Origin of the sequence: Bradyrhizobium sp. AUGA SZCCT0431 (assembly GCF_018131065.1) — a bacterium.
Lineage (GTDB): Bacteria > Pseudomonadota > Alphaproteobacteria > Rhizobiales > Xanthobacteraceae > Bradyrhizobium.
Genome location: NZ_JAFCLR010000014.1, coordinates 1 through 111,662, shown reverse-complemented (window position 1 = coordinate 111,662; position 111,662 = coordinate 1). Strand labels below are relative to the sequence as shown.

Annotated in this window: 111 protein-coding genes, 3 pseudogenes and 1 riboswitch (1 of these 115 running past the window's edge); of the genes and pseudogenes, 64 read left to right on the top strand and 50 right to left on the bottom strand. The window is 62.7% G+C overall.

Translation table 11 applies throughout. The annotated features are described in order from the left end of the window. Nucleotides 1–55, top strand: the end of a protein-coding gene (locus JQ567_RS15925; RefSeq protein ID WP_212439700.1) for a hypothetical protein. Its footprint begins 371 nt before the window's first position; 55 of the gene's 426 nt are visible here — the last part of the coding sequence; its start codon lies beyond the left edge, outside the window; it ends in the stop codon at nt 53–55. Nucleotides 56–130: 75 nt separating this feature from the next. On the opposite strand, the gene JQ567_RS15920 is transcribed toward JQ567_RS15925, so the two are convergent. Further along, nucleotides 131–484 carry a DMT family protein gene (locus JQ567_RS15920; RefSeq protein WP_212439699.1) on the bottom strand — a complete coding sequence of 118 codons (354 nt, stop codon included), beginning with the start codon at nt 482–484 and terminating at the stop codon, nt 131–133. Between the two features lie 244 nt (nt 485–728). Between JQ567_RS15920 and JQ567_RS15915 the strand changes: the two genes are divergently transcribed. The 3 genes from JQ567_RS15915 to JQ567_RS15905 all read left to right on the top strand — a co-directional run bounded on the left by JQ567_RS15915 (nt 729) and on the right by JQ567_RS15905 (nt 3,350). Further along, nucleotides 729–1,544, top strand: coding sequence for a PAS-domain containing protein (locus JQ567_RS15915; RefSeq protein ID WP_212439698.1), 816 nt, complete (start codon nt 729–731; stop codon nt 1,542–1,544). Nucleotides 1,545–1,660: 116 nt separating this feature from the next. Then, nucleotides 1,661–2,122: a GNAT family N-acetyltransferase gene (locus tag JQ567_RS15910; protein WP_212439697.1), complete on the top strand. Its 462-nt coding sequence runs from the start codon at nt 1,661–1,663 to the stop codon at nt 2,120–2,122. Between the two features lie 286 nt (nt 2,123–2,408). After that, nucleotides 2,409–3,350 carry an aldo/keto reductase gene (locus JQ567_RS15905; protein WP_212439696.1) on the top strand — a complete coding sequence of 314 codons (942 nt, stop codon included), beginning with the start codon at nt 2,409–2,411 and terminating at the stop codon, nt 3,348–3,350. Between the two features lie 177 nt (nt 3,351–3,527). Here JQ567_RS15905 and JQ567_RS15900 read toward each other — a convergent pair whose 3' ends face one another. Both JQ567_RS15900 and JQ567_RS15895 read right to left on the bottom strand, forming a co-directional pair. Continuing rightward, the gene (locus JQ567_RS15900) at nt 3,528–4,775 is read right to left on the bottom strand and encodes a DUF1501 domain-containing protein (RefSeq protein ID WP_212439695.1); all 1,248 of its coding nucleotides are present in this window, start codon (nt 4,773–4,775) and stop codon (nt 3,528–3,530) included. 5 nt (nt 4,776–4,780) lie between these two features. Further along, entirely contained in the window at nt 4,781–6,352 is a 1,572-nt protein-coding gene (locus JQ567_RS15895; protein ID WP_212439694.1) for a DUF1800 family protein, read from the bottom strand. Between the two features lie 100 nt (nt 6,353–6,452). Here JQ567_RS15895 and JQ567_RS38170 point away from each other — a divergent pair, with 100 nt between their 5' ends. Further along, nucleotides 6,453–6,656 (top strand): cysteine-rich CWC family protein, encoded by a 204-nt coding sequence (locus JQ567_RS38170; protein WP_249165489.1) that lies wholly within the window; start codon nt 6,453–6,455, stop codon nt 6,654–6,656. Further along, nucleotides 6,653–7,339 carry an HAD family phosphatase gene (locus tag JQ567_RS15890; protein WP_212439777.1) on the top strand — a complete coding sequence of 229 codons (687 nt, stop codon included), beginning with the start codon at nt 6,653–6,655 and terminating at the stop codon, nt 7,337–7,339. Before JQ567_RS38170 ends, JQ567_RS15890 begins: the two co-directional genes overlap by 4 nt. 89 nt (nt 7,340–7,428) lie before the next feature. Here the strand turns inward: JQ567_RS15890 and JQ567_RS15885 are convergent, their stop codons facing one another. Continuing rightward, the gene (locus tag JQ567_RS15885) at nt 7,429–8,034 is read right to left on the bottom strand and encodes a TetR/AcrR family transcriptional regulator (RefSeq protein ID WP_212439693.1); all 606 of its coding nucleotides are present in this window, start codon (nt 8,032–8,034) and stop codon (nt 7,429–7,431) included. A gap of 85 nt (nt 8,035–8,119) precedes the next feature. On the opposite strand from JQ567_RS15885, the gene JQ567_RS15880 reads away from it, so the two are divergent. Then, the gene (locus JQ567_RS15880; protein ID WP_212439692.1) at nt 8,120–8,911 is read left to right on the top strand and encodes a crotonase/enoyl-CoA hydratase family protein; all 792 of its coding nucleotides are present in this window, start codon (nt 8,120–8,122) and stop codon (nt 8,909–8,911) included. A 21-nt stretch (nt 8,912–8,932) separates the two neighbouring features. Here the strand turns inward: JQ567_RS15880 and JQ567_RS15875 are convergent, their stop codons facing one another. From JQ567_RS15875 to JQ567_RS15860, 4 genes are all read right to left on the bottom strand, one after another. Continuing rightward, nucleotides 8,933–9,628, bottom strand: a complete 696-nt coding sequence (locus tag JQ567_RS15875) for a glutathione S-transferase family protein (RefSeq protein WP_212439691.1) — start codon at nt 9,626–9,628, stop codon at nt 8,933–8,935. A gap of 184 nt (nt 9,629–9,812) precedes the next feature. Next, nucleotides 9,813–10,520 carry a glutathione binding-like protein gene (locus JQ567_RS15870; RefSeq protein ID WP_212439690.1) on the bottom strand — a complete coding sequence of 236 codons (708 nt, stop codon included), beginning with the start codon at nt 10,518–10,520 and terminating at the stop codon, nt 9,813–9,815. A 141-nt stretch (nt 10,521–10,661) separates the two neighbouring features. Continuing rightward, complete coding sequence (locus tag JQ567_RS15865) at nt 10,662–10,898, bottom strand: hypothetical protein (RefSeq protein ID WP_212439689.1); 237 nt, start codon at nt 10,896–10,898, stop codon at nt 10,662–10,664. Nucleotides 10,899–10,930: 32 nt separating this feature from the next. Then, the gene (locus JQ567_RS15860; RefSeq protein ID WP_212439688.1) at nt 10,931–11,692 is read right to left on the bottom strand and encodes a sulfite exporter TauE/SafE family protein; all 762 of its coding nucleotides are present in this window, start codon (nt 11,690–11,692) and stop codon (nt 10,931–10,933) included. Between the two features lie 90 nt (nt 11,693–11,782). On the opposite strand from JQ567_RS15860, the gene JQ567_RS15855 reads away from it, so the two are divergent. The 5 genes from JQ567_RS15855 to uvrB all read left to right on the top strand — a co-directional run bounded on the left by JQ567_RS15855 (nt 11,783) and on the right by uvrB (nt 17,702). Then, nucleotides 11,783–12,688: a LysR substrate-binding domain-containing protein gene (locus tag JQ567_RS15855; protein ID WP_212439687.1), complete on the top strand. Its 906-nt coding sequence runs from the start codon at nt 11,783–11,785 to the stop codon at nt 12,686–12,688. Continuing rightward, nucleotides 12,678–13,895 (top strand): NAD(P)-binding domain-containing protein, encoded by a 1,218-nt coding sequence (locus JQ567_RS15850; protein ID WP_212439686.1) that lies wholly within the window; start codon nt 12,678–12,680, stop codon nt 13,893–13,895. Before JQ567_RS15855 ends, JQ567_RS15850 begins: the two co-directional genes overlap by 11 nt. Before the next feature lie 35 nt (nt 13,896–13,930). Further along, a complete protein-coding gene (locus tag JQ567_RS15845; protein WP_312017410.1) occupies nt 13,931–14,239 on the top strand; it encodes a hypothetical protein in 309 nt (102 codons plus the stop codon). 14 nt (nt 14,240–14,253) lie between these two features. Further along, nucleotides 14,254–14,478: a hypothetical protein gene (locus JQ567_RS15840; RefSeq protein ID WP_212439782.1), complete on the top strand. Its 225-nt coding sequence runs from the start codon at nt 14,254–14,256 to the stop codon at nt 14,476–14,478. Between the two features lie 98 nt (nt 14,479–14,576). After that, nucleotides 14,577–17,702 (top strand): excinuclease ABC subunit UvrB, encoded by a 3,126-nt coding sequence (uvrB, locus tag JQ567_RS15835; protein ID WP_212439685.1) that lies wholly within the window; start codon nt 14,577–14,579, stop codon nt 17,700–17,702. Nucleotides 17,703–18,020: 318 nt separating this feature from the next. On the opposite strand, the gene JQ567_RS15830 is transcribed toward uvrB, so the two are convergent. Next, a complete protein-coding gene (locus JQ567_RS15830; RefSeq protein WP_212439684.1) occupies nt 18,021–18,212 on the bottom strand; it encodes a hypothetical protein in 192 nt (63 codons plus the stop codon). Between the two features lie 132 nt (nt 18,213–18,344). Between JQ567_RS15830 and JQ567_RS15825 the strand changes: the two genes are divergently transcribed. The 7 genes from JQ567_RS15825 to JQ567_RS38635 all read left to right on the top strand — a co-directional run bounded on the left by JQ567_RS15825 (nt 18,345) and on the right by JQ567_RS38635 (nt 23,859). Then, nucleotides 18,345–19,157 (top strand): hypothetical protein, encoded by an 813-nt coding sequence (locus tag JQ567_RS15825; protein WP_212439683.1) that lies wholly within the window; start codon nt 18,345–18,347, stop codon nt 19,155–19,157. A gap of 1,073 nt (nt 19,158–20,230) precedes the next feature. Beyond that, entirely contained in the window at nt 20,231–20,680 is a 450-nt protein-coding gene (locus JQ567_RS15820; RefSeq protein WP_212439682.1) for a nuclear transport factor 2 family protein, read from the top strand. Between the two features lie 215 nt (nt 20,681–20,895). Further along, nucleotides 20,896–21,162 (top strand): hypothetical protein, encoded by a 267-nt coding sequence (locus JQ567_RS15815; protein WP_212439775.1) that lies wholly within the window; start codon nt 20,896–20,898, stop codon nt 21,160–21,162. Between the two features lie 184 nt (nt 21,163–21,346). Beyond that, the gene (locus JQ567_RS15810; protein WP_212273936.1) at nt 21,347–21,781 is read left to right on the top strand and encodes a nuclear transport factor 2 family protein; all 435 of its coding nucleotides are present in this window, start codon (nt 21,347–21,349) and stop codon (nt 21,779–21,781) included. Between the two features lie 276 nt (nt 21,782–22,057). Then, nucleotides 22,058–22,981: a hypothetical protein gene (locus JQ567_RS15805; protein WP_212439681.1), complete on the top strand. Its 924-nt coding sequence runs from the start codon at nt 22,058–22,060 to the stop codon at nt 22,979–22,981. A 154-nt stretch (nt 22,982–23,135) separates the two neighbouring features. Then, nucleotides 23,136–23,558, top strand: coding sequence for a hypothetical protein (locus JQ567_RS15800; protein WP_212207195.1), 423 nt, complete (start codon nt 23,136–23,138; stop codon nt 23,556–23,558). 169 nt (nt 23,559–23,727) lie between these two features. Next, entirely contained in the window at nt 23,728–23,859 is a 132-nt protein-coding gene (locus JQ567_RS38635) for a hypothetical protein (protein ID WP_283816511.1), read from the top strand. A gap of 71 nt (nt 23,860–23,930) precedes the next feature. Here the strand turns inward: JQ567_RS38635 and JQ567_RS15795 are convergent, their stop codons facing one another. From JQ567_RS15795 to JQ567_RS15785, 3 genes are all read right to left on the bottom strand, one after another. After that, the gene (locus JQ567_RS15795; protein ID WP_192737667.1) at nt 23,931–24,071 is read right to left on the bottom strand and encodes a hypothetical protein; all 141 of its coding nucleotides are present in this window, start codon (nt 24,069–24,071) and stop codon (nt 23,931–23,933) included. 131 nt (nt 24,072–24,202) lie between these two features. After that, nucleotides 24,203–24,685 carry a MaoC family dehydratase gene (locus tag JQ567_RS15790; RefSeq protein ID WP_212439680.1) on the bottom strand — a complete coding sequence of 161 codons (483 nt, stop codon included), beginning with the start codon at nt 24,683–24,685 and terminating at the stop codon, nt 24,203–24,205. An 8-nt stretch (nt 24,686–24,693) separates the two neighbouring features. After that, a complete protein-coding gene (locus JQ567_RS15785; protein ID WP_212439679.1) occupies nt 24,694–25,155 on the bottom strand; it encodes a MaoC family dehydratase in 462 nt (153 codons plus the stop codon). A gap of 210 nt (nt 25,156–25,365) precedes the next feature. Here JQ567_RS15785 and JQ567_RS15780 point away from each other — a divergent pair, with 210 nt between their 5' ends. Next, entirely contained in the window at nt 25,366–25,659 is a 294-nt protein-coding gene (locus tag JQ567_RS15780; protein WP_192737670.1) for a DUF4282 domain-containing protein, read from the top strand. Here the strand turns inward: JQ567_RS15780 and ychF are convergent. The 4 genes from ychF to JQ567_RS15760 all read right to left on the bottom strand — a co-directional run bounded on the left by ychF (nt 25,656) and on the right by JQ567_RS15760 (nt 28,630). Then, the gene (gene ychF, locus JQ567_RS15775) at nt 25,656–26,753 is read right to left on the bottom strand and encodes a redox-regulated ATPase YchF (protein ID WP_212034260.1); all 1,098 of its coding nucleotides are present in this window, start codon (nt 26,751–26,753) and stop codon (nt 25,656–25,658) included. The genes JQ567_RS15780 and ychF overlap by 4 nt on opposite strands. 39 nt (nt 26,754–26,792) lie before the next feature. After that, complete coding sequence (pth, locus tag JQ567_RS15770; protein WP_212439678.1) at nt 26,793–27,398, bottom strand: aminoacyl-tRNA hydrolase; 606 nt, start codon at nt 27,396–27,398, stop codon at nt 26,793–26,795. A 21-nt stretch (nt 27,399–27,419) separates the two neighbouring features. After that, nucleotides 27,420–28,163, bottom strand: a complete 744-nt coding sequence (locus JQ567_RS15765) for a 50S ribosomal protein L25/general stress protein Ctc (RefSeq protein WP_212439677.1) — start codon at nt 28,161–28,163, stop codon at nt 27,420–27,422. Nucleotides 28,164–28,363: 200 nt separating this feature from the next. Then, nucleotides 28,364–28,630: an accessory factor UbiK family protein gene (locus JQ567_RS15760; RefSeq protein ID WP_212439676.1), complete on the bottom strand. Its 267-nt coding sequence runs from the start codon at nt 28,628–28,630 to the stop codon at nt 28,364–28,366. A gap of 184 nt (nt 28,631–28,814) precedes the next feature. Between JQ567_RS15760 and JQ567_RS15755 the strand changes: the two genes are divergently transcribed. From JQ567_RS15755 to JQ567_RS15725, 7 genes are all read left to right on the top strand, one after another. Beyond that, nucleotides 28,815–29,549 carry a dienelactone hydrolase family protein gene (locus JQ567_RS15755; protein ID WP_212439675.1) on the top strand — a complete coding sequence of 245 codons (735 nt, stop codon included), beginning with the start codon at nt 28,815–28,817 and terminating at the stop codon, nt 29,547–29,549. An 84-nt stretch (nt 29,550–29,633) separates the two neighbouring features. Beyond that, entirely contained in the window at nt 29,634–30,065 is a 432-nt protein-coding gene (locus JQ567_RS15750) for a GNAT family N-acetyltransferase (RefSeq protein WP_249165488.1), read from the top strand. A 5-nt stretch (nt 30,066–30,070) separates the two neighbouring features. Next, a complete protein-coding gene (lgt, locus tag JQ567_RS15745) occupies nt 30,071–30,910 on the top strand; it encodes a prolipoprotein diacylglyceryl transferase (protein ID WP_212439673.1) in 840 nt (279 codons plus the stop codon). Between the two features lie 73 nt (nt 30,911–30,983). After that, nucleotides 30,984–32,051 carry an SAM-dependent methyltransferase gene (locus tag JQ567_RS15740; RefSeq protein WP_249165496.1) on the top strand — a complete coding sequence of 356 codons (1,068 nt, stop codon included), beginning with the start codon at nt 30,984–30,986 and terminating at the stop codon, nt 32,049–32,051. Next, complete coding sequence (pgeF, locus tag JQ567_RS15735; protein WP_212439671.1) at nt 32,048–32,812, top strand: peptidoglycan editing factor PgeF; 765 nt, start codon at nt 32,048–32,050, stop codon at nt 32,810–32,812. Before JQ567_RS15740 ends, pgeF begins: the two co-directional genes overlap by 4 nt. Nucleotides 32,813–32,881: 69 nt before the next feature. Continuing rightward, nucleotides 32,882–33,508, top strand: coding sequence for a hypothetical protein (locus tag JQ567_RS15730; RefSeq protein ID WP_212439670.1), 627 nt, complete (start codon nt 32,882–32,884; stop codon nt 33,506–33,508). 169 nt (nt 33,509–33,677) lie between these two features. Beyond that, complete coding sequence (locus JQ567_RS15725) at nt 33,678–34,631, top strand: ribose-phosphate pyrophosphokinase (protein ID WP_212034371.1); 954 nt, start codon at nt 33,678–33,680, stop codon at nt 34,629–34,631. A 918-nt stretch (nt 34,632–35,549) separates the two neighbouring features. On the opposite strand, the gene JQ567_RS15720 is transcribed toward JQ567_RS15725, so the two are convergent. Both JQ567_RS15720 and JQ567_RS15715 read right to left on the bottom strand, forming a co-directional pair. Continuing rightward, the gene (locus tag JQ567_RS15720) at nt 35,550–36,692 is read right to left on the bottom strand and encodes a helix-turn-helix transcriptional regulator (protein ID WP_212439669.1); all 1,143 of its coding nucleotides are present in this window, start codon (nt 36,690–36,692) and stop codon (nt 35,550–35,552) included. Between the two features lie 105 nt (nt 36,693–36,797). Next, entirely contained in the window at nt 36,798–36,941 is a 144-nt protein-coding gene (locus JQ567_RS15715) for a hypothetical protein (RefSeq protein WP_212439668.1), read from the bottom strand. 905 nt (nt 36,942–37,846) lie between these two features. Between JQ567_RS15715 and JQ567_RS15710 the strand changes: the two genes are divergently transcribed. Together JQ567_RS15710 and JQ567_RS15705 are read left to right on the top strand one after the other, a co-directional pair. Continuing rightward, complete coding sequence (locus JQ567_RS15710) at nt 37,847–38,056, top strand: hypothetical protein (RefSeq protein WP_212416686.1); 210 nt, start codon at nt 37,847–37,849, stop codon at nt 38,054–38,056. Between the two features lie 366 nt (nt 38,057–38,422). Then, entirely contained in the window at nt 38,423–39,937 is a 1,515-nt protein-coding gene (locus tag JQ567_RS15705) for a CYTH and CHAD domain-containing protein (RefSeq protein WP_212439667.1), read from the top strand. A gap of 113 nt (nt 39,938–40,050) precedes the next feature. Here the strand turns inward: JQ567_RS15705 and JQ567_RS15700 are convergent, their stop codons facing one another. The 5 genes from JQ567_RS15700 to JQ567_RS15680 all read right to left on the bottom strand — a co-directional run bounded on the left by JQ567_RS15700 (nt 40,051) and on the right by JQ567_RS15680 (nt 46,026). Continuing rightward, nucleotides 40,051–40,674 (bottom strand): hypothetical protein, encoded by a 624-nt coding sequence (locus tag JQ567_RS15700; RefSeq protein ID WP_212439666.1) that lies wholly within the window; start codon nt 40,672–40,674, stop codon nt 40,051–40,053. Nucleotides 40,675–40,689: 15 nt separating this feature from the next. Then, nucleotides 40,690–41,703 (bottom strand): TAXI family TRAP transporter solute-binding subunit, encoded by a 1,014-nt coding sequence (locus tag JQ567_RS15695; RefSeq protein ID WP_312017409.1) that lies wholly within the window; start codon nt 41,701–41,703, stop codon nt 40,690–40,692. Between the two features lie 545 nt (nt 41,704–42,248). Further along, a complete protein-coding gene (locus JQ567_RS15690) occupies nt 42,249–42,500 on the bottom strand; it encodes a hypothetical protein (RefSeq protein ID WP_212439665.1) in 252 nt (83 codons plus the stop codon). Nucleotides 42,501–42,706: 206 nt separating this feature from the next. Next, nucleotides 42,707–44,653, bottom strand: coding sequence for a glycosyltransferase (locus JQ567_RS15685; RefSeq protein ID WP_212439664.1), 1,947 nt, complete (start codon nt 44,651–44,653; stop codon nt 42,707–42,709). Beyond that, complete coding sequence (locus tag JQ567_RS15680) at nt 44,650–46,026, bottom strand: HlyD family secretion protein (RefSeq protein ID WP_212439663.1); 1,377 nt, start codon at nt 46,024–46,026, stop codon at nt 44,650–44,652. Before JQ567_RS15680 ends, JQ567_RS15685 begins: the two co-directional genes overlap by 4 nt. Before the next feature lie 695 nt (nt 46,027–46,721). Here JQ567_RS15680 and JQ567_RS39060 point away from each other — a divergent pair. From JQ567_RS39060 to JQ567_RS15665, 4 genes and pseudogenes are all read left to right on the top strand, one after another. Beyond that, nucleotides 46,722–46,847 (top strand): annotated as a pseudogene (locus JQ567_RS39060) (double zinc ribbon domain-containing protein); the annotation flags it as partial. A gap of 105 nt (nt 46,848–46,952) precedes the next feature. Next, nucleotides 46,953–50,051 carry an AAA family ATPase gene (locus JQ567_RS15675; RefSeq protein WP_283816508.1) on the top strand — a complete coding sequence of 1,033 codons (3,099 nt, stop codon included), beginning with the start codon at nt 46,953–46,955 and terminating at the stop codon, nt 50,049–50,051. 855 nt (nt 50,052–50,906) lie between these two features. After that, nucleotides 50,907–52,406, top strand: coding sequence for an adenylate/guanylate cyclase domain-containing protein (locus JQ567_RS15670; RefSeq protein ID WP_212439661.1), 1,500 nt, complete (start codon nt 50,907–50,909; stop codon nt 52,404–52,406). Between the two features lie 446 nt (nt 52,407–52,852). Beyond that, nucleotides 52,853–53,071 (top strand): hypothetical protein, encoded by a 219-nt coding sequence (locus JQ567_RS15665; protein WP_212269310.1) that lies wholly within the window; start codon nt 52,853–52,855, stop codon nt 53,069–53,071. Nucleotides 53,072–53,284: 213 nt separating this feature from the next. Here the strand turns inward: JQ567_RS15665 and JQ567_RS15660 are convergent, their stop codons facing one another. Next, the gene (locus JQ567_RS15660; RefSeq protein WP_212439660.1) at nt 53,285–53,548 is read right to left on the bottom strand and encodes a hypothetical protein; all 264 of its coding nucleotides are present in this window, start codon (nt 53,546–53,548) and stop codon (nt 53,285–53,287) included. Between the two features lie 99 nt (nt 53,549–53,647). Between JQ567_RS15660 and JQ567_RS38165 the strand changes: the two are divergent. Then, nucleotides 53,648–53,867 (top strand): annotated as a pseudogene (locus JQ567_RS38165) (hypothetical protein). Nucleotides 53,868–54,031: 164 nt separating this feature from the next. Here JQ567_RS38165 and JQ567_RS15655 read toward each other — a convergent pair. From JQ567_RS15655 to JQ567_RS15645, 3 genes are all read right to left on the bottom strand, one after another. Further along, nucleotides 54,032–54,241, bottom strand: coding sequence for a GDCCVxC domain-containing (seleno)protein (locus JQ567_RS15655; protein ID WP_212439659.1), 210 nt, complete (start codon nt 54,239–54,241; stop codon nt 54,032–54,034). A gap of 174 nt (nt 54,242–54,415) precedes the next feature. Then, the gene (locus JQ567_RS15650) at nt 54,416–54,769 is read right to left on the bottom strand and encodes a hypothetical protein (protein ID WP_212439658.1); all 354 of its coding nucleotides are present in this window, start codon (nt 54,767–54,769) and stop codon (nt 54,416–54,418) included. Between the two features lie 208 nt (nt 54,770–54,977). Next, a complete protein-coding gene (locus JQ567_RS15645) occupies nt 54,978–57,761 on the bottom strand; it encodes a zinc dependent phospholipase C family protein (RefSeq protein WP_212439657.1) in 2,784 nt (927 codons plus the stop codon). A gap of 299 nt (nt 57,762–58,060) precedes the next feature. Here JQ567_RS15645 and JQ567_RS15640 point away from each other — a divergent pair, with 299 nt between their 5' ends. Beyond that, the gene (locus JQ567_RS15640; protein WP_212439656.1) at nt 58,061–58,324 is read left to right on the top strand and encodes a hypothetical protein; all 264 of its coding nucleotides are present in this window, start codon (nt 58,061–58,063) and stop codon (nt 58,322–58,324) included. Between the two features lie 310 nt (nt 58,325–58,634). Here the strand turns inward: JQ567_RS15640 and JQ567_RS15635 are convergent, their stop codons facing one another. The 7 genes from JQ567_RS15635 to JQ567_RS15605 form a co-directional block, all read right to left on the bottom strand. After that, complete coding sequence (locus tag JQ567_RS15635; RefSeq protein WP_212439655.1) at nt 58,635–59,432, bottom strand: ABC transporter substrate-binding protein; 798 nt, start codon at nt 59,430–59,432, stop codon at nt 58,635–58,637. Further along, the gene (locus tag JQ567_RS15630) at nt 59,425–59,784 is read right to left on the bottom strand and encodes a cytochrome c (protein ID WP_249165487.1); all 360 of its coding nucleotides are present in this window, start codon (nt 59,782–59,784) and stop codon (nt 59,425–59,427) included. The genes JQ567_RS15635 and JQ567_RS15630 overlap by 8 nt, the downstream gene beginning before the upstream one ends. Nucleotides 59,785–59,846: 62 nt before the next feature. Next, nucleotides 59,847–61,583, bottom strand: a complete 1,737-nt coding sequence (locus tag JQ567_RS15625) for a PQQ-binding-like beta-propeller repeat protein (protein WP_212439654.1) — start codon at nt 61,581–61,583, stop codon at nt 59,847–59,849. A gap of 720 nt (nt 61,584–62,303) precedes the next feature. After that, nucleotides 62,304–63,374 carry an ABC transporter substrate-binding protein gene (locus tag JQ567_RS15620; protein ID WP_312017408.1) on the bottom strand — a complete coding sequence of 357 codons (1,071 nt, stop codon included), beginning with the start codon at nt 63,372–63,374 and terminating at the stop codon, nt 62,304–62,306. A gap of 103 nt (nt 63,375–63,477) precedes the next feature. Further along, entirely contained in the window at nt 63,478–64,287 is an 810-nt protein-coding gene (locus JQ567_RS15615; protein ID WP_212439653.1) for an SDR family NAD(P)-dependent oxidoreductase, read from the bottom strand. A 157-nt stretch (nt 64,288–64,444) separates the two neighbouring features. Further along, entirely contained in the window at nt 64,445–65,071 is a 627-nt protein-coding gene (locus tag JQ567_RS15610) for a 6,7-dimethyl-8-ribityllumazine synthase (protein WP_212439652.1), read from the bottom strand. A gap of 74 nt (nt 65,072–65,145) precedes the next feature. Further along, nucleotides 65,146–65,294, bottom strand: a riboswitch (FMN riboswitch). Nucleotides 65,295–65,527: 233 nt separating this feature from the next. Further along, nucleotides 65,528–66,346: an LON peptidase substrate-binding domain-containing protein gene (locus tag JQ567_RS15605; RefSeq protein WP_212439651.1), complete on the bottom strand. Its 819-nt coding sequence runs from the start codon at nt 66,344–66,346 to the stop codon at nt 65,528–65,530. Between the two features lie 498 nt (nt 66,347–66,844). Here JQ567_RS15605 and JQ567_RS15600 point away from each other — a divergent pair, with 498 nt between their 5' ends. Next, nucleotides 66,845–67,345 (top strand): YbjN domain-containing protein, encoded by a 501-nt coding sequence (locus JQ567_RS15600; RefSeq protein WP_212439650.1) that lies wholly within the window; start codon nt 66,845–66,847, stop codon nt 67,343–67,345. Nucleotides 67,346–67,592: 247 nt separating this feature from the next. Next, a complete protein-coding gene (gene proC, locus JQ567_RS15595) occupies nt 67,593–68,357 on the top strand; it encodes a pyrroline-5-carboxylate reductase (protein ID WP_409363610.1) in 765 nt (254 codons plus the stop codon). A gap of 143 nt (nt 68,358–68,500) precedes the next feature. Here the strand turns inward: proC and JQ567_RS15590 are convergent, their stop codons facing one another. From JQ567_RS15590 to JQ567_RS15565, 6 genes and pseudogenes are all read right to left on the bottom strand, one after another. Then, nucleotides 68,501–68,896, bottom strand: a complete 396-nt coding sequence (locus JQ567_RS15590) for a thioesterase family protein (protein WP_212439648.1) — start codon at nt 68,894–68,896, stop codon at nt 68,501–68,503. Nucleotides 68,897–69,043: 147 nt separating this feature from the next. After that, the gene (locus tag JQ567_RS15585) at nt 69,044–69,247 is read right to left on the bottom strand and encodes a tautomerase family protein (protein ID WP_025590867.1); all 204 of its coding nucleotides are present in this window, start codon (nt 69,245–69,247) and stop codon (nt 69,044–69,046) included. Between the two features lie 284 nt (nt 69,248–69,531). After that, nucleotides 69,532–70,915 (bottom strand): annotated as a pseudogene (hisS, locus tag JQ567_RS15580) (histidine--tRNA ligase); the annotation flags it as partial. Nucleotides 70,916–71,060: 145 nt separating this feature from the next. Beyond that, nucleotides 71,061–71,495, bottom strand: a complete 435-nt coding sequence (locus JQ567_RS15575; protein WP_409363606.1) for a YegJ family protein — start codon at nt 71,493–71,495, stop codon at nt 71,061–71,063. A 332-nt stretch (nt 71,496–71,827) separates the two neighbouring features. After that, nucleotides 71,828–72,718, bottom strand: coding sequence for a branched-chain amino acid aminotransferase (locus tag JQ567_RS15570; RefSeq protein WP_212439645.1), 891 nt, complete (start codon nt 72,716–72,718; stop codon nt 71,828–71,830). Between the two features lie 145 nt (nt 72,719–72,863). Continuing rightward, on the bottom strand, nt 72,864–73,940 hold the full coding sequence (locus JQ567_RS15565; protein WP_212439644.1) for a branched-chain amino acid aminotransferase: 1,077 nt from the start codon (nt 73,938–73,940) through the stop codon (nt 72,864–72,866). Nucleotides 73,941–74,283: 343 nt separating this feature from the next. On the opposite strand from JQ567_RS15565, the gene JQ567_RS15560 reads away from it, so the two are divergent. The 3 genes from JQ567_RS15560 to JQ567_RS15550 all read left to right on the top strand — a co-directional run bounded on the left by JQ567_RS15560 (nt 74,284) and on the right by JQ567_RS15550 (nt 77,004). Further along, nucleotides 74,284–74,835, top strand: coding sequence for a MarR family winged helix-turn-helix transcriptional regulator (locus JQ567_RS15560; RefSeq protein WP_212439643.1), 552 nt, complete (start codon nt 74,284–74,286; stop codon nt 74,833–74,835). 98 nt (nt 74,836–74,933) lie between these two features. After that, entirely contained in the window at nt 74,934–75,617 is a 684-nt protein-coding gene (locus JQ567_RS15555) for a response regulator (protein ID WP_212439642.1), read from the top strand. 1 nt (nt 75,618) lies between these two features. Continuing rightward, nucleotides 75,619–77,004, top strand: coding sequence for an ATP-binding protein (locus tag JQ567_RS15550; RefSeq protein ID WP_212415802.1), 1,386 nt, complete (start codon nt 75,619–75,621; stop codon nt 77,002–77,004). Nucleotides 77,005–77,115: 111 nt separating this feature from the next. On the opposite strand, the gene JQ567_RS15545 is transcribed toward JQ567_RS15550, so the two are convergent. After that, the gene (locus JQ567_RS15545; RefSeq protein WP_212439641.1) at nt 77,116–77,661 is read right to left on the bottom strand and encodes a DUF3617 family protein; all 546 of its coding nucleotides are present in this window, start codon (nt 77,659–77,661) and stop codon (nt 77,116–77,118) included. A gap of 39 nt (nt 77,662–77,700) precedes the next feature. Next, nucleotides 77,701–77,991, bottom strand: a complete 291-nt coding sequence (locus JQ567_RS15540) for a hypothetical protein (protein WP_192738819.1) — start codon at nt 77,989–77,991, stop codon at nt 77,701–77,703. A gap of 165 nt (nt 77,992–78,156) precedes the next feature. Between JQ567_RS15540 and JQ567_RS15535 the strand changes: the two genes are divergently transcribed. The 4 genes from JQ567_RS15535 to JQ567_RS15520 all read left to right on the top strand — a co-directional run bounded on the left by JQ567_RS15535 (nt 78,157) and on the right by JQ567_RS15520 (nt 81,001). Further along, on the top strand, nt 78,157–78,615 hold the full coding sequence (locus JQ567_RS15535) for a hypothetical protein (RefSeq protein WP_212439640.1): 459 nt from the start codon (nt 78,157–78,159) through the stop codon (nt 78,613–78,615). 155 nt (nt 78,616–78,770) lie between these two features. After that, the gene (locus JQ567_RS15530; protein ID WP_212269329.1) at nt 78,771–79,454 is read left to right on the top strand and encodes a ribonuclease T2 family protein; all 684 of its coding nucleotides are present in this window, start codon (nt 78,771–78,773) and stop codon (nt 79,452–79,454) included. Between the two features lie 144 nt (nt 79,455–79,598). Continuing rightward, a complete protein-coding gene (locus tag JQ567_RS15525; protein WP_192738822.1) occupies nt 79,599–80,459 on the top strand; it encodes a 23S rRNA (adenine(2030)-N(6))-methyltransferase RlmJ in 861 nt (286 codons plus the stop codon). A 326-nt stretch (nt 80,460–80,785) separates the two neighbouring features. Next, nucleotides 80,786–81,001, top strand: a complete 216-nt coding sequence (locus JQ567_RS15520) for a cold-shock protein (protein ID WP_028350729.1) — start codon at nt 80,786–80,788, stop codon at nt 80,999–81,001. An 84-nt stretch (nt 81,002–81,085) separates the two neighbouring features. Here JQ567_RS15520 and JQ567_RS15515 read toward each other — a convergent pair whose 3' ends face one another. Together JQ567_RS15515 and JQ567_RS15510 are read right to left on the bottom strand one after the other, a co-directional pair. Further along, the gene (locus tag JQ567_RS15515) at nt 81,086–81,925 is read right to left on the bottom strand and encodes a class I SAM-dependent methyltransferase (protein ID WP_212439639.1); all 840 of its coding nucleotides are present in this window, start codon (nt 81,923–81,925) and stop codon (nt 81,086–81,088) included. 109 nt (nt 81,926–82,034) lie between these two features. Further along, nucleotides 82,035–82,658 (bottom strand): outer membrane protein, encoded by a 624-nt coding sequence (locus JQ567_RS15510; protein WP_212439638.1) that lies wholly within the window; start codon nt 82,656–82,658, stop codon nt 82,035–82,037. Between the two features lie 219 nt (nt 82,659–82,877). On the opposite strand from JQ567_RS15510, the gene uvrC reads away from it, so the two are divergent. From uvrC to JQ567_RS15465, 9 genes are all read left to right on the top strand, one after another. Then, nucleotides 82,878–84,992, top strand: coding sequence for an excinuclease ABC subunit UvrC (gene uvrC, locus JQ567_RS15505; RefSeq protein ID WP_212439637.1), 2,115 nt, complete (start codon nt 82,878–82,880; stop codon nt 84,990–84,992). Between the two features lie 103 nt (nt 84,993–85,095). Beyond that, nucleotides 85,096–85,710 carry a CDP-diacylglycerol--glycerol-3-phosphate 3-phosphatidyltransferase gene (gene pgsA, locus JQ567_RS15500; RefSeq protein ID WP_212439636.1) on the top strand — a complete coding sequence of 205 codons (615 nt, stop codon included), beginning with the start codon at nt 85,096–85,098 and terminating at the stop codon, nt 85,708–85,710. Continuing rightward, nucleotides 85,707–85,958 (top strand): molybdopterin converting factor subunit 1, encoded by a 252-nt coding sequence (gene moaD, locus JQ567_RS15495; protein WP_212439635.1) that lies wholly within the window; start codon nt 85,707–85,709, stop codon nt 85,956–85,958. The genes pgsA and moaD overlap by 4 nt, the downstream gene beginning before the upstream one ends. 64 nt (nt 85,959–86,022) lie before the next feature. Next, complete coding sequence (locus JQ567_RS15490; protein ID WP_212439634.1) at nt 86,023–86,484, top strand: molybdenum cofactor biosynthesis protein MoaE; 462 nt, start codon at nt 86,023–86,025, stop codon at nt 86,482–86,484. Beyond that, a complete protein-coding gene (prmB, locus tag JQ567_RS15485) occupies nt 86,484–87,461 on the top strand; it encodes a 50S ribosomal protein L3 N(5)-glutamine methyltransferase (RefSeq protein WP_212439633.1) in 978 nt (325 codons plus the stop codon). The genes JQ567_RS15490 and prmB overlap by 1 nt, the downstream gene beginning before the upstream one ends. Before the next feature lie 96 nt (nt 87,462–87,557). Next, entirely contained in the window at nt 87,558–88,136 is a 579-nt protein-coding gene (locus tag JQ567_RS15480; protein WP_212439632.1) for a phage holin family protein, read from the top strand. Then, the gene (locus JQ567_RS15475) at nt 88,136–89,257 is read left to right on the top strand and encodes a YihY/virulence factor BrkB family protein (protein ID WP_212439631.1); all 1,122 of its coding nucleotides are present in this window, start codon (nt 88,136–88,138) and stop codon (nt 89,255–89,257) included. The genes JQ567_RS15480 and JQ567_RS15475 overlap by 1 nt, the downstream gene beginning before the upstream one ends. A 139-nt stretch (nt 89,258–89,396) precedes the next feature. Then, on the top strand, nt 89,397–90,860 hold the full coding sequence (locus JQ567_RS15470) for an EAL domain-containing protein (RefSeq protein WP_212439630.1): 1,464 nt from the start codon (nt 89,397–89,399) through the stop codon (nt 90,858–90,860). Nucleotides 90,861–90,875: 15 nt separating this feature from the next. Further along, nucleotides 90,876–91,730: a TIGR01459 family HAD-type hydrolase gene (locus JQ567_RS15465; protein ID WP_212439629.1), complete on the top strand. Its 855-nt coding sequence runs from the start codon at nt 90,876–90,878 to the stop codon at nt 91,728–91,730. 153 nt (nt 91,731–91,883) lie between these two features. Here JQ567_RS15465 and JQ567_RS15460 read toward each other — a convergent pair whose 3' ends face one another. Continuing rightward, entirely contained in the window at nt 91,884–92,279 is a 396-nt protein-coding gene (locus JQ567_RS15460) for a response regulator (protein ID WP_192738834.1), read from the bottom strand. Nucleotides 92,280–92,522: 243 nt separating this feature from the next. On the opposite strand from JQ567_RS15460, the gene JQ567_RS15455 reads away from it, so the two are divergent. The 8 genes from JQ567_RS15455 (at nt 92,523) to arfB (ending at nt 102,132) form a co-directional block, all read left to right on the top strand. Further along, nucleotides 92,523–93,494 carry a bifunctional riboflavin kinase/FAD synthetase gene (locus tag JQ567_RS15455; RefSeq protein ID WP_212439628.1) on the top strand — a complete coding sequence of 324 codons (972 nt, stop codon included), beginning with the start codon at nt 92,523–92,525 and terminating at the stop codon, nt 93,492–93,494. Beyond that, nucleotides 93,491–94,045, top strand: a complete 555-nt coding sequence (locus tag JQ567_RS15450) for a sugar O-acetyltransferase (RefSeq protein WP_212439627.1) — start codon at nt 93,491–93,493, stop codon at nt 94,043–94,045. Before JQ567_RS15455 ends, JQ567_RS15450 begins: the two co-directional genes overlap by 4 nt. A gap of 194 nt (nt 94,046–94,239) precedes the next feature. Beyond that, entirely contained in the window at nt 94,240–97,248 is a 3,009-nt protein-coding gene (ileS, locus tag JQ567_RS15445; protein ID WP_212439626.1) for an isoleucine--tRNA ligase, read from the top strand. Nucleotides 97,249–97,407: 159 nt separating this feature from the next. After that, nucleotides 97,408–97,905 (top strand): signal peptidase II, encoded by a 498-nt coding sequence (gene lspA / locus JQ567_RS15440; protein ID WP_212439625.1) that lies wholly within the window; start codon nt 97,408–97,410, stop codon nt 97,903–97,905. Between the two features lie 118 nt (nt 97,906–98,023). Beyond that, nucleotides 98,024–98,731 (top strand): hypothetical protein, encoded by a 708-nt coding sequence (locus JQ567_RS15435; RefSeq protein WP_212439771.1) that lies wholly within the window; start codon nt 98,024–98,026, stop codon nt 98,729–98,731. Nucleotides 98,732–98,884: 153 nt separating this feature from the next. Next, entirely contained in the window at nt 98,885–100,276 is a 1,392-nt protein-coding gene (locus tag JQ567_RS15430; protein ID WP_409363605.1) for a M16 family metallopeptidase, read from the top strand. Further along, the gene (locus JQ567_RS15425) at nt 100,273–101,646 is read left to right on the top strand and encodes a pitrilysin family protein (RefSeq protein WP_312017407.1); all 1,374 of its coding nucleotides are present in this window, start codon (nt 100,273–100,275) and stop codon (nt 101,644–101,646) included. Before JQ567_RS15430 ends, JQ567_RS15425 begins: the two co-directional genes overlap by 4 nt. A gap of 66 nt (nt 101,647–101,712) precedes the next feature. Next, nucleotides 101,713–102,132 carry an alternative ribosome rescue aminoacyl-tRNA hydrolase ArfB gene (gene arfB, locus JQ567_RS15420; protein WP_212439623.1) on the top strand — a complete coding sequence of 140 codons (420 nt, stop codon included), beginning with the start codon at nt 101,713–101,715 and terminating at the stop codon, nt 102,130–102,132. Between the two features lie 163 nt (nt 102,133–102,295). On the opposite strand, the gene JQ567_RS15415 is transcribed toward arfB, so the two are convergent. Together JQ567_RS15415 and JQ567_RS15410 are read right to left on the bottom strand one after the other, a co-directional pair. Beyond that, nucleotides 102,296–102,592 carry a hypothetical protein gene (locus tag JQ567_RS15415; RefSeq protein ID WP_212439622.1) on the bottom strand — a complete coding sequence of 99 codons (297 nt, stop codon included), beginning with the start codon at nt 102,590–102,592 and terminating at the stop codon, nt 102,296–102,298. A gap of 211 nt (nt 102,593–102,803) precedes the next feature. Then, on the bottom strand, nt 102,804–103,541 hold the full coding sequence (locus JQ567_RS15410) for a sigma-70 family RNA polymerase sigma factor (RefSeq protein ID WP_249165485.1): 738 nt from the start codon (nt 103,539–103,541) through the stop codon (nt 102,804–102,806). A gap of 166 nt (nt 103,542–103,707) precedes the next feature. Here JQ567_RS15410 and mutL point away from each other — a divergent pair, with 166 nt between their 5' ends. After that, nucleotides 103,708–105,519 (top strand): DNA mismatch repair endonuclease MutL, encoded by a 1,812-nt coding sequence (gene mutL, locus JQ567_RS15400; RefSeq protein ID WP_212439621.1) that lies wholly within the window; start codon nt 103,708–103,710, stop codon nt 105,517–105,519. Between the two features lie 108 nt (nt 105,520–105,627). Here mutL and rsmD read toward each other — a convergent pair whose 3' ends face one another. After that, nucleotides 105,628–106,182 (bottom strand): 16S rRNA (guanine(966)-N(2))-methyltransferase RsmD, encoded by a 555-nt coding sequence (gene rsmD, locus JQ567_RS15395; protein ID WP_212439620.1) that lies wholly within the window; start codon nt 106,180–106,182, stop codon nt 105,628–105,630. Between the two features lie 7 nt (nt 106,183–106,189). Then, entirely contained in the window at nt 106,190–108,331 is a 2,142-nt protein-coding gene (locus tag JQ567_RS15390; protein WP_212439619.1) for a pseudouridine synthase, read from the bottom strand. A 153-nt stretch (nt 108,332–108,484) separates the two neighbouring features. Here JQ567_RS15390 and JQ567_RS15385 point away from each other — a divergent pair, with 153 nt between their 5' ends. Next, complete coding sequence (locus tag JQ567_RS15385; RefSeq protein WP_212269354.1) at nt 108,485–108,943, top strand: nucleoside deaminase; 459 nt, start codon at nt 108,485–108,487, stop codon at nt 108,941–108,943. 137 nt (nt 108,944–109,080) lie between these two features. Here JQ567_RS15385 and JQ567_RS15380 read toward each other — a convergent pair whose 3' ends face one another. After that, entirely contained in the window at nt 109,081–109,986 is a 906-nt protein-coding gene (locus JQ567_RS15380) for an alpha/beta fold hydrolase (protein ID WP_212439618.1), read from the bottom strand. A 123-nt stretch (nt 109,987–110,109) separates the two neighbouring features. On the opposite strand from JQ567_RS15380, the gene JQ567_RS15375 reads away from it, so the two are divergent. Next, nucleotides 110,110–111,342: an acyl-CoA dehydrogenase family protein gene (locus tag JQ567_RS15375; protein WP_212439617.1), complete on the top strand. Its 1,233-nt coding sequence runs from the start codon at nt 110,110–110,112 to the stop codon at nt 111,340–111,342. Nucleotides 111,343–111,662: the final 320 nt, after the last annotated feature.

Below are 111,662 nucleotides of genomic sequence, written 5' to 3'. Positions count from 1 at the left end.
TCGCGGCCAGCCGCACCGGATCCTGGTTCACGTCGTCGGCCCGGACGACGATTAGCGCATCGCCAACATCATCTATGATTCCGGCAAGAGCCTGCTCGATCATTACCGCTCGATCACCGGTCTTTGAGAGTTACCCCCATTTGTGGAAAATCAAAAACGCCCCGCCGGCAATCAAGAGAAAACCCAGAGCGTGATTCCAGGCCAGCGGCTCCTTCAGATACAGCGTCGAGAATGCCGCGAACACGATCAGCGTGATCACTTCCTGCATGGTCTTGAGCTGGGCTGCCGAATAGACCGCGCTGCCCCAGCGGTTGGCCGGCACCGCCAGCCAGTATTCGAAGAACGCGATCCCCCAACTCGCCAGAATGATCAGCACCAGCGGGCTTTGCTTGAATTTGAGATGGCCGTACCAGGCAAAGGTCATGAAGACGTTGGAGGCGAACAGCATCAATATCGGCAGGATCTGCGGGGAGACGGTCGGCATCATGTCCTCTTGAATTTCGTGCGCCAACAAGCGGGCACGGAGCCCGGTTCCAGCAGTTTCGCATAGCATTTGAATTCAAAAACGCGAAAGCTTTGCGCAGGCAGTCAACCCTGTCTTAATGACAAAAAAAGAAAACCCGCCGCAAAACGAAACATCCGTCACACTGCGTGCCTTATTCTCGACGCAACGGGAACGGCCTCAAACGGCCGCTCGATCAACGCCTTGGGAGGCAGCGAGAACCGGCATGCAGTTCGACTGGCGCGCCATCTCCGGTCCGGCTCTGACGACAGCGACGGCGCTCGCCGCCTTCCTTGTCGACCGCTATGTCATTGCTGTCCCGAACCCCGCACCGCTGTTCGTCTGCATCGTGGCATTAGCCAGTTCCATCAGCGGGCTCGCCTCCGGCCTGACCAGCGCCGCGATTGCCGTCGTGTCCTCGGCGCTGTTCTTCCTCAATCATCGCGCCGTGCCGGGCTATGACGCCTCCGACCTGATGCGCATGCTGCTGCTGGCGGCGACCGCGGTCGGAACCGCTGTGATCACCGGGCTGCTGCGGCAGAAATGGATCGACGCCTTCGCCTGGGAGCAGAAGCACCATGCCACCGCGATGCGGCTGTCGGCCGCGCTCGACCAGGTCGATATCGGCATCGTGCTGCTCGATTCCGACACCCGCGCCGAATTCATCAACCGCGCCTTTCGCGACTATTTTTCGCTGTCCGACGAGCAGGCCGACGCCAAGCCGCCGTTCATCGCGCTGATGTATCACGGCCGCGACACCGGCGCCTACGAACTGCCGGAAGACGAATTGAGCCTCTTCATCGCGCAGCGCACCGAGATGATGCGGGCCGGCGATTCGACGCCGATCAACATCAAGATGGCTGACGGACAGGTGCTGCGCTTTTCCTGCACGGCGCTGCCCGATGGCGGGCGCATGCTGAGCTATACGCCGGTCACCGACCTCGTCCGCCATACCGACGACATCGGCAATGCCGACTACTACCGCTCGCTGCGCGGCGGCGGCGAACGCAGCCTGGCGCGGCACCTGCGCGCCGCCGAATAGCAGCAGCGACGCGGCAAAGCCTCCGCCCGATTGATCCGTTGCCGTGCCGCCTGTAGGCTGGCGCTATCAGCCAGCGCGTCGACGACGCCGCTCCCTTCCCGAATACGGAATCAAACATGCCCGGCGATGTAACGATTCGTTTTGTCACAAGACAGGACTACGCAAAATGGCTGCCTTTGTGGGACGGCTACAACGCGTTCTACGAGCGGACGGGACCGACCGCGCTCGATCCCGCCATCACCGCGATGACGTGGGCGCGCTTCTTCGATGCCTACGAGCCGGTGCACGCCTTGGTGGCCGAACGCGACGGCGAACTGCTCGGGCTGGCGCATTATCTGCTTCACCGCTCAACCACCGCGATCGAGCCGACGTTCTACATGCAGGATCTGTTCACCAGCGAAGCCGCGCGCGGCAAGGGTGTCGGCCGCGCGCTGATCAACGGCGTCTACCAACAGGCCAGGCTCGCCGGATCGCCGCGCGTGTACTGGTTCACCTACAACACAAATCACACCGCGATGCAGCTTTACGACAAGGTGGCGGAGAAGACCGGGATTGTCGTCTATCGCAAGGTGTTCTGAACAGCCTGTGGATAAATCCAGATGTCACCGGGGCGTAACAAAGCCCGGTTAGGTTGCGACTGCGTTTGATCAGGCCCCCCGTCTCGGATCACGCGCCCCCAGCGGCCCCCGTCAGTCGCCGCGTCTGACCGGGGCCGCATCTTTTTCGCAGCACTTTCATACCCTTGACGCCGAGCTACGCCGGAACTGCCGCTCAGGCATGCCGTGCGCGGTCAGACCGCATCTTGCGGGCTCAGGGGTGCGCAGGCCACAATGCGGCCTCCTCGCCCACCCCACAGGATCTCCCATGCAAATTCGCAATCTCGGCGGCTCCGGCCTGCGCGTTTCCGCCGTCGGCCTCGGCTGCAACAATTTCGGCCAGCGCACCGACCTCGAAACCTCGCGCAAGGTGATCCACAAGGCGATCGACCTTGGCATCACCCTGTTCGACACCGCCGACATCTATGCGGGGATGGGCGGCTCCGAGACCGTGCTCGGCACCGTGCTCGGCGACCGCCGCAAGGACATCGTGCTGGCGACGAAATATTCCAAGCCGATGAGCACGGACGGCACCAAGCAGGGCGCTTCGCGCCGCTACATCATGTCCGCGGTCGAGGCCAGCCTGACACGGCTGAAGACCGACTACATCGATCTCTACCAGCAGCACGATTACGATCCCTTGACGCCGATCGAGGAGACCATGCGCGCGCTCGACGATCTCGTCCGCCAGGGCAAGGTCCGCTACATCGGCAATTCGAATTTTCCGGCCTGGCGCATTGCAGAAGCCGAACTGGTCGCGCGGCAGATGAACGTCAACCGCTTCGTCTCCTGCCAGGACGAATACAGCCTCGTGGTGCGCGACATCGAAAAGGATCTGCTGCCCGCAGCCCAGGAGTACAAGCTCGGCCTGCTGCCATTCTTCCCGCTGGCAAGCGGCCTGCTCACCGGCAAATACAAGCGCGGCGCCGCCGCGCCCGACGATACGCGTTTTGCAAAAGCCCCTGCGCTCAAGGAGCGTTACGTCACGCCGCGTAATGAAGACATCGTCGAGAAGCTGCAGGCCTTCGCCGACAAGAGCGGCCACACCATGCTCGAGCTCGCCTTCTCCTGGCTCGCCTCGCACCCGCAAGTCTCCAGCGTCATCGCCGGCGCCACCCGCGTCGAACAGGTCGAGCAGAACGTGAAAGCGATCAGCTGGACGCTGAGCCCGCAGGAACTGGCGGAGATCGATGCGATTACGAAGGGGTAAGCCCCGAAATATCCACGATGTCGTCCCGGCCTTGAGCCGGGACCCATAACCACCGGCAGTAATTGTTTTGCGCACTGGACGTTGTCTTCCTTTTCCAACAACGCGGGCCGCGGCGTATGGGTCCCGGCTCAAGGCCGGGACGACGAGTGCTAGATGCTCAAGGCCGGGACGACACAATCACCCCACCAGCCCCTTCATCGGCTTCACCGATGCGCTGTCCGGGAACACCGTCTCCGCCAGCACGCGCTCGGCGAGACCAAATTGGTCCTGCAGCACGCCTTTCATGATGGCGCGGAGGTCCGTGGTCGGGGCGAGGTCGCGGGCCTGATAGAGATTGGCTACCTTCAGGCCGGGCCAGTCCGAGATCACCCGGCCGCCCTTCACCGCGCCGCCGGCGAGCAGCGCCACGGTGCCGGTGCCGTGGTCGGTGCCTGCGGTGCCGTTGATGCGCGCGGTGCGGCCAAATTCGGTGACGACGACCACGACCGTGTCGCGCCAGCGTGACCCCAGCCCGCTTTCGAATTCCGCGAGCGCGCCGTCGAGGCCCGACAGCAGCTGCGCCAGACGTCCGACCGGTCCGCCTTCATTGGCATGGGTATCCCAGCCGTCGAAAGCGAGCGCGCCGATCCGCGGGCCGTCGTCGGCCGCCATCAGCTTGGCGGCGCCGCGCGCCACCAGCCGCATCGCACCTGCGCCATTGGTGCCCGGCTTCGGCTTCATGTCGTCGCCTTGCGCCGCCTTGTCGAGCGCGAGCCCCTGCGTCAACGCCGCCGCCAATGCGGGATCGCGGTGGCGGTAGAGTTCGATCAGGCGCATCGCGGTGTCCTCGGCGGCCTGCGGCAGCGCCACCGGAGTCCAGCCGACGGTCGGCGCCGCACCACGTAGCACCAGCGGCGTGGTCGGGCCGACGCCGAGCGCGCTCGTCACCCGCTCGCCCTTCGGCAAGCTTTCCAGCGCGCGGTTGAGCCAGCCCGACTGCACCCGGCCCGGACCGGCAAAGCCGCTTTCGAGCACGTCCTGCCCGTCGAAATGCGAGCGCTCGCGATAGGAGGTCGCGACCGCGTGAATCACCGCGGCCTTCTTGTCGCGGTACATCCGCGCAAACTCAGGCATCGCCGGATGCAGCGCGAAGAACGAATCCAGCATCAGCGCGGCGTTGGGTCCGCTCGACGTCAGCGCGATCGAGCCATGCAGGCCGGCATAATCGGGATCGCCGATGGGGGCGACGGTCGCAAGGCCGTCCAGCGCGCCGCGCAGGATGACGACGACCAGACGTGGATCGCGACCATCGGCAGCACGCGCGAATTTCGGCAAATAAGCCCAGGCCGCAAAGGAAGCGCCGCCGAGCAGCACGGCGCGGCGCGAAGGGGATGTCGGGCTTTCGCAGCAGCAATCCGTTGTCGTTTCCCTTGGTGTCGTTTCCATTGGCGTCATCTCCTCTGGAATTCCGGCGACATCAATAGCAGCGCCAGCGCCTGCTGCCGCGATTCCGCGCGCTCGACCGTGCGCCTTGTTTCCATCGACGCCGCGTCGGCGGCGACAAGTTCAAGCAGGTCGCGCGGATCGATGGTGTCGGCGAAGCGCGAGGCGATTTGCGCCGATATATCGAGCCGCAACTTCATGCCTTCAGGCGCGGCCCATGCCGCATTGCTGTCGGGAAAACCGTTCGGGCCGGCGGGCGCCCATAATGGCTGACCCAGCACGTTAAGGCCGTTGAGATAGCGGCCGGGGTCGCCGGGGATTTGCGCCAGCAAGCGGCCGGACGCGACCAGGAATTCATACGGCGAGCGCACTTTGGTCAGCGGCGCCTTCCAGGCTTCTTCGGAATCAACCAGCGCCGTCGCCAGCGCCTTGAGATCGCCGTCGGTCTTGCCGAACACATCGGCCAGCCGCGCCACCAGCGCCGGCGGCGGATCGTCGGCGACGAAATGACGGACGAATTTGGTGGCGATGAATTTTGCAGTCGAGGGGTGGCGCGCGATATCCGCCAACACCGCCTCGCCCTGCGCCACGCCATCGGCCTCGTAGCTCTTGCCCATCACGCGCTGCGCGCCCGGCTGGTGCGCATTGGCGTTGAAGACGAAGGTGCCGGGCACGCCGAGCTGGCCCTGCCGTCCGGCATAGGTCCACCCCGTGATGATGCGCGCCAGCGACGTCACGTCGTCCTGGGAATAGCCGCCGCCGACGCCGAGCGTATGCAGTTCCAGGATTTCGCGCGCGAGATTTTCGTTCAGGCCGCGGTTGCGGTTTTTCCCGGCGCGCGAATCCGGTCCCAGCGATTGCTGGTTGTCGAGAAAGAACAGCATCGCCGGATGCTGCTCGACCGCCTTCAGCATGTCAGCGAAGCGCCCGAGCACGAAGGGCCGGATCGCTTCGCGCTCGAACGAGCCCGCCCACATCCGCGCCACCCCGCCCTTGTTGGCGGAGATGCAAAAATGATTGGACCAGAACACGACAAGCCGCTCGGTGAACCCGCAATCGGCGATGATGGCCCGCTGCAGCCGCGCCAGCGCTTCGGCGCGAAACGTCTTCTGGATGATGTTGAGCGGTTGCGGCGGCGGCATTGGCGCGGCGGGCTGCATCGTCTCGGGCGATACCGCCTGGGGAGGCGGCATCGACGCATTGGCGTTTTCCTGCGGCTTCGCCGGCAGCTCCCTCGGCGCCATGTCCATGGCAATGCTGTTGAGCGACAGGTTTCGCCGTTGCCCTTTCGCATCGACAGGCGGTTGCGGTCCCTCGGTCGCGGCTGACGGCGCGGATTTGGCAGCCGCGTCACGCGCCTGCTGGATCTCGAATTGATAGTCGAATACCGCCTTGCCGAGCGCCGCAGTCGACTGCAGGCCCGGTACTTCGAGCAGCACGCCGTTGGGCCGGCTCATTTCCGCCCTGACGAAGCCGCGGGGATCGGATGCCGCGTTGACGAAATCGCCGGATGCGCCGCCGCGCGCGCCGAATCCGAAGCGATTGAGCGCCACCAATGCGGCTTGCGAATCGCGGGCCATCGGATTTCCCTCAGCACGTCCCCGGTATATGATTTGCGCGATCATAACGCCTTTCGGGATGAACCCCGAATTAAAACCCGGTTAGAAAACGCCTCGTTTCATGACAAGTCGGTCAGACAACCCTCCCTCGCGGCGCCTCGCCTGCGCCGGCTGCGGCACCGAGTTCTCCTGCAGCCTGTCCGGGCCGTGCTGGTGCAGCGAGGAAGCTTTCCGGATGCCGATGCCGCTGGACGGCAGCGATTGCCTGTGCCCGGCTTGCCTGCGCAAGGCGGCGGCGCGCGCCTCGAGCGCGGCCGCGACGTGACCGGCGAATGGGACATCCGGGCCGTTCTGCTCGACATGGATGGAACGCTGCTCGACACCGAGCGGGTTTACTTCGACAGCCTGGTCTCGGCGCTCGGCGCGTTCGGTTATACCGACGATGTCGAGACGCTTTGCCATGCGATGGTCGGCCTGCCCGGTCCGGACTGCGAGGCCATGCTCCATGCGCGCTATGGCGAGGACTTTCCGCTACCCGCGATCAACGAGGCCTTCATCGCACGGCGCGACGAAATTCTTAGCGCCGGCCTGCCGCTGAAGCGCGGCGCCGTCGAATTGCTCGATGCGCTGCAAGGAAGCGAATGCCCGATGGCAATCGTGACCTCGTCGTCGCGTCGCACGGCGGATGCGCATTTGACGCTGGCCGGAATCCGCAGCCGTTTCGACCATATCCTGACTCGCGACGACGTCACGCGCGGCAAGCCGAGTCCTGATCTGTATCTGCTGGCGGCGTCCAGGCTTGGCCTGAACCCGGAGTTCTGCGTCGCCGTCGAGGATTCCAATCATGGCGTGACATCCGCGCATGCTGCCGGCGCGATCACGATCATGGTGCCGGATATGGTGCCGCCGACGGACGAGTCGCGCGCGCGATGCGCGGCGGTGGTGGATGATCTCGGTGCGGTGCTTGAGGTGCTGCGAACGCGTGGTGGGTTTGCGCGTCCGTTGTGACCGTCATTGCGAGGAGCGAAGCGACGAAGCAATCCATATCGCCGCGGGCGAGGCATGGATTGCTTCGCTTCGCTCGCAATGACGGGCTACTACACCCGCCGCACCCGCGATTTCCCCCGCCCCGGCAGTGCCGCCTTGGTCAGCGCATGCGCGGCTTGACCTGCGGTCTCCATATAACTGGGATCGCGGTGCAGCAGGACGACGGCGAACGACCCGTCCAGCAACAGCAATATCTGCCGGGCGAGCTGCGATGCTTCGGCGATCCCGGCGGCCTCGAACGTCGCGCGCAGCCAGTGCTCGAACTTCTTCTTGTGGGCGGCGCCGATCTTCATCGCGGGATGGCCGGGCATGTTGGCCAGCTCCGCCGAGGTGCGCAGGAAGCCGCACCCCTTCCATTTGGGATGCCGGGCCGAGCGGGCGAGATTGCGAAAAATCCGTTCGATTTTTACCGGCAAGCCGCCATCGGCCTCGGCGAACCATTGCTTGAACAGCGCGAGATTGGGCTGATCGCGGCCGGCCAGATAGGCCGCCACGAGGTCATCCTTGCTCTTGAAATGATAGTACAGCGTCCGCTTGGTGACGCCGGCCTTCGCCGCCACGGCGTCAACGCTCACGCCGCGGATACCGTCAGCGTAGAACAGCGCGTTTGCCGCCGACACGATCCGCTCGCGCGTCGGAGTTTCCGATTTCGCCATAGCTCTATGTATACCGACCAGTGAATATACACAATGTGAAGCCGCGCCTACGGTGCGATCGACACCGACATTTGCGGAGACCATCATGTCCGACGCCGTGCTGATCGAAACCAAAGACGCGATCGCCCTGATCACGCTCAACCGCCCCGACAAACTCAATGCGCTGAACTACGATCTGATCGACCGCCTGATGGCCGCGCTCGACACGATCGAGACCGATGCCGGCATTGGCGCCGTGATCCTCACCGGCGCCGGCGAGCGGGCGTTCTCGGCAGGCGCCGACATCAGGGAATTTTCAGGAACCGTTCGGCATGGCCCGAATACGGCGATACGCGACTTTGTCCGGCGCGGACAGGCGATGACGGCGCGTCTTGAAGCGTTCCGAAAACCCGTGATCGCCGCGGTCAATGGCCTGGCATTCGGCGGCGGATGCGAGATCACCGAGGCGGTGCATCTGGCCATCGCCAGCGACCGGGCGCAATTTGCAAAACCGGAAATCAATCTCGGCATGCCGCCGACCTTCGGCGGAACCCAGCGCCTGCCGCGGCTGGCCGGCCGCAAGCGCGCGCTGGAGCTGCTGTTGACCGGCGATGCCTTTTCACCCGCGCGGGCACTGGAGATCGGGCTCATCAACGCCATCGTGCCGCATGATGAACTGCTGCCGGCGGCGCGCCAACTGGCAGGCCGCATCCTGCGTCACTCGCCGCTTGCGGTCGCCAGCATCATCACCGCCGTTACCCGCGGATTGAACATGGCCATCGGCGAAGGACTGCAGGTCGAGAGCGAGCAGTTCGCCGCCATGGTGCCGACCAGCGACCTCCGCGAAGGCCTGGCCGCCTGGATCGGGCGGCGGCCGCCGAGCTATAGCGGGCACTGACAAATGAATTCGACGGCGTACCTACACCGCATATCCCGGCGATTTGCGCGCCATGCCGTCGAACGCGTCGAGCAGCCGCTCGCGCCAGGCATAGACCGGATCGTCTTCCCTGAGCAGCTTGAACGGGCTGACCACGCGCGCCCACTGAAACCCGCCGAACACGATGTAATCCGCGTAGTTCGGCTGCTCGCCGCCGAGATAGGATTGCGTCTTCAAGGTCAGCCGCAACGGGTCGAGCGATCTGCGAAAGCCCTCGACTGTCTCGTCGCGGTCCGCCACCACCTCTTCCAGCGGCTTGCCGAAGCGCACTTCCCGTGACTTGCGGAAATAGGCGGCGTCCACCGGCTTCAGGTTCAAGGGGATGTCGGCGACGATCATCGGAGACAAGCCGCCGATCACGGTAACATCGCCCCACCAGTTCAGCATGCGCGCCATCGCGCGGCCGCCCTCGCCGCCGAACAGCGACGGCCGGTCCGGATATTTGTCTTCGAGATAATTCGCGATCGTCCAGGAATCGACGACAGACGTGTCGCCGTCGAGCAGCACCGGCACCCTTTCGGATCCGTGCGGCGCGATCGCGTCCTTTTCCGTAAAACACCACGGGATGGTTTGCGCGGAAAGCCCCTTATGCGCCAGCGCCATCCGCGTCCGCCAGCAGTACGGACTGAAGGGGCGCGCGGCGTCGGTGCCGACGAGTTCGAAGAGTTTGAGGGTCATGCGGGCCGAACCTGTGCGATGTCAGCCGTCAGACTAGCCGTCATTGCGAGGAGCGCAAGCGTGCGCTCGCTCTTCTTGTCATGCCCCGCGCAGGCGGGGCATCCAGTACGCCGCGGCGGTCGTGTGAACCACGGCCGCCTTGTGTTACTCGATCATCCGCTTTCGCGGATGATGACAGCGGAGCCTACCTTACCACTGCCGCGGTCTGGCCGAACAGCACCCGGCGCTCTTCCTCGGTGCGGTTGACCGGTTGGCCGAAATTCGGATTGACCTCTTTGGCCAGCGCGTAGGCGCGCTCGGTCGCGGGCCGCGCGCGGATGGTTTCCAGCCAGCGCTTCAGATGCGGGAAATCGTCGATGTTCTGTTCCTGGTTCTTGTAGGGCACGATCCAGGGATAGCTCGCCATGTCAGCGATCGAGTAATCGCCGGCGATGAATTCGCGATCGGCGAGGCGCTTGTTGAGCACGCCGTAGAGCCGGTTGGTCTCGTTCACATAGCGGTCGATGGCGTATTTGATTTTTTCCTGGGCGTAGTTGCGGAAATGGTGGTTCTGCCCGGCCATCGGCCCGAGCCCGCCCATCTGCCAGAACGTCCACTGAATCGCATCATAGCGGCCATAGAGGTCTGATGGCAGGAACTTGCCGGTCTTCTCCGCCAGATACAGCAGCATCGCGCCCGACTCGAACACCGAGATCGGCTTGCCGCCGCCCTTCGGCTCATGATCGACCATCGCGGGAATCCGGTTGTTCGGCGCGATCGCCAGAAACTCCGGCTTGAACTGTTCGCCCTTGCCGATCTGCACCGGGAAAATCTTGTACTTCAGCCCGGTCTCTTCGAGGAACATCGTGATCTTGTGGCCGTTCGGCGTGGTCCAGTAATGAAGGTCGATCATTGGCACGGTCCCGCGTTAAGGAAATTGCACGCATCGCAAAAAGGATGCGGATGCATGAATGTGGTCGGGTCGCGCCGTGAAGTCAATGGAATTGGTCCGGCGCGCGCGAATGTGATGACTTCCCGCACACGCGCGAAACGATCAGTTCGCCCGGCCGTGTTCCCGCAGGAAATTCTTGCCGCATTCGGTGATCGCGACGCGCACGCCCAGGCCTTCGACCGGCTGGCGCGCGACATAGCCGCGATCGACCGCGTCTTCCCAGATCGTCAGCCGCGGACATGAGGTACGCCAGGTCTCGATCACTTCGGCATAAGGCCGCGGCTCGCGCGCTACCCATTCCACGAGATCGAGCACCAGTGCGTCTGTCGTCTCGGTCATCGGGCCCTCCTTCGTTCGAGTTGCCGTCTCTATCAAAATGCCATCGCGCTGGAGCGCGTGACCAGGAGCCAGCCGCCATAGAGGATGTAGTAGCTGGCGACCGTCGTGATCAGCCGTCCCGCCCAGGTGCGGAACTGCGCATCGCTCATCGCTTCCAGAATGCGCCGGGCCAGCGTGGTGCCGAGCATCGAGGCCGCGATCGCAACCAGCGCCAGCACCGGATCGAGCGTCGCGGCCTGATCGATGATGCCGCCGAAATAGACCAGCTTGACGAGATGGCTCGCGACCTGGCAGGTCGCCTTGGTCGCGACGATCTCGCGGCGGTCGAACTTGCCGCCGAGGAAGAACGTATCCATCAATGGGCCGGACACGCCGGTCATCAGCATCAGGCCCATGCAGATGAAGCCGTAGAAACTGCCCTGCCAGATGCTGTCCGGGTCCGGCTTCAAATTCGCCGGCATCAGCCGCGCCATGAACGGCGTGACCCCGAGCAGCAACAGCGCGATCGGCTTGTCCGGCACATAGCGGGTGAGCGACCAGAGCCCGAGCGCCAGTGCGCAGCCGATCAGATAGACCGCGACCGGCCGCCAGCGGATATGCGCGCGCCACAGGAAGGCGCGCCAGCCATTGGACGCCATCTGCGTGATCGCATGCAGCACCATCGCCGTCGGCAGCGGCATCAGGGCCAGCAGCACGCCGATCAGGATCATGCCGCCGGCCATGCCGAACAGGCCCGACAGGAAAGCTGTCGCGACCATCAACAAGCCAAGTGCTGCGATCAAAAGCGGCGTCATCGAAATCTCCTTGTTACTGTTTTGCCGCGCTTGGACGGCGCGTGCAAACTGAGTTATCTTGCCCTGGCATCAGTTTTCCTGAGGGTTCGAATGCGACGGCTGCTCTTCCTCAACGGCATCAAGGCGTTCGAGGCCGCGGCGCGGAGCGGCAGCTTTGCGGCGGCAGGTAACGAACTCAACGTTTCGGCGGCGGCGGTCAGCCGGATGGTGCATCTTTTGGAAGACCGGCTCGGGGTGGCGCTGTTCGAGCGCAAGGCCAACCGCCTCGTGACCACCGCCGCCGGCCGCGCCTATCAGAGCGGGCTGACGCCGATCTTCGACGCGCTGGCGAGCCTGACCGCGCAGGTCACGGCGCCCTCCACCGTCCGCGTGCTGACCATCGGCGTCGGGCCGACCTTTGCGATGCGCTGGCTGATCCCGCGGCTGGCGGATTTCCACAAGCAGGAACCCAACATCGACGTGCGCATCACCACCGGCGGCGCGGCCGCGCCGTTCGGCGAAGACTGGAGCTGCGGCATCCAGCTCGGCGACGGCGAATGGCCGGGGCTGATCGCCGAGCCGCTGTTCGCGGCCGACCTGTTGCCGGTCTGCGCGCCCCGCCTTGCCAGCTCGCTCAAGCGCCCCGGCGATCTGAAGGGGCCCACGCTGCTGCGCGTCGCGCATTCGCCCGACGATTGGCCGTCATGGCTGAAGGCGGCAAGCGTCGCCCGCGTCAGCGCGCGCGGACCGGAGTTTCAATTCTACGGCCAGGCGCTGCAGGCCGCGGTCGACGGCCTCGGCATCGCGATGGGCATCCGCCCCTATATCGACGACGACCTCGCCGCCGGACGGCTGGTCGCGCCGTTTACGCTGAGCGTGCCCAAGGGCATGCGCTGGTATCTGGTCTATCGCGAATTCCGCACCGGCCAGCGCGACTTTGTCGCGTTCCGGCGCTGGGTCATCCGCGCGGCCGCCGAGCCCGCCGCCCGCCGCAAGGGCCCGCGCCATGCCAATTGAACGCATCGACACGCTGGTGATCGGCGGCGGCCAGGCCGGGCTCGTGATGAGCTACCGGCTCAAGCAGCGCGGCATCGCGCATCTGGTGCTGGAGCGGGCGCGGATCGCCGAACGCTGGCGCAGCGAACGCTGGGACGGGCTGAAATTCCAGTTTCCGAACTGGTCGGTGCAACTGCCGGATTTTGCCTTTCCGCACAGCGATCCGGACGCCTTCGCCACATCCGGCGAGATCGTCAAATTCATCGATGCCTTTGCGGATTTCGTCGCGCCGCCGATCCGCTGCGGCGTCGAGGTGACGCGCCTGAAACGCGGCGGCGACGGCTTCATCGCCGAGACCGCTAAAGGCACCATCGAGGCTAACAACGTCGTGGTCGCGACCGGGCCCTATCAGCAGCCGCTGGTGCCGGATCTGTTGCGCGATCATCCGGTGTTTCAGATCCATGCCAACAGCTACCGGAATCCCGACCAGCTGCCGCCGGGCGCCGTGCTGGTGGTTGGCGCAGGCGCGTCGGGCGCGCAGATCGCCGACGAACTGCATCGCGCCGGCCGCCGCGTCTTTCTTTCGGTCGGCCAGCACACCCGCATGCCGCGCCGTTACCGCGGGAAGGATCTGACCTGGTGGTTCGGCGCCCTTCGCCTGTTCGACATGACGGCGGAGCAGCGCGGGCCGATCCGGGTCAACCCCTCGATCACGGGCGCCTATGGCGGCTACACCATCGACTTCCGTAGATTCGCCGCCGACGGCATCATGCTGCTGGGAAGGGTTTTGGCGGCGCGCGACGGCGTGCTCGAGATTGCCCCCGGTCTCGCCGAAAATCTCGCCAACGCCGATACCGGTTATGCCGGCTTCCTCGACATGATGGACGCCCATGTCGAACAACACGGCCTCCATCTACCCGCAGACCCCTCCGCCCGGACGGTGCTGGCCGACCCGCCTTGCGTCACCGAGACGATCCGGCGCCTCGACCTCGGCAAGGAGGAGATCCAAGCGGTAATCTGGGCCACCGGCTACGGCGTCGATTTCAGCTGGATCGACCTTCCGGTCCGGGATGGCGGCGGCGAACCGGTCCATCGGGGTGGCGTGTCAGAGGTGCCGGGGCTCTACTTCCTCGGCCTGCCGTTTCTGTCGAAACTATATTCCGCCTTCCTGTCCGGCGTCGGCGACGATGCCGCCGTGCTCGCCGATCACATCGCCGCCCGCCGCTGAAGTTCCGCCGTTCCATCCGGAAAATACGCCGAGATGTGAACCGGTTCACATCGGCCGTCGAAAAACCATGGTCTGATCAGGCCCGGATGATCGCGGGGGCGATCGTGATCCCGGGGAGTTCAGCCATGATTTACGGCGGCTTTGAAATTCAGTCGTTCGAAGCGGGGAGAGGGCAATGGCACGCCAGGATACAACGAGCCGATCTCGCGCCGGTCGTCATCGATGGCTTGTCGTTTCCGACGCTCGAAGTCGGCTTTGCATGGTCCGATCCGGAAGCGGCGATCGCGGATGCGAAAGCCCATATCGACCAGAACCGGCAACGCTACACGACGGCGTCGGTCTGAAACAGGCGGCTGCGGTGTCGCAAGTCGAACCCAAACCGGCGACGCAATCCTCCAGGCAGGTGATGTCGAACTGCCCGCAATGCAGCGCCTCCCTCGCCGTGCTGCGCATCATCCCCGGCAAGGCCGGCGCCGAATACTGGACCATGCGCTGCACGAAGTGCGGCGGCATCCATCTCGACATCGTCAAGGCGGATTCGCCGGCCGCGACGGTTACGGATTCCAGCGACGTCTTCGCCTGACGCTGACATCTGCTGACATTGGAACGGCCTGAATCGGCCGTTCAATCAACAGCGGCTTTGCCCTTTTTTCGCGCGCCGATTGGCCCCATATTCGCCCCATGGCGAAGAAACCCGACTCCCCAAAAAAGCCCGGCAAAACCCCGAAATCCAAAGCCCCGAGTTCTAAGGCTTCGCGGCCGGATGTTCAGCCGATCGGTCCCGCTTTGGCGGAACTGCTCAATCCTGCGATCAACCGCGGCGATGCCGGCATGGGCTCGGGCACCGGCCTGCAGCCGCCGCCGGACAATTCGAAGGACCGCCGTTCCGGCGGCGAAGCCGCCGTGCATCGCGCGCGATCATCGACGCGCGGAACCAGTGCGGATGTGGCGAAGCGTGATGCGTCTTCTTCCTCCCCTCCCCCCGCGCGCGTAGCGCGTGGTGGGGAGGGGTCGGGGGTGGGGGGTAGCGCGGCAAACTCACCTGCAGCGGAGTCCGCTGAAACACCCCCCACCCCCGCCCCCTCCCCACCGCTTCGCGGAAGGAGGGGAGAAGACCGGCAAGGCCTCGACGAAGCCCCCCAAGCCAATTACGGCACATCGGCGACCATCCCGACGCTCGATCCGGAACTCGCAAAGCAATTCGGCTTCACCACCGAAGAGGAAGACGCCGCCGCGCTGGCACGGCCGCCGCGCAACAAGATGGAGGCGCTCGGCGTCCAGGCCACCGCCGATGCGCTGGAAGACCTGATCCGCGAGGGCCGCCCCGAATTCAAGGGCGAAGGCGGCGGCGTGAAGGTCTGGACGCCGCACCGCCCGCCGCGCCCGGAGAAATCCGAAGGCGGCGTGCGCTTCGAGATCAAGTCCGAATACGAGCCGAAGGGCGACCAGCCGACCGCGATCAAGGAATTGGTCGAGGGCATCACCCGTAACGACCGCACCCAGGTGCTGCTCGGCGTCACCGGTTCCGGCAAGACCTACACCATGGCCAAGGTGATCGAGGCCACGCAGCGCCCCGCCATCATCCTGGCGCCGAACAAGACGCTGGCGGCGCAGCTCTATGGCGAGTTCAAGAGCTTCTTCCCCGACAACGCGGTGGAATATTTCGTCAGCTATTACGACTACTACCAGCCCGAAGCCTATGTGCCGCGCACCGACACCTACATTGAGAAGGACTCGTCGATCAACGAGCAGATCGACCGCATGCGCCACTCGGCGACGCGCGCGCTGCTGGAGCGCGACGACGTCATCATCGTCGCGTCCGTGTCGTGCATCTACGGTATCGGCTCGGTCGAGACCTACACCGCGATGACCTTCGCGCTGAAGAAGGGCGAGCGCATCGACCAGCGGCAGCTGATCGCCGACCTCGTGGCGCTGCAATACAAGCGCACCCAGGCCGATTTCACCCGCGGCACCTTTCGCGTGCGCGGCGACGTCATCGACATTTTTCCGGCGCACTATGAAGACCGCGCCTGGCGCGTGAACCTGTTTGGCGACACCGTCGAAAATATCGAGGAGTTCGATCCGCTCACCGGCCACAAGCAGGACGATCTCGAGTTCATCAAGATCTACGCCAACTCGCACTATGTGACGCCGCGGCCGACGCTGGTGCAGGCGATCAAGTCTATCAAGTCTGAACTGAAGCTGCGGCTCGACCAGCTCAACAACCAGGGCCGGCTGCTGGAAGCGCAGCGGCTGGAGCAGCGCACCACCTTCGATCTCGAAATGATGGAAGCCACCGGCAGCTGCGCCGGCATCGAGAACTATTCGCGCTACCTCACCGGCCGCCGCCCCGGCGAGCCGCCGCCGACGCTGTTCGAATACGTCCCCGACAACGCGCTGGTCTTCGCCGACGAAAGCCACGTCACAGTGCCGCAGATCGGCGCCATGTTCAAAGGCGACTTCCGCCGCAAGGCGACGCTGGCCGAATACGGTTTTCGGCTGCCCTCCTGCATGGACAACCGCCCGCTTCGTTTCGAGGAGTGGGACATGATGCGCCCGCAATCGGTCGCGGTGTCGGCGACGCCGTCGGGCTGGGAGCTGAACGAAAGCGGCGGCGTGTTCGTCGAACAGGTGATCCGACCCACCGGCCTGATCGATCCGCCGGTCAACATCCGCCCCGCGCGCACGCAGGTCGACGACCTCGTCGGCGAAGTCCGCGCCACCGCGCAGGCCGGTTATCGCTCGCTGATCACGGTGCTGACAAAGCGCATGGCGGAAGACCTCACCGAATATCTGCACGAGCAGGGCATTCGCGTGCGCTACATGCACTCTGATATCGACACCATCGAGCGTATCGAGATCATCCGCGACTTGCGGCTCGGCGCGTTCGACGCGCTGGTCGGCATCAATCTGCTGCGCGAGGGCCTCGACATTCCCGAATGCGCGCTGGTCGCGATCCTCGACGCCGACAAGGAAGGCTTTTTGCGCAGCGAGACCTCGCTGATCCAGACCATCGGCCGCGCCGCGCGCAACGTCGACGGCAAGGTGATCCTCTATGCCGACCAGATGACCGGCTCGATGGAGCGCGCCATCGCCGAAACCGACCGCCGCCGCGAGAAGCAGGTCGAATACAACACCGCCAACGGCATCACGCCCGAAAGCATCAAGAAATCCATCGGCGACATCATGAACAGCGTCTACGAGCGCGACCATGTGCTGGTGGAAATCGGCGACGGCGGCATGGCCGACGACGTCATCAGCATCGGCCACAATTTCGAGACCGTGCTCAACGATCTCGAAACCCGCATGCGCGAAGCCGCCGCCGACCTGAATTTCGAGGAAGCCGCCAGACTCCGCGACGAAGTCAAACGCCTGCGCGCGACAGAACTCGCTGTTGTCGACGACCCCACCATCAAGCAGCGCGGTGTAGCGGCGAAGGCCGGTGCCTATGCGGGCACGAGGAAATACGGCGACGCGGCGAATTTGCCCGCGAGCGCTTCAAAGAAGCGCGGCGGCTTCTCTTCACCCTCCCCTGGAGGGGGAGGGTCGCGCGCAGCGCGGGGTGGGGTGAAATCTGTCGGCACGGGCAGTATCTCCAAAGTCCACAAACCCCACCTCGACGAAATGCACGGCCCGGAATCCCTGCCCTACCGCCCCAGCGGCGCGAAGCCGCGCAAGCCCGACATCGGCGGCAGCACCAAAATCTTCCAGCCCACCGACTCGCGCCAATCCGGCCCCGAGTTCGGGCCAGCACCGCGTTCCAGTGGCGGTGCACCGGGGCATCGGGGTGGATGGAAGAAGCGGTAGCTCTTGACCGCGCAAACGTGAACAAGTTGACGGCAAAGAGCCGTCATTGCGAGCGAAGCGAAGCAATCCATCCCTCCGCAAGCAGAAGAATGGATTGCTTCGTCGCTTCGCTCCTCGCAATGACGCTAAGTACGTTCGCCCAGCTGGTCGTTTCCCCACGCGCACAAGGGCCGAGGAATTCCTGGCTTCGGTCGACATACGATAAAGTCGTCATTCCGGGATGGTCCGAAGGACCAGACCCCAGATGCGCAATTGCGCATCGGGGAATCTCGAGATTCCGGGTTCGCGCTTTGCGCGCCCCGGAATGACGGAGGGAAATTACCCCGACCGTCGATTACTCGTGTTCTGCGTCATGTTGCCGTGATCACCCTGCTCGCGGATGTTGTTCTTCTCGTCGTCGCGATGGCCCTTGGTGGTATCGACGGGCACCTTCGGCGTGCTGCCGGGGCCCTTGTGACTCCTGTTCTCCTCGGGAACGGGCGTAATGGTTTTTTCAAGCGGTTTGGTCATCAGATTCTCCATTGATACGGGGAGAAACGCGGGACAGGCCGTACTCGTTCCCGGGTGAACGCGTCCCAGCCTTGCGCCGACCAAGCCAACATGAACTAATTGTTCCCGCCGACCGAAACCATGATCCGCCCGATGCCGAAATCGTTTGTTGCCGTCGTCGCGCTGGCCCTTGCCGGCGCCTGCCTGCTCGCCAGCCCGGCTCGCGCTGACGATGCCGACCGCGCGCTGCTGTCGACGTTTTGCGACGCTGCCGATATCAAGGAATCGACCTGCAAACGGGCCAGGAATTATCCGGATGCGGGAGACCGCGCGTGCGACGTCAAGCTGACCGGCGATCGCCATAGCGGCCGGTTCATCGCCGCGGGCAGTCCGCTGCTGGTGGTCAATTACGAGAGCGGATGCGAGCCGCACGCCACCGACAATGGCGGCGCCGTTGTGTTCGAGCAGAGCGGCGGCAAGACCATCTTCAGGAGTTTTCAGCCGGGTTCGCAGGTCAATGACTGCATCACCCTGCCCCGGAGCGCGCAACAGGATTGGCTGATGTGCATCACCGGCCATATCGGCCAGGGCAATCTGGAAACCGGCGTCGCGGAGTTCGTGTTCACCCAGGACTACAGCCGGAACGTCAGCATTTCGCCGGATTTTCTGATCACCGCGGTGGATTCCATTCGCGCCTATGGCGCCAACGTCGTCACCTGCAAGGAGAGTTCGAAACATTTCGAAGTCTCGGACATCAAGGCCGGGCCGCGGCCGCAGACCGTGACCGTGACGGTTCGCCATGCCGATGCGGCAACGATCAGGAAGGCCTGCCGGAAGGACTTTCCCAAACCGAAGGAAGTTTTTGGCCAGCTCTCGCGCGGCGAGGCCTACGTGCCTGAAGGCTACGAGAAGCGCGGCAAATTCATCATCGATCTCGTCACGCGCAAGGTGACGCCGCAGGGGTGACTTGCGTCGTCCCGGCGAAGGCCGGGACCCATACGCCGCGGCGGACATTGTTGGAAAAGGAAGATAACGACCCGCATCTGAACCAATTGCCGCTGGTGGGTATGGGTCCCGGCTCAAGGCCGGGACGACGATTCCAATAGTGGCCAATTGCGGCAAAACGGCCCGACGGGCAAATCAATTCTGATTTGCAGAAATCATGTCAAGCCCTGAAATAAAAAATATTTCGCTTTTCCCGAATACCAAATCAAGGCATATCTATCGCCATCCTGTCCCGCTCAGAGGGGCGTTGGCCAACGTCACAACGAGGGACAGGTCGCGGTGGACGCTGATGTCGCGACTGACGAGCGCGGCAAAGGCGTACGGTAAAGACGCGTGGTCCTGATGCCCCGTATGCTGGCGTCAAGCTCGTGAGAAGCTCACGCTTCCACGGGCGACGGTGACAACGAGCACGGCCCGACCGGGGAGATCGCGTTATAAGCCGTAAAGCCATTGCGCAGGGAATGTCGGATTGCCTCCGCTGCCCTGTATGCTCGTGTGCGCACTTCCTTGTGCACATTGCACACGAGACCGCGGGTGCAGCGCGCATCCGGCATTCCCTGCGCCCTCTGACTTTCGGGGGCGGGAAGATTGAGAGCAAAGCTCGTGCAGAACATGCAGCGAGATCGCGAAACTATATCCACGTCGTCCCGGCGAAGGCCGGGACCCATAACCACAAGAAGAAGTTTTGCAAATTGGTCTCTCCCACTGAGCTTCATCGAGAGATCGCGCGGTATGGGTCCCCCGATGCGCAATTGCGCATCGGCCTTCGCCGGGACGACGAATTATAGACGACCGTCGGCCCGCAATAACTGCGTTGTCCTCGCTCTTTGAAATTAGAATCCTTAATCACGCCGCGAAACAGTACCGGCCAGGACAAGCGCAGGTTGACCAACCACAGCTAGCGGTAGTGAACCGTTTCCGGACTGGCGACGTCAGACTTTGTGCCTGCTTTTGCGGATCGGCCGCTGCGTTATGGCGTTCGCTGTGGAACCGGCCGCCGCGGGGCAGGTTGAATATCGGCGGAGAAAGACCGGATGACCGCGGACCTGCATCGGCAGCGCCTACTGAATTTCCTCGACGTCTACTATGCCGGCGACATCGAGGGCGCGCTGGCGCGCTGCACCGACGATATCGAGTTCGTCGCCAACGCCCCGGTCGATCTGCTTCCGCATATGGGTCATCGCCGTGGCACGGCCGCGATGCGCGAGATGTGGACCACCATCCACGCCCGCTATTCCGAGATGCGCTGCGAGGTGCCGATCCTGGTCGCCGAGGGCGACAGGGTGGCGGCGAACATCCGGGTGTTCTTCCGCAAGCGCAGCAATCAGCGGATGGTGCAGTTCGACATCGCGGCGTTTTATACCTTCCGCGACGGCCGCATCGCCCAGATCCGCGAGATCATCGACACCTTCGACATGGTCGAGCAGCTGCTGGAGCGCGACATCAGCGCGGTCCTGAAGGGGGAGAAGCCGGGGGAAATCTAGACGACGTCATTCTCCGATGCGCAATTGCGCATCGTAGATGGTGCGTTAGCACCAGACCTCAGGTGCGCAATCGCGCACCGGGGAATCTTGAGATTCCGGGCTCGATGCCTCGCATCGCCCCGGAATGACGAATTGTCCTTATTTTCCCGGCGACGTTGAACCTCACCGCCCCGGCGGCGACACACCACAAGGCTTTTTCCGGGGCAGAAGAACATATGAAGATCGCGTTGCTGGCTCTGCTTGGTTTGGCGTTGGGGGCGCTCGGAGGTGCAGCGCTGGGAATCGGGGCCGGGCTGGCCTGGGTCGAAATCTTTAAAACCACGAGTTTTGAAGGCTATAACGGCATGCTGGTGTTCTTCACCTTCATGCCGCTGGGTGCCGCGATCGGCGGTGTCGGGGGCGCTTTGCTGTTCGGCTTAATCGCGATCAAGGACGCCGAGATCGCCATCGAGCGCGAGCCGGTGCGCCGCCGGGAGCGGTGAAAACGGCGCCAGCGGCGGTAAAAACGCGGAAAATCCTGCATTTGTGCAATGCAGAAACGTCGGTTGTATTTTGGCGAAAAACGCCTATTGTTAGTGTACGAATGAATTTAGCGACTGGCACGGCGTCGACGCGGACGCCCCCTGGGCGGTTGCCGTTTGAAATCAGTTTCAAGGACCAACTCAAATGACAGAGCATAGTCTCTGGCGTTTTTCTCGCGCGTTGCATCGTGCGATCAATGAACGCCAGCCCGCCGATCTCGAAGCCCTGCTCGACGAGGACGTCGATTGGGCGATCTATGGCCCGATCGACATGTTTCCGTTCTTCGGTTCGCGCCGGGGCAAGGCGGCCGTGATCGAGGTAGTCAGGCAGATCGCCGAGAACATCCGCGTCCATCGCTTCGACCGCGAGTCGATCATGCTGGGGGTCGATTCCGCCGCCTCGATGATGCGCTATTCGCTGACCGCGCTGGATTCCAACAAGCCGATCAGCCTGCGGGTCGCACATTTCGCGCAGTTCAAGGCCGGCAAGCTGACCAACCTCCGGGTGCTGGTCGACACCTTCGACCTGGTCGAGCAGGCGGTGGGTTATCCCATCCATCTGCCGCGAATGGCGGTTTAGTCAGCCCTCACCAATCCCTTTCGTCATGGCCGGACAAAAGCGCGAAGCGCGTCTTCGCGCCAGAGGTCGCGGGGACCCACGTCCTCTTCACCAGCCCCTGGAAGACGTGGTTGCGACAACAGCCTGAAGGCACTTCGCGCTTGATCGAGCTTGCGAAGCCGCAATCGGCGCTGTGCCCCGGACATGACGGAGTGCGAGGGCGCGCGAATGCGCCCTCGCCATAATTTCGCACCACCGCCAACGCATTCTGTGCCTGATTTGGAATGCGGGCGGGTTATGACTTCCACGACACGATTTGGCTGGATAAGGCTGCCGTTGCTGGTGGCCGGCTTCAGCCTGGGCGCGATGCTGGCCGTGGCGGCGCAAACGCCGCCCGCCGATGAAGACACCGAAGAGCCGGCGGAGGAAGCGGCCCCCGACGTCGCGGCGGCGCCTGATGTCAATGACCCCGATATCATGAAGGATATCGACGTCTCCAAGCTCGACTGGAGCCAGCTCGATCTCGATGCCGCGCCCCTGACCGGGCCTGCCGCCAAGACCCGCGCCGCGTCGAAAGCCGCGACCAGCGCGGAAACGGCCTGGTCGGCGAACGAAAAGGCGAACGGCAGCTCCGCCGTGTCGGTCAAGCAGTCGCTGACCCCGTTCTGGGATGCGCGGATCGGCGCCGACATGACGGTTGCCCGGCAAGGCACGCTGACGGCCCAGGAGCTGTTGTCGGAAAAACTCGCCAATGGCGGCAGCCTGCCGCAATCGTCCGGTACCGCCTGGGCCGCGATCACAGCGCCGGGTGTCGGCTCGATCTGGGACAAGACCTCGGTCGAAGCCCGCGTCGATCCCGGGGCGGACCAGAGCAAGATCGGCACCTCCTTGAGCAAATCGCTGCCGCTCAGCGAGCAATACTCGCTCACGCTGCAGAACGGCTACAATCTGATCCAGCAGGGCATCGTTCCGGTGCCCGGCATCGTCAGCCATCCGACCCGAAGCTATGAGACCGACCAGTCGGCGCGACTGAGCATTGCCGACACCGGCACCAGCTTCATGGCCGGCCAGACGCTGTCGACCTCGGACGACAAATGGCTGCGCAAGGTCGGCGCCGAGCAGAAGCTGTTCGACGGCGTGACCATCTCGGGTTCGGTCGGCGAGACCCCGTCGGGCGTGGTTAACAAGAGCTTTGGCGCCGGCTTCAAGCGCAGCTGGTAAGCCCCTGCATTCTTCGCCAATCCTTTTCAGAATGATGCAGCATTGCCGCATATTGGCCCAGATGCGGTCAAATTCCACACTACTGATAGGAACGCTTCACTTCGTCGTGCGGGGGACGTCCGCGCTCGCTTATCGCGAAACAGAGGAATGGCCGATGAACGCTACCAATCGAACCGAACAAATTGAATCAACTGAGGATGTCGTCGACAGCAACCTCGCTGCGGTCTCGGAAGTCGAGGCCGGGATCCGCGACTTCGTCCGCAACGACATCGCCTATCTGCGCCGTCCGCCGGCCGGTGCCGCGGAAACTGTGCCGCTCGATGCCAGCGCGGAGGCCACCGTCAACAACGTCAACTCGCTGATCCAGCGCGTCGCTGGCACCTCGCTTGCTGAAATCGAGAAGCTGATTTCGGAACTCGAGAGCCTGCGCGATCTCTTGCATGCCGAAGGCCAACGCGTTCAGCGCGAAATCTCCGGCTATGCGCAACTCAGCCAGGCGGCGATGAAGTCGACGCGCATGATCGCCGACAACGTCACGCAGTGGAAGCGCGCCGCCGACGGGCTGCGCAACAGCTGATCCGGGATCTTTTACTGATTCCAGACCGTTGCAAAAATCCTACACCCGCCGTCTTCTTCAACAGAAGGCGGCGGTTTCGTTTGATAAGTGGCTGTTTTGAACTTTATAAGCGGCGCGTCGGGATCAAGGGACGGATGCCCAACGGTAGGCAAACTTCCAGGGATACGAGATGCAAAACGGTCAGCCCAACAACACTCATCCACTGCCGCATTCGGCACATGGCATGGGCACGCTCATGGTCCGGTTCGTCGGACTGCTGACGGTGGCCGTCGTGCTGATGACGCTGATCTGGAGCAGCTGACCCGGCGACGGGATAGATGCGCGGCTCCAAGTGCTGGTACGATCCAGCGTTACGGTTAGCAAAGCCTGACCTTATTGGACGGACGACGTGCTCTCGAGCGTGTAGCCGCCATCGGCATAACCCTTCACCACCATCGCAGTCGTCAGCATCACGCAAAGCGTGACGGTAGCGAAAATAAAGCCGACAAGTTTCAGGTGACTGCGATCTGCCATGGTCGTGCCCTCGGTACTTCCCCTAGGTCTCATATGGCAGGCAGAAAGTTCAAAATGTGTTAGCAAATATTTGGTTCCGGCGAATCTTCACTTGCGCCGGCGTCGATAAGCAATTCGCTAACCATGTTGATTCAGGAACCAGGATTCCGCCGCGGCACGAAGGCGGTGGCCAAAAACGAGTACACCTGTTCGCCGCGCTGGTTGGCGCCGGTATTGCGGGCCTGCAGGATGCCCCATTCGGGACGCTTGTCCGAGGTGCGCTTGGTTTCGACGACACTCGAAAAGCTGACGGTATCACCGGCCAATACCGGCCTGATCCAGCGCAGTTCGCGAAAACCGGGCGACGGCCCCCAGACCGCAACTTCCTCGCCGCGCGCGATGGCCTCCCGCGTCAGGCGCTGGCCGTCGGCGACCAGCAGCTTCATGCAGACCGAGCCGACATGCCATCCTGACGCCGCCAACCCGCCGAACAGCGATTGGCGTCCCGCCCCCTCGTCGAGGTGAAACGCCTGCGGATCGAACTGCGCGGCGAATTGCTTGATCAGCTCGGCGGTGAAGGTGAACGATCCGAGCTCACGCCGCGAACCGATTTCAATGTCCTCAACGAAACGCATCGAAGATCCTATTCCGCCGCGGCATCGGCGCGACGGCGCACGATGATCGGCGACACCATCTCGCACAGCGTCACGCCGGCGGCGTTCTTGACCACGCCCTTGAACGTCACGATGCCGGTCTCGGGACGGCTGCGCGAAACTCGCGCCTCCGCGACCTCGATATCGAGCATCAGATCGTCGCCCGGCCGCAGCGGTGAGAGCCAGCGCATCTCGTTGACGCCCGGCGAGCCCATCGACGCGGTGCGGCCGATGAAGCCGTCGAACATCATCCGCATCATGATCGAGCAAAGATGCCAGCCCGACCCGGAGAGGCCCTTCAGCATCGACCTGGCTGCGGCCGCTTCGTCCAGATGCATCGGCTGCGGATCGTACTCCGCAGCGTAAGCCAGGATATCCTCGCGCGTGACGTGGCGCGGTCCGAACGTACCGAAATGGCCGGGTTTGAAATCTTCAAAGGTGAGCGTTGTCATGATGGGATTTTACAGTGCGGGAGCCCGATTGTGGCCGTTATTTGCAGCAATCTCAACCCGCCCACCCGCATGGCTCGTGCCCGACGGGCGAACACCGTTGCAACCGGTGCGCGTCTTCGGCTTGCTCGGGACCCCATTCGGAGCTAGGCCCTGTGCTCTCAGGAGCGAGGCTGGACGCGAATCACTTTCGACTTGCCGGGAGAACCACCGATGTTCGATTTTCAGGATCTGTTTCAGTGGGACCGCTTTATCACGCCCACGATCATCAAGACCTTTTACTGGCTGGTGATCGGCCTGATCGTGCTGTTCGGCATATCCGGCATTTTCTCAGGCCTCGCTGCGATGGCGATCAGCCCGTTCGGCGGATTCATCGTGCTGCTGTCCTCGATCGCCAGCGTCGTCGTCGGCGTGGTCTTCTCACGCATTGCCGCAGAATTCATCCTGATCGTATTCCGCATCAACGAACACCTCGGCGCGATCCGCGACCAGGGCCAGACGCATTAAGTATTGAACCTGAAATGCATGACGTCGCCGTCAGCGACGACGTATTCCTTGCCTTCCAGCCGCAGCTTGCCGGCGTCGCGCGCGCCGGCTTCGCCACCCAGCGCGACATAGTCGGCATAGGCGATGGTCTCGGCGCGGATAAAGCCCTTTTCGAAATCGGTATGAATTACGCCGGCAGCCGCAGGCCCTTTGGTGCCGCGGTTGATGGTCCAGGCGCGGGCCTCCTTGGGCCCGACGGTGAAGTAGGTGATGAGGTCGAGCAGCTGGTAGCCGGCGCGGATCAGGCGGTCGAGGCCGGCCTCTTCGAGGCCGAGCGTATCGAGGAACTCGACGCGCTCCTCGCGTGACAGCGTCGCGATCTCGGATTCGATCTTGGCCGAAATCGCCACCGCGACCGCACCTTCTTTCTTGGCGTGCTCGAACACCTGTTTTGAAAAGCTGTTGCCGTCCTTGGCCGAGCCTTCCTCGACGTTGCAGACATAGAGCACCGGCTTGGACGTCAGCAGGCCGAGCATGCCAAAGGCACGCTCTTCTTCCGCCTTGCGTTCGAGGAACCGCGCCGGCTTGCCGTCGCGCAGCAGCACCAGCGCGCGGTTGACGAGGTCGAGCTGTTCCTTGGCGTCCTTGTCGTTGCCCTTGGCCTTCTTTGTAAGATTGTCGACGCGCTTCTCGAGGCTGTCGAGATCGGCCAGCATCAGTTCCGTCTCGATGGTCTCGATATCGGCCAGCGGCGCGATCTTGCCTTCGACATGGGTGATGTCGGAATCCTCAAAGCAGCGCACCACATGCGCCACCGCGTCGACCTCGCGGATGGTGGCGAGGAACTGGTTGCCAAGGCCCTCGCCCTTGGAGGCACCGCGCACGAGGCCCGCGATGTCGACAAAGGTCAGCCGCGTCGGAATGATCTGCGCCGACTTAGCGATGGCAGACAATTTATCGAGCCGGGGATCCGGCACCGCCACCTCGCCGACATTCGGCTCAATGGTGCAGAACGGGTAATTCGCCGCCTGCGCCGCGGCGGTCTCGGTCAGCGCGTTGAATAGCGTCGACTTGCCGACATTGGGCAGGCCTACGATACCGCATTTGAATCCCATGACGTGTCCTGAAGTCTGTTGCTGGCGGTCGGCGGCGCGTTACGCAGCGCCGTCATCGCCCTTGTCGAAAAATCCCTTGGCCTGCAGCGCCAGATGCACCTTGTTCTGAAACGTCGAGGCGCGCTCGGTCGCGAGCAAGCCGGCATTGTCGGCGACCGCCTCGCACAGCGCCTCGACCCAGGGCCGATCGCTCTTGGCGAAATCCGACAGCACGTGGCTGTGCACCAGCTCCTTAACGCCGGGATGACCGATCCCGAGCCGCACCCGGCGATAGTCGTTGCCGATATGCGAGGAGATCGAGCGCAACCCGTTATGGCCGGCAATGCCGCCACCGACCTTGACACGTACTTTCGCCGGCGGCAGTTCGAGCTCGTCCTGAAACACGATGATCTCACCGACCCCGAGCTTGAAGAAGTTCGCGGCTTCCTGCACCGCACGCCCGGACTCGTTCATGTAGGTGGTGGGCTTGAGCAGGACCACGCGCTCGCGCTCAAGCGTGCCTTCCGACGTCTCGCCCTGAAAACGGCGGCGCCATGGTGCGAAACCATGACGCCGCGCAATTTCATCGACGACCGCGAAACCGATATTATGCCGGTTGTTCGCGTACTTCGTGCCGGGATTACCGAGGCCGACAAACAGGCGCATGACGCGGCATCCCGCGTTCGCTTACTTCTTCTTGTCGCCGCCAGGCGCCTTGGCGCCAGCCGCGGGCGCCTTCGCACCAGCCGCCGGAGCAGCAGCACCCGCTGCGGGCGCAGCAGCCGCACCCGCCGCCGGAGCAGCACCGGGAGCCGCAGCAGCACCGCCAGCAGCAGCCGCCGCAGCCGCCTTGAGTTCTTCGGCGTAGCCGGACGGCGGCACGATGGTCACGAGCGTCGCATCTTCACGCGACAGCGACTTCACACCAGCGGGCAGCTTGATGTCGGACAGATGCAGCGAATGGCTGATTTCCAGCGCGCCGGCATCGGCCTCGACATACTGCGGAATATTGTCGACCGAGCATTCGAGATCGATAGTGTGGGTGACGATGTTGACCGTGCCGCCACGCTTGACGCCCGGCGAGGTTTCGCCGTTCACCACATGCAGGGGAACGCTGACGCGGATGGTGGCGCCTTCACCGAGCCGCATGAAGTCGACATGCAGCGGGAAGTCACGCACCGGATCGAGATGGAAGTCGCGCGGGATCACGCGGTGCTTCTTGCCCTCGAGATCGATGTCGTAAATCGTGGTCAGGAACCGGCCGGCCAGAATGCGCTGGCGCAGTTCGGCATCATCGACCGAGATGGTCACGGGGGGCTGGTTGTTGCCATAGATCACTCCGGGAACTCTCCCGGCGCGACGCTCTGCCCGGGCGGCCCCCTTGCCGCTCTGCGGACGCGCGGTCGCCTTCAATTCCTTGACGGTCGCCATCGTGTTAAGTCCTTGTTTTCTAAAAAGTTAAAGGCCGCAACGCGGCCCGGTAGCGTCCGACAGCAAGCCTCCAGGGGTGCGGGGGCTGCGGACGTGGCGGGCTTTTAGCCCCAAACCGCCAAAATGACAAGGAAATGAGGGGATTTTTCTGCCCCCGCCCTGCCCCGGCGGGAAGGACGATTCGACAACCTGTCCGGCCCTCAGCCTGCCGATGCAGAAATGCCGATTTTGGCTTCCAACGCGGCGATCCGGGTCTTCAGAGCCTCGTTTTCCTCGCGCGCCAGGCGGGCCATGTCCTTGACCGCATCGAACTCCTCGCGCTTGACGAGGTCGAGGTCGCGCAGGATGCGTTCGGCCTGGTTGCGAACGACCGCATCGACCTCGCGCTTGACGCCCTGGGCGGCGCCGGCGGCGTCGTTCATCAAACGGCCGATCTCGTCGAAAAACCGATTGTTGGTCTGGGTCATCGCTAAACGCTCCGGTCGCTGCAACTGGGTCTGCTGCCAGCAAGACAATGGCGATCCAAGCGACCAGGTTCAAGAGTGCCGTTCAACGCCAAGGTGATGTCCGTTTGCCTTGTCATGCCCTCCTTTCCTTGCAATCGTAGCGGGCGCCCACCCCAAGAACCAAAATCAGAAACCAGAAACGCACATGATCGACCAGCAGATCGACATCCAGAGCAAGGACGGCAAGACCACCACCTTCATCACCCATCCCGAGCGCGGCGGACCGTTTCCCGTCATCCTGTTCTACATGGACGCGCCGGCGATCCGCGAGGAATTGCGCGACATGGCGCGGCGGCTCGCGACGTCAGGCTATTACGTGATGCTGCCCAATATGTACTACCGCTCCGGCGTGATGGAGCTGGGACCGATACCGCCCGATCCCGATGCGCCCGAGCGCAAGCGGATGTTCGAGTTCATGAACTCGATCAATATCCCGATGGTGATGGAGGATACCAAGGCCCTGCTCGCCTATGCCGCGACCCAAAAGGCCGCGAACACCGCCATCGTCGGCACCGTCGGCTACTGCATGAGTGGCCGCTACGCGATCAACGCGGCGACGCATTTTCCGAACCAGGTGAAAGCCGCAGCCTCGGTCTACGGCACGCATCTGGCGACCGACCAGCCCGACAGCCCGCATATTGCCGCCGGCAAGACCAAGGCTGAATTGTATTTCGCCTGCGCTGAAACCGACATCTACGCACCGGCCGAAATCATCGAGCAGCTGAAGCAGGGCATGAAGGGATCGAACAACGAGGTCGAGATCTATCCCGGCACCCATCACGGCTTCGCCTTCCCGAAGCGGCCGGTCTATCACCGCGACGCCGCCGAGCGGCATTGGGAGCGGCTGCTGGCGCTCTATCGCCGCAACCTCGCCAGCTGATCGCAAGGTTCCGATACAAGGCTTCGAATGACTGACATCCGAATCAGGGATTATCAAAGCTCGGATGCGGAAGACCTGAACCGGATGGCCGTCGCAGCCTTTGGCCAGTTTCGCGATCACTACCAGGATTGGCCGGCGATGCTCGCCGGCCTGTCAAGAACTTCTGATCTCAGCGCCAGCGGGGAAGTTATCATTGCCGAGCTTCAAGCCAAGTTCGCTGGCGCCGTCGCCTATTTCGGGCCGGACCGTCCCAAGGCGCCGTTCTTCGATCAAAGCTGGTCGATCATCCGCATGCTCATCGTCGATCCCGCGTTTCGCGGTAAAGGGATCGGGCACGCATTGAGCAACGAATGTATCGCACGGGCCAAACGGGATGGATCGCCGCTGATTGCGCTCCACACCAGTCCGATCATGACGGTGGCCTTGCCGATGTATCTCAAGATGGGTTTTGTCAAAGCCTATGACACTCCGCCGATTTTCGGCGTGGCCTATGCCGTCTACACCAAAGCCCTGTGAGCCCGATGCCATTCCTCACCATTGCCTTCCCGGAAATCGATCCGGTAGCGATCTCGATCGGGCCGATTGCCATCCGCTGGTATGCGCTGGCCTATATCGGCGGCATCGTGCTGGGATGGCTTTACGCGCGCTCGCTGGTCAAGAATGAGAAATTATGGGGCGGGCCGGCGCCGATCACGCTGCTGCAGCTCGACGATTTCATCCTCTGGGTCACCATCGGCATCATCGTCGGCGGCCGTGCCGGTTACGTGCTGTTCTACAATCCCGCCTTCTTTGCGCAGCATCCGGCGCAGATTTTCGTATTGTGGAACGGCGGCATGTCGTTTCACGGTGGCTTCCTCGGTTGCGTCGCGGCGGTGATGCTGTTCTGCCGCAAGAACGGCATCCCGATCCTGTCGCTCGGCGACATCACCACCGGGGTCGGGCCGATCGGCTTATTCCTCGGGCGGCTCGCCAATTTCATCAAGGGCGAGTTGTGGGGCCGACCGGCGGATTCCAGCGTGCCCTGGGCGATGGTGTTCCCCGATGGCGGACCGTTGCCGCGGCATCCCAGCCAGCTTTATGAGGCGGCACTCGAGGGGCTCCTGCTTTTTGCTGTGCTGGCGGTCATGATTCGGATGGGTGCCCTGAAGCGGCCGGGCCTGATCCTCGGCAGTTTCATCGCGATCTACGCAATTGCCCGGATAATAAGCGAATTGTTCCGCGAGCCTGACCCGCAGCTTGGATTTTTGTGGGGCGGGCTGACTATGGGTATGCTGTTGTCGGTGCCGATGATCATTGCCGGAGCCATCCTGATGGTGATGGCATGGCGCAAGGCGCCGGTGCATTTGCAGAAGTCCATTTAAGGCAAGGCAGGCCGTGACCGAATATTCGCCGCTGCAGTCCGAGATCAGGAAGCTGATCCAATCGTCAGGCCCGATGCCGGTCTGGCGGTACATGGAATTGTGCCTGATGCATCCCGAGCACGGCTATTACGTGTCGCGCGATCCGCTCGGCCGCGAGGGCGATTTCACCACCGCGCCCGAAGTCAGCCAGATGTTCGGCGAACTGCTCGGATTGTGGGCCGCCTCGGTCTGGAGGGGGATCGGCTCGCCGCCGACGCTGCGGCTGGTCGAGCTCGGGCCCGGCCGCGGCACCATGATGGCGGATGCGCTGCGCGCGCTGCGGGTGCTGCCGCCGCTCTATCAGTCGCTCAGCACACACCTCGTCGAGATCAATCCGGTGCTGCGCGAGAAGCAAAGCGCGACGTTGTCGGGCGTGCGCAATCTCAGCTGGCACGACAGCATCGACGACGTGCCCGAGGGCCCTGCGGTTATCTTCGCCAACGAGTATTTCGACGTGCTGCCGATTCACCAGGTGGTGAAGCGTGAGACCGGCTGGCATGAGCGCGTGATCAAGCTCGACGACGGCGGCAAGCTGGTATTCGCGGCCGCCGACGAGCCGACCCCCCGCTTCGAGGTGCTGCTGCCGCCGCTGGTGCGTGCCGCCCCGATCGGCGCCGTGTTCGAATGGCGGCCCGACGCCGAGATCATGAAGATCGCCAGGCGCGTTCGCGAACAGGACGGCGCGGCGCTGATCATCGATTACGGCCATCTGCGCAGCGACGCCGGCGACACCTTCCAGGCCATCGCCCGCCACAGCTTCGCCGATCCCCTGAAGAATCCCGGACAGGCCGACGTGACCGCCCATGTCGATTTCCAGGCATTGGTGCGCGCCGCCGAAGATATGGGCGCGCGCACCCACGGTCCGGTGACGCAGGGCGAGTTCCTCAAGCGGCTCGGCATCGAGACCCGCGCGTTGACGCTGATGGGCAAGACCACGCCGGAAGTATCCGCCGATATTTCCAATGCGCTGAAGCGGCTGACCGATAGCGGCCGCGGCGGCATGGGCTCGATGTTCAAGGTGCTGGCGATCACGGAGCCGCATCTCACCTCGGTCGCGGGCCTGTCCGATGAACAGGCGTCTGCCGACGAAGAGGCGTCATGACCTACGGATCGTCGTTGCTTTCGGCCATTCCGGGCCTGCGCCACGCTTTCTTCACCCGCGAGGGCGGCGTATCCGGCGGGATTTACGAGGGCCTCAATGGCGGCCTCGGTTCGAACGATGATGCCGCCCACGTCGCGGAAAATCGCCGCCGGATGGCCGAGCAGATGGGTGTCGCACCGGATCGTTTTCTCAGCGTGCACCAGATCCATTCGCCCGATGCCGTGGTGGCGACCGGACCCTGGACCGGGGACAAGCCGCGCGCCGATGCCCTGGTCACCCGCACCGAAGGCCTTGCGATCGGCGTCACCGCGGCCGATTGCGGGCCGATCTTGTTCGTCGACCCCACGGCCCGCGTAATCGGCGCGGCCCATGCCGGCTGGAAGGGGGCGCTGACCGGAATCATCGAATCCACCGTGGATGCGATGGAAAAACTCGGCGCCGACCGCAGCGGCACGGTGGCGGCGATCGGCCCTCTGATCCGCCAGCATTCCTACGAGGTCGGCGGCGAATTCGTCGAACGTTTTCTGGATGCCGACGCCGGCAATGCCGCCTACTTCATTGCTTCGGAGCGCGCCGGCCATTCGATGTTCGACCTTGCCGGCTACATCCGCATGCGGCTGGAAAATGCCGGCGTGCTGATGATCGACGACATCGGCGTCGACACCTATTCCGACGAACGCTTCTACAGCTACCGCCGCTCGGTGCATCGGAAAGAGCCGGATTACGGAAGGCACGTTCACGCGATCGCGCTGGAACCGTGATCGGGTTTGAACCATTGCTGTGGCTTCCCTGCCCTAGACCTTAATGCATTTTAACGATATCGCAGGGCAATGAGGGACCTCATCCCAGCCTCCTGCCTGCGCGCCCCGCGCGCGATTATCGCCGCGGCGCTGTTCGCCGTTTCGTGCGCGCTTGGCGGCTGCGCCGGTGGCGGCGCGGCGAGCGGATCGTTCGCGATGGCGACCAGTGGCGGCGGATCGACCGTGGCTTTTGAATCGATCGACGGCCCGCCGCCGCACGTGTTCGACCGCATGGTCGGCGTCATCGACAGCGAATCGAAGCTGCGGAACCTGCAGATCGTCTCGCGCGAGGGTGGCGCTTCCTACCGCGTCCGCAGCTATCTCTCGGCGCAAGTGGTGCGCGGCAAGACCATGATCGCCTGGGTCTGGGACGTCTACGACAACAACCAGCAGCGCGCTCTGCGGCTTTCCGGCGAGGAACCGGCGGGCAAGGCCGGACGCGACGCCTGGGCCGCCGCCGACGATCTCGTGCTGCGGAAAATCGCGCAGGCCGGCCTTAGCGGCCTCAACGGCATGATCAACGGCACGCCGGAAGCACCGCAGCCCGCGCCAGCCCCCTCGCCCGGCCGCCGCGGCTCCGCGGTCGCGAGCATGGAGCAGAGCCCACCCGCCGAGGGTGTATTTGGCGTCGCCGCGCTCGGCTTCAGCAGCCATTAAGCCTACCCCGTAAAGTCCCGTATCGGCTCATTTTTAACCGGGAAAACAGCTGCGACGGGTTGCCAGCCGCGCCACCTGCCTGATATCTCCTCGCGCATCGAAACCCGCCGGGCTACAGGTATCTGAGATGCTGAACGTCGTATCCAGCAAGGCGCGGGGAGAGGCCTCGATGTCCGCCAAGAACGGCTCCATCAAGCTGGTCGCCGGCAATTCGAACCCTGCTTTGGCGAAGGCCATCGCCGAAGGGCTGGATCTGCCGCTGACCAAGGCCAGCGTCCGCCGCTTTGCCGATAACGAAATCTTCGTCGAGGTGCTCGAGAACGTGCGCGGCTCGGACGCCTTCATCATCCAGTCGACGTCGTTTCCGGCCAACGACCATCTGATGGAATTGCTGATCATCACCGATGCGCTGCGCCGCTCGTCCGCGCGCCGCATCACGGCGGTGATCCCCTATTTCGGCTACGCCAGGCAGGACCGCAAGGTCGGCTCGCGCGCACCGATTTCGGCCAAGCTGGTGGCCAATCTGATCACGCATGCCGGTATCGATCGCGTCATGACGCTCGACCTGCATGCCGGCCAGATCCAGGGCTTCTTCGACATCCCGACCGACAATCTCTACGCCTCGCCGCTGATGGTGCGCGACATCAAGGAACGCTTCGACCTCGCCAATGTGATGGTGGTGTCGCCTGACGTCGGCGGTGTGGTGCGCGCCCGCGGCCTCTCCAAGCGCATCAACGCGCCGCTGGCCATCATCGACAAGCGCCGCGAACGCGCCGGCGAATCCGAAGTCATGAACGTGATCGGCGACGTCGCCGGCTATACCTGCATCCTGATCGACGACATCGTCGATTCCGGCGGCACGCTGGTGAACGCGGCCGACGCCCTGATCGCCAACGGCGCCAAGGAAGTCTACGCCTACATCTCCCATGGCGTGCTGTCCGGCGGCGCCGCCGCCCGCATCGCCGGCTCCAGGCTGAAAGAGCTTGTCATCACCGACTCGATCCTGCCGACGGAAGCGGTCAACAAAGCCGCCAACATCCGCACGCTCTCGATCGCGCCGCTGATCGCCGAAGCCATCGGCCGTACCGCGGCGGAAGAATCGGTTTCGAGCTTGTTCGACTGAGAGGCGCAACGTCGCCTCTTCATGTCGTCCCTGCGAACGCAGGGACCCATACCGCGTGATCTCTCGATAAAGCCTCGGTAGCAGAGACCATTCGCAAAACTTCTCCCTGTGGTTATGGGTCCCCCGATGCGCAATTGCGCATCTGAGCTCAAGGCCGGGACGACGGGCGTTCCTTGTTGCTGCACTGAGCACACTTTCGCATTCTCGCGACGCATTGCGCCCGAGCTTTGCCAGAAATTTCCTTGCCCTCGAATTGAGAGGGCGCAGGGAAGGCCGGGTGCGCGCTGCACCCGCGGTCTCGTGTGCAATTGTGCATAAGAATGCGCACACGAGCATACAGGTCCAGCGGAGAGCATCCGGCCTTCCCTGCGCAATGGCTTTACGGCTTATATCGTGCTCTCCCCGGTCGGGCCGAGCTCGTTGTCACCGTCGCCGCGCAGGGCGTGAGCCCTTGCGCAACTTGACGCCAGCATCGGGGCGTCGGGACCACACGACTTTACCGTACGCTTTTGCCGCACTCGTCAGTTGCAACATCAGCGTCCACCGCAACCCGTCCAACGTCCGTGACGACGGCCGACGCCCTTCTGAGTAGGACGGGATGGCGAAATATATGCCCCTGATTTGCCCTTCTGGAAAAGCGAAATATTTTTTATTTTGGGGCTTGACATTACTTCTGTAAATCAGAAGTGATCTGCCCGTCGGGCAATGGAAAGCCGCGCGCTGCGCCATTTCTTTACCGTTGAAGGCGCTCGAACGGAATGCGTCTGCGGCGAAAAAAATCGGACGGGGGAAGTTGGAACGAAGGGCGCAGCGGCACATCATCGGAACCAATGAGGCCGACGAATTGCAGCTTGGTTTTTTTGGCTGGCGGGGACCGGTACGGAGATGCGCAATATCCGACGCCTACAAATTAAGCGGTTACAGCGCGCGAACCGCCGGCGTCGAGGTCTGCAACAGGCGCAGCAGGTCGGCCTGCCGCAGCGTATGGGTTTTCGCGAACATGTGCTGCAAATGGGTGCGCACGGTGGGCTCGCTGATGCCGAGCATGTCGGCTGCCTCCCTGGCGCCCAACCCTTGAGCCAGCGCCAGCAGGACCCGCAATTCTGCGCCGGTCAGTTTGTGCAGCCTGGCAAAGGCTTCACCGGGCATCAGCGGGGCTTCGAGCGGATCCTGCATGAAGATGGCGACGGAGGCCGCGAACGGCGCCACGATGTCGGCTCGCTGACCGCGCTGGACCGGCAGCAGCGTTGCGATATAGCCGGCGCCGTTTTCGTCGGGGATGGCGAGCGAACGCTCGCCGGCATCCCTGTCGTCGTCATCAACCGCCGATCGCTCGATCGCCTTCGATAAGGCTGCGCGCGCTGCGGGATCGACGGGATCGAGGCGGTTGTTCAGGATGCGAATGGAGGTGCCGGTCCTGACCTGTCGCTCGGCGGCGGCGTTCATGTAGACGACCCGGCCATCGCGGGCCGTGAGGAAAACGCCGGCGGCGAGGACATCGAGCGTCTTTTCCAGCATCTCCGAGCGCAGTGTGCGGATATCGAGCGCATCCGAAATCGTCAGCGCGCGACGGACGTGCGGCGAAAGCAGCTTGAACAGGCCGATTTCGAGTTGCTGGTAATGCGGCGCCTTGTCTTTCCGCGATGCGTGCAGCGAGGCCATGCGTCCCCCGGTCCGCAATGCCGGAAACCAGATCATGTCCATCAACCCGAACGGCGCCAGCACATCCCGGTAGAAACGGCTTTCGAGCAATTCGTGCCGGTCGGTGGAGAGGATGTTGACGTCGCCAACGCTGGCGACGATGTCCGCCGCCGCCATCGGGCTTTGCGCATACTGGCTTCCCAGCTTCTCCAGAAATTCCTGCTGGTATCCGAACACGAACAGCTGATCGTTCTGCACGTGCCGCATATCATGCACGCAAATGCCGCCGCCTGTGCTCTCACAGAGATCGGCGATCTTCCGGCAGGTCTCGGGCCAAAGCTGCGGATCGAGCGCGCAGTCATAGATCGCGCCGATCGTATCCGACAGCGCTTGGGCCGAGATGCCCTCCAGGTCGATCACGTTGCCATAACGGCTGCATTCACGGCCCACAGGCCGACCAATGCACGGACCGCGTGCAGTAAATTTTCTTTACAATACATAGAGTTCCCCAATGAAACGATTGTTTCAGGTTTGGGAAATCGGGTCAACGATATTGCGCACGACTCGCCAGCGCACAGCCAGGCGCAACGGCTTGTCGGCGTGCTGCAGGTTGAACCAGCCGACCGTCATCGGGGTGACAGCGGTGGCCTCGATCTCGCGATTGGCCAACGCTGCAACACGATCGTCCTCCAATGCGAACGAAGATGTCGGTGGCTTAAGCCCACGCCGGGCAATCGCTTGACCACTATCAAGCGGCCAGCAGCAACTCACATCTCGATCCAGCTACTTGTCGCGCCCGCACCGCTCGACGGGCCCGTCAGCGAGAGGGATCTTAAGTCTCGGAATTCGGCGTGCGGGACGCATAATGCGTTGCACGATCACGATCATCGTTGGGGACCCATTCTTCCGCGCTTGAGTCCCAATGATGGGTGTCGTCGAAGTGTTTCCAGAGTGGCGGCCTTGGTTTGCTTTCGCCCTTCTGTCGCAATGCATTCAGTGCGCGGAGTCGGACAACGAGCGCCCCAGCCATCATCACCCATTCGCGAGCGTTATATCGGGAGTTCCATTTGATTGTCTCGAGCATCTGATGCCTCCTTCAAGAAAGAAGCCTTCCGCCATCTTAGCCCGGGCCAAGAGCACTGGACTGTAAACTACTTCACAGTCGGCCGACATCTTCGACATCGCCAGGGGCGAACCCATGAGGGCATGCGTCCGACGGCGCCGCCGAGGACTGAGTGTCCCGGATCATATCCGCTCTATCATATCCTTTCTATCACAAGGACGGGACATCGCCGGTGCGGTCGGGCATGTCCGAAACGGCTGATGGTTGATGGAGATCGCAACAGGTGACACGCGATCGACCGCGATGAGGAACGCATACCGAGCCTAAGCGCGCACTGCTTTATCGACGCTAAGAGAAGACTGTCGATGTCGCTAGTGCATGCCCTTCCTCGCCAATCACCGCTTGGAAAGCGCGAGTGTGACTTTAGTCACAGCACCCTTCCCGCACCTGCTTTGCGCATCATTGCGCGGTCTGGATGGTCCCGACCCCAACCAAAATGGTGGAGCCAGTCATGCAGACCTATTCGGCAGAACTGAACACGATGCGTCCTCTTGCTGACCACGAGCTCGACGCTGTATCAGGCGGCTTTGTTTATATCGCTGTCGTTGTAGGCTCGTTCCTTGCTGGAACGGGAATTCGGATGGGCCTTGACAAGATCGCCGAGGGAATCGCGGAGCCGCAAGGCACGCTGAAGGGCATAAAGCCCAGGGGCGGGAAGTAAGCCTAGTGGCTTCGTTCAATGCGGTGGAGCGCTCCTTTGTGTATGCGGCGCTCCACTTCAACTTCTCTCGGGCGAGGAAGCGTTGCGGTGTCCACGGGTGTCGACGAGATAGCGCTCCGGCTTGAACGCTCATCTTCGCGACATCAACCTCCACCGCATCCCACCGCAATGGCGTCGCTTCCTTCTGTTGCGAGTAATGAATAACCCTGCATTTCGGCGTTGGTGACGTGCGCACGCACCCCCTGTCGAGTGAGACGACTGCCGATATTCGGAACGGCAACGCCAAAAACCATATCGAATCTTCGGCTTGAATACGGAACCTTTCGGGCAACGTCCGTTTTTTACCTATGCCTGACGGAGTCCACGATGAGCGTTGAAGCCGAACTGAAGTTCCGCGTTGCGCCCCGAAAGCTGTCCTCCCTTGCCAAGACTCGCCTGGCGGGCACGCGCCGCGGCGGCCGGTCCGAGCAAAACCTGGTGACAATCTATTTCGATACGGCCAAGCACAAGCTGAAGCGCAACGGACTTACCCTGAGGGTCCGCCAGGCCGGCGATGATTATGTGCAGACGGTAAAGGCGGTAACGTTGGGAGCCCTCGCCCGCGGCGAGTGGGAAACCAAACTGGACGGTGCGACGCCCGATCTCACGAAAGCCAAAGACACGCCACTCGAAAGGCTGATCACCAGGAAGTTGCAGCGAAAGTTAAAACCTGTCTTCCGGACCTCCGTTCGTCGGATGGCGCTGCCGATCCGCACCCGGCGCAGCGAAATCGAACTCGCGGTTGACCGCGGAAAAATCGCGTCAGGCGGTCGCTCAAGACCGATCTCCGAATTTGAGCTCGAATTGAAGGGCGGAAGTTCCGCCGATCTGTTTCGGATAGCTCGCAGTTTCGAACGCAAGACCGGCGCCGAGCTTGATCTGCAATCAAAGTCTGAAAAAGGGTATCAACTCGCTGGGGGCGCCCGCGAAAGCGCCAGCCATGCCGACCCCATCCACCTCGACAAGAAATTGTCAGCCAACGAAGCATTCACCGTGATTGCCTCCTCCACGTTCCGGCATTTTGCGGCCAATGCGGACGCCATACGCAACCTTGACGCAGAAGCTATCCATCAAATGCGGGTGGGCCTGCGACGAACGCGTGCAGCCATCTCGCTTTTTGACGACGTGTTGCCGCGTGCGAGTACCGCTGGCATCAAGGAGGAACTCAAGTGGCTTACAGGCCAGCTCGCACGGGCTCGTGAAATCGACGTCTTTCTGGAAGAGCGCGTTGGCCCAATAATGAAAGCCGGCCCACCAAAGCGAGGGTCTCGCGCGATCGAGAAAAAGTTTGCGGCCCAACGCACGAAGGCGTTCAAGCGCGCCGGTCAAGCCGTCGGGTCACCCCGGTTCCGTCGCCTGCTGATCGATATGCTCGAATGGATCGAAACAAGAAAAGCGCCAGCCGACAAAGACAGATCGATTGGGCCGTACGCCGCCGAACTTCTCGATCGCCGCATCAGAAAGGCGCGCAAGCAAGGCAAGCGCCTGGACGAACTCTCACCCGACCAACGCCATCAATTGCGGATCAGGATTAAGAAGATCCGTTACGCGCTCGATTTCTTTGAAGGTCTCTACGATGACAGCGATCGCAAGGAGATTGCGCAACTGTCAAGCCGACTGAAAAACGTCCAGTCAGCGCTCGGAGGATTGAACGATTTTATGGCGCACCGAAAGATGGCCACAAAAGCCGCTCTGACGGCTCCGCCAGCCAATCGAAGGGCCCAGGCCTTCGCGTCCGGTTTTCTGGTCGGTCAGGAGCGGGAGGCCGCAATCGGTCTGTTGAAGGCGGCACGTCGTGAGCTTCAACATCTGCGTCCGCTGACCGCCGAGCCACTCCGGTGAGGAAGCGTTGCGGGGGTGACGAGATAGCGCTCCCAACCCTTGGAATGCCGCGATGAGGACCGCCAGAATGAGATAGGTCGGAAGCGGCAGGACGCCGGTTCACGTTACGCGCGTCATTTCGCAACACGCGCTTCCTGCTTCCTGGTCACATGCCAGATCACGAAATGGTAGTGCGGCACGTCCACCCCGGGGTGACCCGGGTTGAAGTAGATGCTGACGTGGTCAAGCGCTGCGCCAGCGAATCCCGGCGCCTCCAATAGCTTGTGATCGTCGATGTCTCTTGTCGGGACCATATACACGGTTGCCACCAAGCGATCCTTGCGGTCGAAGCACAGGAATGGTCCGAGCGGCAAAGTTTCGGGTTTGACAAAGAGGACGCCCAGGCTGGGAAAGAACTTTGGGAAGTTCACGAGATCGCTGACGCGCTTGTATCCGCTCTTTTCGGCAATCTTCCGCTGATTTGGAGGCGCACGAACGACGTGCTGCTTCCTGTGCGCTTTGCCGACTTTGCGAGCGGCTGGTTTGGTTTTTCCGACCTTGTCGGCCGTTTGCACCCTGGTCGGTGCGCGCGCCTGCGGCGCAGGTTGGGCTGGATCAAATTGGGGTTGGCCAAACGGGGGCTGGCCAAATTGCGGCTGGCCAGATTGGAGTTGGCCAAACTGGGCGGCAGGCTGCCTCACGTCGGCGATCAATCCAAGCGACGCGACGAGAGCTGCGGTGAACAGCACATTGCGCATCGTGATCTCCCAATCTCACCTGCCCTGCTTGCGTTCTTGCCACCGCATGAAGTCCTGGAACAGCTCTTCGCGGTCCGGCGGATTGCTGGTTGGCTTTTGCTCGAGGAACCGGCCGAACGCCTTGCGAAGCGCGGCCTCTCCGCCCGATTGCCGCTGGAGCCAGCGCTCTGCCGGTCGAAATCGCCGCCAACCAGGCAGCACCTCAGGCAAATTCACCTCTCGCCATTTGGGATGGTGAGCGTCACCGAGAAATTCGGGAAACCGCGAGAACAGCGTTTCGACAAAATGTTCCAGGAGCTGAAACCGCTCGCTGCGGGCCGGCCAGTTGTAGCTGAAAAGAGCGCATTTGATCGCGATCGTGTCGACGCTTTCACCGCTCCCAACGATGTTTGGGTAATCCTCGCGGCGGAAGGTCGATGGCAGATAATCCTGCTGCAGCGCCCGGGAATAGGGAATCGGCAGCAGGTGAATGCCATCCATTTGCGCGTAGCGGGCCAGGGCGTTGACCGGTTTTCCCGAAACCAGCAGGCTGGCGAAGATTTGCCCCTTCCTCATCCCATCCAGCGCGGCGTCCAGCCCCAGGTTCAATTCGCTGAACTTCACCTCCAGACGGTTGAGCACCTCACGGCCAAGCACAGCGGCAGCACTGCCTTCTTCACCGAGATTGACCATCTTTCCCTCAAGATCCGCCAGGCTTCTGATCTCAGGTCGTGCGAGGAGATGGAACTCTTCGACAAAAAGCGGGGTGATGTAGACGAGCTTGTTCTGGATGTCCGGGATCGTCCTTGTCTCCCGCAGCCGGTCGACCAGGACGACAGGCGCGATCGCCATGTCCGCACCTGCCAGCGTAAGCACGTCCAGGATGTTGCGGATGCCACCGTTTCCCACCATCGGGAGCACCCGTAATGCGACCTCGCCGCGCGGACCGGTCTCCTGGCCGCTGGCCAGCGTGGTCGCAATGTCCTGAGTTATGGCGAACTCGGTGCTTTGCGGCGGACCGGTTACCAATCCCGCGGTGTATGGGCTCACAGCTGCTCCCGCTTCCTTCCTGGGAGCGCTTGCCTTGGGCGCCGACGCTTTGGCGGGTTCACTCGCAGAAACGGATGGTCGGGTTTGGGCGAGGCCCTCCCGGACCAGTTGGCCGAGCCAAGCCGCCGCAATGAATGCGGTCAACAAACCGACCCGCACCACTCCGCAGACCCTCATTGTTCCCACCTGTTCGACCGGATCAGCCCTGCCCTGGGCGTGACATTCGCTCGCCGTCAGGGAAAAGGCTTGAGCCGACAAATCGTCACCCCGCGACGTCAGAAGCACGACCGGGTAGAACGGATTTGCTTCGCTTTCTTCAACGCGCCTAAACCAGCGGCGTTCCTTTGTCGGGGATGCCCGCGGCCAACGGTCCGCGTCCGTTCCGGGTCATCAGCGTCGGTTTGGCCCTCCGCCGGTGACTTCCGGTTGCCTTCTGGAAACGGGCATGGTCAGAGCGATCATTCCGCCTCCCGTTTCGTGTCACGAGAAGAGGCTTGCGCCGCGTAGGGGGCGCAAGGCTGACAGACGTCGCCCGCCGAGCTTAACTAATATGCAGGATCGCGCCGCTGCCCCTGAGTAGCCGTTCGGGCCAGTGCGAGCGCCTCCTCGGCCCTGGCACGGAAATCTCGAGCAGCTTTCAGCGGACGTCGAATATCCGGGTCTTCAGAACCGCTGTCGAAAGTGATCAGCTTCATGCAATGAGGGCATTGCGTCTGATAGCCTGGCTTCAGTCGCTGCGCGCGCTCGTGAAAATTCTTGCGGCATTTGGAACATATGATCTTGATGCGATCGGTCATGGAGCCTCCATCGCGTATGATGTGACGCAGTTCTTGATCATTAGTAATTTCTCCGCCCGTCGGTCGGAGAGTCTCACCTCCGTTTTCAATCCAAACGGATATCCGCGAACCCTGCCCGTGTTCGTGTTTGAGCAGTCACGATGCTCGCCTGAGTCTTGGGCGGCTGGTGATGCAATGGTCGCCCAGTCGTTTTCCCAATTCTGTATTCAATTGAACAACCGCAACAGAAGGGCTTTACCGACAGGAGCTGCTCGAACGCTGTGAAAGGCGCGAACATACTCTCCTGCGTAAAAGGCGCGTACTATGCCGACCCGCGTCGAGACATTTTCTTCGAATCGGACGCCAAAGCCATCGGCCGTCTTTCGCACCACCGTAGCGGACATACCTTGACCATACACATTGCACTTGAGAATAGTCCCCACCGGTGGTGGTGAAGGATCGATGAACCTGGCCCCGGTTATCGAGATGTCCGCCATACGAACCAGCCGTGGCTCGCTTCCCTCGTGAATGAGAACCGGTTCACTACGATCAAACCGCTCGGCCTTGCGACGACGGGGCTGCTCGAAGCAAATGAGGCACACGATCGCGAGGATGACGCAGTTGTACAAACTCCAGGCAAGCGCCAGTCCGCCGTAAGCGATGCTATCGCCCTGCGGATTAATAATGAACGCGTAAGCGATCGCCAGCAGGGTCATCAGCAGCGCGGATCCGTAAAGCCGCAGCAGTGGCCACTCGATGAACTTCTGATTGCGATCGCCACCTTTGGCTGTGACCTGGAACTTGTGGCCTTTTGGCCTGATCAGGCCCACGACAATTGCTTTCAGGACCGCCGGGGCCGCGATGTACTGCGAGACGTCCGTCATGATCGCCAGGGAGCGGCCCCGGGAAATCCAGCCCATCGTGCATGCGTGCCAGACGTAGAAAGGCAAGAAATACTTCAGCAGCTCGAAGAGATCCGCGTAAACCGCCTTGATCCCGAACATGAGATAGAGCCACGGCACGACAAGGCCGAGCACCTTCATTCCATAACCCGCGGCCCAGCTCATGAAAGCGTCGACGAGGGAAAGCCGATCGATCAAGGTGAGCTTCGATTGCAGTGAAAACGGACCGCTGCGGCCTCTCACGATTTGCATGAAACCGAGGCACCATCGGCTGCGTTGGGTGATGTACTCCTTGAGGCCCTCAGGTGCCAATCCGAGCGTAAGTCTTTCGTTCAGATAGACCGTGAGGTAACCCTGCTCCTTCAGGCGCAAAGTGACGAGATAGTCCTCGGTCACCGAATCCGTCGGGAAGCCGCCAATCTCCATGAGCCCTGAATAGCGGATCACCGATGACGTCCCGCAGCAGAAGGCGACACCCCAGGCGTCTTTGGCCGGCATCAGAATATCAAAAAAGAAGCGTTGCTCATCGGGCCACACTTCTGTGGCGGACAAATTCGACTGGATCGGATCCGCATTGATAAAGTGCTGCGGGGTCTGCACCACGCCAACGGTCTTGTCTGCCATCAAACTGATAGTGCGCGTGAGGAACTCCGGCATGGGGACGAAGTCGGCATCCAGGATGGCGACGAACTCCGGTTTGTTGCGCAATCCAGCTACGTGGCGCAATGCGTGATTGATGTTACCAGCTTTCGCGTGCCGATTGTCCGGACGAGTCAGGTAGTGACAGCCCAGTTCTTCGGTAAGGCGTTTGAGCCACAGCCGCTTTCCGTCATCCAGGACCCAGACACGGTAGTTGCCGTGTTTCAATCCCGTGGCACCGATGATCGTGCGCTCCAGGATCGCTTTCTCCTCATTGTACGTGCAGATGAAGACATCGACGAGCGGAGCCGGCGCAGCCGCAGCGGCTCTCTTTATTCCACCCTTCGCGTCGGCAGAGCGATCGATCGTTCGACTGAGAAACAGTAGTGACAGGCAGACGGCAAGCAACGAGGCCATCTCGGCCAGCATGAACGGATATCCGACGAGAGCGTCGGCAGTGAGGCCTGGCGGCGGCAGCGTCTGCGTGACGCGCCACACGAGGTATCGGATCAGCAGGGCAACGCACATTCCGGTCATCAATAACCGGGCGATTGTGCTGTCGCTCCTCAGCATCGGCAGGATGGCGAGACAGACACCGAGAGCAACGAGGCCTGGTGCGAGCGCTTCGATCATGGCTTCGAAGCGCCGCGGTCGAACACCACCCGTCCAGTGCGCCCCACTGCACAGTCTTTGCCCGTGCCTTCGAGACTGGGCAGCGAGACCGTCACGCGATATGGTTCTTTGCTAAGCGCGTCGGGATTGATGGCCAGGTTCGCGGGCGCACCAGACGCGCCAGTGAGATTCACGATCACGCCCTTGATCGCCGGACTGCCGTCGTTTGGTTCAAAACTCGCCTGCTTACCGAGCTGGAGCCGGTTATAGACACTTTCGGTGGCATTCGCTGTTACGACAGCGCCGCTGCAATCAAGCAGCTTCATCAGCGGCTGACCGGCACGGACATCCTCGCCTGGCGAAGTCATCATCTCCCAGATCCGGCCGGCAACCGGTGCCTTGATGTCTGCTTCCGATCGACTGATATACTGCAACTGCTCGGACGCGATCTCGCTGGCGAGCCACTCGATCTCGGCATCCGCATGCGCCAGATCGGCTCTAAGATCATTCGCGCGTTGCCGCATCTCTTCTTCGCGCTGGACCGAACTTGGGCGGTCATTGTAGCTGTCGCCCAGATACGTGCCCTTCTGCGCGGCAGTGAGCTCGACCTTGGCTGCATCAAGTCTTCGCCGGGCGCCGATCTCGGTTTGCTGGGCCACCGATTGTTCCCGGCTCAAGCGGGCCAATTCCACGGTGGAAACGCTGCCCGACTTGATCAGCGACGATGCCCGCTCAACCGCCGCGGTCGCCTCTTCCCGTCGAGACGCGGCGGCTTCGATCACCGACTGTATTTCAGCGATGCGTGCGTCGAGCTGGAGAATGCGGCCTTCCCTGAATTGGGCGGCCTGTCGGGCGAGATCCTGCTGCGCGGCTTGAGCCGAGGCGAGTTTGGTCGCCAGACTTGGACGCTGGTTGTCCAGTCGCGACATCTGTCGTCTCAGATCATCCAGCCGGGATCGATCGCCCCGCGCGTTCACGACGCGAAGGATGAGGTCACCTTCATTCACCGCGCTCGACGCCGTCGAACGGTCAGGCCTTGATCTGACTTCGCCATCGATCGGCGACCTTAGCGTCACGAGCCTGGCGTTGACCACCGCCTCGACGCTGGAGGTCTGCCAGATTGCTCTGACTGGTAGCCATCCGAACACGGCAACGATGGCGAGACCGGCAGCGATCTTCAGCACCCGCCGAACGGTTCGATAGGAGCGCGGGAGCGTTTCCTGATCAGACGAACCGCGGTTTACCGGCTCGTCGACATCCGGCTTCAGTCGCTCTTCCAGATCGCGCTGCAGACCTTTGGCGCCGTGGTCGAGGTCGAAGGATTGGACACCTCCCTCTGCAACGGGTGAGGGGAAGGGTCCTGGAGTGAACTGGTTCTTCTGCGCACGATCCATGGCAGCGAGTTCCCGGTACTGTGAGTGAGCGGACCTGAATCGCCGCCCTTCGAGTCAGCGCGGTCTATCCCGAACTGAAACAGGACTAAGGCATCGTCGTAGGCGACCCCCGCGACGGTGGAACCTCGATGGCGACAGCATCTCGCTTGTCACGCCGTCGTCAGCCGAACCCATCCAGCTAACGACCAAAGAGTTAATGAGACGCCAATGATGCGCGCTGATTAATTGGAACTTCACGATTGGCGCGATGGCCGGCTGGGAACCGGATTATCCACGTCCGATGTGGCTCATTTTCGGGAACCGGCGCCTGCCTCGGTGTGGTCCGCATTACCCCGGCAAACGAACATCATCGGCTCGGCAGTCCAGGTCCGAAAAGTGCCAGAGGCGTTTCGCCTGGCGGCCAAAGCCAGGCATTTTCCGCAGCGTCGTTTGACTCACCATCCGTAACAACACGCGAGTGTCTTCCCGTCGGGCAAGCGCGGGGCATCTCGCGCGATACCGAGCCTCACTGCGGAGGTCGCAGCTCGATGCAGCGCGCATAGATCCGCGCGATGGCGCCATCGGCCAGCAGGGCCTCGAGTCGTCGCTCCTTCCGCTACGACCTGGCCGTTCACCCCTATGGTCTGGCCAAGGAATCGTGATGGAGGGTCGGGCCTGTGCTAGAATGATCGGGCCGAGCCATCCCGGGGAAGCCCATGAGGTGTCCGAGCTGCGAGGCCGAGACCAAGGCGGGGAACAGGTTCTGCAGCAGATGCGGAGCACCGCTTGCGCTGACCTGCGCCGCTTGTGGCTCGCTGAACGAGCCGAGCGCCAGCTTCTGTGGCCAATGTGGCATGGGGCTCGCGCGGGAGGTTCGAGGAGGTGCCTTTGCGACGGAGCAGCCGCCGGGCCTTGGACCGGCCCCGCCGGCCGCGGAGCGCCGTCACTTGACGGTCATGTTTTGCGATATGGCCGGCTCGACGGCGCTTTCGAGTCGCCTCGATCCGGAGGACCTGAGGGAAGTTATCCGGGGGTTTCAGGACGCGTGCGTCCGGGCGATCCGTCGATTCGACGGCTTTATCGCGAAGTTCATGGGCGACGGCGTGCTGGCTTATTTCGGCTATCCAAGGGCTCATGAAGACGATGCCGAACGCGCCGTCAGAGCGGGACTCGCAGTCATCGATGTGATCAGCCAGCTGATGTTGCCGACCAAGGCGCGACTAGAGGTCCGAGTGGGCATCGCCACCGGTCTTGTGGTGGTCGGCGAGACGTTGGGTGAAGGATCATCTCAGGAGCAGGTGGTCATCGGCGAGACGCCGAACCTTGCAGCCCGCCTCCAGGGTATTGCCGAGCCGAACGCTGTCGTCATCGCCGACGGAACGAGACAGCTGCTCGGCAGGATATTCGACCTCGAGGATCTCGGCCCGCGGTTTCTCAAGGGAATGGCCAATCCAGTTCCGTCGTGGCGGGTCGTTGGCGAACACACGGCCGAAAGTCGCTTCGAGGCCGGGCAGGCTCAGCGAGCCACCGGTTTTTTTGGCCGCGAACGTGAGGTCGACCTTCTGATGGACCGCTGGGTTCAGGCGCAAAATGGCGAAGGTCAGGTCATCCTATTGTCCGGCGAGGCCGGAATTGGCAAGTCGCGGATCGTCGCGGCGCTGCGGGAGAAGATCGTCGACGAGGCTCACACGCGCATCGTGTATCAGTGCTCGCCTCATCATACGAATAGCCCGTTTTATCCCGTGATTTCCCAACTCGAGCGCGCGGCCGGGATTGCGCCTGACGACCCCGCTGAGACCAAGCTCGACAAGTTGGAACCGGTTCTAAGACGTTCGTTCTCGACGATCGATCATGTTGCGCCACTCTTCGCGACGCTCTTGTCGCTGCCATTCGAGGGCCGGTACGTAGCGCTCAGCCTCACGCCGCGAGAGCTGAAGGAGCGCACTTTACTAGCGCTCATCGAGCTGCTCGGCGGCCTCGCGAAGCAATGCCCCGTGTTATTCGTCCTGGAAGATGCACACTGGATTGATCCGACGACGCTTGATTTGTTTACGCGGACCATTGACCGGCTGCAGCGCTGGCCGGTCCTGCTGATTGTCACGTTCCGTCCCGAGTTCGCAGTGCCGTGGGGCCACTATCCCCACGTGACAACACTCGCTTTGAATCGGCTGGGGCAGCGCCATGTGGCAGCAATGATCGACAGATTAACAAATCGCAAGGTGGTGCCAGCCGACGTCCGGGACGAGATCATCGCTAAGACCGACGGAGTGCCGCTGTTCGTGGAAGAGCTCACTAAGGCAGTCCTGGGATCGGGGCTCCTCAAGGAGACCGCCGACCGCTATGTTCTGCACGGCCCGCTGCCTCCTCTCGCGATTCCAGGAACGCTGCACGACAGTCTGATGGCTAGGCTCGACCGCCTTGCGTCCGTGAGGGAGATCGCCCAGATCGGGGCCGCCATTGGAAGAGAGTTTTCCTACCAGCTGCTGGATGCCGTTGCGCCGGTTCACGACAAGGCGCTGGAGGACGCACTCGACCAGCTCAGCAAGGCGGACCTGATTTTTCCCAGGGGAGTGCTACCCGAAGCGACCTACATCTTCAAGCACGCGCTCGTGCAGGATGCCGCCTATCGAAGCCTCCTGCGCTCAACGCGTCGACAGCTCCATGGCCGCATCGCTCAAGCGATCACGGAGCTGACGCCCCAAATCGTTGAGACCCAACCCGAACTTCTCGCCCATCACTATGCGCAGGCGGGGCTCATCGATGATGCCATTGCTTATGGCCTGAGGGCAGGACGGCGCTCTGCGGCGCGTTCCGCCAACGAAGAAGCGATCACGCATTACACCAAAGCACTGGAGTTGCTGGCGACGAAATCGGAGGGAGCGGAGCGAGATCGGCTAGAGCTCGAGCTGCTGATCGCCCTTGGAGTTCCGACGATCGCGGCGCGCGGCTACATGGCCGCAGACATCGAAGTCATCTATGGCCGCGCCCGCCAATTGTGCGACAGAGTGCCGGATACGCTGCACTTATTCACCGTTCTACGCGGCCTCTGGAACGCGGCTTTCCTGCGACAGCCACTGCTCAAAGCGCAAGAACTGAGCAGCGAAGTCATGACCCTGGCGAATGCGGAGGGCGATGACACGCGCCGGGCGCTCGCTCATCGGGCGCAAGGCTGCTCCTTCTTCTTCCGCGGCGAATTCGGCCCAGGCTGGGAGAGTTTTCGTCGGGCCATTGATCTCTGGGATGTCGATAGGGCGCGGACGGAGATCCTCGTCTACGGCGAGGACCCAAGCGTGCTCTGCCGGGCCTATGGCTCGTGGTTGCAGTGGTGCCTGGGCTATCCAGACAAATCGGGCGTATTGATTTGCAAGGCCCTGGCCGATGCCGAACGGCTATCGAACCCTTTCATTTACGCTTTCGCGCTTGGCCTCGCATCGTTGCTACATATTCTTCGCAACGAATTTTCTCGGGCCATAGAGTACGCCGACGCCTCCTCGGCTATTTCCACCGAGCACGGGTTCCCGCAGTGGGCCGCCAACGCCATGATAATGAGAGGCCGCGCTCGCGCAGCGCTCGGCGTTGTTGAGGACGGTATCGCCGAGATGGAAGAGGGTTGGGCCGGTTGGCAGGCATTGGGCGGCAAGCTCATTACGACACACGTCACCGTCGCGCTCGCGGAGGCGTGTATGGGGGCAGGCCGAATGGCCGCGGGCCTCAATTGGATCAAGGTTGCTGCGGAGCATGCGCGGACGTTCCACGAAAGGTTTCTCGAGGCCGAGATCCATAGGGCGCACGGTGAACTGCTGCTCGCAAGGGGGGCGACGGGAGATGCGGAAGCCTGCCTTCGCCGCTCCATGAAGATCGCCCAACACCAAAAGGCTAAGTCTCTGGAACTGCGGACAGCCACGGTCTTGGCGCAACTCTGGCAGCACCAGGGCCAGCGAGAGGCGGCGTACGACCTAGTCGCGCCGATATACGGCTGGTTCAGCGAGGGGTTCGACAGCCCAGATCTGCGGAATGCGAGGGCGTTGCTGGATGATCTCGCATGAACGACAGGAAGTCGTGCGGGCCTTTATCCTCGTCGGCCAGGCTGCAAGTCTGCTTTGCCCCGATGAGTAGACGTCGCGCGAGAGTTTCCAAGTCAGTTTGCGGTCAAAATCGACACTTTGGCCCCGTGCCGATCACTTCCGGTGTACACCCGACTCCGGACATGTCGCTACACCGCTATAACTGATGCTTTGTGCCAGGAGCGGAACATGCTCTGAATGATCGCTCGTCGGCGATCTCACCGTTCAACTTACGTCCGAGACTGTCCCGAATGTCCGGATCACCTTCTTGTCTCGGAAATCGCCCTTCCAGAGTCTCCCGTTCCGGCTGTACGCGACCGCGACGACGACGGGGTAATCCAAAATGGTGAGTCTCAAGGAACATGCCCACGTGGTATAATTGCATGTCATCGGCATGCACGCGGTAGCGGAGCGGAGACCGAAACGCGCGAACCGACAGGGGGCTCCGTGCCGCGTCTGTACCGGTTGATCGCAGCTCGCATAATGAGATTGCGTTTGGTCGCTTCTCTTGGGATCAGCACAGCCTATACGCATGACCCGATGCGACCAGAACTCAACACGTGGTTCAAACGTCTCAAGAACAAGGTGGGCGAAGCGTGTCGTGACACCGGAGATGGCCACCACGCGGAGGCCGTCTGCGGCGCCGCTACATTCCTGGACCGGGTGGTTGATCCTCATGAGCAAACAATTGGCCAACTCACGCGACTGCGTGCGATTGCGTTATCAGCGGCGGCCCGCCGCAAAGAGGGATGACCGTCAGATTGCCGCGCGACCAGTCGAATGGCTTGATCAATTGCGGTGTAGAATTTTTGAGATGCAACGAGGTCGCATATCGAGATGAAAGAGCCATCGCTAGTCAACGACAGCCTTCTGAGGCAGCGCCTCACCGAGCTCGACTCGATAGCGAGCTGGGCGCCGCATATCCTTTCGGGCCTTGAGAGATTTATCCGCACCGCCGGCGACTATGATCTCTTTCGCGTCAATCCTATCCAATACGCGACTGCTACCGGCCTAAGTGAGGCCGAAGGAATTGCGCTGTTTGTGCACGCCGCGAAGGTGGGCCTGTTCGAGATGCAGTGGCTGCTCACCTGCGCCTATTGCCCGCAGGTCGCAGGCAGTTTTCGAGAGCTAGACCAGGTCCACCCACGTTTCCAGTGCGAGTTCTGCAACGCGCTCAACAATGTGACGCTAGACGACTACATCCAGGTCACCTTTACGGTCTCGAATGCCGTCCGCGATATCGTATTTCGTCATCCTGAGATGCTGTCCGTGGAGGACTACTACCTGCGTTATAACTTCTCCAAGGGCTTCAAGCCTCCGCACGGAATGACGCACGAGCAACTCGTCGCAGCACTCTCGCGGGGATTTGCCGACATCGAGGCTGACCAGCAGAGGAGCTTCGAATTTGACGTGACGGCTGGCCGTTTCGAGGTGCTCGATCTCAGTCATAAGCTACTTTTGGTTTTCTTCGCGAACGGTGAACCGGCAGAACCCCAAGGGACGCAGGTCCGGCTCGAGTCGGGTCGGTTCACAGTTCCGGATCGGCCTACTGGGCCGAGAGAAATGGTACTTGGCGATGGGCGCTTTGCGTTTCGACAGACGGCCGATCTTAGCCCAGGCAAGCACATCATTCAGATTGAGAACCGCACGAGCGATCGCGGCCGCTTCTGGTTCCTCCAGTATCCTTACCAGTTCGAGCCCCATCTGGTCGAGTATGAGCCATTTCTTTCCGGTAAGCGGCTGCTGCTCACTCCGTGCTTCGGCGAACTCTACAAGACACAATTGGTGGATGAGCGGGAGAGCCTGGCAGTCTCCGACATTACCTATCTGTTCACCGATCTAAAGGATTCCACTCCGTTGTATGAAAGCGTTGGCGACGTGAATGCCTATTTTCTCGTGCGTCAGCACTTCGACATCTTGAACAAGATCATTCGGGAGCGATCTGGCATCATGGTCAAGACGATCGGGGATGCAGTCATGGCTGGCTTCGAGCGTCCACAGGACGCCGTTCTTGCCTCCATCGAGATGGTCGAAGAACTGTCACGGTTCAACCAAACCGCTTCACGGCCGCTCGGCCTTAAGGTCGGTGTGCACAGAGGCAGAGCCATCGCCGTAAGGCTCAACGACCGGATTGATTACTTCGGGCAGGACGTGAACATCGCCGCCCGCGTGCAAGGTCTCGCCGGCGTCAACGAAGTTTGCCTGACAGAAGCGGTAATGGAAGCGCCCGGCGTCAGTGACATCGTCAAAGGACGACCGGCATCGCGCGACTACGAGAACTTGAAGGGCATCGGCCAGAAGATGGAAATTTATCGGATTGAAATCTCTCCGGCGTAGGGATGAACGACCGCTGGCCTCCGCTTCGCGGTAGTCCCATATGCTGCCAGACCGACAGACCGATTGTCGGCATTCGCCGCTGCGGTCATTTCCGTTCTGAGCCGTCACTAACCCATGATGACGTTCAACTTTCCACATGTTAATTGAGCCACGCAATCGGTTCGGCGCGATGTCTAAAAGTGCCGACTGTTTCCCGTATCGGGCACGTGGCTCACGCAAATTCAGAGTTGCTCACGCGCTAATCAGTCCCAGGTCCGCTCCGGGTCAATAGCGTCGTTCTAGTCGCCGCTAGTCACTTCCGGGTCTGCCCCGACAGACGGACGATTGGGGGCCCGCCCATGGGCAATCGCGTGGGCTTGATCCTTGGGGCGGTCCAATCGCGTACCGCCCTGTTTTTATGTGTGCTATCTGGTTGGGTGGCAAAATGGTAGCAGGAGAAGCCGATCATGACTGACGATCAGGTCAATCTCGTCGTTCAGCACCTTTGCGAGCAATTGCACTTGGCGCTCCGATTGAAGGACAGCGAGGCACATCCACCAAACGCCAAGGAAATTGGATTTGATCCTGCCTCTGTGAGAACTGTATTGCTGACCGGGTTGCGTTCGGCGGGTGTCACGACCCACCACGAGGCAGCCGGGGCGAGCGAAGAGCCGCCGTGGTCCTAAGAAGCAAACGCGGGACAGCAGCCCCGAGCCAACGTCTCAGTTGGGTCAAACCCAGAAATCACGGCGCGCACTGAAGAATCCGCTTTGCCCTCAAGAACACACATGGTCCGCCTGGCCTGTCAGGTCAGATAAGTGTGCCAATAGCCGACCTCGACAAGGCGACAGTCCAAGTTCGCGATGAATGGCCGTAAGGATGTGCACTCAAAGCGCGGACTACGCCCTTCTGATGCAGCGTCCTAACCAGCCTATCACCGCTTGAATAGGCGACGGCTTCGGACCTCTTATCGCCACGACCTCATGTAGCGCCACGTCGATAAACTGTGCCAGAGTACGCTTGCCTGACCTTGCTGCATCAACAATCGCATCGCCGATACGCGTTCTATTTTGGGCTGTATCGAAATTACCCGACAAATGTTTGCAGCCTAAATTGAGCGCTGTCATCATGTTCGCTTGGGTGTTGTCATCGAACTCCAGCATTTTTGCGGCCTCTGGGCCGAGGGATCGTATCCACTCTGCTTATAGGAAATCGATATGAGTCAGCGTGGGCTGGTATAAGTTTGGTATAAAGATAATCGGATGGACGCACTTACCGCCTTCGGCCTGTTTGCCGTCACCGCCATGCTAATCTGTTACGCGCTGGAAGATAGGAGCCCCTGGTTGATACTCGGGTTCGCGGGATCGTGCGCACTCGGTTCGGCGTATGGCTTCCTTCAGGGGGGCGTGGCCGTTCGGCGTAGTTGAGGCCATCTGGGCGGTTGTCGCGTTGAGGCGCTGGCAAATGAGATCGACCAGATAATTTGCCGCCAACCGAGGCGGCCTCGTTGGGGGCCATGTGAGACGCTCAGCAAGTGAATGATTTGCAATAGGTCTAATTGGCGTGATGGGGCTTGCTATCTGGGGCGGCGTAGCGGTCGTTGCGGTCAAGCTCCTGACAGGAAGCGGGGGCCAACTGAGACGGCCTTAGCTACAGCACGCGTCCTTGCCATTCTGCTGGATGGGCGGGCACGGCACGGTGCCGTAGGAGCAGAACACGCAGCAGTCGCCGGCCTTGGGCTTCAACCTGGTGCCGCAGCCGGTGCAGTCATAGAAGAACTGGCAGGCATCGGTCGGCATGGTTTCAGCCGATAGATGTCCGCAGACGGGACACGTCAAAGTCGATTGAAGTTGCATCGCCTCTCATAGATCGAGAAGAAGCCACTGAGTACCCTGACGGCCATATAACAGATCGAAGTATAGAACATTTCGTGGAAAGGTTGGACGGCGCTGTAGGCTGCGATCAGTCCAGCCTTAATGTCCGTTCAGGGTCATTCGCGTCGGTTTGGCCGGACCACGGCGACTTCCGGTCTACATCGGTGAACGGACATTCTCAGGATGGGAGACATGTCTCAAAGGTGCCACAAGCGGACTCATGCATCGCAGCATCATTCGATCATCTCGTCGGCGGTCGCGAGTAGCGCGATCGGGATACTCAGGCTTGACGGTTTTGAGATTGATCACCAAGCAGAAGCGTCCGGCCTGCTCGATCGGGAGTTCGGCGGCTTTCGCGCCTCGCGGGAGCTTTGCAACATAAGCGGCGGCCCGACGATCGAGGTCGAGGACTTCAGCGCCATAAGCAAGAAGGTCTTCTTCGACCGCCTCATTGTGAAAATGAGTACACCACGGGAGCACGAGCAGACCCTGGACATGCTTCAACGCCATGGTCTGGAATCCCGGACCTATGTCCTCCACCGAGCGTTTCACCACCGGAAGAGTCTCGAATTCTCGTCCCGCGGCGGTTTTTCTGAAATCCGGCTATCAACTGTGTATGAAATAGGTTGTCCGGACCGCAAAACGCGATGCTCGCGGCACCAATTCCGCTAGGAGCCCGAATTCTTGCTGCTTCCCCCGAAGGCGGTAAAGCCCGGTGCTAATTGAAGTTCATAATGCCAAAAGGCTCTTCGGGAGTAATTCGCAGCGGGTAACCGTCTGGCACTACTTTATCGAACTTTTTCGTTTCTTGAAAAGATGGAAGAAGAGGTGCCTTGAAAATCTTGTTAAAAATTTTATGCCGAGCTTCAGTTCGGGTGAAGAATTTGAATCCGTAATGTTCACGGTCAGACTCTTGCATCGAAAAGCGCCGCCAGTAACTTAACGAGGCGCTTTTGGCGGCCGACTGTTCCCACTTGGTATCTATGGACTGCGGACTTGCTTTCAGGAACGGTGGCGAAAGTGACATCCATTGATGATTGCCGTCGATAGAAAATATGGACGACGTTATAATATTGTCATTTCGATCATGATGATAATAGTCCTGAACCCCAACTGCTCGAGCAATGGCATTCAGGCCTTCAGCATTCAAAAGCGAAAGCTTCGCTAGCAAAATAGCATTGTAGGCGACACCGAAGTTCTGCACGGTGAAATGAGTCTGCCCCCGCTTGACGCCCATGTCATACAAGACCCGCGATGAAATGCTGTTGCGGGAGTTCGGAGGGAAAACCAATAGGGACTTCGATGTCTTATCCTGTGAAAAGATCTCATCCAACTTTTCACGCGAGATATCCATCTTTACGGCGTGGAGGATCAATTCCAAATTCACATCTTTGCGCTTGATGATCTTCGAAAATTCGTCGTGGGTTTGTTCGGCTATCTTGAAGGGAAGCTCTGCAACAAATTTATCAAATTCTTCCCGCGTCTTCTTAACAACCGGCGGCGCCATATGCATGGCGGCCTCGTCAATTGACGTTTTGAGATCTTCAAATCTTTTCTTGACCTCGATAACGGCGCAAGGTCCTGCCTGCTGAGGCACACCCAAAAAAGCCGGCTTATAACAGTCGAACCACTTCATCAGTGGCTCCCAAAAATGAGTCCGATTTTCAGGGGTCATGGTTACAAGGATGGCTTCGCCGTTGGCTTTGACATACTCCCTCATCGCCTTTTCGATATCCCCTATCCATCCTTCAACAACGGTCCGAAGCCCACCCGCCAAACGTAGAGCCAAATCCAATACCGCTTCCTCCTCAATGTGCTTGATCGCCAACATATCGGAATATGCTTTTTCGAGAGCCGCCCCAAATTTTCTCATCGTCTCTTTGGACTTCTCAAGATTGCCCTCAAGCTGCTTGAGCAGTTCTTTTTCAGCGGCCACTTTTAAGTTTGTAGCATTGATGCTCGCGTTGATCAGCGCTTGCGCTGCTGGCACTCCTTTGCACGCGTCCTCAACGCCCTTTTTGCACGCATCTAATTTGCCTTGATCAAGAAAGTCGGCGTCGCATACCCGGTCGGTTCTCCAAAACCCACCCGTGACAGCCGTGATCCACCGCGAGACCATTCGACAAGCACCTTTGGTTGTGTAGTCCGCTGCTTTACAGATTTTGTCAGCTTCTTTGCAGACAGTGTCCTTGAGATCTGCTCCCAATTTCGCTAGGTCTTTCTCTAGCTTAGCCACCTCATTTTCCGCGGCATTGATCTTTTTCGCGACTTCGATGGTCTCCTTTAAGCCATCGGCCATCTGGTTATATTGGGCCACTTGCGTCCTAATACCCAAGTGAACCAATTCTTTGCTCATGTCTTCGAGCTGATTTTGCCGTTTTGAAATTTCTTTGCTCGTACCCGAAAGCAATCGATGAATCTTTTGATGATATTCAAGAAGCTTTTGCGCTTCGTCCACGTTCAAAAAATAGTCCGTGTAGTACCAAAACACAATTTGTAGCACCAGGACATCGATCTTCTGAACGGCACAACCCTCGGCCAGCTTTATGCGCGACTTGTACTTTTTATAGCTGTCTATGAAGGCCGGCCTAAACTTTGGGCCCTTAATGATATTCTCGAAATCGTTATGGGGGGTATCCGAGGATTTGCTCTCCCGCTCACGAAAGTGATTGAAAAGATTCTCAGCCAGTTTCTCATCGGAAATTTCTGATTTCTTCTCACACAACGTCTTTTTCAACTCTTGGTGTAACTTATAAACTAAGTTGAAATGCGCCATCAGCGGCGTCTTTTCATACTGCTCTTGAATGTTTGGGTTAAAAACCAGGCTTCGGGTGAGGAAGTCCGCAGGCACAGCCAATTGATCGCCTTCCTTGATAAGTTGAGCAGGCCGCACCCCGCCTTTCATCGGCGGCGTATACTTTTCGATGAAATTTTCGAGGGCCATATGACGGTTTTCAACGGCCACTTCGCCGTCCACTAACACGAATACATCGCCGGAGAGCGTATTCACATAAGAGTGGGCAAACACGTCGGCCGATGCGTGAGCCAAACATCCGTAGGTAAACGCCAGCGCCTTCTGCCGCTCAACGGGGTCCGCGATCCCGCGCGCCTCGCGAAGCATGTGATTGAAAAATTCCCCCGTCCCGTAACCAACCCTTTCTAAAGCGTCGCCTTTCTCTCGGGTGATCCCGGGGTGAATGACCATTTGTCCCTCATAAATTCCCGGGTAGGCGTCGGGTCCCAAATTTCCCATAAGAAAGTAATTGGGATGGCTTTTGATCGCCGAGTAAGCATCATCACTTACTTTCAAGATCTGCTGCTGATCCTTTGTCCGGTCTAAGAACTTGAGGTAGAAGCAGGGAAATCCATTCTGTTGCATGCATTGGTTCAAGTCATTGATCACTTCCTGACCCACCCAAACATGGGTATTAACTTTGAATGCGAAGGCCTGACTCGACGAAAAAGCCGCGGCCAGAGCCACTATAAACGCTGAAATTCGCATGAAACTCCCCTTCCCTCTTTCAAAACGGAACTAAGTGGGGTCTGCAATTTCTATGGTCGAGCGGGGGGAAGCGCATAAAATGGGCGGCTCCCCCCAGACGCTGCGCACCGAAAAGAGTAGGCCAAAATCCAAGAAATTGGAAAATAAAAACCCCAAAGGGTGGCTAGTTGCCTCAGCTAGGCTTTTAGACTCGTCTGCCAGAAGTGTTTTTCGACCGGAGTTCACACCACCCAGGGCCGGCCGTCCTCACGTCACATTGGCTCAGTCTTAACCGCTTGCCACCTCGTCATGGCGGCGAGATGATCGCGCACGTGAGCGGCGGCAAGACCTTGCCGAAGGAGATTGCCGATCAGATCATCGGTCACACGGATGCCGTGCCCTTGTTCATCGAGGAGCTGACCAAATCTATCGTTGAGAGGGGACGGATGACCGATGCCGGCGACCATCTGGCGATCCCAACGACGCTCCAAGCCTCCCTCGGGCCGGGCTCGATCGATTGGCGTCGGTTTGAGAAGTGGCTCAGATCGGAGCGGCGCTTAGGCTGCAATTTTCCCACGAACTGATCAGCGTCGTCGGCGACATGCCCGCCCGCGCGGCTGGGCGCCTTAGAGCGGCTCATCCAGAAACTTGTATACCGGTCGCTTCATCCGAAATGGTCATTTTCGGAAGTCGGCGCCTGCCTCCGTGTGGTCCGCTTTACCCCGGTAAACGGACATCATCGGCTCGGCAATCCAGGTCCGAAAGGTGCCAGAAGCGTTTTGCCCGACGGCCAACGCCAGGCATTTTCCGCAGCGTCGTTTGACTCACCATACGTAAAACGCGCCAGTGTTTTCCTGTCGGGCAAGCGCGGGGCATCTCGCGCGAGACCGCGCCTCACTGCGGAGGTCGAAGCTCGATGCCGTAGCGCGCATAGATCCGCGCGATGGTGCCGTCGGCCAGCAGGGCCTCGATCGCCGCATCGACACGCGCTCGCAGATTGTCGTCAGGGCGAAGCAGCCCGGCGGCAATATTCCAGTTCAGATCCTGATCGTTGTCGAACGCCGGAATCAGGCGCAACGGCTTGTCGGCGTGCTGCAGGTTGAACCAGCCGACCGTCATCGGGGTGACGGCAGCTGCCTCGATCTCGCGATTGGCGAGCGCCGCGACAATATCGTCCTCGAAGGCGAACGGAGATGTGGCGGCACCGCCCTTGGCGAGCGTCATCGAGACCACCGAGCCGACCGGTACCCCGACCCGCTGATCGGGACCGAGACCGGCCAGCGACGAAGCCTGGGAATCGCCGCGCACCGCGAGCACGACGCCGCTGCGGTGGTAAGGACGCGACGTCCGCACACCGCCGGCGGGCGGCGTATCCTTGCGGGCGATGACGTCGAGCACGAGGTCGCAGTCGGCGCGGCGATACTGGATCGCGCTGATCACCCACTCCCGCGTCAGCTTGACCCCGAGTTGCTGTGCAATTTTTTCGCCGAGTTCGATCTGAAATCCCGGGACCGGTCCGGACTTGCTGGCAAACGGCAGCGCGTTGGGGCTGGCGCAGAGCGTCAACGCACCGCGCTCGATGACGGCTTCCAGCGAGCGGGCATCCGCCGGCGCGTTCCAGAGCATCAGCAACGCGAGACTTGCACCGTATCGGGCGAGGCGAGATCGCGGTTTCCACGCCGCTTTAGTCATCAAGCCCTCTGATGTAGGCCAGGATCGCGATGATCTGGCCGTCACTGAACACCGAACCATAGGCGGGCATGGCGCCGACCTTGCCCTTCTTGATGCGCTCGATGAGGTATTCGTCGCTGCGCTCGGACTTCGACAGCTTCGGACCCCTGCCCGCATGGCGGCCGCCCTCCTGGTGACAGAAGCCGCAGGTGGTGGCGAACATTTGCTGGCCATCGATATCGTTCGGCGAGGCTTCGGCTTGCGGCAGCGGATTTCCAGTGCCCGCCGAGTTGGACTGTTGGGCAAGCGAGGCGGTCGACAGCCATGGCCAGATGATGGCCATCGAAGCAACAATTACAAGCGGTAGTCGCATTCCAGCATCCGTATTGACCGCGAGAGCGGCAAGGAGATCGCTCCCTGCCGCCCGCACCATCGTTATTGTCTGAGCGCGAAGACGATCAGAGCACCGGTATTCTTCGACATGCTCTTGAAGGGCTCGCCATAGAGCGCGACGAACTCGTCGGCCACCAGGCTGCCCCAGCCAGCCGGTACGGCGACGTACTGCTTGCCACCGGCCATGTAGCTGATGATGCCGGCATTGTGCCCCATGCCGTTGTTGCGCGACCAGAGTTCCTCGCCGGTGTCCGCATTGTAGGCGTGCACGATACCTTCGGCGTCCGGCACGAACACCAGATTGCCCGCGGTGGCAAGAACGCTGGCGAGCGGCGGCTGCTTGTAGTTGACCTCCCACTTCTTGGCGCCGGTCACCGGATCGCGGGCGCTAAGATGACCACGGGCCGGTCCGTCCGGAGGCGGGATAGCCTTGAACGTGGCGCCGAGGTTGAGCTGGGCCATCGGCTCCAGGATGGGCGTGGTCTTCTCGACCGTCAGCTCCATGCACCACTCCTGCCCGATCCGGTAGAACAGCCCGTTCTTGGGGTTGTAGGCGCCGGAGTTCCAGCTGATGCCGCCCATGATGGCCGGGCACAATGGCGGATCCACCTTGCCGGCCGAGAGGTCGCGACGGCCGATCAGTTCGCCGGTCTTGGGATCGATGCTCTTGACGAAGTTGATGTTCTTGACCAGGGCCCAGACGTTCTCGATCTTGGCGTTGGAACGATCATAGACGAAGACGTATCCGCTCTTGTTGGCGTGCACCACGAGCTTCTTGCCGCCACGCTCGATCATGACGAATTCGCCCACGGAAGAGTCGAAGTCCCAAGCATCGTGCGGCAGCTCCTGATGATAGAATTTGAGCTTGCCGGTATCGGGATCGAGCGCGATGACCGAGGTCGTGTAAAGATTGTCGCCCGGCCGCGGGCCGCTCTTCTTCCAGTCCGCGCCCGACCAATCATAGAGTGGCGCCGGGTTGGCGGTGCCCCACCACACCGTATTGGTTTCCGGGTCATAGGTTCCGGGCATCCAGCCGCCGCCGCCGCCGGTCCGCCAGGAGTCACCACCCCAGGTCTTCATGGCCTCTTCGGTGCCGGCGACCGTGAAGAACTCCCATTTCTTCTGTCCGGTCTTGCCGTCCACGCCGAAGATCGGCCCACGACCGGTCCATTCGCCGCCCTGGGCGCCGATGATCACCATGTCCTTGACCACCAGCGGCGCGCCGGTGAAGCCGACCGTCACCTTCTTGGAATCCAGCAGCTTGGTGTCCCACGCCGGCTGGCCGGTCTTCAGGTTGAGCGCGATCAGGCGCCCGTCGACCGTGCCGACGTAGAGATTGCCATGTCCGATCGCGATGCCGCGGTTGTACGGCGAGTGCGTCTGCTTGGCGACCAGTTCCTCGTCGAGGTCTGGCGCGTAGGCCCAGATTGTCTTGCCGGTCGCGCCGTCCAGCGCGTAGACGCGGCTGTAGGAGCCCGAATAGTACAGCACACCGTCAAGTGCCAGCGGTGTTGACTGAATGCCGCGGGTGGCGCGCTCCGGAAAATGCATCCACGCGACTTCGAGATTCTTGACGTTGCCGGTGTTGATCTGGTCGAGGCCGCTGTAGTGGTAGGACTTATAGGTGCCGTGATAGGTCGGCCAGTCGTTCATGGCCGCCTCGGCATTCAGCGCTGCAGCGTTCTGGGCGCGCGTCGGTGAGACGGTGAAAGTGACAGCGACTTGGGCAGCCACTGCCAGCGCGGCGCAACCGACAACAGATCGTCCGTAGAAAATCATCTGCATCCTCCCTTTGTGTTTGTTTGTTGGGTCGATTTTTCGTCGCGACTCTTGCAGGATGTTCTGGTGTCAAAGCCTCATGGGGTCGGCAGTTCGAGGTGAATGGCATGGACCGGCGGGACTGCCGTCGTGAGACGGCAGCACTTCATGCCGCCTGACCGAGAAGCGGGCATTGGTCCGAATGAAGGATTGGTCGGGGCGAAGGATTGTTTTCGAGGCGGGGACGATTTCAGTGCAGCGCGGCACACGCGGTCATTGCCGGGGCTTGTCTGCCCCAAACGGTCCCCGGCGACGTCGGTGCGGTGCACCATGACATGTCCCTCGATGCGCGACGCCATTAGCTGACCGGATTGTTGTTTTTTTGTGGAGCACCGTCGGCTTTGGCAACCCCAAGCTGAATTGCCTGATCACTCCGGCAGGCGGCGCGCGAGCGGGCAGCGACAACGCTGCGCAAGGGCGTCGGGCTGGGTCGTCAGCCGCGCGCGCTACGCCATCTCTTTTGCAGTGACGGCTTGCAGTCGTTCGGACACAGCCTGGTGAGGCGGCAGTCGAGATCGTCGAGGACGGGACGCGCAAACCGTGATCTGCCGGAGAAGGCGTTGTCAGGCACATCAGTGGGTTATTCGGGTCGCAGACATCGATGGCCATGGCGGCAGGTCCGAAAAGCTCCGAAACGAGACCCGGGGCACCTGCGGCAATGCATAAAAGGAAAAACAGAAGTTACTCGATCACCTCGTCGGCGCGGCCGAGCAGCGACAGGGGCATGGTGAGGCCGAGCGCTTTGGCGGTTTTCAGGTTGACGACCATCTCTACTTTCGTGACTTGCACGACCGGCAACTCCGCAACTTTCTGGCCCTTCAGAATCCGTCCCACATAGGCGCCGGCCTGGCCATGAGATTCGGCCACGCTGCCGCCATAACTCATGAGGCCGCCAGCAGCGGCGAACTCGCGTGACTGATGGACAGCAGCCACTCGATCGCGAAGCGTGAGTGCGGCGAGTTGTTCACTGCGGGTCACAAAAGACGCATCGTTGGCTATCACAAGTCCGCCGGCGCCAAGTTTGCCGAATGCCGAAAAGGCCTCACCGAAATCACTCTCCTTGCTGGCATGCAGGACGTGCAGATCGCATCCGAGGGTTCTGGCCGCTGTTCGCAAATCCGCTACGACCGCCTCGGCGTTTTTCGGATTGCTTGGGTTGACCAGCACTGCGAAGCTGCCTGCGGTGGGCGCGACTTCGTGTAGCAGTTGGAGCCGTTTCGCCGCGATCGCCCAATTGAGCGACGTTACGCCGGTTACGTTGTCTTCCGGCCGGCTCAGACCGGCGACCAATCCAGCTGCAACCGGGTCTGCGCCGATTTCGAAAACGATCGGAATCGTCCGCGTTGCCGCTTTGGCGGCGAGCGCAGAAGGCACACTTCCGGGCGCCACGATTACGCTGACCTGACGGCTAACCAGTTCAGCCGCGAGCGCCGGCAGCCGATCGTTGCGACCTTCTGCCCAACGATATTCGATCGTTACGTTGCGGCCTTCATCGAAGCCGGTCGAGCGCAGGCCGCGCCGAAATGCCTCCAGGCGACTTGCAAAGCGGGCGGCCGATTCCGCGCCGAGATATCCGATCACGGGTATCGCCGGCTGCGCGCGCGCCATGATCGGCAATGCCACGGCACCACCGAGTATACCGAGAAATTTCCGCCGCTTCATGCTGGCCCTCAGGTTCTGAGCCCTCAGGTTCTCGACGGTATCGTACCATTCTTTATGGGCAATCTGATAGGGTCGCCAGAGACGGGCCATGTCCGTTCCGGGCATTCGCGGACTAAGGCATGATCCCCGAGCGATGCCGCCCGATCTACCATCGCGATCGGGCATCGGCGGCGCATTGTCAGTGAGCAATTCGTCAGTCAAACCCCGGCCGCGGCACCAGGTTCATCAGCATGTTGGCGTAGCCGCCGTCGACGGTGATCTCGTCGCCATTGACGTAGGACGAGCGGTCGCTGGCGAGATAGAGGATGGCATCCGCGATGTCCTGCGGCAGGCCGACCCGCCGTAACGGCACCACGGCGGAGCGGCGTTCGGTGACGCCAGGCGTGTCGTAGAACGCCTGGCTCATCGGCGTGATCACCATGCCGGGGCTGACGACGTTGCTGCGGATGCCTTGCGGACCCCATTCGCTGGCGAGCTGGCGCGAGAGCATGATGACGCCGGCCTTGCTGACGCTGTAGGCGCCGCTCTGGCCCTGCGCATGGCTGCCGGCGATCGACGACACGTGAACGATGCTGCCGCGCCCGGTTTTACGCATCTGCCGGCCAAAGCTCTGTGCGCAGAGAAAGTAGCCGGTGAGATTCACTGACAGCACGGCGTTCCATTCGGCCAGCGTCAGATTCTCAAGGCCCCCCGGCCGCAGCACCGCGGCGGTGTTGACGAGGACGCTGCATGGCCCCAGCGATTGCTCGACCGCCTCGGACACGCCGGCAACGCTCTCGGCATTCGCGGTGTCGCAGCGCCCGACGAAATGCTCGGCGCCAAACTGGCGCAGCTCACCGCGCGTGGTCTCAAGGCCGCGCTCATCGAGATCGATGGCGGCGACGCGGGCGCCGGCCTGCGCAAGGCTGAGCGCCGTGGCGCGGCCGATGCCGCCGCCCCCGCCCGTCACCACGCACACACGGCCTGACAGGCCGAGCCAATCGGGTGGATTTTGTCCGGTCATGATGGCCTCCCATTCGTTTTTGTTTTGTAGGGTGGGCAAAGGCGCACGTGCGCCGTGCCCACCACTGTTTTTGAAGATAGGAAGAGGTGGGCACGCTTTCCGCCTTGGCTCGTTGAGCTACGGCGAGACAAGGCGCTTTGCCCACCCTACACGATCCCTACCCCGTAATCCCCGCCGCGACCTGGCCGCGCAGCCGCTCCAGGCTGTGCAGGGTGTTGGCGCAGGCTTCCGCGACTTCGATGCCCTTGATGACGAAATGCTTGCGGAAGAAATCGTGGTGCACGGCGCTTTCGTGGAATTGCTGCGGCGTCAGCACCGCCGAGAAGATCGGCACTTCGGTTTTCAGCTGCACGTCCATCAGCGCCTTGATCACGGTGTCGGCGACGAATTCGTGGCGGTAGATGCCGCCATCGACCACCAGCCCCGCCGCCACGATCGCGGTGTAACGCCGCGTCTTAGCGAGCAGCTGCGCATGCAGCGGGATCTCGAACGAGCCCGGCACCTCGAACAGATCGACCTGCGCGCGCGAAATATGGCGCGCCTCGATCTCTTCGAGGAAGGCGATGCGGCATTCCTCGACCACGTCGCGGTGCCAGGACGCCTGCACGAAGGCGACCCGCTGCGGCTTGACGAAACGCGGATGCACGGGCGCCGGCGGGCGCTCGGGCGTGTCGGGAACGCCGGTGCGTTCGGGAACGCCGGTGCGTTCGGGAACCCTGACCTGGGTCTCCTGGGGCTGGGCTTCTAGGGTTTGGGCTTCAGGCTCTTGCAACATCTGATTCATGGCTTTCCTCTTTCAGGACCAGAATCAGGGCACACGGAACGACGATTGACCCACGCAAACGCGCGGGTCGCCGCAACCGTTCTCTTTCATCCGGACTTTAACCGTCGGCTTCGGAATCACACCGAATCTGCTGACCCTTCTTCGGGAGAAGAAGGCGCTCGCGGGCTTGGGCTACGTCACCCTTACCGCCGGTGGGGATTTTCACCCCGCCCTGAGAACATCGGCCGCCCGGATGGACGACCTGACGGCAAATATGACCAAAGGCCGCGGCATCGGCAAGCGCCTTCCGCACCGGGAATCTGCATGATCCCCATGACGGCGGGACAGGGCAGGCAGATTCCTGCTCCCTTTCGACGGCGTGACTCGCGGCGGCACCCCCACCCCAGCCCTCCCCCGCAAGCGCGGGAGAGGGAGTGCAGCGCCGTCGTGGATACAGCTCAATCTAGTCTTGATGACCTACGCCGCCTTTTGAGCCGCCTTGATCAGGTCGAGGATCGCTTCAAGCCGCGCGGTGACGTCGCTGGTTTCCAAGAGCTGCTGCCGCTGCTCGATGCTGACCGGCAGCAGCGGCGCGACGGTGTCGGCCAGCAGGCTGGGATCGCCGATGTCAGGAAGGTGGAGACGCGCCTGAAGCTGCGGCGGTACATTCGAGTAATCGACGTTGGCGAACATCCGGTAGGCATCGAGGACGAGGCGCGACAACAGAACGGCCTTGTCGGTCTGGCCGTTGCTCTCTTCGATCGGCGCGATCTCGGCCGCCAGAAATTCTTCCGCGACGAGCTTGCCGACCGCGGCGCGTTCGAGGCCTGAGATCGCCAGCTTGAGCGTTCCGTCCGTCAGCGCCACGCGATTGATCACGGCTGCGGTGACGCCGACCGGATAGAGCGCATCCAGTTGCGGATCGTCATCGGCCGAGCGCCGCTGCGTGACCACGAACACGCGGCGGTCCGTCGCCAGCGCGCGCTCGATCGCGCGCCGGGTTTTTTCGCGCCCGACGAAAATCGGCGCGACCATCTGTGGAAACACCACGAGGTCCCTCATCGGCACGATCGGGATGCCCGCGCCTGCCGTGACGGTTACCGAATTTGTTGCCCCGGCCGGCATGAGCGGCGGCAGGCTCGACTCAATTCGCGCGGCGAGATGATTCCAGTTGGGCAGGCCCAACGTCCTGGCGACCAGTTCCAGGCTTTCGCTGTGGGTGAGAGAAACCGATTTGGCCTTGAGAGCCTCGCGCAACGAATGCGCCATAGCCTTGGCATCGCGAAAATCGCGCATGGGATAACTCCTCTGCATTGGCGAACAAGATGTGTCAGGCGCTTGCGTTACTGACTCGTTCGCTGGGCAAAGGAGGCCTCGAACGGCTCGATACGTTCACCGTACCCTCGAAGGGGCGCAAGCAGCGGGTCGTATCCACCCTGTGGAAAAATATGCGCCCCGACCGAAGCGGCTGTCAATTCATTAAGAAAAAATTAACCATTGTGGCGGGCCGGTGCTCTTCCGGTGGCGGTCGACTCCAATCCACAGAATCCGATTCCGATTTGTTCTCAAATTAATGGTTAGACGGCGAAGAGCTGTGGACGGCCTGCGCATTGGCTGTGGACGGACTCCGCGGTCGGTTGCGCAGATTCCGCAAATCACATCACTTGAGCCGGCAAGCCCCAAAGACGATCAGGAATAATCAGGGGATTGCAGTCGGCAGCGATGCACCACCTCCCGCGCGCGCCGGTCCCCGTGTGCGTATCAACTCACGTGAAATGGCAAGGTCGAGACGGAATGTCCCTCCTCGAAGGCATCATCGATTCCCCGAACAACCCGCTCGCGGTTGTCGAGGACATCGCCACCGACAATAACTGGGCGTATGAACGTTCCGGCGAAGACGAAGTGACCATCGTCTCCAAGGGCGACTGGACCGACTATCAGCTCTCCTTTACCTGGATGGCCGAGATCGAGGCGCTGCATCTGGCCTGCGCCTTCGACATGAAGATTCCACCCGCGCGCCGGCCCGAGGTGCAGCGGCTGATATCAGCGATCAACGAGCAATTATGGATCGGCCATTTCGACATCTGGACCCACACCGGCATGATCATGTACCGGCAGGCGTTGGTGCTGCCGGGCGGGCTCACCGCCTCGACCGCGCAATGCGAAGCCATGCTGGTCGGCGCCATCCACGCCTGCGAACGCTATTACCCCGCGTTCCAGTTCGTGGTCTGGGCCGGCAAGACCGCCGCGGAAGCCATGAGCGCCGCGATGTTTGATACTGAGGGCGAGGCGTAGGGTTCGTCACCTCGAACGCTTCCCACATATTCGGTGTCGTCCCGGGCTTGACCCGGGACCCATACGCCGTGACGTCAATGGCTAAAGCAAACTGCTTGTGGCCTGTCCTTCGCTTCACTAGAACCGCTGGTGGTTATGGGTCCCGGCTCAAGGCCGGGACGACAGCGAATTCGTGGTGATCACCTTGAGCACAACCAACGCACTGAAATCCGTCCACGGCACCATCGCGCTCGCGGGCGCCGGCAAGATGGGCGGCGCGATGCTGACCGGCTGGCTGGCGCAGGGGCTCGATCCCCAGCGCGTCGTGGTGATCGAGCCGCATCCCGCCAGCGAGATTAACGCGCTGGCGGCGCAAGGCATCCGCCTCAACCCGGCGCCGAAGGATGCCGGCGAGGTCGATACGCTGGTGGTGGCGGTGAAGCCGCAATCCTTTCGCGAAGCCGGTGCGGCGCTGAAGGCTTTCGTAGGATCGTCGACGCTGGTGGTCTCGATCATGGCGGGCACGACGATTGCCGTGCTTGAATCGATCGTCGGCGGCAGCGTGGTTCGCGCCATGCCGAACACGCCGGCCGCGATCGGCCGCGGCATCACGGTCGCGGTCGCTGCCAGGAAAGTCAGCGCCGCGCAGCGCGCGATCGCCGACGCACTGCTGCGCGCGACGGGCTCGGTCGAATGGGTCGACAAGGAAAGCCTGATGGACGCGGTGACCGCCGTCTCCGGCTCGGGGCCGGCTTACGTGTTCCTGCTCGCCGAAGAACTCGCGCGCGCCGGCGTCGCGGCCGGACTGCCGGAGGAGCTTGCGACCAAGCTCGCGCGCGAAACCGTCGCCGGCTCCGGCGAGCTGCTGCATCGTTCCGACCTGTCGTCGGCGACCTTGCGCCAGAACGTCACCTCGCCCGGCGGCACCACCGCGGCAGCGCTCGAGGTGCTGATGGGTTCGGACGGAATGCAGAAGCTGATGACGCGCGCGGTGGCCGCGGCGACGCAGCGCTCGAAGGACCTGGCGAAGTAGTTTTTACTGTCATTGCCGGGCACAGCCGTCTGAAGGACGGCGTCGCTTCCGCTCGCCTATGCCCGGCAATCCATCGTCTTCCGATTAGACTCATCCGAAGAGGGATGGATGCGCGGGTCAAGCCCGCGCATGACGAGCTACCGCTACTTCGCGCCCAAGCGCTTATTAAACATCTCAACATTGACGAGGCCGCGGGCGTGGCGGCCGTCGCCGATCTTGCGCTCGCCCTCAAAGGCCTCAACCTCGAAGCGGATCACGCGGCGTTCCACCGCGACCACTTTCGCCGTGGTCCGCACGGTCGAGCCGACCAGCGAAGCGCCGATATGGCGGATATCGACCTCGGTGCCAACAGTGATCCAGCCCGGCTGAAGATGGCCCCGGACGGCGTCACCCGATGCCATCTCCATTTCCAGGATCATCATCGGCGTCGCATAGACCATCGGCATATCAGGCACGAAATGCCCGACCGTGCGCTCGGGCGGCACCACCAGCGTGCGCTCGGCGCTCATACCGATCTTGACGAAGTCGCGTGCGTCCATGGGTGGTCCCGCAAAACCGGTGTCGTCCCGGCCTTGAGCCGGGACCCATACCGCGTGATGCCGCTTTGGGCAGAACGGTAGATACCGTACCAAACTATGAGCATCGGTGGCTATGGGTCCCCGCGTTCGCGGGGACGACGGATGAAACTACTTCTTCGCAGCAGCTGCGCGTTCGACAAACGTCTTGCCGCCCTTCATCTTGTGGGCGAGCGGCGCTTCGTTAATCTGGATCACGACCGCATCGGCATCGACGCCGAGGTTCTTGACGAGCGCCTGGGTGATGTCACGCATCATGCCGGCCTTCTGCTCGTCGGTGCGGCCGGCGGCCATGCTCACGGTAATCTCGGGCATCGTAGTACTCCCATTATTCTTGTTTCATTCGCCAGATTGTCGTTGCCGGGCATAGCCGTCTGAAGGACGGCGTCGCTTCCGCTCGCCTATGCCCGGCAATCCATCCCTTTTCAAGGAAGATGGATACGCGGGTCAAGCCCGCGTATGACAGACCTAATTCCACTTCACGTCATGGCGCGCCAAAACTTCGCGCACGGCATCGACGAGCCTGGTCTGATCGACCTCGTATTGGGCCTCGGACTGTTTCTTCAGATATTCCTCGCGGTCCTTGATCTCGGTCAGGCCCGCCCCGAGGATGAGATCCTTGAGTTGAACCTTGCCGTTGGCCCGCTCGTCCGAGCCCTGGATGATCGCGCAGGGCGCGTTGCGGCGGTCGGCATATTTCATCTGCTGGCCGAGGCTGTGCTTCGGGTTTCCAAGATAAAGTTCCGCGCGGATACCAGCGTTGCGCAGCGTCGCGACCATTTTTTGATAATCAGCGATTTCGCCGCCGAACACGGTGACGACAACAGGCCCGACGGCAGGCTTGGTGTCGACCTTGCCGATCAGTGTCAGTGCCGCCTGCAGCCGCGACACGCCGATGGAGAAGCCGGTTGCAGGAACGGGTTCGCCGCGGAAGCGCGAGACCAGGCCGTCGTAACGTCCGCCGCCACCGACCGAGCCGAAGCGCACCGGACGGCCTTTTTCGTCCTTGGTCTCCAGCAGGAGCTCAACTTCGTAGACTGCACCGGTGTAATATTCGAGTCCGCGGACGACGGAAGGATCAATACGGATGCGATCCGATGCATAACCGGATGCTGTGACCAGTTTGGCAATCTCCTTCAATTCGCTGACGCCAGCCTGACCCACGTCGCTCTTGGCGAGATAAGCATCCGCGGCGGCAATGGCCTCTTTCCAGTCGTCGCGTTTTTGCGTGACGGCCAAAACGATGTCGGCATCCGCGGCGCTTAGGCCGGCTCCGTTTGTGAAGTCGCCCTTGCCTTCTTCGCCTCCATCCCATCGTCCGGGACCGAGCAACTTGCGAACTTCGTCGGCGGAAAATTTGTCGAGCTTGTCGATAGCGCGCAGCACCGTGAGGCGGCGTCCGGCATTCTCCTCGCCGCCGAGACCGATCGCTTCGAGCGCCCCGTCGAGCACCTTGCGGTTGTTGACCTTCACCACATAGCTGCCGCGGGGAATGCCAAGCGCTTCCATGGTATCCGCCGCCATCATGCACATCTCGGCATCGGCGGCCGGCGTCGGCGCGCCGACGGTGTCGGCGTCGAACTGCATGAACTGGCGGAAGCGACCCGGACCCGGCTTCTCGTTGCGGAACACCCACCCGAAACGATAGGAACGATAGGGCTTCGGCAGCGAGTCAAAATTTTCCGCGACGTAGCGCGCCAGCGGCGCGGTCAAATCGTAGCGCAGCGAGATCCACTGCTCGTCGTCGTCCTGGAACGAGAACACGCCTTCGTTGGGCCGGTCCTGGTCGGGCAGGAATTTGCCGAGCGCGTCGGTGAATTCCATCGCCGGGGTTTCAACCGGCTCAAAACCGTAGCGCTCATAGACTTCGCGGATTTTCTCGACCATCTGCCGCGTCGCCGAGATCGCAGCGGGACCACGGTCTTCCAGCCCGCGCGGCAGGCGCGCCTTCAGCTTCTGGGGCTTTTTGGGTTTATCATTCATGGCGGCGTTGCAACTTGTGTAGGGTGGGCAAAGCCGCTTCTGGCGCCGCGCTCACCGGGAAAAACTGGGTGGGCTCGTTTCGCCAAGCCCATCCCTCGCACTTAGCCCACCGGGCCGGTTTTGACCAGAACGTCCTGCCCGGCGTTTAAGGGGTTTCCATCCTGGCGCGCAGCTCATCGGCGTCGGCCTTCGACATCATTTTCAGCATCGGCCGGATGGTCTCGCCGCCGACGATCTTGCCGTTCCGCAAGAACATCCAATCGGAGATGTCGGCCTCCCTGAACTCGGCCAGGTCGCCGGCCCGCTTGCCCGGCAAATGGCGCGGCGTGTTGGCGAATTGGCCCGAATAGCGGCCATCCGCGATCTTCTTCACGTCGGCCATCCAGATGTGCTCGCCGCTGTTGCTTCCATAGGGAAAACGCACTTTTAGGGAGTGGCCGGTCTCCGACGGTTTTGGCGCCTGGTAGGAGGCCCAGAATTTCGGCAGCGTGGAACGCGCCAGCGCGATCGCGGCATTGATCTCGGGGTCGCCGTTGCGAAAGTCGATCACGGGCGAGCGGTCTTCGGCACGGACGCTCATTGTAGGGGAGCCGAGAAGCGCAAGTGCCGCCGCGAAGGCAGCCGCCACAACGCATTTCGAGCATGTTGAGAGGGTTGAGGTCATTTTCACCATTCCACGAACCGCTATCCGCAAATCCGGAGTTGGTCGCGCAAAGGGGCGAAACAGTTCATGAGCCACTTCCCTTCTCCCCTTGTGGGAGAAGGTGGCGCCTCACGAAGTGAGGCGACGGATGAGGGGTCTGTATCTCCGGCGCGAAATCTTACCGTGAGGAGAGAACCCCTCACCCGTCACGAACGCTTCGCGTTCGTGCCACCCTCTCCCACAAGGGGAGAGGGAAGAAAGAGCCCACCCTACGCCGCCACTGCCTTGCCCTTCGCCTGCACTTCGACCGCAAAATCCGCCATCAGTTGTTCCGAAATCTTGCCGGGCGTGAATTTCCACTCGGCGATGTCAGCCACCGGGGTGATTTCGGCGGCGGTGCCTGACATGAAGCACTCGGTGAAACCAGAGAGTTCGTCCGGCATGATGCGGCGTTCAATCACCTCGATGCCGCGACGCCGCGCGAGATCGATCGCGGTGGCGCGGGTGATGCCGGCGAGGAAGCAGTCGGCGATCGGCGTGTGGATCTTGCCATCTGCGATGAAGAAGATGTTGGCGCCGGTGCACTCGGCGACCCGCCCCTGCCAGTCCAGCATCATGGCGTCGGCATAGCCGGCGCGCTCCGCCTTGTGCTTTGAGATGGTGCAGATCATGTAGAGACCGGAGGCCTTGGCCATCGCCGGAATCGTCAGCGGATCGGGACGTCGGTATTCCGCAAGGCACATGCGGATGCCTTTCATCTTGGTGGCCGGATCGAAATAGCTCGGCCAATCCCAGGCGGCGATCGCCAGATGAATGGTGTTTGACGACGCCGATACGCCCATCATCTCCGAACCGCGCCAGGCGATCGGGCGGAGATAGGCGTCAGGCAGATTGTTGCTGTCGATCACGAGCTGCTTGGCGGCATCGATCTCGGCGACCGAATACGGGATCTCGAAATCGAGGATGTTGGCCGAGTTCTTCAGCCGCTCGGAATGTTCAGTGCTTTTGAACACCCTGCCGCCATAGGCGCGCTCGCCCTCGAACACGCAACTCGCGTAATGCAGCCCGTGGGTCAGCACATGGACGTTGGCGTCAGCCCACGGCACGAGCTTGCCATCGTACCAGATGACACCATCGATCTTGTCGAACGAAATTCCCATGGGCTTTCTCCTTTGCTTGACGCGTTTTCTTGACGCAGTTCAATCCATCGCGCACGCGCGCGGCTCCGCGAGGCGCGCGCGGCCCCGTGCTCAAGTTGAAAAAAGCTGCTTGTCTCAGGAGGCGGCGGAATAATTCCGCCGCCGGTTACAGGACCTTTCGGATCCACTCGTGCGGGTCTTCCGCGCGACCGTACTGGATGTCGACCAGCTTCTTGCGCATCCCCATCGCGACGGGGCCGGCAGCGCCGCCGCTGATGAGGAAATCGCCGCTCGCCGAACATACCTTGCCGATCGGCGAGATCACGGCCGCGGTGCCGCAGGCAAAGGCTTCTTTCAGCTTTCCGCTGGCGGCGTCGCTGCGCCACTGGTCGATCGTGTAGAGTTCCTCACGCACCCGCGTGCCGGAATCCTTTGCCAGCGCAATGATCGAATCGCGGGTGATGCCGGGCAGGATGGTGCCGAGCGGCGGCGTCAGCAGCGAACCGTCGTCAAACACGAAGAAGACGTTCATGCCGCCGAGCTCCTCGATGTAGCGGCGTTCGACCGCATCGAGGAAAACCACCTGATCGCAGCCGCGATCGATCGCCTCGGCCTGCGCGCGCAGGCTGGCGGCGTAATTGCCGCCGCATTTGACGGCGCCGGTGCCGCCGATCGCGGCGCGCGTGTAGTTTTCCGACACCCAGATCGACACCGGCGCAGGTCCGCCCTTGAAATAGGAGCCGACCGGCGAGGCGATGACGGCGAAGATGTACTCGGAAGAAGGCTTGACGCCGAGAAAGGTCTCGCTCGCGATCATGAAGGGCCGCAAATAGAGGCTGCCCTCGCCGCCGGGTATCCAGGCGCTGTCGATGCGCACGAGCTGCTCGACCGCTTCGATGAAGACGTCCTCAGGGATCGGCGCCATCGCCATGCGCTCGGCCGAATTCCTGAAGCGCCTCGCATTGGCGTCAGGGCGGAACAGATTCACGCCGTTGTCGCGCTTGTAGGCCTTGAGGCCCTCGAAAATCTCCTGCGCGTAGTGCAGGACGGCGGCGGCCGGATCGAGCGGAAAATTGGCGCGGGATTCGACCCGCGCGTCATGCCAGCCCTTGGCCTGATTGTAGCGGACGATCGCCATGTGGTCGGTGAAGATCCGGCCGAAGCCGGGGTCCACGAGCTTTGCCGCGCGCTCCTTTTCGGGCGTCGGATTGGTCGCAGGCTGGATGTCGAATTTCAAACTCATTGTCTTGCTTCCCGCCCTTGTTTCCTGCTGTCGGAACCGGTGCGTTTCCTGGCGCAGGCCTGTTTCGTCAAGCCTGCTTGCTTGATTGGTCCGAACTTCACCACCACCGGCCTTGCCGCCGGTTTCCATCGCTGGCAAGTCCCTTGAGGACACGCTTTTGCGGAATGCCGAAGTCCAGTATGTTTGCGCAAATGCCGCGCGACAATCGCACGGTAGTCCAATTCGCGGCCGTTGCCGCCATCGCTGGCTTACTCCGGTCGCCCCTAACGTTGCCAAGGTCGAAACGACTTAAAGTTTCGTCGTGGCTGGTAGTTTTGTAACATTGAACCCAAGATATGTCAACATGACTGACATAAATTTCTCAAGGCCAGGCGGTGACCCCGATTCGAAGGGGCCTGACGGCGTGTCGCCGGCCCCGCGCGCGGGCGAATTGCGCTGGGATATCATCGAGCTCCTGTTCTTCGCCTATCGCGACTTCGTCGGCGACGCCGACCATGAGCTCGAGGCGTTCGGGTTCGGCCGCGCCCATCACCGGGTGATGCATTTCGTCCACCGCTACCCCGGCCTCAAGGTCGCCGACCTCTTGGACGTATTGCGCATCACCAAGCAGTCGCTGGGCCGGGTGCTCAAGCAATTGCTGGACGAAGGCTATATCGTGCAGAAGACCGGCAATAACGACCGCAGGCAGCGCCTTCTTTACGCCACCCCGAAGGGCGAGGCCCTGGTGGCGAAGCTCGCCGGGCTGCAGACCGATCGCATCAACCGCGCCATGCAGGATATCGATCCCGCCGGCCAGGAAACGGTGCGGCAGTTCCTGCGCGCGATGATCGATCGCGACGACCCGGACAAGGTGCTGGAGACGATCTTCGGCAGCGGAAAGAAGCCAAGGGAGTGACTGTGGCCCAAGGAACCTCAAACGCAACCCCGAACGGAATTCCAAACGCACCTGCCAGCCCAACCATCGCCGCAGCCACCGTGCGGACGCCGCGGCAAATGGCCGACGACGCCCCGCATCTGCTGTTGGTCGATGACGACCGCCGTATCCGCGACTTGCTGTCGCGCTTCCTGTCCGGCGAGGGCTATCGCGTCACGACCGCGGCGAGCGCCACCGACGCCCGCGCCAAGCTGCTCGGCCTGCATTTCGACCTCCTGATCCTCGACGTCATGATGCCCGGCGAAACCGGTTTCGATCTCGCCCGCTTCATCCGCACCTCCTCCTCGGTGCCGATCATCATGCTGACGGCGCGCCATGAGGCGGAAGCCCGCATCGAAGGCCTGCAGATCGGCGCCGACGATTATGTGGCCAAGCCGTTCGAGCCGCGCGAACTGGTCTTGCGGATCGGCAACATCCTCAAGCGCACCGCAACGCCAGCAGTGGAAGCGCTGGAGCAGATCGCGTTCGGGCCCTACGTCTATCATCTCGAACGCGGCGAGCTGCGCGAGGGCGAGGAGATCATCCACCTGACGGACCGCGAACGCGAGATGCTGCGTATCCTGAGCTTAAGCCCGGGCGAAACCGTGCCGCGCGCAGCGCTGACCGGCGGCGGCACCGTCAACGAGCGCGCCGTCGACGTGCAGATCAACCGGCTGCGCCGCAAGATCGAAAAAGATCCGGCCAATCCGTTGTTCCTGCAGGCGGTGCGCGGCATCGGCTATCGCCTGGTGGCGTCGCCCTGAGATGAGCACGCTCGACACCGGCCTCACGCTGATCCGTACCGCCGCCGGCCGGGTCTCCAAGGTCAATGGCTGGATGGGCAACGCCTTCAAGGGCTGGATGCCGACCGGCCTCTACGCCCGCGCGCTGTTGATCATGATCGTGCCGATGGTGGTGCTGCAGACCGTGGTCGCGTTCGTGTTCATGGAGCGGCACTGGAACACGGTGACGCGGCGCCTGTCGGCCGCGGTCGTGCAGGACATTGCGAGCCTGATCGACGTCTACAAGGGTTATCCGCAGGACAAGGAACGCGCGCAGTTGCGCCGTATCGGCCAGCGGCTGCAATTGGTGGTCGATTTTCTCCCCGTCGGCGACATGCCGCCGCCCGGGCCGAAACCGTTCTTCTCGCTGCTCGACCAGACACTCTCGGTTCAGATTGGCCGCCAGATCGGCCGGCCGTTCTGGATCGATACCGTCGGCAAATCCAACCTCGTTGAAATCCGCATTCAGCTCGATGACGCTGTCATGCGGATCTTCGCCCAAAGAAGTGCGGCCTATGCCTCCAATTCTGAGATCTTCATCTTCTGGATGCTGGGAACGTCCTCGATCCTGTTGATCGTCGCGGTGCTGTTCCTGCGCAACCAGATCCGGCCGATCCTGCGGCTCGCCGACGCCGCCGAAAGTTTCGGCAAGGGCCGCGAGGCGCCGAACTTCCGTCCCCGCGGCGCGCGGGAAGTGCGGCGCGCGGCGCAGGCGTTCCTGGAGATGAAAGCGCGCATCGAGCGCTCGATCGAGCAACGCACCGCGATGCTCGCCGGCGTCAGCCACGATCTGCGCACCATCCTGACCCGCTTCAAGCTCGAACTCGCGCTGATCGGCGACAGCCCCGAGGTCGACGGCATGCGCAAGGACGTCGACGAGATGTCCGGCATGCTCGAGGCCTATCTCGCCTTTGCCCGCGGCGACAGCGGCGAGGTCGCGCAGCCGACCGACATGTCGATGGCGCTGGAGGAATTGCGCAGCGATGCCGAGCGCCACGGCCATACCGCCACGGTGGCGTTCCACGGCCTGCCGGTGGTGACCGTCAAACCGGCCTCGTTCAAGCGCTGCCTTGCCAACCTCGTCTCCAACGCCGCGCGTCACGCCAATACGATTTCGATCACCGGCCATCGCGACCACCGCTATCTGACGGTCACGATTGACGACGATGGACCGGGCATTCCGGCCAACATGCGCGAGGAAGTGTTCAAGCCGTTCCTGCGGCTCGACGACGCCCGCAACCAGGACGAAGGCGGCACCGGCCTCGGCCTTGCGATCGCCCGCGACATCGCCCGCTCGCATGGCGGCGACATCACGCTCGGCGACAGTCCGATGGGTGGGTTGCGCGCGGCGGTCAGGGTGCCGGTGTAAAAAGAGCCCTGTAGCCCGGATGGAGCGCAGCGCAATCCGGGACGGTTTCGCCGCTTGCGACCAGCCCCCCGGATTTCGCTTCGCTTCATCCGGGCTACAAGTTACCGCGGACTACTTCCCCGGCTGCTTCGGCAGCAGGCCCTTCAGCTTTTCCATGTCCTTGAGATTTATCTTCATGCCGCCGGGCAAGATGATGTCGCCGGGCTTTTGATCGGCCTTGCAGGCGCCGAGCCACTTCGCTTCGATCGTGGCGGTGGAATCGCGCGGCACGCCGGCCGGACCGCCGGTGTTGTTCGAGGTCGACTTCACGGTGTAGGCGGAGTTGAAATCGCCGGTGATTTCCGCATGCGACTTGACCGACATGCCGCCGAAACCGCAGACGGAGTCGGTGACATAGCCGGTCGCGGTCTTCTGGATATCGTTTTTCGAGCAGACGTCCTTGGTCATCGGCGAGAACGAGGTGCTCATGTCCTTGTCGGTGGTGGCGTCGGTGCACTGCTGCATCGTCATCTCGGGCACCGGCGAGCCGGTCTGCACCACCTTCATTTCCCACAGGCCGGCCTTGCGCACCGGCAGCTCGACGGCGCTGGCCTGGCTCGCAGGCCACAGCGCGAGCAGGCCAAGCGCCAGACACAATGAATGAAGCTGTCGCGCCATGCTCGCGCTCCCCTGGTGGATCAGGCGTTCAGGTCCGGCTCAGTAGAGTGTGCGCAGCGGCCGGGCGTTGGCCCCATAGGGCACCCAGCGGCAGGCGAAGGAGACGTATCCGCCGTCATAGGGCTGCACCGCGAGGAATTTCACCACCTTGCCGTAACCGGCGCAGTGATCGACCGCGAGCTGGCGCGCATCCGCCTGTCGCGCCAGCGAATAGGCGATGATACCGCCGGTATCGTTGCCCTTGAACGGCGGTACCCAATCGGCCTGCGCCGGCGCAGCCGCCAGCATCCCGCACATCGCAACCAGGCACGCGGCCCCAATTCTTTGCATCGCCGACTCCATTTCGCTGAGGTCACCATAGAGTGCGCCGGCGGCCGTGAAAAGAATGGGTTACGGCCGAACCCCGACTTGTCTGCAAGGTGTTGCCGCGCTGCACTTGACCTCGCCCGGGCTTCACGGCACGGTCCTGACGGTTGGATGACCGGCGGAATTCCCATGCGCACCCTCTTCACATCGTTGAAAACCTTCGGCCTGGCTGCGGCGCTCGCCGTCCTGGCGTTCGGCCAGTCGGCAGAGGCCGCCAATCCGCTGGAATTGAACTTCTGGCTGTCCGGTCCCCGCTATGACGGGCGCGTTGCGCCGTGCGAATCGGCACTGCCGACCATCATTTCGCAGTTCCGCGAGAAGGAAAGCACCTTCTGGAATTCGCCCCTGACCATCACCGCCTATGGCCGAATCCACGAAACCACCTTCCGGCCCTGGCAATCCGACAACATTCCGCGCCGCTATTGCACCGGCGACGTGATGCTGAGCGACGGCAAGGTGCGCAACGTGCACTATTCGATCGTCGAGGATGGCGGCTTTGCCGGCTTCGGCCAGGGTGTCGAATGGTGTGTCACCGGGCTGGACCGCAACTGGGCCTATAATCCCGGCTGCAAGGCCGCGCGGCCCTAGCTTCCTGCGCTAGCCTCCCTGCCTGGGTTTTTCGATCGCGGTGGCCGGCGCCACCCGATTCGCGCCTAACGCCATTTTTGTTCTTGAAATGTTCCGGTTCCCTGCTAGGCTCGGGTAATCGAGTACGTCATGCTTTGCGAGTAAGGGAGCGTTTGATGTTTCCATCGGTCATTGTTTCGCGGCTGCTGATTTCGCTGGCACTTGTCTTGGTCACCGCGGGCCACGCCGCCGCGCAGGACCGCCGGCAGAACGCCCCTGGCGAGTTCGATTTCTACGTGCTGGCCCTGTCGTGGTCGCCCTCCTTCTGCGAGGCGGCCTCCGAACGCGGCAATAGCGGCCGTTCTGCGCAGATCCAGTGCGAGCGCCCGTTTTCCTTCGTGGTCCACGGCCTGTGGCCGCAATATGAGCGCGGGTTTCCCGAATATTGCCAGCGGCCGTCGCCCCGTCTCGACCGCAACGTCATGTCGTCGATGCTGGACCTGATGCCGGCGCCCGGGCTGATCTTCAACGAATGGGACAAGCACGGCACCTGTTCCGGCCTTGGCGCGCGGGCCTATTTCGAGAACATCCGCAAAGCCCGCGCCGCGGTGAAGATCCCCGAGGAATTCCTGCAATTGTCGGAATCGAAGACGATCGCCCCCGAGGCGCTCGAGGCAGCCTTCATCAAGGTCAATCCCGGCCTGAGCAGCTCGGCGATTTCGGTCGTCTGCAGCAGCCGGCGGCTCAGCGAAGTCAGGGTCTGCATGAGCAAGGACCTGCAATTCCGCTCCTGCGAGGAAATCGACCGCCGCGCCTGCCGCCGCGACGAGGTCGTGATGCCGCCGGTGCGGGGGAGTTGATCCTCAGTCGTCATGCCCGGGCTTGACCCGGGCATCCACGTCTTCCTTCGTCTGGTGTTCAAAGACGTGGATGGCCGGGACAAGCCCGGCCATGACGCGTAGAAGATGTAGACGTCTTCTCCAACGGCTCTTGAATTTCTCATCATGAACTACCGACACGCCTTTCATGCCGGCGGCTTTGCCGATGTCATCAAGCACATCGTGCTGGTGCGGATGCTGACCTATCTGCAGGAAAAGCCTGCCGCCTTTCGCGTCATCGACACCCATGCCGGCGCCGGGCGCTACGACCTGTCCGGCGATGAGGCCCGCCGCAGCGGCGAATGGCTGACCGGCATCGCACGGGTGATGCAGGCGCGGTTCTCGGAAAATGCGTTGCCGCTGGTGGCGCCCTATCTCGACATCGTCAGGGCCTTCAACGCGCAAGCCGAGCTGAAAGCCTATCCCGGATCGCCCTTGATCGCGCGCGCGCTGCTGCGGCCGCAGGACCGCCTCACGGCATGCGAGATCGAGCCGAAAGCCCACAAGCAATTGATCGATGCGCTGCGCCGCGACACCCAGGCCCGGGTAGTCGATCTCGACGGCTGGACGGCGTTGCCGGCCTTCGTGCCGCCGAACGAGCGGCGCGGCCTGGTGCTGATCGACCCTTCGTTCGAGCAAAAGGACGAGTTCGAAAAGCTCGCCGACGGCTTTGCGGAGGCCTATGCGAAGTGGCCGACCGGCAGCTATCTGCTGTGGTATCCGGTCAAGAGCCGGCGCATCACCGACGGCCTGGCGCGGCACGTCGCCGCTGTGGCTGAGACCGGCAAGCCGGCCGGGAAATGTCTGCGGCTCGAATTCAGCGTCGCACCGCAGCAGGCCGGCGGTCCCCTCACCTCCACCGGGCTTCTGATCGTCAACCCGCCGTGGACACTGGCGGGCGAGCTGAAGACCATTTTACCCGAATTGGAAAAACCGCTCGGCCAGGGCGGCGCCGGCCGGTTCAGGCTTGAGACGCCCAAACCTTGAAGGCTCGCCTTGAACGCAAGCCCTGAACGCAAGCCCTGAACGCAAACCTTTCGAGGTAAGCCTTCAAGGCGGTGCATTGGGCTGAAAAGTGCCGATTGAGCCATAGTCAATTTGCGCGGAACCGTATTATGCTCGGCCGTTATGACTGGCTTTACGTTCCGCTTCCGCGAATGGTTGCGGCGGAGTGATCAAGGCCTAAAAAAATCCAGACTGATCGGTGCGTGACCCGATCGGTTCAGGTGGCCAAGCTTCCGGCAGCGAATGTCCGGTCGGCCGATACGCGAATTGCGCGTAGCGGCGGAGCAATACGGGGAGGAGTTTTCCCGATGGCCATGACTGGTACAGTCAAGTTCTTTAATGGAGAACGTGGCTACGGCTTCATCAAGCCCGATGACGGCGGTCGCGACGTGTTCGTTCACATCACTGCCGTCGAGCGGGCCGGATTGAAGGATTTGACTGAAGGACAGCGCATTACATTCGAGGTCGAACCGGACAAGAAGGGCAAAGGCCCCAAGGCGGTCAACCTGGTGATTTCATCGTAAGCTGACGCGAGAGCCGAAGCTTGCCGGTGAAAGCGGACTGAAGTTTTGCCTGCACCAAATCCCGCTGAGCGCGAGGCCCGCGGCTCAGAACGTGGAGGCGTGCATGATGTGGCCGCCGCGCGCCGGTGCGTTGCGTTCGCTCTCGGGGAAGAAACGCGCTGCGATCCTGTCAGGACCGACATCATCGACATGCCGAAAGCCGGTCGCGCTCATGCGGGCGCAAAGCGATGCGGTATCGAAATAGCTCTGAAGGCTTTCGCCAGCCGCGGCCACCCGCTCGGCAAGCGCTTGATGCGCGGCGCGGCCGGCCGGTGCGACCGAGCTTGCGGGATTGACATAGTCGAACACCACTTCAGCACCGCCTTCGAGCTGCGCGATATAGCCGAGCGTCGAGAACACCGCCGTCTCGGTCAGATAAGGCACCACGCCGAGCCAGCTGAAGAAGCTGCGTTTGGCGGCGACAAAGCCTGCGGCGTCCAGCGCTTCGGCCAATGTCTGCCGTTCGAAATCCATCCCGACATAGCTCAGCGTGTCCGGCACGGCGATTGTCGCGGCGGCCAGCATGTCGCGCTTGCGTGCTTGCGTGGCAGGAAAATCGACCTCGAAAATTCGCAGGCCAGCCGCGAGCGGTGTCCGGTAGGCGAGCGTATCGAGCCCTGCGCCGAGCACCACGAGCTGCGTCGCACCATTACTCACCGCTTCCGTCAGCGCTTCTTCCGAGATGCGCGAGCGCGCGGCGATGAACCAGCGCAACCGCGGCCCGGACGTGTGGGCCCGGGCATGGTCGAGCGAGACCTGGATATCGTCGCCGAGAATGCGTAACGCCAGCGGATCCCTGAGGATCGATGCGTTATCCAGCACCTGATGCGCCGCGCGCAAGCGGGCGGCGCCCAACGCGGTCAGACTTGGCTGCCCCGGCTGCATCGAAGAATTTTAGGCGTACCGCCGCGCAGTGTCCACGAGACAAAAAAATCCCGGCGGCTTGGCGCCGCCGGGAGGCTGCAACAGATGGTTTCTTTGCGTTTTCTTGATCTCAGAAGCGGTAATTCACGCCGGCGCGGATCAGCCCGAAGCTGTAGCCGTTCGAGGCTCCGGTGATGACAAAATTGGTGTTGGAGAGGTCGACATAGAGATATTCGACCTTGGCGCTCCAGTTCGGAGCAAAGCCCATTTCAGCACCAACGCCCGCGGTCCAGCCCGCCGTGGTGTGGGATTCCGACAGGCCGAACGTGGTGGCGCGCAGTTCGCCGAAGGCAAGACCGCCGGTGCCGTAGAACATCACGTTGTTGAACGCGTAGCCGACCCGGCCGCGCAGCGTGCCGAACCAGGGGTTGGAGAACTTCCACGGCGCGAAGGTATCCCCCGCGCCGCTCGCGTTGATATCGCCCTCGACGCCGAACACCCACGGCCCGTTCTGCCAATTGTAGCCGGCCTGCACGCCGCCCGCGAAGCCCGACGGCTTGGTCGGGTTGTTGGCGACCGAACCCCAGGCATAGCCGAGATTGCCGCCGAGATAGGGACCGGCCCAGCTATAGGCGTTGAGCGGCTGATTGACGGTATAGGGCGCGCGCGATCCGTAATTCATATCGGCCGCCTGCGCCGACATCGTCCAGGCTGCAGCGACCACCGCCAGCGCCCGCAAAACAAAGCTGCCCATCACTCAACTCCACCACGCAACAGCCGCACCCTTCCGGCCGAGGCCGGCTTGGTTACGGAATTCCACTTTTTCCTGTAAGATTTATCGAGAGTTTTAAGTTAAAGGGTTGTTAAGCCCTCTTACCGCCCGATCATCAGTCTTAAGAATGTGTTACCCGGCGTGGCCTCGGTCGCCGCCGGCACGCTGGCGATGCCGGCCAGCAGCGCTTAATTTAGGCCCATGGATCACGATTCTACCGACCATCCGAAAGCCCCGGGCAAGCCGCGGCGGGGTTCCCAGCCGGATTTGCTCCCAAAGGACCTTGCAAAGGACCCTGCTCAGGAGCTTGGCGCCGCCGATCTCGATCCGGCGACGTCTGCGGCCGAGGACGAAGATGAGGCCCGCCTGCCGGAACCCGCGGAGGAAACCGCCGAGGACAGCACGGAGGCCGTGGCCGAAGGCCCCCTCGCGGTCGGCCATGCCGCGATCGAAAATGCCGTGCGCCTGGCGCCGACCTCGCCCGGTGTCTACCGCATGCTCAACACCGGCAACGACGTGCTTTACGTCGGCAAGGCGAAGAACGTCCGCAAGCGACTTGCCTCCTACGCCCGCGTCAACGCGCCGCTGCCGGCGCGGATCCTGCGCATGATCGCGGCCACCGTTGCAGTCGAAATCGTCTCGACCACGACGGAGACCGAGGCGCTGCTGCTCGAGGCCAACCTGATCAAGCAGCTGCGGCCGCGCTTCAATGTGCAACTGCGCGACGACAAGTCGTTTCCCTATATCCTGATCACCGGCGACCACTGGGCGCCGCAGATCCTCAAGCATCGCGGCGCGCAGTCGCGGCCGGGACGCTATTTCGGGCCGTTCGCCAACGCCGGCGCCGTCAACCGCACCATCACGGCGCTGCAGCGCGCGTTTTTGATCCGCTCCTGCACCGACGGTTTCTTCGAGAGCCGCACCCGGCCCTGCCTGCTCTATCAAATCCGCCGCTGTTCCGGCCCCTGCACCCGCGAGATCGATTTCCCCGGCTATACCGAGCTGGTGCGCGAAGCCAACGACTTCCTGTCCGGCCGTAGCCATCTGGTCAAAAAAGAACTGGCCGGCGAGATGGAGAAGGCGTCCGCCGAACTCGAATTCGAGACCGCCGCACTCTACCGCGACCGCCTCGCCGCGCTCTCGGCGATCCAATCGCAGCAGGGCATCAATCCGCGCACCGTGGAAGAGGCCGACGTGTTCGCCATCCATCAGGAGGGCGGCTATTCCTGCGTTGAGGTGTTCTTCTTCCGCACCGGCCAGAACTGGGGCAACCGCGCCTATTTCCCGCGCGCGGAAAAATCCTTCACGCCGGAGGAAGTGCTGGCCTCGTTCCTGGCGCAATTCTACGACGACAAACCGCCGCCGAAACTGATCCTGCTGTCGCACGAGATCGAGGAAAGCGCGCTGCTGGCGGATGCCCTCGCCGTCAAGGCCGGCTTCAAGGTCGAAGTCTCGACGCCGAAGCGCGGCGAGAAAAAGGAATTGATCGCGCATGCGCTGACCAACGCCCGCGAGGCGCTCGGCCGCAAGCTCAGCGATACCGCAACCCAAGGCCGCCTGCTGGAGGGCATGGTCACCACGCTCGGGCTGCCGCATGCGCCCAAGCGGATCGAGGTCTACGACAACAGCCACATCCAGGGCACCAACGCGGTCGGCGCGATGATCGTGGCGGGGCCTGACGGATTCATCAAGAACCAGTACCGCAAGTTCAACATCAAGTCGGAAGGCCTGACGCCGGGCGACGATTACGCGATGATGCGCGAGGTGCTGGAGCGGCGCTTCAAGCGGCTGTTGAAACCGCCGGAAGGCGATACCGCCAAAGCAAAAGCCGAGATCAAGGCCGACGACGATTCGTTTCCGCAATGGCCGGATCTGGTCATTATCGACGGCGGCCGCGGCCAGCTCAACGCGGCAAGGCAGATCTTCGAGACCCTGGGGCTGACGCAAGTCACGCTGCTGGCCGTGGCCAAGGGGCCGGACCGCGACGCCGGCCGGGAAACGCTGTTCATGCCGGACCGCGAGGCGATCAAGCTCGAACCGCGCGACCCCGTGCTGTATTTCATCCAGCGGCTGCGCGACGAGGCGCATCGTTTCGTGATCGGATCGCACCGCAAACTGCGCAAAAAGGACATCCGCGAAGCGGGTTTGCAGGAGATTCCGGGCATCGGCCCGTCACGCAAACGTGCCTTGCTGCATCACTTTGGAACGCTGAAGGAAATCGAGCGGGCCTCGATCGCCGACCTTGGCAAGGTTCCAGGGGTCAGCGCCGAAAGCGCCCGCAAGATTTTCGAGTTTTTCCATGCGCAACCGGGTTAAAGGGAGCCGATTCACATGGGCGTTTCATTTGGCCGTCGCCTGCGACAGATCATCTGGGGCCTGCACGGTTGACCTTCACGCCTGAGCGGTATTGGTAAGACGGATGAACATCGCAACCACCAAGGGCCAGTCCAAGAGCCTGTCCCTCCCGAATATCCTGACCTATGCCCGCATCGCCGCCATCCCGGTGGTGGTCGGCTGCGTCTATGCCCAATCCATCATGGACGGCCCGCTCTGGCTGCGCTGGGTGGCGCTGGCGATCTTTATCGCCGCCGCCGTGACCGACGTTCTCGATGGCTATTATGCACGGATGTGGGACCAGCAATCCGCCTTCGGCCGCATGCTCGATCCGATCGCCGACAAATTGCTGGTGGCGTCCTGCCTGTTGATGCTGGCCGCCGACAACAGCATCCATGGCTGGACGCTGTGGGCCGCCATCGTGATCCTGTGCCGCGAAATCCTGGTCTCGGGCTTGCGGGAATACCTCGCGGCGCTCCGGGTCAGCGTCCCCGTGACCAAGCTCGCGAAATGGAAGACCACCGTCCAGCTGGTCGCGATCGGCTTTCTGATCGCCGGCGAAGCGGGCGAACAGATTTTCCCCCCGACCACCATGATCGGGATCGCCCTGCTGTGGACGTCGGCGATCGTCACGATCTATACCGGCTACGATTATTTCCGCGCCGGCATCCACCACCTCATCAAGGAGGATGAGGGATGAAGGTCAAATATTTCGCCTGGGTGCGCGAACGGATCGGCATTTCGGAGGAAATGGTCGAGCCGCCGGCCGCCGTGCGCACGGTGGACGATTTGATCGGCTGGCTCTCCCAGCGCGGCGAGAGCTATGCCTACGCGTTCGAGAAGCCGAAGGTGATCCGCGCAGCAATCGACCATACCCATGTCAAGCCGGATGCGATGATCGCTGGCGCCCGCGAGATCGCGTTCTTTCCGCCGATGACCGGCGGTTAGCATAGCGGCGAGCGAAGTGGGTACCGGTTCGCGTCAAGAAAACGCGTGAAAAGAAGAAAGCACAATGACCGCGACCATCCGCATCCAGCAGGCCGATTTCGACATCGCGCAGGAGATTGCGGCGCTGACCAAGGGCCGCAGCGATGTCGGCGCGGTCGTGACCTTCAGCGGCATCTGCCGCGGCAGCGAGAATGGCGAGCCGATCGCGGCACTGACGCTCGAGCACTATCCCGGCATGGCGGAGGCCGAAATCAAGCGGCACACCGACGAAGCGATGTCGCGCTGGCCGTTGACCGGCCTTACCGTGGTGCATCGCGTCGGACGCATCACGCCGGGCGAGAACATCGTGCTGGTGCTGGCGGCGTCCCAGCACCGCCAGGCGGCGTTTCAGGCGGCGGAGTTCCTGATGGATTATCTGAAGGCCAATGCGCCGTTCTGGAAGCGCGAGGAAAGCGCGAAGGGAACCAGCTGGATCGAGGCGCGCGGCCATGACGACGACGCCGCGGCGCGCTGGACCAAACCCTGATGGCCAAACAGAGCAAGGCTCCTGTCAGCCGCCACGGGCTGCCTAAGTACACGAAGCCGAAATTTCCAAAAGTTCGCGCCGGCGAATTGCTGACGCTGTTGGATTTCGTCCGCTTTGCGGTAAGCCGCTTTATCGAAGCCGACCTGGTATTCGCGCACGGCACCACCGATCCGGTCGCCGAGGCGGCGTTCCTGGTCTGCGAAAGCCTGCGTCTTCACCCCGACCAGTTCGAGGCGTTTGCCACCGCGCGGGTCACGGCGGCCGAAGGCAAGGCGATCCTCAGCCTGATCGAGCGCCGCGTCACCACTCGGACGCCGACCGCCTATCTCGTCAACAAGATCTACATGCGCGGCCTGCCGTTCTATGTCGACGAGCGCACCATCGTGCCGCGCTCGTTCATCGGCGAATTGCTCGACTCGCATTTTGGCGGTGACGACGACGTGACCGGCGGTTCGCTGATCTCGGACCCGGCGGCGGTGGAAAATGTGCTTGACCTCTGCACCGGCTCGGGCTGCCTCGCCATCCTGGCGAGCCGGAGTTTCCCCAACGCCGAAATCGACGCGGTGGATATTTCAAGGGATGCGCTGGATGTCGCTGCGCACAATGTTGCCGATTACGGCCTGCAACATCGCCTCACGCTGCACCGCGGCGACCTGTTCAAGCCACTGGGCGACAAGCGCTACGACCTCATCATTTCAAACCCGCCCTATGTCGATTCGCAAGGCTTGGCCGCTTTGCCGCGCGAATGCCGTGCCGAACCGAAACTCGCGTTCGATGGCGGCACTGACGGCCTCGACATCGTCAGGCGCATCCTCGACGAGGCCAAACAGCATCTGACGCCGGATGGCGGGCTGCTCTGCGAAATCGGCCGTTGCCGGCCCGCGCTTGAAGCCGCCTACCCGCAATTGCCGCTGATGTGGCTCGACACCGAGGATTCCGAAGCCGAAGTATTCTATATTACGGCCGACGATCTGTAGGCGCTGGCGTAAATCACTTTCCGGAACATTCGAAAACAAGCCGCGTTCATTCATGGCGGAGGCAATCATGCCTTCGCCGGTGGAGGAAAAGCTGACATGCCCGGGCCTTCGATCGGCTTGTTGCGCGCTGGCATTGCACTGAAGCTCAACCAGATCAAGCGCGCGACCCAATCCTATCTGCGCGACCGGACCAACCAGGCCACCGGCACGGTCACCTCCTACGCGATCGCCGCCGGCCTCTTCGCGGCCGCCGGAGTTTTTCTGATCGCGGCGCTTCTCGTCGGCGCAGCAGCGCTGTTTCGCTGGGTTGAAATCACCTACGGACAGTTTTGGGCGTTCGGCGCCATTGGCGGCCTGTTCGCGATCATCGCCTGCATCTGCGCCGTCGTGGCGGCCATCAGGCTCAAGCGCCCTGCGCCGCAGTTCCCGTCGCTCACCAGCCGCTTGCGGGTGGCGATCAAGGCCAGCCCCGTCAAGCCCGACCAGATCGAGGCCGTCCGGGATACCGCCGCGGCGATCCTGCAAGCCCCCGCGGCGCCGGTGGGACATCGGCGGCGGCGAAACCGGCCGGGGCACGGCAATAGAAACGCGAATATCGGCTTGATCCTGATGGCAAGCTTGCTGGGCTACGCGGCGGTGCGCCGGCGGCAGCAGGCACGACACGCGGGAATCTGATGTCCCGCGCCCGCTCCGACCATACGGATAATCTGATCCTGATTGCGGCCACCACCCTCGTGATCCTGACCGCGCAGCGCTATTTCCAGACGTCCGCGCCTGAACACGCCAATCCGACGACCGATCCAGCGGCCACCAAAGGCAACGACTTTACACGCGAGCTCTCGCAACGCGGCCGCGGGCGGCGCGCGCGCAGCCCGTTCAGCATTCCCTGGGCGGGCTGGAAAGACATTCTGTGGCGCACCTATGAGCAGGCCAATGACGACCGCCTGCTCGCCACGGCCGCAGGCGTCGTCTTCTTCGGCTTGCTCGCGGTATTCCCCGCCGTAACGGCGCTGGTTTCTTCCTACGGCCTGTTCGCCGATCCCTCGACCATCGGCGCCAATCTGCAGACGCTGGCACTGATGCTGCCGGAAGGCTCATTCCAGATCGTGCAGGACCAGATTGCGCGTGTGCTCGACAAGGGCAGCACTGCGCTCGGCGGAGCCTTCCTGTTCGGCCTCGCCCTTGCAATCTGGAGCGCCAACGCAGGGGTCAAGGCCGTGATCGACGCCCTCAACGCAGTCGATGGAGAACGGGAGAAGCGCAGCTTCATCAGGTTGAACCTGATCTCGCTGGCGTTCACCGTCGGCGGGATCGCGGCGCTCTTGTTGATGGTCGGGGCCGTGGTGGCGTTTCCTTTGGCGCTCAATCATCTGGGCCTGCCTCCGGACAGCCTGTTCATCGTGAGCCTCGCGCGTTGGCCATTGTTGTTCGCGGTCCTGCTGACGGCGCTCGGCGTTCTCTACCGGTTCGGACCGAGCCGGCGCCCGGCGCAGTGGAAATGGCTCAGCGTCGGCACGCTGCTCGCCGCCCTGCTGTGGATCGCCGGCTCCGCGGCGCTGTCCTGGTATCTGTCGAACTTCGGCGATTACAATGCGACCTACGGTTCGCTCGGCGCCGCCATCGGCCTGATGATGTGGATGTGGATGTCGGCCATCGTCGTGCTGTTCGGGGCGGAACTGAATTCGGAAATCGAGCACCAGACCGCGGTCGATACCACCGTCGGCCACCCAAAGCCGATGGGCAGCCGCGGCGCCACCATGGCCGATACGCTGGGACCGGCGGTTCCAGCCTCCTGAAAAAGAAGAACACTAGACCCGCGAATCAACATTGATGCTAAGGTCATTGCGCTTGGGGGAGCGCAAACCGGACGATGCCTGACGACACCAGCATTTTCCCGGGCGGGGGTAGTTCGGACCTGAAGGCGTAGTGCGCGACATGATTCGCATTTCGACGATTTTTATCGCCATCTGCATGGTGCTGGTCGCAGCCTCGCTTGGCCTGGTCCTGCATGCGGTCGCCGGCATCAGCGGAACCGAATCCGCGATCGTGGCGCTGACGGCACTGACCTTCCTGATCCTCTACAACGCGGTTTCGATGCGGCTGCGCGATCGCTCCGATGTCGGCAGCCAGATCGCGGACCTGTCCCGCGGCACCGCCGACCTCGCCCGCCAGGTCGCCGAATTCGGCCGCCGGCTCGCGGCCGTCGAGGGCCGCGTGGTGTCGGCGAATTCCGCCAGCAGCGACCGCATCCAGGCCGTGGTCGGCGAGATCAACGAACTCGGCGTGCTGGTCAAGCAGCTTGCGGTCTCCGTCGCCAGCCATGAGGATTTGATTGCCTCGGGCGCGGCGGCAGCGCCACCGGCACCGGCACCGGCACCGATCGTGACTGCGCCTGTCGCCGAACCGCGAACCTCACCGCCATTATCCACCGAAGCCGCAGCGCCGCCCGTCGTCGCCAGGCCGGCACCCGTCGCCGCGCCAGCGCCGGCCGAAGCCGCCGCGCGCAGCCAGCCGCAGCTTCTCGCCGCGGTGAAGAACGCCATCGAGGAGAACCGGCTCGACATCTATCTGCAGCCGATGGTGACGCTGCCACAGCGCAAGGTGCGCTTCTACGAGGCGGTGACGCGGCTGCGCGACGACAACGACCAGATTCTTGCCGCCGACGATTTCATCGCCACCGCCGAAGCCGGCGGCCTGATGGGGCGCATCGACCACATGGTGATGTTGCGCTGTGTGCAGGTGCTGCGCCGCCTGATGGTGCGCAACAAGGATGTCGGCGTGTTCTGCAACGTCTCCGCCGCGACGCTGGCCAATCCCACCACCTTCGCGCAATGCCTCGACTTCCTCGAAGCCAATCGCGCGCTGGCGCCGTCCTTCGTGCTCGAGTTCAAGCAGGCCACGTTCCGCAACCTCGGTCCGACCGAGACCGAGCATCTCGCGGCGCTGTCGCAGCGCGGCTACCGTTTCTCGATCGACCATGTCAGCGATATCAGGGTCGAGCCGCGGGAACTCGCCGACCGCGGCGTCCGCTTCATCAAGGTTCCAGCGGCGCTGCTGCTCGATCCCAAGCAGAGCTCGACGTCGGACATTCACCCCTCTGACTTGTCGGATCTGCTCGGCCGCTTCGGCATCGACCTGATTGCCGAAAAGATCGAGGGCGAGCGCGCGGTGGTCGATCTGCTGGATTTCGACGTGCGGTTCGGCCAGGGCTTCCTGTTCGCGCCGCCCCGGCCGTTGCGGCCCGAGGGGGCATCTGCTACCGGCGGAGCGACTTCGAACAGCACCAACGGTTCCAATGGCCCCAGCACCCCTGCTCCCGTCGCCAGCCCGGCGATCGAACCTTCGACACGGGCGACCGGCAATGCCGCGCTGGCGCGCCGCGCCGCCGGACCGGGCTAACCGGCGCCCGATGTCATGACCACACTTCGGTTCGTCGAAAACCTGAGCGACCTCGTCGATGGCGTGGAAGTCATCCTCTCCGATATCTGGGGCGTGGTGCACAACGGGCTCGAGGCATTTCCGGTGGCCTGCGCGGCGCTGCACACGTTCCGCCAGCGCGGCGGCACCGTCATCCTCATTACCAACGCGCCGCGGCCCGCCGATTCGGTGCAGCGGCAGTTGCGCAAGCTCGGCGTCGCCGACGAGACCTATGACGCGATCGTCTCTTCCGGCGATCTGACCCGGCTGTTTGTTGCCGACCATCCGGGGAAGAAGATGTTCTGGCTCGGTCCGGAGCGCGACAATTCGATCTATCGCGGGCTCGATCCCGTGATCTCGCCGCTGGAAGAGGCCGACTACATCGTCTGCACCGGACTGTTCGACGACGAAACCGAGTCGGCTGAAGATTATCGCGCGATGATGCTGCGGGCGCGCGAGCGCAACCTGCCGCTGATCTGCGCCAATCCCGATATAGTCGTCGAACGCGGCGACCGGCTGATCTATTGTGCGGGCGCGATCGCCGAGCTCTATCGCGAACTCGGCGGCGAGGTGATCTTCTACGGCAAGCCGCACCGGCCGATCTATGAACGCGCGATGGCGCTCGCCGCCGAACAACGCGGCCATGCCGCCCCGCTCGACCGGGTGCTGGCGATCGGCGATTCCGTCCGCACCGATCTCACCGGGGCATTGGGTTTCGGCATCGACTGCCTGTTCGTGACCCGCGGCATCCATTCCGAGGAATTCGAAGGCATCGACCAGTTCGACCCGGCCTCGGTCAGGGAATTGTTCGGCCATCCGCCAAAGGCGCTGATGCGGGAGCTGAAGTGGTAGAGGTCGGAGACTGAATACCAGCTACTTTCAACACACTCCGTCATGGCCGGGCTTGTCCCGGCCATCCACGTCTTTGCAGACTCGCTGCACCAAAGACGTGGATGCCCGGGACAAGCCCGGGCATGACGAATATTGGTGCTTGTGGCTGGCGCCTTACGCCGTCGCCATATCCGGGAAGACCGCCTCGATCTTGGTCTTCAGCGTCGCCGCGTTGAACGGCTTGACGATGTAATTGTTCACACCAGCCTTCTTGGCCGCGATCACGTTCTCGGTTTTGGATTCCGCCGTGATCATGATGAAGGGCGTGGTGGCCAGGTTGGGATCGGCACGGACTTCCTTGAGCAGGTCGTAGCCGGTCATCGGCTCCATGTTCCAGTCGGAAATCACGAGCCCGTATTTCTTGCCGCGCATCTTGTTCAGCGCTTCCGAACCGTCGCTGGCATCGTCGATATTCTCAAAGCCGAGCTGCTTCAAAAGATTTCGGATGATCCGGATCATGGTGTTGTAGTCATCGACCACCAGAACCGACATCGACAAATCAACCGCCATCTCTTCCCCCACTAACGCTTACGCCACTAAATATCGGCAGGCCTGCGCGACCCGCAGTCCTCGCCCCACCCCTAGCATCAAGGCGTTAAACAGCGCGTTAATCGGGCGCGGGTGGATTGCCTCGGTTTTGAACCAAAGCCGTCCGGCTTGACTTCGCCCGCGCCCCCACGTCACGGTCCGGCCGCGCGCATCGCGGCCCAAGGTCTTTTTAGAATCCGCAAGAATCCTGCAAGAATCCGTCACATGACAACTGGTTTTACCGTTATTCGAGACACCACCCCCGCCGCCGACATCCCCAAGGGGGCGGTGGTCGCCATGGGCAATTTCGACGGCGTCCATCTCGGTCACCGGGCCGTGATTGCCGCCGCGCTGAACATGGGGCGTGCCCACGGAAAACCCGCTTTTGCGGTGACCTTCGAGCCGCATCCGCGCAGCTTTTTCAGCCCGAACAGCCCGCAATTCCGCCTCACGGACGAGACCAACAAGCTACGGCTGCTGGCCGGCACCGGGCTCGCCGGCGCGGTGGTGATGACCTTCGACAAGGGCCGCGCCGGAACGTCAGCGCAAGATTTCATTCACCATGACCTGATCGGTCGGCTCGGCATCAGCGGCATCGCGGTCGGCTACGACTTCCATTTCGGCAAGGGCCGGGTCGGCTCGCCCAGCCTTCTGGTCAGCGAGGCGCCGCGGCTCGGGATCGAGGTCGACGTCCAGGCCCATGTCGACATCGCCGAGCGGCCGGTGTCCTCCAGCGCCATCCGCATGGCGCTGGCAGAGGGCCAGATCGACGACGCCACAGCGATGCTGGGCGGACCGTGGTTTGCGACCGGCGAGGTGATCCATGGCGAGAAGCGCGGCCGCGACCTCGGCTATCCCACCGCCAACATCCGCCTCGACAAGAATTGCGCGCTCAAGCACGGCATCTATGCGGTGCGGGTCGGGCGCGGAACCGAGCGGCTCAACGGCGTGGCGAGCTATGGCCGCCGCCCGACCTTCGACAATGGCGCGCCGCTGCTGGAAGTCTTCCTGCTCGACTTCAAAGGCGATCTCTATGGCTCGGTGCTCGACGTCGCCTTCATCGCCTTCATCCGCGATGAACTTAAATTCGACGGCATCGAGGTGTTGATCCGCCAGATGGACGACGACAGCGCCCGGGCCCGCGCGGCCCTCGCAGCCGCGCCCGATGCATTTCCGAAGCTTGGGGTGATCGATTGAGCAGAAGCGAAAAGCAAAAGATGCTTGCGGGCGAATTGTATCGCCCCGACGCCGAACTCGGCGCCGAGCAGGCGGTCAACAAGGCCTGGCTAATGCGCTACAATGCGGCACTCGCACAGCCGGTGTCGGAACGGCACGCGCTGCTCTGCGAACGCCTCGGCCATGTCGGCAAGGATGCCGTGATCCGGCCGCCGTTCTTCTGCGACTACGGCTACAATATCCGCCTCGGCGACGGCGTGTTCATGAACTTCAACTGCGTCATCCTCGATGTCGTCGAGGTTTCAATCGGCGACCGCACCCAGATCGGGCCCGCCGTGCAGATTTACGCGGCCGACCATCCCCGCGACGCCAAGACACGGCGCGAAGGCCTCGAATTCGGGCGCCCGGTCCGGATCGGCAGCGATGTCTGGATCGGCGGCGGTGCCATTATCCTGCCCGGCGTCAGTATCGGCGACGGTGCGGTGATCGGCGCCGGCAGCGTGGTCACGCGCGACGTCGGCGCTGAAGTGACCGTCACCGGAAACCCGGCAAGGCCGAAACGGTCGTCCTGAGATGCGGGCCCTTGCGGGCCTTTGCGATTTCCGCTTCCGGCTGCTATGGAAAGCCCATGTTTGCGCGGCGCACCATCCCCATTAGCGGCCCGGCTTCCGCCTGAGCCTTGGCTCGGCGCAAGACCGGGATTTCCCCCGTTTACCCCGCGAATGACCAGCGTATCTCGCGCCCATTGAGCCAAACCAGAGCATTCATGTCCGAAAAACCGCAAAAGTCCGAAAAGTCCGAAGGACCAGACTATTCCAAGACCCTGTTCCTGCCGCTGACGGAATTCCCGATGCGCGCCGGCCTGCCCAAGCTCGAGCCCGAAATCCTCAGCCACTGGAACAAGATCGGTCTCTACGAGAAGCTGCGCGAGGCGGCCGACGGGCGACCGAAATTCGTGCTGCATGACGGCCCGCCCTACGCCAACGGCAACATCCATATCGGCCACGCGCTGAACAAGATCCTCAAGGACGTCGTGACCAAAAGCCAGCAGATGCTCGGCTTCGATTCCAACTATGTGCCGGGCTGGGATTGTCACGGCCTGCCGATCGAATGGAAGATCGAGGAAGAGAACTACCGCTCCAAGGGCAAGCCGAAGCCCGACTTCCGCGACTCCACAGCGATGGTGGCGTTCCGCAAGGAATGCCGCGCCTATGCGACGCACTGGCTCAACGTGCAGCGCGAGGAATTCAAGCGGCTCGGCATCATCGGCGACTGGGATCATCCCTACGCCACCATGAGCTATCCCGCCGAAGCCCAGATCGCGCGCGAACTGATGAAGTTCGCCGCCAACGGCACGCTCTATCGCGGCTCCAAGCCCGTGATGTGGAGCGTGGTGGAGAAGACCGCGCTCGCCGAGGCCGAGGTCGAATATGAGGATTACACCTCGGACACGGTGTGGGTGAAATTTCCGGTGACCTCGCCGGCGCATGGCGCGCTGGCCAATGCGTCCGTCGTGATCTGGACCACGACGCCATGGACGCTGCCCGGCAACCGCGCCATCAGCTTCTCGCCCAAGATCGCTTACGGTCTGTTTGAGGTCACCGATGCGCCCGCGGACAATTGGGCCAAGAACGGCGACCTCCTGATCCTCGCCGACGCGCTCGCCGAGAGCGTGTTCAAGCAGGCGCGTGTGGCGGCCTACAAGAAGGTGCGCGAGCTGCCGGCCGACACGCTCGACGCAGTGGAATGCGCCCATCCGCTGAAAGGCTTTAGCGGCGGATACGAATTCACCGTGCCGCTGCTGCCCGGCGACCATGTCACCGACGATACCGGCACCGGCTTCGTGCATACCGCGCCCGGCCACGGCCGCGAAGACTTCGACGCCTGGATGGCGAACGCGCGCGAACTCGACAGCCGCGGCATCAACACCGCGATTCCCTATACCGTCGACGAGAACGGCGCCTTCACCGACCACGCCCCGGGCTTCGTCGGCAAGCGCGTGATCAACGACAAGGGCGAAAAGGGCGACGCCAACGAGGCCGTGATCAAGGTTCTGGTCGAACACGGCAAGCTGCTGGCGCGCGGCCGCCTCAAACATCAGTATCCGCATTCCTGGCGCTCGAAGAAGCCGGTGATCTTCCGCAATACGCCGCAATGGTTCATCGCGATGGACAAGGACATCGCTGATAACGGCAAGGCCAGGCCCGGCGACACGCTGCGCGCCCGCGCGCTGCATGCGATCTCGGTGACGCAATGGGTGCCGCCCGCCGGGCAAAACCGCATCAACGGCATGATCGCCGGCCGCCCCGACTGGGTGATCTCGCGCCAGCGCGCCTGGGGCGTGCCGATCGCGGTGTTCGTGCGCGAGAAGGGCGACGGCTCCGCCGAAATCCTGCAGGACGAAATCGTCAACCAGCGCATCGCCGAGGCTTTCATGGAGGAAGGCGCCGACGCCTGGTACATGGACGGCGCCCGCGAACGCTTTCTCGGGTCCCGCGCCGGCGAAGACTGGAAGAAGGTCGACGACATCTGCGACGTCTGGTTCGATTCCGGCTCAACGCACGCCTTCGTGCTGGAAGACCGCCAGAATTTTCCCACGCTCGGCAACATCGTCCGCAAGGTCGATGGCGGCGAGGATACCGTGATGTATCTGGAAGGCAGCGACCAGCATCGCGGCTGGTTTCATTCCTCGCTGCTGGAAAGCTGCGGCACCCGCGGCCGCGCGCCTTACGACGTGGTGCTGACGCACGGCTTCACGCTGGACGAGAACGGCCGCAAGATGTCGAAATCGCTCGGCAACACCGTCGAGCCGCAGAAGGTGATGAAGGATTCCGGCGCCGATATCCTGCGGCTCTGGGTCTGTTCGACCGATTATGCCGACGACCAGCGCATCGGGCCGGAAATCCTGAAAAACACCATCGAGACCTACAAGAAGCTGCGCAACTCGATCCGCTGGATGCTCGGCACGCTGCACCACTTCAACCCCGATGACGCGGTCGCGCATGAGGAGATGCCGGAACTCGAGCGGCTGATGCTGCATCAACTGGCGGGACAAGCCGCAATCGTGCGGCAGGCCTATGCCGAGTTCGATTACAAGACGGTCGTCGCCAGCCTGTCGGCGTTCATGAACACCGAATTGTCGGCGTTCTATTTCGACATCCGGAAAGACGCGCTGTATTGCGATGCGCCGTCCTCGCCGGTGCGCAAGGCGGCGCTGACCGCGATCGACATCATCTGCGACGCGATCCTGAAATGGCTGGCGCCGGTGTTGAGCTTCACGACCGACGAAGCCTGGCGGATGTACCGGCCGGGCGCCGCGCCGTCGGTGCACCTGACGCTGTTCCCGACGGATCTGGGTTCATTCCGTGACGATGCGCTGGCTGCGAAATGGGAAACCATCCGCGACGTCAGACGCGTCGTCACCGGCGCACTCGAACTCGAACGCGCCGCCAAGAACATCGGCTCGTCGCTGGAAGCTTCGCCCCTGGTCTATGTGTCGGACAAGGCGATCTTCAACACGCTGTTCGACGTCGATCTGGCCGAAGTGTGCATCACCTCGAACGCCATGGTGACCAACGACGACGCGCCAGCCGCGGCCTTCACCCTCGCCGACGTTCCCGGCGTCGCGGTCGTGGTCGAAAAGGCCGTCGGCACCAAATGCGCGCGGTCGTGGAAGATCCTGCCGACCGTGGGCGACGACGCCGAATACCCTGATGTCTCGCCGCGCGACGCGCAGGCGCTGCGGGAGTGGAAAGCGCTGGGAGTGGGTGTCTAGAATTCTATCGTCGTCCCCGCGAACGCGGGGACCCATAACCACCGGCGTCTGAGATCGACAAAGGAAGATGACCAGCAATCTTTCAAACCCGAAGCTTCCCGGCGTATGGGTCCCGGCCTTCGCCGGGACGACGGCGGAGTTTGTGTCGGGCACGTCGCCATGAGCCCTCACCTCCGCCCCGGGATCATCGCCGCCGTCGCAGCCCTGGTGCTCGACCAGGCTTCGAAACTCTGGCTGCTGTTCGTGTTCGATATCGGCCGGCGGGGGGCAGTGAAGGTGACGCCGTTTTTCGATCTGGTGCTGGCCTGGAATGTCGGGATCAGTTTCGGCTGGTTCCAGAACGACGGCTTCCTGGCCCAGGCCATCCTGACCGCGATCAAGGCGGTGGCCGTGGTCGTTCTGGCGGTCTGGATGGCCCACTCGCGCAATTGGCTGGCCACCGTGGCGCTCGGCCTGATCATCGGCGGGGCTGTTGGTAACGCCATCGACCGGCTCGCCTATGGCGCGGTGGTCGATTTTGCCCTTTTCCACGTCCAGATCGGGGGAAATACCTTCAATTGGTACGTGTTTAACCTTGCGGATGTGGCCATTGTTGCCGGGGTAGCAGCCCTATTGTATGATTCCTTCCTGGGGGTAACCGCCGCAAAAGCGCCCTGATCCCGGTCGATACGGGCCGTTGGCGGCTCCTTGGCGGTAATATTGCCTTGCAAACTCGGGATTGTGCCTCAAGGCCAGCCCGGCAAGTTTTGCGGAAATTTGAATGGGAACGAGCGCAATGCGCGAGACCGAAGCCAGCTTCTGGATGGTGCAGACAACCTCGCTGACGCGGGCGATGCGGTTCGCCGCCATTGCCCTGGGCGTCGGCCTCGTGATGGCCGCCGGTCCGGTGCGCGCGGCCGATGACGATGACGAAGACGACAGGACCTTCGAGGAAAAGATCATCGGCAACATCATGAGCGGCCTCGGCGGCACGAACATGGAAAACAGGGGCATCGAGTACCGCGAGCGTTCCCCGCTGGTGGTGCCCCCCAAACTCGATCTGCCGCAGCCGGCCGCCTCCTCGGCCGCCGCGAACGCGCCGAACTGGCCAAAGGATCCGGACGACGCACGCCGCAAGGCTGCGATCGCGGCCCGCAAGAAAGACAACAAGGATCCCGCCCTGTCGAGCCGTGTCCTGACGCCGGCCGAACTCAACGTCGGCAGGACCGCCGCGCCCGCCCGCACCAACAACGATCCGGTCCAGCCCGGCACCACCAACAGCCCGCTGCTGAGCCCATCGCAGCTCGGCTATGAAGGCGGCTTGTTCGGTATGTTCAAAGGCAACAAGTCCGAGACGGCGGAGTTCAAGGGCGAGCCGCCGCGGCAGTCGCTGGTCGAGCCTCCGGCCGGATACCAGACGCCCTCGCCGAACTTCGCCTACGGAACCGGGCCGAAGGAATCGCTGAACAAGACCTACGACGTCATGACGGGCAAGGAACGTTGACGCCAACTTCGGCTCCGCGCCCTCACCTGTGAGGACCGCTGTCGGCACCGCCAGGCGCTTTGCTCCCTGCATCGTGACATCAGGCGTGATACGCGCGGTGTACGATGCCGCAGCTTTGTCCCGAACGCTTAGGTTCGGGCTTCCAGATAGGTCATGATGTCCCCACATCGCTTTGCCGTTTCGCTCGCTGCCGTTTTGATTTCGACAATCGCTTTTGCCACCAGCGGCGCGCCGGCCCAGACCACGGTGACGTCGGAGCGACCCGCCAGCTTCACGCTCGGCAACGGCCTGCAGGTGGTGGTGATCCCCGATCACCGCACCCCCGTCGTGACGCAGATGATCTGGTACAAGGTCGGCTCCGCCGACGAGACGCCGGGCAAATCGGGACTGGCGCATTTCCTCGAGCATTTGATGTTCAAGGGCACCGCCAGGCATCCCGCCGGTGAATTCTCCGAAACCGTGCGCCGGATCGGCGGCAACGAAAACGCCTTCACCTCGGTCGACTATACCGGCTATTTCCAGCGCGTGCCGCGCGACCAGCTAGGCCGGATGATGGAATTCGAGGCCGACCGCATGACCGGCCTCATTCTGAAGGACGAAAATGTTCTGCCCGAGCGCGACGTCGTGCTCGAGGAATACAACATGCGGGTCGCCAACAACCCGGACGCGCGGCTGAACGAACAGATGATGGCCGCGCTGTATCTCAACCATCCCTATGGCCGCCCCGTGATCGGCTGGCGACAGGAGATCGAGAAGCTCGACCGCGAGGACGCGCTGGCGTTCTACAAGCGCTTCTACGCGCCGAACAACGCCACCCTGGTGATTGCCGGCGATGTCGATGCCAAGGAGATCCGCCCGATGGTGGAGCGCGCCTATGGCGCGATCCCCGCGCAGCCGGCGATTCCCGCGCAGCGCATTCGTCCGCAGGAGCCGGCACCCGCCGCACCGCGCACCGTGACGCTGTCCGATCCGCGCGTCGAACAACCCGGCCTGCGGCGCTATTACCTCGTTCCCTCCTCGACGACCGCGGCCGCCGGCGAAAGCCCGGCGCTCGACGTGCTTGCGCAACTGATGGGCGGCGGCTCCAACTCCTATCTCTACCGCGCGCTCGTGATCGACCGCCCGCTCGCGATCAACGCCGGTGCCGGCTATCAGGGCACCTCGCTCGATCCGTCGCAATTCTCGATCTCGGTCTCGCCGAAACCCGGCGTGGAGTTCTCGGCAGTCGAGCAGGCGATCGACGACGTGATAGCGGACGTCATCCAAAATCCCGCCCGCGCCGAGGATATCGAACGGGTCAAGACCCAGCTGATCGCGGAGGCGATCTACGCGCAGGACAATCAGGCGACGCTGGCGCGCTGGTATGGCGGCGCGCTCACCACCGGCCTGAGCATCGAGGACATCCGCAGCTGGCCTGATCGCATCCGCGCGGTCACCGCCGAACAGGTCCGTGACGCCGCCCACAAATGGCTCGACAAGAAGCGTTCGGTGACGGGTTATCTGATCAAGGACCCCACGCCGAAACGCGAGGAGAAGCGCTCGTGATCCATTTTTCGATTGGCGCTCGGCGCTTCACATCAACCATTGCCGCCCTCGCGGCACTGCTGTTGCTGACCCCGGCACCATCGCACGCCGCCGCAAAAATCCAGCGCCTGGTGTCACCCGGCGGCATTGAAGCCTGGTTCGTGCAGGACGCCACCGTGCCCCTGATCGCGATGGAATATGCCTTCCGCGGCGGCTCGAGCCAGGATCCGGCCGACAAGCCCGGCACCGGCAATCTGGTCGCCGGCCTGCTCGACGAAGGCGCTGCCGATCTCGACTCCAAGACCTATCACGAGCGGCTTGACCGCCGCGCCATCGAGCTCAGCTTCTCATCGACGCGGGATTATTTCCGCGGCTCGCTGCGCATGCTCAAGGACAACAAGGACGAAGCCTTCAACCTGCTGCAGCTGGCATTGACCTCGGCACGTTTCGACGCCGCCGACGTCGAGCGCATCCGGGCGCAGGTGATCTCCAGTCTGCGGCGTGAGACCACCAACCCCTCCTCGCTGGCGAGCCGCAAGTTCCTGGAAGTCGCGTTCGGCGATCATCCCTATGGCCGTCCGTCCAACGGCACGCTGGACAGCGTGCCCAAGATCGACGTGTCGGACATGAAGGCCTATGCCGGCCGCATCATCGCCAAAGACACATTGCGGATATCCGTGGTGGGCGATGTCGACGCCGACACGCTCGGCAAACTCCTGGACAAGACGTTCGGCGGATTGCCGGCCAAAGCCAGCCTGACGCCGGTCGCCGAAATCCAGGCTGCCCAGCCGCCGCAGCGCGCCTTCGTTCCGCTCGACGTGCCGCAGACCGTGGTCATGTTCGGCGGCCCCGGCATCCGCCGCCATGATCCGGATTTCATGGCCGGCTATGTCGTGAACCATATCCTCGGTGGCGGATCATCGTCGCGGCTTTACAGGGAAGTCCGCGAAAAACGCGGGCTGGCTTATTCGATTTCTGAATCCCTGCTCTGGATGGACCGCTCCGCCTTGTTCGTAGGCAATACCGGCACCCGCGCCGACCGCGCCGGTGAAACCGTCGACGCCATTGAAAAGGAGATCCGCCGTATCGCCGAGGACGGCCCGACCCAGAAGGAATTGGACGAGGCCAAGTCCTATCTGAAGGGCTCGCAGATGCTGGCGCTCGACACCTCCTCGAAGCTCGCCGCGGCGCTGCTGCAATACCAGCTCGACAAGCTTCCGATTGATTACATCGAACGGCGCAACGCTCTCGTCGATGCCGTGACGCTCGACGACGCCAAAAAGGCAGCGCAGCTGCTGTGGGGCAAGGGCCTGCTCACCGTGATCGTCGGCCGCGCCCCGCAAGCCGCCGCCCAGCCGGCTGTTGCTGCGCCGCCGCCGAAAGCGAACTGACAGAGCAACTTCTGTCCAAAAACGCTATCTTGCGCGCACCGATTCTTTCCACGCCCGGTGAACGCCATGCTGCGGGTCTCCCGCGACCTTTCGATCGACGAGAACGACATCGAGATCGGCTTTGTCCGCGCCTCCGGTCCGGGCGGGCAGAACGTCAACAAGCTCTCGACCGCCGCGCAATTGCGTTTCGACACGCGCAAGATCACGCTGCCGGAAGACGCCGCTCTGCGGCTCAACCGGCTCGCCGGCCAGCGCATGACCAAGGAAGGCGTGATCGTGATCCACGCCCAGCGCTTCCGCACCCAGGAGCGCAACCGCGCCGATGCCATCGACCGGCTGCTCGAATTGTTGCGCGAAGCCATGGTGAGGCCGGTGCCGCGGCGCGCCACCAAGCCGACTTTCGGATCCAAGCAACGGCGGCTGGAAGGCAAGAAGCGTCGCAGCGACGTCAAGGCCAAGCGCGGCTCCACACGCTTCGACGACTGACGCGAATGGCCGCAAGAAGGTTGATTAGCTGCACCAGTGCTTCGAGCGATGCTTCACGCGAACCGGTATTCACTTCACTCGAATGCGCTCTGAAAAAAACTCCGGCCGACGCGCGACCGGAGTTTCCGAGTTGTAAGTGGAACCTATTGAAGGGCGCGCGCTACTAGTAGCGCTTGCCGCCGGTCGCGGTATCGCCGGCTGCACCGCCAGTGCCCTTGGCCGCGCCACTGCCGGCGCCGACCGTGCCCTTCGCACCGGTCTTCGCGGCCTTTTGTCCGGCGGCACCCGGCTGCGCACTGAGTTCCTCGTCGTCGGTGGCCGACGTCCCGCCCTGCATCTGGCTCTTGCCCTGCACGCCGCCGCGGATCTTGCTATCGGACGAAGTACCCTGCGCCAGCACGGGACCGGCCACCATGGCCGAGATGGCAAGCGCGATCGCCGAGGTTTTCACTAACTTCATTCAGTTCTCCTGGGTTTGATTCGCGATGAGCGGTTCGGTTGTTCCAGCGCCATCCGTCCGGAGCTGCTCATCGCGTTGAGCGATTTGTCACGAACGGCGCACGCACCAGACAATCCGCGCCGTGTGGTCTTCGTTTAGGGATTTCGGGGCAATTTCGCGAAAACTTGGCCACGGATTGATCGCATATGCGGCAACTGGAACTGTTCTTGCGTCAGTCGCGAATCAAATATTCCCGGATCATGATCCGCGCGCGGTGAATGCGGGCCTTGACGCTTTCGCGGGTCAGGCCCAGCGCGCTGGCGATTTCGTCAATCGACAATTCCTCGATGTCGCGCAGCAGGATCACTTCACGATAATGCTCGGGCAGCGACTGGATGGCACGCGAAAGATCGATGCGAAGGTCTTCGGGACGCCAATGCGCCAGACGCGCCTCGGTGTCTTCCGCCGGCGCGTCGGCCATTCCGATCGACCGGCGCCAGAGCCGCAGACAGGCGCGCCGCGCGACCGCGAACAGCCACGCCGAAAACGACGTCACCGCCCGCAGCGTTCCGACGCGCCGGTACAGCAGCAGCAGCGTGTCCTGAACCGCATCGTCGATGTCGGCTGCGCGGCAATTGCGCGCCGCGTAGCGACGGACGTCAGGCTGGGCCGCTGATATCAGCGACACCAGCGCATCGGCGTCCCCACCCCGCGCCGCCTCGATCAGCCCGGGATCGCAGCGGCTGGTTCGGACAAGCGCATTCATGGCGAGGGCAAGCCGGCGGCCGACCATGGCGCACATCGGGCAGAATCCGAAGAATCCGGTCGCGATCGCGACCGCTCCGGCGCCGGCGATCAAATAGCCTGATGTCGTGCCTGACATCGCCAGCAGCCCGTACGCGATCATCATGATGCCCCCCACGGTCCGCATGGCCCGCTCCCAGCCCGGCAGATTCTTGCGATAGAACATAGCAGCTCCTTTGATTTCACGAGAGAACTCATGCGTTCTCGTGTCATAGAGCCGCCCCGCCGGGCTTTCGGTTCGCAGGCCTGCAACTATATTTCGCTCAAGAATTCCGGGAACATCCGCGCCGATGGGGTCCCGCCTCGCCCCTGAATCGGCTACCCATAGCGCCATGCCCGTCCGCCAGCTCCCAGAACAGGTCGTCAACCGCATCGCCGCCGGCGAGGTGGTGGAACGGCCTGCAAGCGTGGTCAAGGAACTGGTCGAGAACGCCATCGACGCCGGCGCCAGCCGGGTCGACATCTTCACCGATGGCGGCGGCCGGCGGCGGATCGGCATCACCGACGACGGCAGCGGCATGACCCATGCCGATCTGGCGCTGGCGGTCGATCGCCACGCCACCTCCAAGCTCGACGACGAGGATCTGTTGCGGATTCGCACGCTGGGATTCCGCGGCGAGGCGCTGCCCTCGATCGGCGCGGTGGCGAAGCTCGGCATCACGACGCGGCACGCAGGCGAGCCGCATGCCTGGTCGCTGTCGGTCGAAGGCGGTGCGAAGTCACCGATCATGCCGGCGGCGCTGAGCCAGGGCACCCGTGTAGAAGTCAGCGATCTCTTTTTTGCGACACCGGCGCGGCTGAAATTCCTCAAGACCGACCGCACCGAAGCCGAAGCGATCCGCGAAGTGGTGCGAAGGCTGGCAATGGCGCGGCCCGACATCGCCTTTACGCTGGCCGGCGAAGAGCGCGCGCCGGTGACCTGGGCCGCAGCACTGCCCGGTGCTCCGGGTCGGCTGACGCGGCTCGGCGATATCCTGGGCGCGGATTTCCGTTCCAGCGCGATCGAAGTGCGCAGCGAGCGCGAAGGCGTGGTGGTCGAAGGCTTTGCCGCCGCCCCCTCGCTGACGCGCGCCAATGCGCTCGGGCAATATCTGTTCGTCAATGGCCGCCCGGTGCGCGACAAGCTGATCCTCGGCGCGGTGCGCGCGGCCTATTCCGACTATCTGCCGCGCGACCGCCATCCGGTCGTGGCGCTGTTCGTGACGCTGGAGCCGCAGGAAGTCGATGCCAACGTGCATCCCGCCAAGACCGAGGTCCGGTTCCGCAACGCCGGCCTGGTCCGTGCGCTGATCGTGCATGCGCTCAAGGACGGCCTCGCCCGCGAAGGCCGGCGCACCGCTGCGAATACCGATGGGGCGGCGATCGCCGCATTCCGCCCGTCTTTCGCCCCGCGCCCGACCAACTGGGACTGGCGGAGCTCGCCTTCCTATCCGACCGGACCGATGCCCTCCTTCGCCGGTTCGGCGATGCCGGCCTTCGCTGAGCCGGGACAGGCCGCATTCGATGTCGGCACGCCGACGGCCGATGTGCGCTTCGAGGCGCAACCCGCCGCCGACATGCTGGATCGTCCGCTAGGTGCGGCGCGAACGCAGATCCATGAGACCTACATCGTGTCGCAGACCCGCGATGGACTGATCGTCGTGGACCAGCACGCCGCCCATGAGCGCATCGTCTACGAGAAGCTCAAGGCCTCGCTGGCGCGCAACGGCGTGCAGCGGCAGATATTGCTGATCCCCGAGATCGTCGAACTCGACGAGGCCACGGTCGAGAAGCTGCTCGATCGTTCTCTGGAACTGGCGACGTTTGGATTGGCGATCGATTCCTTTGGCCCTGGCGCGGTTGCGGTGCGCGAGACGCCGTCGCTGCTCGGCAAGGCCAATGCCGCGGACCTGTTGCGTGATCTCGCCGAGCACATGGCGGAATGGGATGAGGCACTGCCGCTGGAGCGCCGGCTGATGCACGTCGCCGCCACCATGGCCTGTCACGGCTCGGTCCGCGCCGGCCGCCGCCTCAAGCCGGAGGAGATGAACGCGCTGCTGCGCGAGATGGAAGACACGCCGAATTCCGGCCAATGCAACCACGGCCGCCCGACCTATGTCGAGTTGAAGCTGTCGGACATCGAGAAGCTGTTCGGGCGAAGGTGACGGCGTCACGAGAATCGTAGGGTGGGCAAAGGCGCTCTTGCGCCGTGCCCACCATTGGTTCGTTGGGTAGAAGTTGGTGGGCACGCTTCGCTTTGCCCACCCTACGGATCACCGCGATCGCAGGAACACGAACTCCGTGTCATCATAAGCCCGCCGCTCCAGCTCTTCGAATCCCTCAGGCGTCGCGAACGCGGCGGCCTTCGCCTCTTCCACCACCAGCAGCGCGCCCGGCGTCAGCCAGCCGCCCTCGCGCAGCGAGGCCAGCGCTTTGTCGGCGAGCCCCTTGCCGTAGGGCGGATCGAGGAACACCAGCGAGAACGGCTCCATTGGATGGACGGGGCCGAGATTGGTGGCGTCGCGGCGATAGACTTTTGTCACGCCGCCCAGCCCTAACGCCTCGACATTGTTGCGCAGCAGCGCCCGCGCCTCCGCACCATTATCGACGAACAGCGTGAATGCGGCGCCGCGCGAGGTCGCCTCGATGCCGAGCGCGCCGGTGCCCGCGAACAGGTCGAGCACGCGCGCGCCTTCGATCGGATCGTCATAGGCGTGGACGAGGATGTTGAACACGGATTCGCGCAACCGATCCGCGGTGGGGCGGATCTCGCGCGATGAGGGCGAGGCCAGATTACGACCCTTCAACCGTCCGCCGACGACACGCATAGCCCAACTACTCGTCCCGCGGCTTCAGATCGCGCTTGCCGTGATAGCCGCGCTGCGGACGGCGCGGCGGGCCGTAGCCGTTGGCCTCTTCCTCGTTGCGCGCGCGGGCTTCCTCGCTGCCGGTGCGCTGCACCAGCACGCGGCGGCCCTTGCGGTCGGCGATCACGCCTCGCTGGGTCACGGGCTTGGGAGGCGTTGGCTCCTTGTCACCCGGCATCGGTCGATTAAAGTCAGCGCCTGCCAACTCAGCAATCTTCTCGCCGAGCTGCTCGCGCAGCACGCGGGTTTTGACTTCCTCGACCTGGCCTTCGGCGAGTTCGCCGAGCTGGAACGGGCCGTAGGAGACGCGGATCAGCCGGTTCACCTCGAGGCCAAGATGCGCCATGACGTTGCGGACTTCGCGGTTCTTGCCTTCGCGGATCGCAAACACCAGCCAGACATTGGCGCCCTGGTCGCGCTCCAGCGTCGCATCGATCGAGCCGTATTTGACGCCGTCGACCTCGACGCCCTTCTTGAGTTCATCGAGCTGCGCCTGCGTGACCTCGCCATGGGCGCGGACGCGGTAGCGCCGCAGCCAGCCGGTGTCGGGCAGTTCGAGCGCGCGTGCCAGCCCACCATCATTGGTCAGCAGCAGCAGGCCCTCGGTATTGAAATCGAGCCGCCCGATCGAGATCAGCCGCGGCAGGCCTTCGGGCAGATTATCGAATACCGTCGGCCGCCCTTCGGGATCGGCATGCGTCGTCATCAAGCCGCGCGGCTTGTGAAACATGAAGAGGCGCGTGCGCTCGCGCGGCGGCAACGGCTTGCCATCGACGGTGATTACATCATTGACGGTGACATCAAGCGCCGGCGAATTGATGACGCGGCCGTTGACGCTGACGCGGCCCTGCGTGATCCATTCCTCGGCGTCGCGGCGTGAGGCCAGGCCGGCGCGCGACACCACCTTGGCGATGCGCTCACCTGACTTCTTGACCTTCGGCGGCTGCGGCCCGCGCTTTTCGAATTCGGTCTTGCGCTCGCGATAAGCGCCACGGCCGCCGAACGCCGGACGTTTTGCAAAGATCCTGCTGTCGTCCTCGTTCTCGCGGCGCGGACGTTCGTCACCCGGCTCGCTGCGCGGATGCTCCTGCCAGTCGGTGCGGCCTTCGGGGCGCTGTCTTGGACGGTCAAATTTTGGACGATCGAACTTCGGGCGATCGCCGGTGGGACGATCGGAACGCGAGAAGCGCGGCTTGTCGGAACTGCGCGCGCCGTCACGGGCGGGACGGGCATCGCGCTCGCCGCGGTCCTCGCGCTTCTGCCACGGCTTGGAATCGCCGCGGTCGGCGCCGAAGCTCTTGCGCGGGCCGCGGTCGGGAGCACCGCGCGAGGAGAACTTCTTGTCGCCGCCAAATTTTCGTTCGGGACGATCGCCGTCGCGCGCCGGGCGCGGGCTGTACGGACGATCACCACGGGGGCGATCGCCGTCCTTGCGGAAACCTTCGCCGCGCGGCGTATAGGGACGCTTCTCTCCGAATTTCTTTTCGCCGAAACGCGCGGCCGGACGGGCATCGTCGCGATCCCGAGGGCCGCTCTCGCGGTCCCGGCGCGGCGGACGGTCGTCGCGATTGAAGTTTGGCCGGTCGCCGCGCGGCGTGTACGGGCGCTTCTCGCCGCCACGATCCTCGCGCGGCTTGAACGAACGTTTCTCACCGTCGTCACCACGGGACGGACGGCTGGAAAACGGCCGGTCGCCACGGGGACGGTCATCCCGGTTGAAGCGTGGCGGACGATCACCGCCCTCGCTGCGATCGCGGAACGGCCGGTCGCCACGCGGCGGGCGCGGGGCGTCGAAATCGCGGCGCGGCGGACGATCGCCGTCGCGCTTGCCGGCGTAGGGCTTAGCCCCGCCGGCATAAGGCTTCTTGTCGAACGACCGCGCGCCGTCGGACTTCCCGGCATAGGGACGCCGCTCGCCGTCGCGCTTGTCGCCGTCACCCTTGCCGGCAAAACCGCGCTTGGCGAATTTCTTATCCGGCCCTCTCGCCGCACCCGAGCGGCCCTTGCTTCCGCCGGCGCGGCCTTTTTCAGCGCCGGCGCGGCCTTGGCCTCCCGAGGGGCGATCACGCCGGCCGCGGGAATCGTTGTCTTTGTCGTTGTCGCGGGGCATGAATAGTCTCTCGTTCGTAGCTGAAATGGCGATCAGGCGGATGTGGATCGGCTGTCATAGCGGTAACGCGCGCGCACTTGGCTCAAGGCGCAATCTCACGCAAAACCGGTATCCACGTTTGCTGAAGGCGCTTCTAGTAGCAGGTTTCTTCCGATGATACGAGGGATGACTGCCCCTTCTTTCATGGATTTGGCGCTCAAAACGGCCAAAAACGCCGCCAAGGCGGGCGAAGTTCCGATCGGATGCGTCATTGTCCGGGGTTATGAGGTCATCGCCACCGCCGGCAACCGGACCCTGACCGACCGCGATCCGACCGCCCATGCCGAGGTTTTGGCGATCCGGCAGGCCGCGGAGGCCATCGGGACCGAGCGGCTGGTCGATTGCGACCTCTATGTCACGCTCGAGCCCTGCACGATGTGCGCCGGCGCGATCTCGTTTGCGCGGATCCGGCGGCTGTATTACGGCGCCGCCGACCCCAAGGGCGGCGCGGTCGATTCCGGCGTGCGGTTCTTTGCGCAGCCGACCTGTCATCACGTGCCGGAGGTGTATTCGTCGGTGGGCGAGACCGAGGCGGCGACGCTGCTGAAGGATTTTTTCCGGGTGCGGCGATAGAAGCTCCATCGCGCCTCCGCACCACTGTCATCATCCGCGAAAGCGGATGATCCAGTATCCCAGAGACGGCAGTGATGAATCGATAGGCCGCGGCGTACTGGATACCCGCCTTCGCGGGTATGACACCGGTTGCTTGGCTAGCCACTCAGAAAAAACTCCTTCAACAACCTCGCCGTCACGTCCGGATTCTCCTCCGGCAAGAAATGTCCGCTGTCGACCGGCGCGCCCTGCACGTTGGTCGCCCACTTCTTCCAGGTGTCGAGCGGGGTGGTCGCGGCGCTGGCGACGCCGGCATCGCCCCACAGCGCCAGCATCGGGATCGTGATCTTCTTGCCGGCGGCGAAATCGGCCTTGTCGATCTCGTAATCGGCATAGGCGCCGGCGCGGTAGTCCTCGCACATCGCGTGCACGCGGGCGGGATCGCGGAACGGCGCCAGATAATGCTCCAGCGCGCGCGGGTCGATGGCGTCCAGCGTCTGGCTCTTGGTCTGGCTCGCCATCTTCTGCCGGAGAAAGAATTCGCCATGGCCGTCGATCAGCGTTTCCGGCAGCGGATGCGGCTGGGCCAGGAACGCCCAATGGTAGATCTTCAGCGCGGAGAGCCGGTTCAGCTTCTCCCAGTAATCATAGGTCGGCGCGATATCGAGCACGGCGAGTTTCGACAGCCGGCCGGGATGATCGAGCGCGAGCCGATACGACACCCGCCCGCCGCGGTCGTGGCCGGCGAGCGCGAAATGCACGTGGCCGAGCTGCTCCATCGCCTCCACCATCACCTTCGCCATCGCGCGCTTGGTGTAGGGCGTGTGGTGCTCGTCGCTGCGCGGCATGTCCGACCAGCCATAGCCCGGCAGGTCGGCGATGATCAGCGTGAAGTTATCAGCCAGTTGTGATGCTACCGGATGCCACATCACATGCGTGGACGAAAATCCATGCAGCAACAACAGCGGCGGCCCCTTGCCGCCGACGCGGGCGAAAATGCGGCCCGCTGACGTGTTGATCCATTCGGAGGCGTAGCCGGGAAACAGGTCGGCAAGATCGGGCATGATGAGCGCTCCCTTCGCGGCGGGCCGCTGCTTTAAACATTGTTTGGCGTTGCCGCTGGCACGTCCCGGGTTTATGCCATTCATCAAGTCTGCCCAACAAGAACCAAAAAACGAGGAAGTGCCATGTCGATCGATTTCGAGATTCCGGCCGAAGCCAAGGCGATCCGCGAGAAGGTCCGCAAATGGGTGCAGGAAGAGTGCATCCCCGCGGAAAAGGAACTCGATACCAAGCCGCTTGCTGAAGTGCTCGGTCCGCTGAGGGCCAAGGCCCGCGCGCGCGGCCTGTGGTGCCCGTGGGTACCGAAGGAATATGGCGGCATGGGCCTCGGGCCGCTCGCCAATGCGCTGGTGCAGATGGAGCTCGGCGAGAGCATGCTCGGTGCGCTGTCGATGAACACCCAGGGCCCCGACGACGCCTCGATGATGACGATATTGGCCCACGGCACGGAATATCAGAAGGAGAAGTTCCTTAAACCGCTGCTGAACGGCGACAAGCGCATCTGCTTCTCGATGACCGAGAAGGCCGCCGGCGCCGACGCCACCGGCATGCAGACCACGGCCGTGAAGGACGGCAACGAGAACTACATCCTCAACGGCGAGAAATGGTTTTCGTCCTCGGCCAGCGTCGCCGACATGGCGCTGGTGGTCGCCAGAACCGATCCGAACGCGCCGCGCCACAAGCAGCACTCGACGTTCATCGTCGAACTGCCGAACCCCGGCTACAAGATCAAGCGCAACGTCGCCAACATGGCGATCGAGGGGCCGCATGCCGACGCGATCCATGGCGGCCACTCCGAGATCGAGATCAGGGATTTGAAAGTGCCGGCCGACAATCTGCTCGGCGGCGAAGGCAACGGTTTTAACATGGGCCAGCACCGCCTCGCCTACGGCCGGTTGCGTCACGGCATGCACAACGTCGCCAAGGCGCAGCGCGCGCTCGACATGGCGGTCGGCCACATCACCAAACGCTCGACCTTCGGCCAGTTGCTCGCCGACCGCCAGGCCGTGCAGTTCATGCTCGCCGACTGCGCCGAGCAGCTCTATATCGGCCGCCTGATGCTGCTGCACATCGCCTACAAGGCGGAGAAGGGCCTCGACATCCGGCAGGAGAACTCGATCGCCAAGGTCTATCATGCGCACATGGTGCACAAGGTGATCGACACCGCGATCCAGCTCCACGGCGCGCTCGGCTTCAGCCAGGATACCCCGCTCGCCAAATGGTACACGCAGGTGCGCTCGCAGCGGCTGGTCGACGGTCCGGACGAGGTGCACCGGTGGAAGATCGGCAAGAACGTCATCAAGGCATTCCGCGAGCATGGCACGACGGCGAGTGCTGTGGGTGGGGATTTGCTGTAAGGACCTGCACCGCGCACCTACACTCGTCGTCCCGGCCTTGAGCCGGGACCCATACGCCGCGGCGCTCGTTGTTGAAGAAGGTCGCTAACGCCCGCGCTCTCACCGATGGGCCGCGGCGTATGGGTCCCGGCGTTCGCCGGGACGACGGTGGTGTTTGTTGTTGGCACCATCATCCGAAACGCAGTTTCGCATTCTCGCGACGCATTGCGCCCGAGGTTTGCCAGAAACTTCCCGCCCTCTCATTGAGAGGGCGCAGGGAAGACCGGGTGCGCGCTGCACCCGCGGTCTCGCGTGCGGTTTGCACAAAACAAAATGCACAC

What these genes read in the sequence shown, in the direction of transcription:
- JQ567_RS15920 (WP_212439699.1), bottom strand. Translation starts at nt 484, where the DNA reads ATGCCGACCGTCTCCCCGCAGATCCTGCCGATATTGATGCTGTTCGCC.
- JQ567_RS15915 (WP_212439698.1), top strand. Translation starts at nt 729, where the DNA reads ATGCAGTTCGACTGGCGCGCCATCTCCGGTCCGGCTCTGACGACAGCG.
- JQ567_RS15910 (WP_212439697.1), top strand. Translation starts at nt 1,661, where the DNA reads ATGCCCGGCGATGTAACGATTCGTTTTGTCACAAGACAGGACTACGCA.
- JQ567_RS15905 (WP_212439696.1), top strand. Translation starts at nt 2,409, where the DNA reads ATGCAAATTCGCAATCTCGGCGGCTCCGGCCTGCGCGTTTCCGCCGTC.
- JQ567_RS15900 (WP_212439695.1), bottom strand. Translation starts at nt 4,775, where the DNA reads ATGGAAACGACACCAAGGGAAACGACAACGGATTGCTGCTGCGAAAGC.
- JQ567_RS15895 (WP_212439694.1), bottom strand. Translation starts at nt 6,352, where the DNA reads ATGGCCCGCGATTCGCAAGCCGCATTGGTGGCGCTCAATCGCTTCGGA.
- JQ567_RS38170 (WP_249165489.1), top strand. Translation starts at nt 6,453, where the DNA reads ATGACAAGTCGGTCAGACAACCCTCCCTCGCGGCGCCTCGCCTGCGCC.
- JQ567_RS15885 (WP_212439693.1), bottom strand. Translation starts at nt 8,034, where the DNA reads ATGGCGAAATCGGAAACTCCGACGCGCGAGCGGATCGTGTCGGCGGCA.
- JQ567_RS15880 (WP_212439692.1), top strand. Translation starts at nt 8,120, where the DNA reads ATGTCCGACGCCGTGCTGATCGAAACCAAAGACGCGATCGCCCTGATC.
- JQ567_RS15875 (WP_212439691.1), bottom strand. Translation starts at nt 9,628, where the DNA reads ATGACCCTCAAACTCTTCGAACTCGTCGGCACCGACGCCGCGCGCCCC.
- JQ567_RS15870 (WP_212439690.1), bottom strand. Translation starts at nt 10,520, where the DNA reads ATGATCGACCTTCATTACTGGACCACGCCGAACGGCCACAAGATCACG.
- JQ567_RS15865 (WP_212439689.1), bottom strand. Translation starts at nt 10,898, where the DNA reads ATGACCGAGACGACAGACGCACTGGTGCTCGATCTCGTGGAATGGGTA.
- JQ567_RS15860 (WP_212439688.1), bottom strand. Translation starts at nt 11,692, where the DNA reads ATGACGCCGCTTTTGATCGCAGCACTTGGCTTGTTGATGGTCGCGACA.
- JQ567_RS15855 (WP_212439687.1), top strand. Translation starts at nt 11,783, where the DNA reads ATGCGACGGCTGCTCTTCCTCAACGGCATCAAGGCGTTCGAGGCCGCG.
- JQ567_RS15850 (WP_212439686.1), top strand. Translation starts at nt 12,678, where the DNA reads ATGCCAATTGAACGCATCGACACGCTGGTGATCGGCGGCGGCCAGGCC.
- uvrB (WP_212439685.1), top strand. Translation starts at nt 14,577, where the DNA reads ATGGCGAAGAAACCCGACTCCCCAAAAAAGCCCGGCAAAACCCCGAAA.
- JQ567_RS15830 (WP_212439684.1), bottom strand. Translation starts at nt 18,212, where the DNA reads ATGACCAAACCGCTTGAAAAAACCATTACGCCCGTTCCCGAGGAGAAC.
- JQ567_RS15825 (WP_212439683.1), top strand. Translation starts at nt 18,345, where the DNA reads ATGCCGAAATCGTTTGTTGCCGTCGTCGCGCTGGCCCTTGCCGGCGCC.
- JQ567_RS15820 (WP_212439682.1), top strand. Translation starts at nt 20,231, where the DNA reads ATGACCGCGGACCTGCATCGGCAGCGCCTACTGAATTTCCTCGACGTC.
- JQ567_RS15815 (WP_212439775.1), top strand. Translation starts at nt 20,896, where the DNA reads ATGAAGATCGCGTTGCTGGCTCTGCTTGGTTTGGCGTTGGGGGCGCTC.
- JQ567_RS15810 (WP_212273936.1), top strand. Translation starts at nt 21,347, where the DNA reads ATGACAGAGCATAGTCTCTGGCGTTTTTCTCGCGCGTTGCATCGTGCG.
- JQ567_RS15805 (WP_212439681.1), top strand. Translation starts at nt 22,058, where the DNA reads ATGACTTCCACGACACGATTTGGCTGGATAAGGCTGCCGTTGCTGGTG.
- JQ567_RS15800 (WP_212207195.1), top strand. Translation starts at nt 23,136, where the DNA reads ATGAACGCTACCAATCGAACCGAACAAATTGAATCAACTGAGGATGTC.
- JQ567_RS38635 (WP_283816511.1), top strand. Translation starts at nt 23,728, where the DNA reads ATGCAAAACGGTCAGCCCAACAACACTCATCCACTGCCGCATTCGGCA.
- JQ567_RS15795 (WP_192737667.1), bottom strand. Translation starts at nt 24,071, where the DNA reads ATGGCAGATCGCAGTCACCTGAAACTTGTCGGCTTTATTTTCGCTACC.
- JQ567_RS15790 (WP_212439680.1), bottom strand. Translation starts at nt 24,685, where the DNA reads ATGCGTTTCGTTGAGGACATTGAAATCGGTTCGCGGCGTGAGCTCGGA.
- JQ567_RS15785 (WP_212439679.1), bottom strand. Translation starts at nt 25,155, where the DNA reads ATGACAACGCTCACCTTTGAAGATTTCAAACCCGGCCATTTCGGTACG.
- JQ567_RS15780 (WP_192737670.1), top strand. Translation starts at nt 25,366, where the DNA reads ATGTTCGATTTTCAGGATCTGTTTCAGTGGGACCGCTTTATCACGCCC.
- ychF (WP_212034260.1), bottom strand. Translation starts at nt 26,753, where the DNA reads ATGGGATTCAAATGCGGTATCGTAGGCCTGCCCAATGTCGGCAAGTCG.
- pth (WP_212439678.1), bottom strand. Translation starts at nt 27,398, where the DNA reads ATGCGCCTGTTTGTCGGCCTCGGTAATCCCGGCACGAAGTACGCGAAC.
- JQ567_RS15765 (WP_212439677.1), bottom strand. Translation starts at nt 28,163, where the DNA reads ATGGCGACCGTCAAGGAATTGAAGGCGACCGCGCGTCCGCAGAGCGGC.
- JQ567_RS15760 (WP_212439676.1), bottom strand. Translation starts at nt 28,630, where the DNA reads ATGACCCAGACCAACAATCGGTTTTTCGACGAGATCGGCCGTTTGATG.
- JQ567_RS15755 (WP_212439675.1), top strand. Translation starts at nt 28,815, where the DNA reads ATGATCGACCAGCAGATCGACATCCAGAGCAAGGACGGCAAGACCACC.
- JQ567_RS15750 (WP_249165488.1), top strand. Translation starts at nt 29,634, where the DNA reads ATGGCCGTCGCAGCCTTTGGCCAGTTTCGCGATCACTACCAGGATTGG.
- lgt (WP_212439673.1), top strand. Translation starts at nt 30,071, where the DNA reads ATGCCATTCCTCACCATTGCCTTCCCGGAAATCGATCCGGTAGCGATC.
- JQ567_RS15740 (WP_249165496.1), top strand. Translation starts at nt 30,984, where the DNA reads ATGCCGGTCTGGCGGTACATGGAATTGTGCCTGATGCATCCCGAGCAC.
- pgeF (WP_212439671.1), top strand. Translation starts at nt 32,048, where the DNA reads ATGACCTACGGATCGTCGTTGCTTTCGGCCATTCCGGGCCTGCGCCAC.
- JQ567_RS15730 (WP_212439670.1), top strand. Translation starts at nt 32,882, where the DNA reads ATGAGGGACCTCATCCCAGCCTCCTGCCTGCGCGCCCCGCGCGCGATT.
- JQ567_RS15725 (WP_212034371.1), top strand. Translation starts at nt 33,678, where the DNA reads ATGTCCGCCAAGAACGGCTCCATCAAGCTGGTCGCCGGCAATTCGAAC.
- JQ567_RS15710 (WP_212416686.1), top strand. Translation starts at nt 37,847, where the DNA reads ATGCAGACCTATTCGGCAGAACTGAACACGATGCGTCCTCTTGCTGAC.
- JQ567_RS15705 (WP_212439667.1), top strand. Translation starts at nt 38,423, where the DNA reads ATGAGCGTTGAAGCCGAACTGAAGTTCCGCGTTGCGCCCCGAAAGCTG.
- JQ567_RS15700 (WP_212439666.1), bottom strand. Translation starts at nt 40,674, where the DNA reads ATGCGCAATGTGCTGTTCACCGCAGCTCTCGTCGCGTCGCTTGGATTG.
- JQ567_RS15690 (WP_212439665.1), bottom strand. Translation starts at nt 42,500, where the DNA reads ATGACCGATCGCATCAAGATCATATGTTCCAAATGCCGCAAGAATTTT.
- JQ567_RS15685 (WP_212439664.1), bottom strand. Translation starts at nt 44,653, where the DNA reads ATGATCGAAGCGCTCGCACCAGGCCTCGTTGCTCTCGGTGTCTGTCTC.
- JQ567_RS15680 (WP_212439663.1), bottom strand. Translation starts at nt 46,026, where the DNA reads ATGGATCGTGCGCAGAAGAACCAGTTCACTCCAGGACCCTTCCCCTCA.
- JQ567_RS15670 (WP_212439661.1), top strand. Translation starts at nt 50,907, where the DNA reads ATGAAAGAGCCATCGCTAGTCAACGACAGCCTTCTGAGGCAGCGCCTC.
- JQ567_RS15665 (WP_212269310.1), top strand. Translation starts at nt 52,853, where the DNA reads ATGACTGACGATCAGGTCAATCTCGTCGTTCAGCACCTTTGCGAGCAA.
- JQ567_RS15660 (WP_212439660.1), bottom strand. Translation starts at nt 53,548, where the DNA reads ATGCTGGAGTTCGATGACAACACCCAAGCGAACATGATGACAGCGCTC.
- JQ567_RS15655 (WP_212439659.1), bottom strand. Translation starts at nt 54,241, where the DNA reads ATGCAACTTCAATCGACTTTGACGTGTCCCGTCTGCGGACATCTATCG.
- JQ567_RS15650 (WP_212439658.1), bottom strand. Translation starts at nt 54,769, where the DNA reads ATGGCGTTGAAGCATGTCCAGGGTCTGCTCGTGCTCCCGTGGTGTACT.
- JQ567_RS15645 (WP_212439657.1), bottom strand. Translation starts at nt 57,761, where the DNA reads ATGCGAATTTCAGCGTTTATAGTGGCTCTGGCCGCGGCTTTTTCGTCG.
- JQ567_RS15640 (WP_212439656.1), top strand. Translation starts at nt 58,061, where the DNA reads ATGATCGCGCACGTGAGCGGCGGCAAGACCTTGCCGAAGGAGATTGCC.
- JQ567_RS15635 (WP_212439655.1), bottom strand. Translation starts at nt 59,432, where the DNA reads ATGACTAAAGCGGCGTGGAAACCGCGATCTCGCCTCGCCCGATACGGT.
- JQ567_RS15630 (WP_249165487.1), bottom strand. Translation starts at nt 59,784, where the DNA reads ATGCGACTACCGCTTGTAATTGTTGCTTCGATGGCCATCATCTGGCCA.
- JQ567_RS15625 (WP_212439654.1), bottom strand. Translation starts at nt 61,583, where the DNA reads ATGATTTTCTACGGACGATCTGTTGTCGGTTGCGCCGCGCTGGCAGTG.
- JQ567_RS15620 (WP_312017408.1), bottom strand. Translation starts at nt 63,374, where the DNA reads ATGGCCCGTCTCTGGCGACCCTATCAGATTGCCCATAAAGAATGGTAC.
- JQ567_RS15615 (WP_212439653.1), bottom strand. Translation starts at nt 64,287, where the DNA reads ATGACCGGACAAAATCCACCCGATTGGCTCGGCCTGTCAGGCCGTGTG.
- JQ567_RS15610 (WP_212439652.1), bottom strand. Translation starts at nt 65,071, where the DNA reads ATGAATCAGATGTTGCAAGAGCCTGAAGCCCAAACCCTAGAAGCCCAG.
- JQ567_RS15605 (WP_212439651.1), bottom strand. Translation starts at nt 66,346, where the DNA reads ATGCGCGATTTTCGCGATGCCAAGGCTATGGCGCATTCGTTGCGCGAG.
- JQ567_RS15600 (WP_212439650.1), top strand. Translation starts at nt 66,845, where the DNA reads ATGTCCCTCCTCGAAGGCATCATCGATTCCCCGAACAACCCGCTCGCG.
- proC (WP_409363610.1), top strand. Translation starts at nt 67,593, where the DNA reads ATGGGCGGCGCGATGCTGACCGGCTGGCTGGCGCAGGGGCTCGATCCC.
- JQ567_RS15590 (WP_212439648.1), bottom strand. Translation starts at nt 68,896, where the DNA reads ATGGACGCACGCGACTTCGTCAAGATCGGTATGAGCGCCGAGCGCACG.
- JQ567_RS15585 (WP_025590867.1), bottom strand. Translation starts at nt 69,247, where the DNA reads ATGCCCGAGATTACCGTGAGCATGGCCGCCGGCCGCACCGACGAGCAG.
- JQ567_RS15575 (WP_409363606.1), bottom strand. Translation starts at nt 71,495, where the DNA reads ATGAGCGTCCGTGCCGAAGACCGCTCGCCCGTGATCGACTTTCGCAAC.
- JQ567_RS15570 (WP_212439645.1), bottom strand. Translation starts at nt 72,718, where the DNA reads ATGGGAATTTCGTTCGACAAGATCGATGGTGTCATCTGGTACGATGGC.
- JQ567_RS15565 (WP_212439644.1), bottom strand. Translation starts at nt 73,940, where the DNA reads ATGAGTTTGAAATTCGACATCCAGCCTGCGACCAATCCGACGCCCGAA.
- JQ567_RS15560 (WP_212439643.1), top strand. Translation starts at nt 74,284, where the DNA reads ATGACTGACATAAATTTCTCAAGGCCAGGCGGTGACCCCGATTCGAAG.
- JQ567_RS15555 (WP_212439642.1), top strand. Translation starts at nt 74,934, where the DNA reads ATGGCCGACGACGCCCCGCATCTGCTGTTGGTCGATGACGACCGCCGT.
- JQ567_RS15550 (WP_212415802.1), top strand. Translation starts at nt 75,619, where the DNA reads ATGAGCACGCTCGACACCGGCCTCACGCTGATCCGTACCGCCGCCGGC.
- JQ567_RS15545 (WP_212439641.1), bottom strand. Translation starts at nt 77,661, where the DNA reads ATGGCGCGACAGCTTCATTCATTGTGTCTGGCGCTTGGCCTGCTCGCG.
- JQ567_RS15540 (WP_192738819.1), bottom strand. Translation starts at nt 77,991, where the DNA reads ATGCAAAGAATTGGGGCCGCGTGCCTGGTTGCGATGTGCGGGATGCTG.
- JQ567_RS15535 (WP_212439640.1), top strand. Translation starts at nt 78,157, where the DNA reads ATGCGCACCCTCTTCACATCGTTGAAAACCTTCGGCCTGGCTGCGGCG.
- JQ567_RS15530 (WP_212269329.1), top strand. Translation starts at nt 78,771, where the DNA reads ATGTTTCCATCGGTCATTGTTTCGCGGCTGCTGATTTCGCTGGCACTT.
- JQ567_RS15525 (WP_192738822.1), top strand. Translation starts at nt 79,599, where the DNA reads ATGAACTACCGACACGCCTTTCATGCCGGCGGCTTTGCCGATGTCATC.
- JQ567_RS15520 (WP_028350729.1), top strand. Translation starts at nt 80,786, where the DNA reads ATGGCCATGACTGGTACAGTCAAGTTCTTTAATGGAGAACGTGGCTAC.
- JQ567_RS15515 (WP_212439639.1), bottom strand. Translation starts at nt 81,925, where the DNA reads ATGCAGCCGGGGCAGCCAAGTCTGACCGCGTTGGGCGCCGCCCGCTTG.
- JQ567_RS15510 (WP_212439638.1), bottom strand. Translation starts at nt 82,658, where the DNA reads ATGGGCAGCTTTGTTTTGCGGGCGCTGGCGGTGGTCGCTGCAGCCTGG.
- uvrC (WP_212439637.1), top strand. Translation starts at nt 82,878, where the DNA reads ATGGATCACGATTCTACCGACCATCCGAAAGCCCCGGGCAAGCCGCGG.
- pgsA (WP_212439636.1), top strand. Translation starts at nt 85,096, where the DNA reads ATGAACATCGCAACCACCAAGGGCCAGTCCAAGAGCCTGTCCCTCCCG.
- moaD (WP_212439635.1), top strand. Translation starts at nt 85,707, where the DNA reads ATGAAGGTCAAATATTTCGCCTGGGTGCGCGAACGGATCGGCATTTCG.
- JQ567_RS15490 (WP_212439634.1), top strand. Translation starts at nt 86,023, where the DNA reads ATGACCGCGACCATCCGCATCCAGCAGGCCGATTTCGACATCGCGCAG.
- prmB (WP_212439633.1), top strand. Translation starts at nt 86,484, where the DNA reads ATGGCCAAACAGAGCAAGGCTCCTGTCAGCCGCCACGGGCTGCCTAAG.
- JQ567_RS15480 (WP_212439632.1), top strand. Translation starts at nt 87,558, where the DNA reads ATGCCCGGGCCTTCGATCGGCTTGTTGCGCGCTGGCATTGCACTGAAG.
- JQ567_RS15475 (WP_212439631.1), top strand. Translation starts at nt 88,136, where the DNA reads ATGTCCCGCGCCCGCTCCGACCATACGGATAATCTGATCCTGATTGCG.
- JQ567_RS15470 (WP_212439630.1), top strand. Translation starts at nt 89,397, where the DNA reads ATGATTCGCATTTCGACGATTTTTATCGCCATCTGCATGGTGCTGGTC.
- JQ567_RS15465 (WP_212439629.1), top strand. Translation starts at nt 90,876, where the DNA reads ATGACCACACTTCGGTTCGTCGAAAACCTGAGCGACCTCGTCGATGGC.
- JQ567_RS15460 (WP_192738834.1), bottom strand. Translation starts at nt 92,279, where the DNA reads ATGGCGGTTGATTTGTCGATGTCGGTTCTGGTGGTCGATGACTACAAC.
- JQ567_RS15455 (WP_212439628.1), top strand. Translation starts at nt 92,523, where the DNA reads ATGACAACTGGTTTTACCGTTATTCGAGACACCACCCCCGCCGCCGAC.
- ileS (WP_212439626.1), top strand. Translation starts at nt 94,240, where the DNA reads ATGTCCGAAAAACCGCAAAAGTCCGAAAAGTCCGAAGGACCAGACTAT.
- lspA (WP_212439625.1), top strand. Translation starts at nt 97,408, where the DNA reads ATGAGCCCTCACCTCCGCCCCGGGATCATCGCCGCCGTCGCAGCCCTG.
- JQ567_RS15435 (WP_212439771.1), top strand. Translation starts at nt 98,024, where the DNA reads ATGCGCGAGACCGAAGCCAGCTTCTGGATGGTGCAGACAACCTCGCTG.
- JQ567_RS15430 (WP_409363605.1), top strand. Translation starts at nt 98,885, where the DNA reads ATGATGTCCCCACATCGCTTTGCCGTTTCGCTCGCTGCCGTTTTGATT.
- arfB (WP_212439623.1), top strand. Translation starts at nt 101,713, where the DNA reads ATGCTGCGGGTCTCCCGCGACCTTTCGATCGACGAGAACGACATCGAG.
- JQ567_RS15415 (WP_212439622.1), bottom strand. Translation starts at nt 102,592, where the DNA reads ATGAAGTTAGTGAAAACCTCGGCGATCGCGCTTGCCATCTCGGCCATG.
- JQ567_RS15410 (WP_249165485.1), bottom strand. Translation starts at nt 103,541, where the DNA reads ATGTTCTATCGCAAGAATCTGCCGGGCTGGGAGCGGGCCATGCGGACC.
- mutL (WP_212439621.1), top strand. Translation starts at nt 103,708, where the DNA reads ATGCCCGTCCGCCAGCTCCCAGAACAGGTCGTCAACCGCATCGCCGCC.
- rsmD (WP_212439620.1), bottom strand. Translation starts at nt 106,182, where the DNA reads ATGCGTGTCGTCGGCGGACGGTTGAAGGGTCGTAATCTGGCCTCGCCC.
- JQ567_RS15390 (WP_212439619.1), bottom strand. Translation starts at nt 108,331, where the DNA reads ATGCCCCGCGACAACGACAAAGACAACGATTCCCGCGGCCGGCGTGAT.
- JQ567_RS15385 (WP_212269354.1), top strand. Translation starts at nt 108,485, where the DNA reads ATGATACGAGGGATGACTGCCCCTTCTTTCATGGATTTGGCGCTCAAA.
- JQ567_RS15380 (WP_212439618.1), bottom strand. Translation starts at nt 109,986, where the DNA reads ATGCCCGATCTTGCCGACCTGTTTCCCGGCTACGCCTCCGAATGGATC.
- JQ567_RS15375 (WP_212439617.1), top strand. Translation starts at nt 110,110, where the DNA reads ATGTCGATCGATTTCGAGATTCCGGCCGAAGCCAAGGCGATCCGCGAG.